Source organism: Streptomyces sp. NPDC093801 (assembly GCF_040701585.1).
Taxonomy (GTDB): Bacteria; Actinomycetota; Actinomycetes; order Streptomycetales; family Streptomycetaceae; genus Streptomyces.
In genome coordinates this window covers 1-82,628 of record NZ_JBFBDP010000005.1, presented here as the reverse complement: position 1 = coordinate 82,628, position 82,628 = coordinate 1, and the positions used below count along the sequence as shown (strand labels likewise).

77 protein-coding genes and 1 pseudogene are annotated in these 82,628 nt (G+C 72.7%); 41 read left to right on the top strand and 37 right to left on the bottom strand.

The window, feature by feature from the left end; all coding sequences use genetic code 11:
• The 3 genes from AB0469_RS07030 to AB0469_RS07020 all read right to left on the bottom strand — a co-directional run.
• Positions 1-958, bottom strand: a 958-nt coding sequence (locus AB0469_RS07030) for a helix-turn-helix domain-containing protein (protein ID WP_366450316.1), incomplete at its 3' end; no start/stop codon positions are given.
• A 228-nt stretch (positions 959-1,186) separates the two neighbouring features.
• The gene (locus AB0469_RS07025; RefSeq protein WP_366450315.1) at positions 1,187-1,552 is read right to left on the bottom strand and encodes a cupin domain-containing protein; all 366 of its coding nucleotides are present in this window, start codon (positions 1,550-1,552) and stop codon (positions 1,187-1,189) included.
• An 89-nt stretch (positions 1,553-1,641) separates the two neighbouring features.
• Positions 1,642-2,361, bottom strand: a complete 720-nt coding sequence (locus tag AB0469_RS07020; RefSeq protein ID WP_366450314.1) for an alpha/beta hydrolase — start codon at positions 2,359-2,361, stop codon at positions 1,642-1,644.
• Between the two features lie 113 nt (positions 2,362-2,474).
• On the opposite strand from AB0469_RS07020, the gene AB0469_RS07015 reads away from it, so the two are divergent.
• The 3 genes from AB0469_RS07015 to AB0469_RS07005 all read left to right on the top strand — a co-directional run bounded on the left by AB0469_RS07015 (position 2,475) and on the right by AB0469_RS07005 (position 4,912).
• Positions 2,475-3,623, top strand: a complete 1,149-nt coding sequence (locus AB0469_RS07015; protein ID WP_366450313.1) for an adenosine deaminase — start codon at positions 2,475-2,477, stop codon at positions 3,621-3,623.
• A 139-nt stretch (positions 3,624-3,762) separates the two neighbouring features.
• Positions 3,763-4,017 carry a hypothetical protein gene (locus tag AB0469_RS07010; protein WP_366450312.1) on the top strand — a complete coding sequence of 85 codons (255 nt, stop codon included), beginning with the start codon at positions 3,763-3,765 and terminating at the stop codon, positions 4,015-4,017.
• A gap of 127 nt (positions 4,018-4,144) precedes the next feature.
• The gene (locus AB0469_RS07005; protein WP_366450311.1) at positions 4,145-4,912 is read left to right on the top strand and encodes a hypothetical protein; all 768 of its coding nucleotides are present in this window, start codon (positions 4,145-4,147) and stop codon (positions 4,910-4,912) included.
• A 67-nt stretch (positions 4,913-4,979) separates the two neighbouring features.
• Here AB0469_RS07005 and AB0469_RS07000 read toward each other — a convergent pair whose 3' ends face one another.
• From AB0469_RS07000 to AB0469_RS06990, 3 genes are all read right to left on the bottom strand, one after another.
• Positions 4,980-5,192, bottom strand: a complete 213-nt coding sequence (locus tag AB0469_RS07000) for a PspC domain-containing protein (protein WP_042812285.1) — start codon at positions 5,190-5,192, stop codon at positions 4,980-4,982.
• 56 nt (positions 5,193-5,248) lie between these two features.
• Positions 5,249-5,773, bottom strand: coding sequence for a VanZ family protein (locus AB0469_RS06995; RefSeq protein ID WP_366450486.1), 525 nt, complete (start codon positions 5,771-5,773; stop codon positions 5,249-5,251).
• Between the two features lie 204 nt (positions 5,774-5,977).
• Complete coding sequence (locus AB0469_RS06990) at positions 5,978-6,595, bottom strand: PH domain-containing protein (RefSeq protein WP_366450310.1); 618 nt, start codon at positions 6,593-6,595, stop codon at positions 5,978-5,980.
• Between the two features lie 138 nt (positions 6,596-6,733).
• Between AB0469_RS06990 and deoC the strand changes: the two genes are divergently transcribed.
• From deoC to AB0469_RS06975, 3 genes are read left to right on the top strand one after another with little or no spacing between them, the layout of a single operon-like run.
• The gene (gene deoC, locus AB0469_RS06985) at positions 6,734-7,696 is read left to right on the top strand and encodes a deoxyribose-phosphate aldolase (protein WP_366450485.1); all 963 of its coding nucleotides are present in this window, start codon (positions 6,734-6,736) and stop codon (positions 7,694-7,696) included.
• A 5-nt stretch (positions 7,697-7,701) separates the two neighbouring features.
• Complete coding sequence (locus AB0469_RS06980; RefSeq protein WP_366450309.1) at positions 7,702-9,138, top strand: aldehyde dehydrogenase family protein; 1,437 nt, start codon at positions 7,702-7,704, stop codon at positions 9,136-9,138.
• Positions 9,131-10,030: an aldehyde dehydrogenase family protein gene (locus AB0469_RS06975; protein ID WP_366450308.1), complete on the top strand. Its 900-nt coding sequence runs from the start codon at positions 9,131-9,133 to the stop codon at positions 10,028-10,030. Before AB0469_RS06980 ends, AB0469_RS06975 begins: the two co-directional genes overlap by 8 nt.
• 98 nt (positions 10,031-10,128) lie before the next feature.
• Here the strand turns inward: AB0469_RS06975 and AB0469_RS06970 are convergent, their stop codons facing one another.
• Complete coding sequence (locus AB0469_RS06970; RefSeq protein ID WP_042811824.1) at positions 10,129-10,482, bottom strand: hypothetical protein; 354 nt, start codon at positions 10,480-10,482, stop codon at positions 10,129-10,131.
• A gap of 143 nt (positions 10,483-10,625) precedes the next feature.
• Here AB0469_RS06970 and AB0469_RS06965 point away from each other — a divergent pair, with 143 nt between their 5' ends.
• On the top strand, positions 10,626-11,264 hold the full coding sequence (locus tag AB0469_RS06965; protein WP_366450307.1) for an ATP-binding protein: 639 nt from the start codon (positions 10,626-10,628) through the stop codon (positions 11,262-11,264).
• A 216-nt stretch (positions 11,265-11,480) separates the two neighbouring features.
• Here the strand turns inward: AB0469_RS06965 and AB0469_RS06960 are convergent, their stop codons facing one another.
• The gene (locus tag AB0469_RS06960; RefSeq protein WP_366450306.1) at positions 11,481-12,182 is read right to left on the bottom strand and encodes a SigE family RNA polymerase sigma factor; all 702 of its coding nucleotides are present in this window, start codon (positions 12,180-12,182) and stop codon (positions 11,481-11,483) included.
• A 198-nt stretch (positions 12,183-12,380) separates the two neighbouring features.
• On the opposite strand from AB0469_RS06960, the gene afsQ1 reads away from it, so the two are divergent.
• The 3 genes from afsQ1 (at position 12,381) to AB0469_RS06945 (ending at position 15,236) form a co-directional block, all read left to right on the top strand.
• The gene (gene afsQ1, locus AB0469_RS06955; RefSeq protein ID WP_185117195.1) at positions 12,381-13,058 is read left to right on the top strand and encodes a two-component system response regulator AfsQ1; all 678 of its coding nucleotides are present in this window, start codon (positions 12,381-12,383) and stop codon (positions 13,056-13,058) included.
• On the top strand, positions 13,055-14,545 hold the full coding sequence (locus AB0469_RS06950; RefSeq protein WP_366450305.1) for a HAMP domain-containing sensor histidine kinase: 1,491 nt from the start codon (positions 13,055-13,057) through the stop codon (positions 14,543-14,545). The genes afsQ1 and AB0469_RS06950 overlap by 4 nt, the downstream gene beginning before the upstream one ends.
• A 76-nt stretch (positions 14,546-14,621) precedes the next feature.
• Positions 14,622-15,236 (top strand): hypothetical protein, encoded by a 615-nt coding sequence (locus AB0469_RS06945; RefSeq protein WP_366450304.1) that lies wholly within the window; start codon positions 14,622-14,624, stop codon positions 15,234-15,236.
• A 1,272-nt stretch (positions 15,237-16,508) separates the two neighbouring features.
• Here the strand turns inward: AB0469_RS06945 and AB0469_RS06940 are convergent.
• The 3 genes from AB0469_RS06940 to AB0469_RS06930 all read right to left on the bottom strand — a co-directional run bounded on the left by AB0469_RS06940 (position 16,509) and on the right by AB0469_RS06930 (position 19,678).
• The gene (locus tag AB0469_RS06940) at positions 16,509-18,158 is read right to left on the bottom strand and encodes a phospho-sugar mutase (RefSeq protein WP_366450303.1); all 1,650 of its coding nucleotides are present in this window, start codon (positions 18,156-18,158) and stop codon (positions 16,509-16,511) included.
• Positions 18,159-18,196: 38 nt separating this feature from the next.
• On the bottom strand, positions 18,197-19,003 hold the full coding sequence (locus tag AB0469_RS06935; RefSeq protein ID WP_366450302.1) for a purine-nucleoside phosphorylase: 807 nt from the start codon (positions 19,001-19,003) through the stop codon (positions 18,197-18,199).
• A gap of 237 nt (positions 19,004-19,240) precedes the next feature.
• Entirely contained in the window at positions 19,241-19,678 is a 438-nt protein-coding gene (locus tag AB0469_RS06930; protein WP_007266087.1) for a gamma-glutamylcyclotransferase, read from the bottom strand.
• Positions 19,679-19,861: 183 nt separating this feature from the next.
• Here AB0469_RS06930 and AB0469_RS06925 point away from each other — a divergent pair, with 183 nt between their 5' ends.
• Positions 19,862-21,301 (top strand): NAD(P)H-quinone dehydrogenase, encoded by a 1,440-nt coding sequence (locus tag AB0469_RS06925; protein WP_366450301.1) that lies wholly within the window; start codon positions 19,862-19,864, stop codon positions 21,299-21,301.
• Positions 21,302-21,500: 199 nt separating this feature from the next.
• Positions 21,501-22,466 (top strand): DeoR/GlpR family DNA-binding transcription regulator, encoded by a 966-nt coding sequence (locus AB0469_RS06920; RefSeq protein ID WP_366450300.1) that lies wholly within the window; start codon positions 21,501-21,503, stop codon positions 22,464-22,466.
• Positions 22,467-22,746: 280 nt separating this feature from the next.
• On the opposite strand, the gene AB0469_RS06915 is transcribed toward AB0469_RS06920, so the two are convergent.
• Positions 22,747-24,510, bottom strand: coding sequence for a biotin carboxylase N-terminal domain-containing protein (locus tag AB0469_RS06915; RefSeq protein WP_366450299.1), 1,764 nt, complete (start codon positions 24,508-24,510; stop codon positions 22,747-22,749).
• Between the two features lie 378 nt (positions 24,511-24,888).
• On the opposite strand from AB0469_RS06915, the gene AB0469_RS06910 reads away from it, so the two are divergent.
• On the top strand, positions 24,889-25,326 hold the full coding sequence (locus AB0469_RS06910; protein ID WP_366450298.1) for a hypothetical protein: 438 nt from the start codon (positions 24,889-24,891) through the stop codon (positions 25,324-25,326).
• Here AB0469_RS06910 and AB0469_RS06905 read toward each other — a convergent pair.
• From AB0469_RS06905 to AB0469_RS06890, 4 genes are all read right to left on the bottom strand, one after another.
• Positions 25,307-25,915 carry a nucleoside triphosphate pyrophosphatase gene (locus AB0469_RS06905; RefSeq protein WP_366450297.1) on the bottom strand — a complete coding sequence of 203 codons (609 nt, stop codon included), beginning with the start codon at positions 25,913-25,915 and terminating at the stop codon, positions 25,307-25,309. The genes AB0469_RS06910 and AB0469_RS06905 overlap by 20 nt on opposite strands.
• 36 nt (positions 25,916-25,951) lie before the next feature.
• The gene (locus AB0469_RS06900; RefSeq protein WP_344163986.1) at positions 25,952-26,086 is read right to left on the bottom strand and encodes a hypothetical protein; all 135 of its coding nucleotides are present in this window, start codon (positions 26,084-26,086) and stop codon (positions 25,952-25,954) included.
• Positions 26,087-26,184: 98 nt separating this feature from the next.
• A complete protein-coding gene (locus tag AB0469_RS06895; protein WP_366450484.1) occupies positions 26,185-26,397 on the bottom strand; it encodes an acyl-CoA carboxylase subunit epsilon in 213 nt (70 codons plus the stop codon).
• Positions 26,398-26,418: 21 nt separating this feature from the next.
• Complete coding sequence (locus tag AB0469_RS06890) at positions 26,419-28,011, bottom strand: acyl-CoA carboxylase subunit beta (RefSeq protein WP_366450296.1); 1,593 nt, start codon at positions 28,009-28,011, stop codon at positions 26,419-26,421.
• 131 nt (positions 28,012-28,142) lie between these two features.
• Here AB0469_RS06890 and AB0469_RS06885 point away from each other — a divergent pair, with 131 nt between their 5' ends.
• The 5 genes from AB0469_RS06885 (at position 28,143) to hutH (ending at position 34,256) form a co-directional block, all read left to right on the top strand.
• Positions 28,143-29,009: a biotin--[acetyl-CoA-carboxylase] ligase gene (locus AB0469_RS06885; protein ID WP_366450295.1), complete on the top strand. Its 867-nt coding sequence runs from the start codon at positions 28,143-28,145 to the stop codon at positions 29,007-29,009.
• A 317-nt stretch (positions 29,010-29,326) separates the two neighbouring features.
• Positions 29,327-30,484 (top strand): adenylate/guanylate cyclase domain-containing protein, encoded by a 1,158-nt coding sequence (locus AB0469_RS06880; protein WP_366450294.1) that lies wholly within the window; start codon positions 29,327-29,329, stop codon positions 30,482-30,484.
• A 31-nt stretch (positions 30,485-30,515) separates the two neighbouring features.
• On the top strand, positions 30,516-31,325 hold the full coding sequence (locus tag AB0469_RS06875) for an enoyl-CoA hydratase-related protein (protein WP_366450293.1): 810 nt from the start codon (positions 30,516-30,518) through the stop codon (positions 31,323-31,325).
• A gap of 143 nt (positions 31,326-31,468) precedes the next feature.
• The gene (locus AB0469_RS06870) at positions 31,469-32,593 is read left to right on the top strand and encodes a GGDEF domain-containing protein (RefSeq protein WP_366450292.1); all 1,125 of its coding nucleotides are present in this window, start codon (positions 31,469-31,471) and stop codon (positions 32,591-32,593) included.
• 121 nt (positions 32,594-32,714) lie between these two features.
• Positions 32,715-34,256: a histidine ammonia-lyase gene (gene hutH / locus AB0469_RS06865; protein ID WP_366450483.1), complete on the top strand. Its 1,542-nt coding sequence runs from the start codon at positions 32,715-32,717 to the stop codon at positions 34,254-34,256.
• A gap of 136 nt (positions 34,257-34,392) precedes the next feature.
• On the opposite strand, the gene AB0469_RS06860 is transcribed toward hutH, so the two are convergent.
• The gene (locus AB0469_RS06860; protein ID WP_366450291.1) at positions 34,393-34,719 is read right to left on the bottom strand and encodes a hypothetical protein; all 327 of its coding nucleotides are present in this window, start codon (positions 34,717-34,719) and stop codon (positions 34,393-34,395) included.
• Positions 34,720-34,883: 164 nt separating this feature from the next.
• Here AB0469_RS06860 and AB0469_RS06855 point away from each other — a divergent pair, with 164 nt between their 5' ends.
• The 4 genes from AB0469_RS06855 (at position 34,884) to AB0469_RS06840 (ending at position 39,003) form a co-directional block, all read left to right on the top strand.
• Positions 34,884-35,168, top strand: coding sequence for a hypothetical protein (locus tag AB0469_RS06855; RefSeq protein WP_366450290.1), 285 nt, complete (start codon positions 34,884-34,886; stop codon positions 35,166-35,168).
• A gap of 144 nt (positions 35,169-35,312) precedes the next feature.
• Positions 35,313-36,569 (top strand): Ig-like domain-containing protein, encoded by a 1,257-nt coding sequence (locus AB0469_RS06850; RefSeq protein WP_366450289.1) that lies wholly within the window; start codon positions 35,313-35,315, stop codon positions 36,567-36,569.
• Positions 36,570-36,783: 214 nt separating this feature from the next.
• On the top strand, positions 36,784-38,265 hold the full coding sequence (locus tag AB0469_RS06845; protein ID WP_366450288.1) for an ABC transporter permease: 1,482 nt from the start codon (positions 36,784-36,786) through the stop codon (positions 38,263-38,265).
• A gap of 48 nt (positions 38,266-38,313) precedes the next feature.
• Positions 38,314-39,003: an ABC transporter ATP-binding protein gene (locus AB0469_RS06840; protein ID WP_366450287.1), complete on the top strand. Its 690-nt coding sequence runs from the start codon at positions 38,314-38,316 to the stop codon at positions 39,001-39,003.
• Between the two features lie 27 nt (positions 39,004-39,030).
• Here the strand turns inward: AB0469_RS06840 and AB0469_RS06835 are convergent, their stop codons facing one another.
• Positions 39,031-39,942 carry a helix-turn-helix transcriptional regulator gene (locus AB0469_RS06835; RefSeq protein ID WP_366450286.1) on the bottom strand — a complete coding sequence of 304 codons (912 nt, stop codon included), beginning with the start codon at positions 39,940-39,942 and terminating at the stop codon, positions 39,031-39,033.
• Between the two features lie 196 nt (positions 39,943-40,138).
• Here AB0469_RS06835 and AB0469_RS06830 point away from each other — a divergent pair, with 196 nt between their 5' ends.
• Positions 40,139-41,185 carry an NAD(P)-dependent alcohol dehydrogenase gene (locus AB0469_RS06830; protein WP_366450285.1) on the top strand — a complete coding sequence of 349 codons (1,047 nt, stop codon included), beginning with the start codon at positions 40,139-40,141 and terminating at the stop codon, positions 41,183-41,185.
• An 81-nt stretch (positions 41,186-41,266) separates the two neighbouring features.
• Here the strand turns inward: AB0469_RS06830 and msrA are convergent, their stop codons facing one another.
• From msrA to AB0469_RS06810, 4 genes are all read right to left on the bottom strand, one after another.
• Positions 41,267-41,935 (bottom strand): peptide-methionine (S)-S-oxide reductase MsrA, encoded by a 669-nt coding sequence (gene msrA, locus AB0469_RS06825; RefSeq protein ID WP_366450284.1) that lies wholly within the window; start codon positions 41,933-41,935, stop codon positions 41,267-41,269.
• A 70-nt stretch (positions 41,936-42,005) separates the two neighbouring features.
• Complete coding sequence (locus AB0469_RS06820) at positions 42,006-43,148, bottom strand: hypothetical protein (protein WP_366450283.1); 1,143 nt, start codon at positions 43,146-43,148, stop codon at positions 42,006-42,008.
• Positions 43,145-44,743: a M48 family metallopeptidase gene (locus AB0469_RS06815; protein WP_366450282.1), complete on the bottom strand. Its 1,599-nt coding sequence runs from the start codon at positions 44,741-44,743 to the stop codon at positions 43,145-43,147. Before AB0469_RS06815 ends, AB0469_RS06820 begins: the two co-directional genes overlap by 4 nt.
• 134 nt (positions 44,744-44,877) lie before the next feature.
• Positions 44,878-45,987: a hypothetical protein gene (locus AB0469_RS06810; protein ID WP_366450281.1), complete on the bottom strand. Its 1,110-nt coding sequence runs from the start codon at positions 45,985-45,987 to the stop codon at positions 44,878-44,880.
• A 141-nt stretch (positions 45,988-46,128) separates the two neighbouring features.
• On the opposite strand from AB0469_RS06810, the gene AB0469_RS06805 reads away from it, so the two are divergent.
• Positions 46,129-47,286, top strand: coding sequence for a cystathionine gamma-synthase (locus AB0469_RS06805; protein ID WP_366450280.1), 1,158 nt, complete (start codon positions 46,129-46,131; stop codon positions 47,284-47,286).
• Positions 47,287-47,311: 25 nt separating this feature from the next.
• On the opposite strand, the gene AB0469_RS06800 is transcribed toward AB0469_RS06805, so the two are convergent.
• The 3 genes from AB0469_RS06800 to AB0469_RS06790 form a co-directional block, all read right to left on the bottom strand.
• The gene (locus AB0469_RS06800; RefSeq protein WP_366450279.1) at positions 47,312-47,563 is read right to left on the bottom strand and encodes a hypothetical protein; all 252 of its coding nucleotides are present in this window, start codon (positions 47,561-47,563) and stop codon (positions 47,312-47,314) included.
• Positions 47,560-48,015 (bottom strand): sigma factor-like helix-turn-helix DNA-binding protein, encoded by a 456-nt coding sequence (locus AB0469_RS06795; protein ID WP_366450278.1) that lies wholly within the window; start codon positions 48,013-48,015, stop codon positions 47,560-47,562. Before AB0469_RS06795 ends, AB0469_RS06800 begins: the two co-directional genes overlap by 4 nt.
• Positions 48,016-48,087: 72 nt before the next feature.
• The gene (locus AB0469_RS06790; protein ID WP_366450277.1) at positions 48,088-48,609 is read right to left on the bottom strand and encodes a MarR family transcriptional regulator; all 522 of its coding nucleotides are present in this window, start codon (positions 48,607-48,609) and stop codon (positions 48,088-48,090) included.
• 238 nt (positions 48,610-48,847) lie between these two features.
• On the opposite strand from AB0469_RS06790, the gene ilvA reads away from it, so the two are divergent.
• Positions 48,848-50,077, top strand: a complete 1,230-nt coding sequence (ilvA, locus tag AB0469_RS06785; RefSeq protein WP_366450276.1) for a threonine ammonia-lyase — start codon at positions 48,848-48,850, stop codon at positions 50,075-50,077.
• Positions 50,078-50,142: 65 nt separating this feature from the next.
• Here ilvA and greA read toward each other — a convergent pair whose 3' ends face one another.
• Positions 50,143-50,643, bottom strand: a complete 501-nt coding sequence (gene greA / locus AB0469_RS06780) for a transcription elongation factor GreA (protein WP_042818091.1) — start codon at positions 50,641-50,643, stop codon at positions 50,143-50,145.
• A gap of 252 nt (positions 50,644-50,895) precedes the next feature.
• Positions 50,896-51,309: a DUF4307 domain-containing protein gene (locus tag AB0469_RS06775; protein ID WP_366450275.1), complete on the bottom strand. Its 414-nt coding sequence runs from the start codon at positions 51,307-51,309 to the stop codon at positions 50,896-50,898.
• Between the two features lie 106 nt (positions 51,310-51,415).
• On the opposite strand from AB0469_RS06775, the gene mca reads away from it, so the two are divergent.
• Both mca and AB0469_RS06765 read left to right on the top strand, forming a co-directional pair.
• On the top strand, positions 51,416-52,297 hold the full coding sequence (mca, locus tag AB0469_RS06770; RefSeq protein ID WP_366450274.1) for a mycothiol conjugate amidase Mca: 882 nt from the start codon (positions 51,416-51,418) through the stop codon (positions 52,295-52,297).
• A gap of 2 nt (positions 52,298-52,299) precedes the next feature.
• Entirely contained in the window at positions 52,300-52,533 is a 234-nt protein-coding gene (locus tag AB0469_RS06765; protein ID WP_366450273.1) for a hypothetical protein, read from the top strand.
• Between the two features lie 231 nt (positions 52,534-52,764).
• Here the strand turns inward: AB0469_RS06765 and AB0469_RS06760 are convergent, their stop codons facing one another.
• Positions 52,765-55,983: a tetratricopeptide repeat protein gene (locus AB0469_RS06760; protein WP_366450272.1), complete on the bottom strand. Its 3,219-nt coding sequence runs from the start codon at positions 55,981-55,983 to the stop codon at positions 52,765-52,767.
• A 384-nt stretch (positions 55,984-56,367) separates the two neighbouring features.
• Here AB0469_RS06760 and AB0469_RS06755 point away from each other — a divergent pair, with 384 nt between their 5' ends.
• The 7 genes from AB0469_RS06755 to AB0469_RS06725 all read left to right on the top strand — a co-directional run bounded on the left by AB0469_RS06755 (position 56,368) and on the right by AB0469_RS06725 (position 67,989).
• A complete protein-coding gene (locus tag AB0469_RS06755) occupies positions 56,368-58,020 on the top strand; it encodes a recombinase family protein (protein WP_366450271.1) in 1,653 nt (550 codons plus the stop codon).
• Positions 58,021-58,108: 88 nt separating this feature from the next.
• A complete protein-coding gene (locus AB0469_RS06750; protein WP_366450270.1) occupies positions 58,109-60,172 on the top strand; it encodes a thioredoxin domain-containing protein in 2,064 nt (687 codons plus the stop codon).
• A 243-nt stretch (positions 60,173-60,415) separates the two neighbouring features.
• Positions 60,416-61,714, top strand: coding sequence for a glycosyltransferase (locus tag AB0469_RS06745; RefSeq protein ID WP_366450269.1), 1,299 nt, complete (start codon positions 60,416-60,418; stop codon positions 61,712-61,714).
• Positions 61,715-61,929: 215 nt separating this feature from the next.
• Positions 61,930-63,450: a phospholipid carrier-dependent glycosyltransferase gene (locus tag AB0469_RS06740; RefSeq protein ID WP_366450482.1), complete on the top strand. Its 1,521-nt coding sequence runs from the start codon at positions 61,930-61,932 to the stop codon at positions 63,448-63,450.
• Between the two features lie 6 nt (positions 63,451-63,456).
• The gene (locus AB0469_RS06735) at positions 63,457-64,656 is read left to right on the top strand and encodes a glycosyltransferase family 2 protein (protein ID WP_366450268.1); all 1,200 of its coding nucleotides are present in this window, start codon (positions 63,457-63,459) and stop codon (positions 64,654-64,656) included.
• A gap of 22 nt (positions 64,657-64,678) precedes the next feature.
• Positions 64,679-67,096: a galactose oxidase-like domain-containing protein gene (locus AB0469_RS06730; protein ID WP_366450267.1), complete on the top strand. Its 2,418-nt coding sequence runs from the start codon at positions 64,679-64,681 to the stop codon at positions 67,094-67,096.
• A 125-nt stretch (positions 67,097-67,221) separates the two neighbouring features.
• A complete protein-coding gene (locus tag AB0469_RS06725) occupies positions 67,222-67,989 on the top strand; it encodes a hypothetical protein (RefSeq protein ID WP_366450266.1) in 768 nt (255 codons plus the stop codon).
• A 167-nt stretch (positions 67,990-68,156) separates the two neighbouring features.
• Here AB0469_RS06725 and AB0469_RS06720 read toward each other — a convergent pair whose 3' ends face one another.
• The gene (locus AB0469_RS06720) at positions 68,157-68,861 is read right to left on the bottom strand and encodes a hemolysin III family protein (protein ID WP_366450265.1); all 705 of its coding nucleotides are present in this window, start codon (positions 68,859-68,861) and stop codon (positions 68,157-68,159) included.
• Positions 68,862-69,072: 211 nt separating this feature from the next.
• On the opposite strand from AB0469_RS06720, the gene AB0469_RS06715 reads away from it, so the two are divergent.
• Positions 69,073-70,908: a phosphoenolpyruvate carboxykinase (GTP) gene (locus AB0469_RS06715; protein ID WP_366450264.1), complete on the top strand. Its 1,836-nt coding sequence runs from the start codon at positions 69,073-69,075 to the stop codon at positions 70,906-70,908.
• A 162-nt stretch (positions 70,909-71,070) separates the two neighbouring features.
• On the opposite strand, the gene AB0469_RS06710 is transcribed toward AB0469_RS06715, so the two are convergent.
• From AB0469_RS06710 to AB0469_RS06695, 4 genes are read right to left on the bottom strand one after another with little or no spacing between them, the layout of a single operon-like run.
• Positions 71,071-71,700: a hypothetical protein gene (locus tag AB0469_RS06710; RefSeq protein WP_366450263.1), complete on the bottom strand. Its 630-nt coding sequence runs from the start codon at positions 71,698-71,700 to the stop codon at positions 71,071-71,073.
• On the bottom strand, positions 71,687-73,327 hold the full coding sequence (locus AB0469_RS06705; RefSeq protein WP_366450262.1) for a VWA domain-containing protein: 1,641 nt from the start codon (positions 73,325-73,327) through the stop codon (positions 71,687-71,689). The genes AB0469_RS06710 and AB0469_RS06705 overlap by 14 nt, the downstream gene beginning before the upstream one ends.
• Positions 73,324-74,580 (bottom strand): toxic anion resistance protein, encoded by a 1,257-nt coding sequence (locus AB0469_RS06700; protein ID WP_366450261.1) that lies wholly within the window; start codon positions 74,578-74,580, stop codon positions 73,324-73,326. Before AB0469_RS06700 ends, AB0469_RS06705 begins: the two co-directional genes overlap by 4 nt.
• Positions 74,580-75,677 carry a substrate-binding domain-containing protein gene (locus AB0469_RS06695; RefSeq protein ID WP_366450260.1) on the bottom strand — a complete coding sequence of 366 codons (1,098 nt, stop codon included), beginning with the start codon at positions 75,675-75,677 and terminating at the stop codon, positions 74,580-74,582. The genes AB0469_RS06700 and AB0469_RS06695 overlap by 1 nt, the downstream gene beginning before the upstream one ends.
• A gap of 138 nt (positions 75,678-75,815) precedes the next feature.
• Here AB0469_RS06695 and AB0469_RS06690 point away from each other — a divergent pair, with 138 nt between their 5' ends.
• Entirely contained in the window at positions 75,816-76,229 is a 414-nt protein-coding gene (locus AB0469_RS06690; protein ID WP_366450259.1) for a hypothetical protein, read from the top strand.
• Positions 76,230-76,287: 58 nt separating this feature from the next.
• Here the strand turns inward: AB0469_RS06690 and AB0469_RS06685 are convergent, their stop codons facing one another.
• Positions 76,288-76,536 carry a hypothetical protein gene (locus tag AB0469_RS06685; RefSeq protein WP_366450258.1) on the bottom strand — a complete coding sequence of 83 codons (249 nt, stop codon included), beginning with the start codon at positions 76,534-76,536 and terminating at the stop codon, positions 76,288-76,290.
• A 310-nt stretch (positions 76,537-76,846) separates the two neighbouring features.
• Here AB0469_RS06685 and AB0469_RS06680 point away from each other — a divergent pair, with 310 nt between their 5' ends.
• From AB0469_RS06680 to AB0469_RS06670, 3 genes are read left to right on the top strand one after another with little or no spacing between them, the layout of a single operon-like run.
• Complete coding sequence (locus AB0469_RS06680) at positions 76,847-78,103, top strand: helix-turn-helix domain-containing protein (RefSeq protein WP_366450257.1); 1,257 nt, start codon at positions 76,847-76,849, stop codon at positions 78,101-78,103.
• Between the two features lie 14 nt (positions 78,104-78,117).
• The gene (locus AB0469_RS06675; protein WP_366450256.1) at positions 78,118-78,501 is read left to right on the top strand and encodes a hypothetical protein; all 384 of its coding nucleotides are present in this window, start codon (positions 78,118-78,120) and stop codon (positions 78,499-78,501) included.
• The gene (locus AB0469_RS06670; protein WP_366450255.1) at positions 78,483-78,851 is read left to right on the top strand and encodes an MTH938/NDUFAF3 family protein; all 369 of its coding nucleotides are present in this window, start codon (positions 78,483-78,485) and stop codon (positions 78,849-78,851) included. Before AB0469_RS06675 ends, AB0469_RS06670 begins: the two co-directional genes overlap by 19 nt.
• Positions 78,852-79,108: 257 nt before the next feature.
• Here AB0469_RS06670 and AB0469_RS06665 read toward each other — a convergent pair whose 3' ends face one another.
• Together AB0469_RS06665 and AB0469_RS06660 are read right to left on the bottom strand one after the other, a co-directional pair.
• Complete coding sequence (locus AB0469_RS06665; RefSeq protein ID WP_366450254.1) at positions 79,109-79,510, bottom strand: hypothetical protein; 402 nt, start codon at positions 79,508-79,510, stop codon at positions 79,109-79,111.
• A 100-nt stretch (positions 79,511-79,610) separates the two neighbouring features.
• Positions 79,611-80,822: a pyridoxal phosphate-dependent aminotransferase gene (locus AB0469_RS06660; RefSeq protein ID WP_366450253.1), complete on the bottom strand. Its 1,212-nt coding sequence runs from the start codon at positions 80,820-80,822 to the stop codon at positions 79,611-79,613.
• Positions 80,823-81,241: 419 nt separating this feature from the next.
• Here AB0469_RS06660 and AB0469_RS06655 point away from each other — a divergent pair, with 419 nt between their 5' ends.
• Complete coding sequence (locus AB0469_RS06655; protein ID WP_366450252.1) at positions 81,242-81,799, top strand: hypothetical protein; 558 nt, start codon at positions 81,242-81,244, stop codon at positions 81,797-81,799.
• Between the two features lie 84 nt (positions 81,800-81,883).
• Positions 81,884-82,441 carry a GNAT family N-acetyltransferase gene (locus tag AB0469_RS06650; RefSeq protein WP_366450251.1) on the top strand — a complete coding sequence of 186 codons (558 nt, stop codon included), beginning with the start codon at positions 81,884-81,886 and terminating at the stop codon, positions 82,439-82,441.
• A 76-nt stretch (positions 82,442-82,517) separates the two neighbouring features.
• On the opposite strand, the pseudogene AB0469_RS06645 reads toward AB0469_RS06650, so the two are convergent.
• A pseudogene (locus AB0469_RS06645) lies at positions 82,518-82,628 on the bottom strand (IS481 family transposase); the annotation flags it as partial.

Here is an 82,628-nt window from a genome sequence, read left to right as displayed (position 1 = left end):
ACTTGGCGCCGACCGCTCGCATGATCTCCGCGATGTGCCGCTGGCAGGTGCGTTCCGACATGCCCAGGCGGCGGGCGATCACCTTGTCCTCCAGGCCCTCCGACAGCAGGCGGACGATGGTCTGGCGGAGCTCGTCCGAGAGGGACCTGGCGGCGTCCGGGCTCACCGTCGTCGGGAACGGGCGGGCGCCCAGCCAGGAGCGTTCGAAGGCCGCCGTCATGAAGTGGACGACGCTCGGCTCCCGGACCACCAGCGCCGCGCCCTGGCGGTCGGGGACCGACATCAGGCCGGTGCGCGCGTCGAAGATCAGCATCCGCATCAGGCCGTCGCCCAGGGTCCGCACCTGCGCCCCGAGCGCCGTCACCCGCTCCACGTACGCCGCCGTCGGGCGCGAGTAGCGCGCCGTGTGCTGGTAGATGGTCCGCATCCGGACCCCGCGCGCCAGCAGCGACTCGTCCCGGCCGACCGCCTCCTCCAGGGCCTCCAGCGGCCGCCCGCCGCCCGGCTGGGAGGTCAGCAGCTCGCGCTCGCACCCCGCCACCAGCTCGGCGATCAGCCCCCGCACCGCCCCGAGGTCGGTCACCAGCTCCAGCCGGCCCGCCCCGACCCCCTCCCGGTGCGCGGCCCCCGCCTCGTACGCGGGTACCAGCGCCTCCAGCCGCCCGCGCAGCCGGTCCATCTCGTCGTGGGTCTCCCTGACGAGCAGCGCGAGCGGGGCCAGCGCCCGGGCCGCCGCCGCGCGGGGCGCGACCGCGCTCCAGCGCTCCGGCCCGTCGCCGGGGGCCCGCTGGAGCAGGTGGGCGGCGGACAGCTCCGTGACCGCGGCGCCCGCGCGGGCGCCCAGGGCGGCGGTGGCCTCGGCGGGGGTGAAGGCGTACCGCTCCACGGCGAAGGCGTACAGGCGCCGCGCCGCAGGGCTCAGATCGGACCCATCGGCTCCGTCGACTTCGACTGGCATATGCCTATTCGTCCCTGACTGTGACCGTTTATAAACCCCTCGGGTTCCCGCAAGGCGGCAAGCCGACGCCTGGATCCGGGCATCCGGCATATGACGAACCGGCACAGTGGGGATCACGGCGTGCCGGGGGCGGTCGCGCCGCATCCGTCGGTGCCGTCCGACCGTGAGGGGGCGGAGCGGCAGGCACGGACGGACGCCGCGCGCCGCCCCCGTCCCGCGGGGCCCGCGCTACTGCGGCTTCGCGTAGGTGCCGTACCCCGTCCAGTCCAGCGCCACGGCCGGCTCGTCGCCGACCACCCACGCGTCGTGCCCGGGCGCGATCTGCATGAAGTCCCCCGGGCCGTACTCCTCCTCCTGCCCGTCGTCCATGACGACGCGGATCCGGCCGCTCAGCATGTACCCCGTGTGCGCGGACTGGCAGCTGTCGGTGCCGGCCAGCGGCTTGATGTGCTCCGACCAGCGCCACCCCGGCTCGAAGACGGCCCGTCCGACGGCCCCGTTCTCGGTCTCGATCACGTCCAGCCGGCCCTTGCCGTCCTCGAACGGCCGGGTCTCGTCGGCGCTGTCGAAGTTCCTGCGCACCATTCCGGCCATGGCCCATCGCCTCCCGGAGAGAAACGCCCCGAGTCCACTCCTCACCATACGCTCGGGCACACCGCCGCACCGCTCGCGGCGCCCGCCCCTCACCCCCGCAGCGACCGCCCGAACCCCGAGGCCAGCGGCATCCGCAGGCCCAGCGGCGGGGGCGCCGCCAGGGCGTCCGTCACCGGCCGCGAGTACCGCCCCGAGAACATCGCTCCGAGGACGAAGTCCACCGCGAGCGCCACCACTTCCGCCCGGTGGTCGCGCAGCCCGTGCCCGTCGGAGTGCACCTCGAACCGGCAAGTAGAACGATTCGCCTTCTTCGCCCGGGCCGCCAGGCGGAACGAGCACTCCGGGTCGCTGCGCGCGTCGTTCGTCCCGTGCACGATCAGCACCTGCCGCCCGGCGAGCTGTTTCACCGGTTCAGGGGAGCCGCCGCGGAGCTCGTCCGGTAAACAAGGGGCCAGTGCCACCACCGAGTTGACGGCCCCGTGCCCCGCCGCCCGCAGTGCCGCCCGGCCCCCCGCCCCGTAGCCGGCCAGGCAGACCGGTACGTCCCCGTACCTGCGCACCACCTCGTCCGCCGCCCACCGCGCGGCCGCCTCCCGGTCCTGCGGGCCGTGCAGCACCGCGTGCGCCACCAGCCCCTCCGCCCCGCCCGCCCGGGCCAGCGCCCGCGCGAGCGGGCGCACCGGACCGGGGGCGATCCTGGACGCCCCGGGGAGCAGGAGGACCACACCACTGACCATCGACTCCGAGCCGTTCGCGCCGGCCGCCCGCCCCAGGCGGGCCCCGCGCGCCGGCGGCGCATGCTGTGCCATGGCGGAACAGTCTCAGACCGGAGGGTGTACGCCACCCGTCCGTACGGTCTCTGTTACATATCGACGCCCGCCGCCAACCGGTTGCTCTACGCGCGTAGGAGTAGAGTGCCGGAATGACGAGCGAGACCCCGAACACGCCCACCCCGGAACAGATCCGCCGCGCCCCGAAGGTGCTCCTGCACGACCACCTCGACGGTGGCCTGCGTCCCGGCACCATCATCGAACTGGCGGCCGCGGTCGGCTACGACAAGCTGCCCGAGAACGACGCCGACAAGCTGGGCGTCTGGTTCCGCGACGCCGCCGACTCCGGCTCCCTCCCGCGCTACCTGGAGACGTTCGCGCACACCTGCGCCGTCATGCAGACGAAGGAGGCCCTCTTCCGGGTCGCCGCCGAGTGCGCCGAGGACCTGGCCGAGGACGGCGTCGTGTACGCCGAGATCCGCTACGCCCCCGAGCAGCACCTCGAAGCCGGCCTGACCCTCGAAGAGGTCGTCGAGGCCGTCAACGACGGCTTCCGCGAGGGCGAGCGCCGCGCCAAGGCCAACGGCCACCGCATCCGCATCGGCGCCCTGCTGACCGCCATGCGCCACGCCGCCCGCGCCCTGGAGATCGCCGAGCTGGCCAACCGCTACCGGGACAACGGCGTGGTCGGCTTCGACATCGCCGGCGCCGAGGCCGGGTTCCCCCCCACCCGCCACCTCGACGCCTTCGAGTACCTCAAGCGCGAGAACAACCACTTCACCATCCACGCCGGCGAGGCCTTCGGCCTGCCGTCGATCTGGCAGGCCCTCCAGTGGTGCGGCGCCGACCGCCTGGGCCACGGCGTGAAGATCATCGACGACATCGAGGTCGCCGCCGACGGCTCCGTGAAGCTGGGCCGCCTGGCCTCGTACGTCCGGGACAAGCGCATCCCCCTGGAGATGTGCCCGACCTCGAACCTGCAGACCGCCGCGGCCGCCTCGTACGCCGAGCACCCGATCGGCCTGCTGCGCAAGCTGCACTTCCGGCTGACGGTCAACACCGACAACCGGCTGATGAGCGGCACCAGCATGAGCCGCGAGTTCGAGCACCTGGTCGACACCTTCGGCTACTCGCTCGACGACATGCAGTGGTTCACCGTCAATGCGATGAAGTCCGCGTTCATTCCTTTCGATGAACGACTGGCGATGATCAACGACGTGATCAAGCCCGGTTATGCCGAGCTGAAGTCCGAGTGGCTGTTCCGTCAGACCGCTTCCACCAGCGGATCCGTATCGGCCTAGGCCACGGAATGACACAGGGGGAGCACTCGGGGCCATTCCGCCCCGGGTGCTTTCTCGTATTTGAGGATGTTTGCGGGAGCGGGTTTCAAGTGACTAGTTTGCGGAGCCGCTCGATTCCCCGTAGCAAGGACGATTTTTCATGAAGCAGTCTGCTGCCAAGTCCCTCGGTGTCGCTGTCATTGGTGCCGCCCTCGCCGCGGGTGCCGCGGGTACCGCCTCCGCCTCGGTGCTCCCGACCCCGAACCTGACGGACGCCCTCGGCACCGTCACCAGCGCCGCCAGCGCCGTCACCAACCAGACGGACCAGGCCCAGCAGGGCGGTCAGAGCGACCCCGCGGCCCCGGTCAGCCAGCTGCTCGGCGGCCTGCCCCCGCTGCCCGGCCTCGGCGGCTGATCCGGACCCCGGATTCGCACGCCCGCGCGCGTGGCGCACGCCCTTTCGAGGTGGTGTGCGCCGCGTCGCGCGGTGTGCCACGATCACCACCAACTGCCCGCCGACGCACGGGGTATGAGGTCCGGTCATGCGCATCACGGCACGATTCAAGGCGCCCGCGACGACGTTCGCGCTGCTCCCCGCCCTGCTCCTCGGAGCCGCCGGCTGCAGCAGCGGCACCGACGCCCCCGCCGCCGGCAAGAGCCCGGACCCCAAGGGCTCCGCGGCCACCGCGCCCTCCGGCGCGCCCGGCGCCGCGGCCGCCTCCCCGGCGCCCGTGGCCAAGGACGCCCGCCTGGAGCGCTCCGCCCTCGCACAGGGCGACCTCCCCGGCTACCAGGTCTCCGCGCAGGGCAAGAACCCCAACGCCCCCGTGGGACAGCCGCAGGCCGACAAGAAGGCCTGCCAGCCGCTCGCCGACATCATGGGCGACAAGCCCGACCCGGCCGCGCACGAGACCGTCAACCGGGGCGTCGGCTCCCAGAAGCAGGTCGGCCTCGCCGTCTCCGCCTCCGTCAGCTCCTACGACGAGAGCGACGCCAAGAAGGTCGTCTCCCGGATCCGCGAGGCCCTCGCGGCCTGCGGCTCCGGATTCACCGCCACCGTGCAGAAGCAGACCGGCACCTACCGGGACGTGAAGACGGTCCCGTTCAAGGCCGCCGGCGACGAGAGCGTCAGCTGGACCACGACCGCCGCCGCCGAGGGCGTCTCGGCGCAGGTCCACCTGGTCGTCGTCCGCGAGGGCTCCTCCGTCGTGCGGCTGATGGCGCTCAACGTCGCGGCCGCCGGGCAGAAGGCCCAGGTCCCGCAGGAAGTCGCCGACAAGCAGCTGGAAAAGGTCCGGAAGGCCGGTTGATTCCCGCCGGGGCGCCGCTCGCGTTCCCGGACGGGATCCAGGGGGCCCGGCACGGCCGGGCCCGCCTTCACCAGGCGGTGCTCGCCGAGCCGACGCCGGACTTCTCGTTCGGGATCAGCAGCCACAGTGCCAGGTAGATCAGGAACTGCGGACCCGGCAGCAGGCAGGACAGGACGAAGATGATCCGCATCGTGCGGGCCTTCATGCCGAACCGCTTGGCCAGTCCGGCGCAGACGCCGCCGATCAGACGTCCGTCACGGGGGCGGGTCAGCGCGCTCATGGTGTTCTCCTTCGTATCGGGATTCGCGCGCTTTCTTCCTTGTCCGGCGCGATGAATCAATATTCGCGCGGTACCGCCGACAGGACGTCGGTCCACGGGCCGAGCCCGACCCTGGGAATTCTCGGGGTGCTCCCCTGAGGAACGGCGTCGGGGGAGGTCAGGGGCCTGCGGAGCCTGGCCCGCAGCACCGGTACGACCGCCGCGTGCACGATCACCACCCCGGCGGTGTTCAGCAGCAGGGCGTCCACGTCCAGCACCCGCCCCGGGACCGCCGTCTGGAGCATCTCGATGCTCAGCGAGATCAGCACGGCCGCGGCCGCCGTCCGCACCAGCGAGACCCACGCCGCCAGCGGCCCGGCCGCCAGCCGGCCCCCGGCCAGCGGCAGCAGCACCCCCAGCGGGGCCAGCAGCGCCAGCCCCTCGCCGATCCGCCGCGCGGCCTCCAGCGGCCCCATCGCCAGGTCCGCCCGGATCCCCTCCAGCGGGGTCAGGTTCGCCGCCGCGGCCCAGGGCACGTCCAGCGGACTGAGGGTGAGCCATCCGACGATCAGCAGATGCGCGGCCAGCAGGGCCCCGCTCAGGAGCCGGGGACGGACCGGGAGCTGTGTGGCGGTGGCGGCGCTGCCGCTGCCCTCATGACGGTGCACACCACCGAGGACGCCCGCCCCGGCGGCAGCGGTTCCGGTCACCCCGTCCCGTCTCGTCCCCCACGACGCCCGCACCCGGCCCGCTCCGGAGGACCCGCCCCGGACGACGCCCCGAGTCCGCCGTGCTCCGGAGGGGTTCTAGACGACGATCAGCAGCACGGCCAGCAGGACCGCGCCCGCCGCCGCCGGGGCGATGATCTCCCAGGCCCAGCGCACCGTGACCGGCCCCTGCGCGCCCGGCCGGGAGGCCCCGCGCTCCGCGAGCTCGGTCAGCTCGTCGACGGCCTTGTCGGCCGAGGCCCGCGCGGCCGCACCGCCCCCCTGGCCGCCCGCGCCCCCGCCGGCCGCCGCCTCGCGCCGGCCGGCGGTGCGGTTCGCCTTCTTGCGCTCGCGCAGCGACACCGGCACCGACCAGAGCTGGTACTTCGCCCCGTCCGCCAGCACCTCCGCCGAATACCCGGCGCGCACCGCGTCCACGACGCCCCAGGGCAGCGTGATGACCCGGAACGGGTTGCGGACGCGCATCCGGTCCTCGTTGGCGAAGACGGCCGGCCGGATGGTGAACGCCACCGTCAGCGGCACGGCGCACAGCGCGGCGGCGAGCCCGATCCACCGGCCGCTGCCCACGCCCCGCAGCACGGCGTCCCCGCACAGCCACACGATCATCGCCAGGATCAGCACCCCGGTCACGACGGCCATGGGGGAGCGGTAGACGCGGTCGGCGTAGGCCGGCTCATGGGGGGAGGGAGTGGTCATGCCGCCGATTGTGCCGCATGCCCGTGCGGCGGCCACCAGTGCACGGGGGCCGGGTGCACCGATGGCGGACGTCACGCGCAGATGTGCACGAGGGGGGTGACAGGTCGCTACGCGCGTAGATATGCTCATCTGGTGACCATGCCCACCACCCTCACCGCATTCGCTGACGTGACGACGTCCGACAGCGCGCTGCGCCGCTTCCTGCACGGGCTGCCCGGCGTCGACGCAGTCGGACTGGAGGCCCGCGCGGCCGCCCTCGGCACCCGCTCGATCAAGACCACGTCCAAGGCGTACGCCATCGACCTGGCCATCTCGATGATCGACCTGACGACGCTCGAGGGTGCGGACACCCCGGGCAAGGTCCGGTCCCTCGCCGCGAAGGCCGTCAACCCCGACCCCCTCGACCGGACGACGCCCATGACCGCCGCGGTCTGCGTCTACCCCGACATGGTGGCCACCGCCAAGGCGGCCCTGAACGGCGCCGACGTCAAGGTCGCCTCCGTCGCCACCGCCTTCCCGGCCGGCCGCGCCGCCCTGCCGGTCAAGCTGGCCGACACCCGCGACGCCGTCGCCGCCGGCGCCGACGAGATCGACATGGTCATCGACCGTGGCGCCTTCCTCGCCGGCCGCTACCTGGAGACCTACGAGCTGATCAAGGCCGTCAAGGAGGCGTGCGTCCGCGAGGACGGCACCGCCGCCCGGCTGAAGGTCATCTTCGAGACCGGCGAGCTGTCGACGTACGACAACATCCGCCGCGCCTCCTGGATCGGCATGCTCGCGGGCGCCGACTTCATCAAGACGTCCACCGGCAAGGTCGGCGTCAACGCCACCCCCGCCAACACCCTGCTGATGCTCGAAGCCGTCCGCGACTTCAAGGCGCAGACTGGAATCCAGATCGGCGTGAAGCCGGCCGGCGGCATCCGGACCACCAAGGACGCCATCAAGTTCCTGGTCCTGGTCAACGAGACCGCGGGCGAGGACTGGCTGACCAACGAGTGGTTCCGCTTCGGCGCCTCCAGCCTGCTGAACGACCTGCTCATGCAGCGCCAGAAGCTGAGCACCGGGCGTTACTCCGGACCCGACTACGTGACGGTGGACTGATCACCATGGCATCCCTCTTCGAGTACGCACCGGCCCCCGAGTCCCGCTCGGTCGTCGACATCGCCCCCTCGTACGGCCTCTTCATCGACGGTGAGTTCACCGACGCCGCCGACGGCAAGGTCTTCAAGACCGTCAGCCCCTCCAGCGAGGAGGTGCTGTCGGAGGTCGCCCAGGCCGGCGCCGCCGACGTCGACCGCGCCGTCAAGGCCGCCCGCCGCGCCTTCGAGAAGTGGTCCGCGCTGCCCGGCTCCGAGCGCGCCAAGTACCTCTTCCGCATCGCCCGCATCATCCAGGAGCGCAGCCGCGAGCTGGCCGTCCTGGAGACCCTGGACAACGGCAAGCCGATCAAGGAGACCCGCGACGCGGACCTCCCGCTGGTCGCCGCGCACTTCTTCTACTACGCGGGCTGGGCCGACAAGCTCGACCACGCCGGCTACGGCGCCAACCCGCGCCCGCTCGGCGTGGCCGGCCAGGTCATCCCCTGGAACTTCCCGCTGCTGATGCTCGCGTGGAAGATCGCCCCGGCGCTCGCCACCGGCAACACCGTCGTCCTCAAGCCGGCGGAGACCACCCCCCTCTCGGCGCTGTTCTTCGCGGACATCTGCCGCCAGGCCGGCCTCCCCAAGGGCGTCGTCAACATCATCCCCGGCTACGGGGACGCGGGCGCCGAACTCGTCGCCCACCCCGACGTCAACAAGGTCGCCTTCACCGGCTCGACCGCGGTCGGCAAGGCCATCGCCCGCCAGATCGCCGGCACCGACAAGAAGGTCACCCTGGAGCTGGGCGGCAAGGGCGCCAACATCGTCTTCGACGACGCCCCCATCGACCAGGCCGTCGAGGGCATCGTCAACGGCATCTTCTTCAACCAGGGCCAGGTCTGCTGCGCGGGCTCCCGCCTCCTGGTCCAGGAGTCGATCCACGACGAGCTGCTGGACTCCCTCAAGCGCCGCCTCTCCACGCTGCGCCTGGGCGACCCGCTCGACAAGAACACCGACATCGGCGCGATCAACTCCGCCGAGCAGCTCGCCCGGATCACGGCCCTGGCCGACACGGGCGAGGCCGAGGGCGCCGAGCGCTGGTCCCCGGCCTGCGAGCTGCCGTCCTCCGGCTACTGGTTCGCCCCGACGCTCTTCACGAACGTCAGCCAGGCGCACACCGTCGCCCGTGACGAGATCTTCGGCCCGGTCCTGTCCGTGCTGACCTTCCGCACCCCGGACGAGGCCGTCGCCAAGGCCAACAACAGCCAGTACGGCCTGTCCGCCGGCATCTGGACGGAGAAGGGCTCCCGCATCCTCGCGGTCGCGGGCAAGCTCCGCGCCGGTGTGGTGTGGGCCAACACCTTCAACAAGTTCGACCCGACCTCGCCCTTCGGCGGCTACAAGGAGTCGGGCTTCGGCCGCGAGGGCGGCCGCCACGGCCTGGAGGGCTACCTCGATGTCTGAGTCTTCTGCGACCCGTCTGGGCGTCTTCAAGACCTACAAGCTGTACGTCGGGGGCAAGTTCCCCCGCTCCGAGAGCGGCCGGGTGTACGAGGTGAGCGACTCGAAGGGGAAGTGGCTGGCCAACGCCCCGCTGTCCTCCCGCAAGGACGCGCGTGACGCGGTCGTCGCGGCCCGCAAGGCCTTCGGCGGCTGGGCGGGCGCGACCGCGTACAACCGCGGTCAGATCCTCTACCGCATCGCCGAGATGCTGGAGGGCCGCCGCGACCAGTTCGTCCGCGAGGTCGCCGAGGCCGAGGGGCTGTCCAAGTCCAAGGCGGCGGCGGTCGTGGACGCGGCCGTCGACCGCTGGGTCTGGTACGCGGGCTGGACCGACAAGATCGGCCAGGTCGTCGGCGGGGCCAACCCGGTGGCGGGCCCGTTCTTCAACCTCTCCACCCCGGAGCCGACCGGCGTCGTCACGGTCGTCGCCCCGCAGGACTCCTCCTTCCTGGGCCTGGTCTCGGTGATCGCCCCGGTGATCGCGACGGGCAACACCGCCGTCGTCATCGCCAGCGAGAAGTCCCCGCTGCCGGCCCTGTCCCTGGGCGAGGTGCTGGCCACCTCCGACCTGCCGGGCGGCGTCGTCAACATCCTCTCCGGCAAGGCCGCCGAGATGGGCCCGCACCTGGCGGCCCACCAGGACGTCAACGCGATCGACCTGGCCGGCGCCGACGCGGCGCTGGCCAAGGAGCTGGAGATCGCGGCGGCGGACAACCTCAAGCGCGTCCTGCGTCCACAGCCTGTGGACGACTGGGCCGCCGACCCGGGCACCTCGCGCATGACCGCGTTCCTGGAGACCAAGACGGTCTGGCACCCGACCGGGTCGCTGGGCTCGGGCGGCTCCTCCTACTAGGACGCCCACGGCCCCGCCTCCGGGGCACCCCGTGGAACGGCCCCCGACGGCGATCGCCGTCGGGGGCCGTTCCACGTCCCAGGGCCCGCCCTACCGCTTCACTGCTTCGGCAGGACCGGGCCCAGCAGCGAGGAGACCGCGGCCTGCGGGATCTCCTTGACCGACGGTCCCTGCGTCAGGACCCCCGTCACCATCGTGGTGCCCACGGCCGGGAAGTCGGCGACCTTCGTGCCCACCCCGTTGTCGAGGGGATCCACGCCGGTGTGGGCGAGGGGGTTCACCTTCAGGTTCGCGATCGGGTCGACGACCCCGGAGACGGCCGCCGCCGGGTCCAGCTCGCCGGCCTGCGCCCCGCCGGCCGCCATGGCCAGGGCGGCCCCGGCCAGGGAGAGGGTCAGTCCGGCGGAGCGGAGCCGCTGCGGAGAGGGGTCGGAGGCTGCGTGACGTGCCATTGGTTCCCGCCTGTGGTCGTAGTCGCCTGCGCACACAGCGTAGTCGAGCGGGTGTCCCGGATTCCAACGCGCCATGTGAGACCGGTCGCAGGGGCTGTCGGCAGTGTGTCGATACCCCCGGTCATGCCTCACACTGGTCTCCCGTGAGCTGTTCATCTCCCCTTCCGACGCGCGTCGTGCTCCTGACCGGTCCCTCGGGTTCCGGCAAGTCCTCGCTGGCGGCCCGCTCGGGCCTGCCCGTACTGCGCCTGGACGACTTCTACAAGGAGGCGACGGACCCGTCCCTCCCCCTGGTCGAGGGCAGCTCGGACATCGACTGGGACTCCCCGCAGTCCTGGGACGCCGACGTCGCCGTGGCCGCCGTCGCAGAACTCTGCCGGACCGGCCGCACCGAGGTCCCGGTCTACGACATCGCGACCAGCTCCCGCACCGGTACGGAGACCCTGGACATCTCCCGCACCCCGCTGTTCATCGCGGAGGGCATCTTCGCCGCCGACATAGCCGCCCGCTGCCAGGAGCTCGGCCTCCTCGCCGACGCGATCTGCCTGCGCGGCCGGCCCTCCACCACCTTCCGCCGCAGGCTCGCCCGAGACCTGCGCGAGGGCCGCAAGTCCCTGCCGTTCCTGCTCCGCAGGGGCCTGCGCCTGATGCGGGCCGAACGCGGCATCGTGGCCCGGCACGTCGCCCTCGGCGCCCACGCCTGCGCCCGCGACGAGGCCCTGGGCCGCCTCGCGGCCGCCGCGGCCGGCCGCCACCGCTCGGCGAGCGCCGCGGCTGCGTAGTCGGGCGGGGCCGGCGTCCGGCCGGGCCGGCGTCGGGCGGGGCCGGCGTCCGGCGGGGCCGCGGACAAGAGAAGGCGGGACCAAGCGGACCCCCGTCCGCCTGATCCCGCCTCCATCCCCCCCCATGGCCTCCGTCCCACCCCCGTAGGACGGACCCCCCGGCCGGTGGTCTGTGGTGTTGAGTCGTACGCGCTGCGTGCTGCGGCGCGCGCGTCGTTACGCGACGAGCTCCCCGAAGGACTCCGCCTCGTCACGCCCGAAGCTCAGCGCCTCGTCCTCGCGCAGCCGGCGCAGCGAGCGCCAGATGCTCGACTTCACGGTGCCCACGCTGATGCCCAGGATCTCCGCGATCTCCGGGTCCGTGCGGCCCTCGTAGTAGCGCAGCACCAGCATCGTGCGCTGCGGCTCCGGGATCCGGGCCAGCGCCTGCCAGAGCACCGCGCGCAGCTCCGTCCCGCGCATCGCGTCCGTGTCGGAGGCCGTCTCCGGCAGCTCCTCCGTCGGGTACTCGTTCAGCTTGCGCCGCCGCCACGCGCTGATGTGCAGGTTCGTCATCGTCCGGCGCAGGTAGCCGCCCACCGCCGCCTTGTCGCTGATCCGGTCCCACGCGCGGTACGTGGAGAACAGCGCGCTCTGCAGCAGGTCCTCGGCCTCGTGGCGGTCGCCGGTGAGGTGGAAGGCCGTCGCGTACAGCGCCGCGCGCCGCTCCTGCACGTACGCCGTGAACTCCGCCTCCGAGGAGGAGGCCGGAGAAGACGGGGTCCGCTGGGCGGGAACCGCCTGGTACTGCTTCGCGTCAATGGCTACGACATGAGCCTGCCGCCGGGAGCCCGGCACCGTACGGACACCCGCCCGGCGGTTCGCGTCGTGCAGCCGCGTGACAACCGCGCTGGTGGTGGTGCTGTGCAGCGTGTTCATCTCGCGCCCCCCGTCGTGGAGTCTGCTTCGGTCCGTGTTTCGATGACAAAAGACTGCCCGGCCGACTTAACCGGCGTGTCCGTCGACTGTCACAGCACTGTCACAGCCGCCTGCGGCCGCACCCGCCGCCGGACCCGCCGCCGGATCCGTCGCGCGCGACGGTCGAAGTCCCGACGGCCGATGGGACAGAATGAGCCCGTGCCTTTCCTGTTGCTGATCGAGGACGACGACGCCATCCGCACGGCCCTCGAACTCTCCCTGACACGCCAGGGCCACCGAGTGGCCACCGCGGCGACGGGTGAGGACGGCCTGAAACTGCTGCGCGAGCAGCGGCCGGACCTGATCGTTCTCGACGTCATGCTGCCCGGGATCGACGGCTTCGAGGTGTGCCGGAGGATCCGCCGCACCGACCAGCTGCCGATCATCCTGCTCACCGCTCGCAGCGACGACATCGATGTCGTCGTCGGCCTGGAGTCCGGAGCCGACGACTACGTCGTCAAGCCCGTCCAGGGGCGGGTGCTCGACGCCCGCATCCGGGCCGTGCTGCGCCGCGGCGAGCGCGAGGCCAGCGACTCCGCCGTCTTCGGGTCGCTCGTCATCGACCGGGCCGCCATGACCGTCACCAAGAACGGCGAGGACCTCCAGCTGACGCCCACCGAGCTGCGGCTGCTGCTGGAACTCAGCCGCCGGCCCGGCCAGGCGCTCTCCCGCCAGCAGCTGCTGCGCCTGGTGTGGGAGCACGACTACCTGGGCGACTCGCGGCTCGTCGACGCGTGCGTGCAGCGGTTGCGCGCCAAGGTCGAGGAAGTCCCCTCGTCACCCACGCTGATCCGTACCGTCCGGGGTGTCGGCTACAGGTTGGACTCCCCGCAGTGATCAAGGCCCTGTTCGCGGGCCGGCGCTGGACCAGCCTGCGGTTGCGGCTGCTCGTGGTGTTCGCCCTGGTCGCCCTGGTGGCCGCCGTCTCCGCCTCCGGAATCGCCTACTGGCTCAACCGCGAGGCGGTGCTCACCCGTACCCAGGACGCGGCCCTGGGCGACTTCCGCCAGGAGATGCAGAACCGCGCCGCGGCCCTGCCCGCCGAGCCCACCCCCGAGGAACTGCAGCGCACCGCCGAGCTGATGGCGGGCAGCAGCCCCGGGTACAGCGTGCTGCTCGTGCACGAACGCAAGGACAAGCGGCTGGTGTTCGGCGCGGCCGGAGCGGCCTCGTTCGGGCTGGACGACGTACCGAAGTCCCTCCAGAACGCGGTGAACGACCGCCAGAAGACCACGACCGCCAACGACGCCGAGTACCACATGTACTGGCAGCGCACGAAGCCCGGCGGCAACCCGTACCTGGTCGGCGGCACGCGGATCGTGGGCGGCGGACCCACCGGCTACATGTACAAGTCCCTCGCCACGGAGCGGGACGACCTCAACGCGCTGGGCTGGTCGCTGACCATCGCGACGGGCCTGGCGCTGCTCGTGTCGGCGCTGCTCGCCCAGGCGGCGGCACGGACCGTCCTCAAGCCCGTCCAGCGGCTCGGCGAGGCCGCGCGGCGGCTGGGCGAGGGGGAGTTCGACCACCGGCTCGACGTGTCGGGGACCGACGAACTCGCCGACCTCTCGCGCACGTTCAACCGGACGGCGGAGGCGCTGGAGAAGAAGGTCGCCGACATGAGCGCCCGCGAGGAGGCGAGCCGGCGGTTCGTGGCCGACATGAGCCACGAACTGCGCACCCCGCTCACGGCGTTGACGGCCGTGGCCGAGGTGCTGGAGGAGGAGGTCGACGACCTCGATCCGATGATCGCGCCGGCGGTGGGCCTGGTGGTCAGCGAGACCCGGCGGCTGAACGACCTGGTGGAGAACCTGATGGAGGTCACCCGCTTCGACGCGGGGACGGCACGCCTGGTGCTCGACGACGTGAACGTCGCCGACCAGGTCACGGCGTGCATCGACGCGCGGGCCTGGCTGGACGCCGTCGAGGTCGACGCCGGACGCGGGATCGTGGCGCGGCTCGACCCGCGCCGGCTGGACGTGATCCTGGCCAACCTGATCGGCAACGCGCTCAAGCACGGCGGCTCGCCGGTGCGGGTGTCGGTGCGGGTCGAGGGGGAGTGGCTGGTCGTCGCGGTCAAGGACAACGGGCCCGGCATCCCGGAGGAAGTGCTGCCGCACGTCTTCGACCGCTTCTACAAGGCGAGCGCGTCCCGGCCGAAGTCGGACGGCAGCGGCCTGGGCCTGTCGATCGCCATGGAGAACGCGCACATCCACGGAGGCGACATCACGGCCGCGAACGGCCCGGAGGGCGGGGCCGTCTTCACGCTGCGGCTTCCGGTGGACGTGGGGAAGGTGATCGCCGGTGGCGGCACGGACGCGTAGGGCACGCAGGACGGGTACGGCGTGCGGGGCTCGTGGGACCAGTGGGACCCGCAGGGCCCGTAGGACGCTGTGGGTCGTGGGGGCCGCTGGAGCCCTGGCGGCGGTGCTGTCCGGGTGCGGGATCCGGGCCACGACCGTTCCGGTCGACGTGGGCCCCGCCCCGTCGCGGGTGTCCTGCGACACCCCCGACCTGCCGTCGGGGCAGAGCGGGGTGCAGGGGTTCCGTGCCAGGATCGAGCTGGTCTGCGGATCGCAGCTGGTGGCGGTGGAACGGGTCGTCCCGGTCCCCGAGAAGCGGACCGGGCGCGAACCCGTGACGCTGGTTGCGCAGGCCCTGCTGGAGGAGCTGGAACGGACCCCGTCCGAGCAGGAGCGGGAGGGCGGCTTCACCACCGGGGTACCGGACGGGCTGACGGCCGCCCCGGCGCGGCCCGGGGACCCGGCGGGCACGGTACGGCTCAGCCGCAAGCCCGAGGACCTGCCGCCGGTGGCCCTGGCGCAGATCGTGTGCACCCTGTCCGCGAGCGACGCCGTCTCGGCCGGCCCGGGCCCCGTGGTCCTGGGCGGCCCGGACGCGGACCCGCCCCGCGCCTGGGAGTGCACGGACGCGGTCCGCTCCCGGCCGGAATCGGCCCCGACCCTGGGAGAACTGGTCCGCCCGACGGCATCACCGTCGCCGTCGCCGTCCTGAGACGGAGGGCCGCGGTGCGGGCCCGCTTCACCCCCCGCGAGGGGTCGGGGACCGGTCGGCGACTGCCCACCCGCCTCCCCGGTGCGGGTGGGTGGGCCGGGGGCGGGGTCCCGCGCAGCGGGACCTGAACGCCGGACCGGTACCGGGGTGGGCGGAGCCTCGGCGGCGCGGCATGGGGAGGGCTTGGGGGTTTCCCGTCAGTCTCATCGTCCTTCCGCGTCGGGACGGCCCGTCAAGGGCGCTCCCTCCGGTCGCGTCGCTGCGCGATGGCCTTCGGCCACCCTTGACGGACCGCCCCGCCACGAAAAGCCGAAGACTGCCGGGAAACCCCCGAAGGAACGGGACGGATGTTCCTGGGACATGCGGCCGTATCAGGGATCAGACGAGGTCGTCGGGGGCCGGCAGACCGCCCATCCGGGCCCGCCACCCATGCGATCGGGGCCGCCCTCACGCGCCGGATCGCTACGCGCTCCTCATTCCCCAGCATCCGCAGTCCGTCCGGGGCCGTTCCCCGCGCCAAAGGGCGACGGGATGGGCTTTCGGCGCCGTCGGGCGCATCAGATCGCTACGCGCTCCTCATTCCCCAGCGTCCGCAGTCCGTCCGGGGCCGTTCCCCGCACCAAAAGGCGACCAGAGGAGCACGTGGCGACAGTGTGCGCGTCAGATCGCTGCGCGCTTCTCATCTCTCAGCGTCCGGCGACCGTCCGGGGCTGATCCCCGCACCAGAGGACGACGAGACGGGCATCCGGGGCCGGTAGGCGCACCACAGGACGACCGGCAGGGCATCCCAGCCCAAGACGGCCGCAAGACGCCGAGAAATGAGGAGCGCGTAGCGATCTGACGCGTGGGGAGGCTCCGACCGCATGGGTGGCGGGCCCCGATGGGCGGTCTGCCGGCCCCCGACGACCTCGCCTGGTCTCCGGTCCCGCCGGTTGTCCGACTCTGGACCGTGCCGTTCCTTTGGGGGTTTCCCGGCAGTCTTCGGCTTTTCGTGGCGGGACGGCCTGTCAAGGGTGGCCGAAGGCCATCGCGCAGCGACGCGACCGGAGGGAGCGCCCTTGACAGGGCGGCCCGACGCGGAAGGACGATGAGACTGACGGGAAACCCCCAAGCCCTCCCGATACCGCCCCGCCGAGGTCCCGGCCCCCCGCTCCCGTCCGGCAGTTCAGCCCCGCCCTGCCGGGATGGCGCTCACCCGCCCCCGCCCCCGGCCCGGGAATGCCGACGGCCCCCTCGGGGGGAGCCGAGGGGGCCGTCGGGGCGGGGGAGGGGTCAGAGGCCCATCGCTGCTGCGAGGTCCTTCTTCACCGTGTCCAGGATCTCCTGGCCGCGGACGCGGGCCGAGGCGAGGTCCGAGGCTTCCGCCACCGGGACGACCACCTCCAGGTAGCACTTCAGCTTGGGCTCCGTGCCGGACGGGCGGCAGATCACCCGGGCCTTGTAGTCGCCCTCCAGGTAGTAGCGCAGGCCGTCCGTCGGGGGGAGCTTCTCCGTGCCCCGGGACAGGTCCTCCGCCGAGACCACCCGCAGGCCCGCCAGGGCCGCCGGGGGTTCCGCGCGCAGCTGCGCCATCGCGTTCGCGATGACCGACAGGTCCTCGACGCGGACCGAGAGCTGGTCGGTGTGGTGCAGGCCGTGGGCCATCGCCAGGTCGTCCAGCAGGTCGGTCAGGGTGCGGCCCTGCTCCTTGAGCACCGAGGCCAGTTCGGCGACGAGGAGGGCGGCGGTGATGCCGTCCTTGTCGCGGACGCCCTCGGGGTCCACGCAGTAGCCGAGGGCTTCCTCGTAGCCGTAGCGCAGGCCCTCCACGCGGGAGATCCACTTGAAGCCCGTGAGGGTCTCCTCGTAGCCGAGGTTCGCCGCCTCGGCGATGCGGCCGAGGAGGGACGAGGAGACGATCGACTCCGCGAAGACGCCCCGGGCGCCCTTGTGGACCAGGTGGGCCGCCAGGAGGGCGCCGACCTCGTCGCCGCGCAGCATGCGCCAGCCGCCGTTGTCGGGGACCGCCACCGCGCAGCGGTCGGCGTCCGGGTCGTTCGCGATCACGATGTCCGGCTGGACCTCGGCGGCCTTCGCGAAGGCCAGGTCCATCGCGCCCGGCTCCTCCGGGTTGGGGAAGGCGACCGTCGGGAAGGCCGGGTCCGGCTCCGCCTGCTCGGCGACGAGCACCGGGGTGGGGAAGCCGTGCCGGGCGAAGGCGGCCATGACGACGTCCTTGCCGACGCCGTGCATGGCCGTGTAGACGGTCCGCACGCCCCGGGGGGACCCGGGGGTCAGGACGGAGTCCGTGCGCGCCAGGTAGGCCTCCAGGACCTCCTCGTCGAGCTGCAGCCAGCCGTCCGAGGGGCGGGGGACGGACGCGAGGGTGGTGATCGCGTCGATCTCCGCCGCGATCCGCGCGTCCGCCGGGGAGACGATCTGCGAGCCGTCGCCGAGGTAGACCTTGTAGCCGTTGTCCCGGGGCGGGTTGTGGCTCGCGGTCACCTCGACGCCGGCGACGGCTCCCAGGTGCCTTATCGCGTACGCGAGGACGGGCGTGGGGAGGGGGCGGGGCAGTACGGCCGCGCGCAGGCCGGCGCCCGTCATGACGGCCGCCGTGTCGCGGGCGAAGTCCGCGGACTTGTAGCGGGCGTCGTAGCCGACGACCACCAGGCCGCCCTCGTGGCCCTCCGCCTTCAGGTAGGCCGCCAGGCCCGCCGCGGCGCGGATGACCACGGAGCGGTTCATCCGCATCGGGCCCGCGCCGATCTCGCCGCGCAGTCCGGCGGTGCCGAACTGGAGCGTGCCGGAGAAGCGGTCCGCGAGCTCGGCGGTGTCGCCCGCGTCGACGAGCGCGCGCAGCTCGGCCGCCGTCTCCTCGTCGGGGTCCTCCGCCAGCCAGGTCCGGGCCCGGGTGAGCAGGTCGTCCTGTGCCTGTTCCACTAGTTCCGCCTTACCTCTCGTACGTCGTCGGTCGTCGATCAGATGCGGGCGAGGACCTGCGTCAGCAGCGTGCCCATGCGGGCGGCGGAGTCGCGGCCGGCCTGGAGGACCTCTTCGTGGTTGAGCGGCTCGCCGGACAGGCCCGCGGCCAGGTTGGTGACCAGGGAGATGCCCAGCACCTCGGCGCCGGCCTCACGGGCGGCGATGGCCTCCAGCACGGTGGACATGCCGACCAGGTCGGCGCCCATGACGCGGATCATGTTGATCTCGGCCGGGGTCTCGTAGTGCGGGCCGGGGAACTGGACGTAGACGCCCTCTTCGAGGGTCTCGTCGATCTCCTTGCACATCGCGCGCAGGCGCGGGGAGTACAGGTCGGTGAGGTCCACGAAGTTCGCGCCGACGATCGGCGAGGTCGCGGTGAGGTTGAGGTGGTCGCTGATCAGGACGGGCTGGCCGGGCTTCATGCCCTCGCGCAGGCCGCCGCAGCCGTTGGTGAGGACGACGGTCTTGCAGCCGGCGGCGACGGCGGTGCGGACGCCGTGCGCGACGGCGGCGACGCCGCGGCCCTCGTAGAAGTGGGTCCGGCCGAGGAAGACCAGGGCGCGCTTGTCGCCGATCTTGTACGAGCGGATCTTGCCGCCGTGGCCCTCGACTGCGGCGGGCGGGAAGCCGGGCAGCTCGGTGACCGGGAACTCGGCCTCGGGCGCCCCGAGCGCCTCTGCGGCGGGGGCCCAGCCGGAGCCCATGACGAGGGCGACATCGTGGGATTCGACGCCGGTGAGCTCGCGGAGGCGGGCGGCGGCGGCGTCGGCGGCGGCGAAGGGGTCGGTAACAGATGCGTTCACGCAGACGAGCGTAGCCGCTGTTGGCCTACGCGCGTAGATGGCACAGCTCACGGTGTTCGGATCGTTGCCTTGTCGTTTCCGCCGAATCGTCCCGGAGGGCCTCCGGGACGGGCCGCGGAGGACGTCCGGAGGGGTGGGACGGGCCCGGTGCGGGCCCGGACGCCGCGGGCGGGGCCGGACCGTCCGTCCGGCGGGGCTGGACGGAAGCCGGGGCTCCGCTTCAGGCCCCGCCCGGGCTCAGCACGGTCGCTTGCGGAGTTCCATCACGTAGTCGTGGGGGGCGCCCGCCGATTCCGCGGCGTCGGCGATCTCGCCGAGGTAGCGCGCCGACGGCAGGCCGCCCTCGTAGCCGTTGAGGACGTAGCACCAGGCGGCCTCCTCGCCGTCCAGCGTGTGGACCCGGATCCGCATGCGGCGGTAGATGTCCAGGCCGACGCCCTCCCAGCGGTCCATGGAGTCCTCGTCCAGCGGCGCGATGTCGTAGAGGGCGACGAAGACCTGCTGGCGGGGGGCTTCCACGATGGTGGCGAGGGCGCCCTCCCAGCCCATCTGCTCGCCGCCGAAGGTCAGCCGCCAGTCGTTGATCCAGCCCGTGCCGCGCAGCGGCGAATGCGGAGCGCGGCGCGTCATCAGCCGCGGGTCGAGGTTGCCGGCGTACGCGGCGTAGAGCGACATGAGGTCGAGGGTACGGGAGGGGCGCCCCGGCACGCGTGCCCGGATGGCGCACGGATGACAGGACCGGGAGTGGAGCACCTTGAAGCGTGCGGGACAATGGGCGTGGAATGCATCCCCCGGGGAGACCCCCCGGATCGCCGGCCGGGGCGGCAGCCGGCCGGGCAGACGTGAGGCGGAGTTTTCGTGACCCGGATCGTGATCATCGGCGGCGGACCCGGCGGGTATGAGGCGGCCCTGGTGGGGGCCCAGCTCGGCGCGGAGGTGACCGTCGTCGACTGCGACGGCCTGGGCGGGGCGTCGGTGCTGACCGACTGCGTGCCCTCGAAGACCCTCATCGCGACCGCCGAGGTCATGACCACCTTCGACTCCTCGTACGAGGAGCTCGGCATCGTCGTCGCCGACGACACCCCGCCCATCGAGCAGGCCGCGCGCGTCGTCGGCGTCGACCTCGGCAAGGTGAACCGGCGCGTGAAGCGCCTCGCGCTCGCCCAGTCGCACGACATCACCGCGTCCGTGACCCGCGCCGGCGCCCGCGTCCTGCGCGGCCGCGGCAAGCTCGGCGGGCCGCAGGGCATCGACGGCACCCGTGACGTCATCGTCACCGCGGCCGACGGCACGGAGACGATCCTCACCGCCGACGCCGTGCTGATCGCCACCGGCGGCACCCCCCGCGAGATCCCCGACGCGATGCCCGACGGGGAGCGGATCCTGAACTGGACCCAGGTCTACGACCTGGAGGAGCTCCCCGAGGAGCTCATCGTGGTCGGCTCCGGTGTGACCGGTGCCGAGTTCGCCGGCGCGTACCAGGCGCTGGGCTCGCGGGTGACGCTGGTCTCCTCGCGCGACCGCGTGCTGCCGGGCGAGGACCCGGACGCGGCCGCCGTCCTGGAGGACGTCTTCCGCCGCCGCGGCATGAACGTCATCGGCCGCTCGCGCGCCGAGTCCGCCAAGCGGGTCGGCGACCGGGTCGAGGTCACCCTCTCCGACGGCCGGGTCATCAGCGGCACCCACTGCCTGATGGCGGTCGGCGCGATCCCGAACACCAGGGACATGAACCTGGAGGAGTCCGGGGTCCGCCTCAAGGAGTCCGGGCACATCTGGACCGACAAGGTGTCGCGGACCTCGTCGCCGGGCGTCTACGCGGCCGGTGACGTGACGGGCGTCTTCGCGCTGGCGTCCGTCGCCGCCATGCAGGGGCGCATCGCGATGTACCACTTCCTCGGTGACGCGGTGGCCCCGCTGAACCTGAAGACGGTCTCCTCGAACGTCTTCACCGACCCCGAGATCGCCACTGTCGGTTACACCCAGGCCGACGTGGACGCCGGGAAGATCGACGCCCGTGTCGTGAAGCTGCCCCTGCTGCGCAACCCGCGCGCCAAGATGCAGGGCATCCGGGACGGCTTCGTGAAGCTGTTCTGCCGTCCGGGCACCGGGATCGTCGTCGGCGGCGTGGTCGTCTCGCCGCGCGCGAGCGAGCTGATCCACCCCATCTCGATCGCCGTCGACAACAACCTGACGGTCGAGCAGATCGCAAACGCGTTCACCGTGTACCCCTCGCTGTCGGGTTCGATCGCCGAGGTCGCCCGCCAGCTGCACACGCGCAAGGCGGCCGGAGAGGCCTAGGCGCCCGCGCCGCCCGGATCCAACCGCCCCTCCCCGCACAGGGGTTGGGGCGGTTTTCGGATACGGGCGGCGGCGCCCGGGTGGACGCGGGGTGTCGGTTCGGACGCGTATACCACTTGTCCCCCCGCCGTATGGACAACTTCGGTATTCCGGCGCAAGGAGCTGAAACCAGACGGTCGTTGGGGTTACTGTCAGTTTCGTGTTCGCTGCTGAACGTCGCCAATTGATCCTCGAAATGGTGCGGGCCAACGGGGCGGTATCCCTCCGTGAGCTCGCCCGCGTCGTCCAGACCTCCGAAGTGACCGTACGGCGGGACGTGCGGGCACTGGAGGCAGAAGGACTCCTCGACCGCCGACACGGCGGTGCGGTCTTGCCGGGTGGTTTCACGCGGGAGTCCGGCTTTCCGCAAAAGTCCCATCTCGCGACGGCGGAGAAGACCGCCATCGCCGACGTGGCGGCCGGCCTCGTCGAAGAAGGCGAGGCCGTCGTCGTCGGCGCGGGCACCACGACCCAGGAGCTGGCCCGCCGGCTCGCCCGGGTGCCCGGCCTCACCGTCGTCACCAACTCGCTGCTCGTCGCCCAGGCACTGGCGCACGCCAACCGGGTGGAGGTGGTGATGACCGGCGGCACGCTGCGCGGGTCGAACTACGCCCTCGTCGGCAGCGGCGCCGAGCAGTCCCTCCAGGGGCTGAGGGTCTCGCGGGCCTTCCTGTCGGGCAGCGGCCTGACCGCCGAGCGCGGGCTGTCCACGTCCAACATGCTCTCCGCGAGCGTGGACCGGGCGCTGGTGCAGGCGGCGGCGGAGGTCGTGGTCCTCGCGGACCACACGAAGCTGGGCACCGACACGATGTTCCAGACGGTGCCGACGGACGTGATGACCCGGCTCGTGACGGACGAGCCCCCGCCGCACGACGACCGGGCCGCCACCGAGCTCCAGGCGCTGGCCGACCAGGGCGTGCAGATCACCGTGGCCGGCTCCGCCCCGGCCTCCGGCGGGCACGGCGGCGCCGGGGACGGCATGGCGGGCCGCAGGCAGCGCCGGGAGTCGCCGCTGCCGGTCCAGCGGCGCGGCGGGCCCACCGCCCAGCTGCGCAGCGCTCCCGCGTCGCTGCTGGAGCAGCAGGCGGGGGAGCGGGCGAGGGTCGCCGACATGCGGCGCCGCTAGCCGCGCGTCCCCCCGGAGCCCCCGGCCGGTGTCCACCGGGCCGTCCCCGCCAGGGCGGCCCGTCGGACACCGGCCGGCGGCGCGCTGGGGGACCCTGCGGGGGCTGGTCCCCTGCCCGCCCCTCGCCCGCTCACCGGGGCTCCGCCCCGGACCCCGTGCCGTGCGCTGCGCGCCCGGCGCTCAACGCCGCGCGGGCTGCATCCCGCCCCGCAGGGACGCGCGAAGGCCCCCGCCCCGGGGGACCAACCCGGGGCGGGGGCCTTCGTGACGTGCGGGGGCGTCAGTCCTTGATCTCGCAGATCGTCGCGCCGGAGGTGAGGCTGGCGCCGACCTCGGCCGTGAGGCCGACCACCGTGCCGGAGCGGTGCGCGTTCAGCGGCTGCTCCATCTTCATCGCCTCCAGGACGACGATCAGGTCGCCCTCGTTGACCTGCTGGCCCTCCTCCACGGCGACCTTGACGATCGTGCCCTGCATCGGGGACGCGAGGGTGTCGCCGGAGGCGGCCGGGCCGGACTTCTTGGCGGCGCGGCGCTTCGGCTTGGCACCGCCCGCGGCGGCCGTACGGGCCAGGGTCATGCCCAGCGAGGACGGGAGGGAGACCTCCAGGCGCTTGCCGCCGACCTCGACGACGACCGTCTCGCGGCCGGGCTCGTCCTCGGTGTCCTCGGCGGCCGGGGCCGCGAAGGGCTTGATCTCGTTGACGAACTCGGTCTCGATCCAGCGGGTGTGGACCGTGAACGGGTTGCCGCCGGCCGGGGCGAACGCCGGGTCGGTGACGACCGCGCGGTGGAACGGGATGGCGGTGGCCATGCCCTCCACGTTGAACTCCGCCAGGGCGCGCGCGGCGCGCTGGAGGGCCTGCTCGCGGGTGGCGCCGGTGACGACCAGCTTGGCGAGCAGCGAGTCCCAGGCGGGGCCGATGACCGAGCCGGACTCCACGCCGGCGTCCAGGCGGACGCCCGGGCCGGTCGGGGCCTCGAACTTGGTGACGGTGCCGGGGGCGGGCAGGAAGTTGCGGCCCGGGTCCTCGCCGTTGATGCGGAACTCGAAGGAGTGGCCGCGCAGGACCGGGTCCCCGTAGCCGAGCTCCTCGCCGTCGGCGATGCGGAACATCTCGCGGACCAGGTCGATGCCGGCGACCTCCTCGGTCACCGGGTGCTCGACCTGGAGGCGCGTGTTGACCTCCAGGAAGGAGATGGTGCCGTCGGTGCCGACCAGGAACTCGACGGTGCCCGCGCCGACGTAGCCGGCCTCCTTGAGGATGGCCTTGGACGCGGCGTAGAGCTCGGCGTTCTGGGCCTCGGAAAGGAAGGGCGCCGGGGCCTCCTCCACGAGCTTCTGGTGGCGGCGCTGGAGCGAGCAGTCGCGGGTGGAGACGACGACCACGTTGCCGTGGGAGTCGGCCAGGCACTGCGTCTCGACGTGGCGCGGCTTGTCGAGGTAGCGCTCGACGAAGCACTCGCCGCGGCCGAAGGCGGCCACGGCCTCGCGCACGGCGGACTCGTACAGCTCGGGGACCTCTTCGAGCGTGCGGGCGACCTTCAGGCCGCGGCCGCCGCCGCCGAAGGCGGCCTTGATGGCGATGGGCAGCCCGTGCTGCTCGGCGAAGGCGACGACCTCGTCGGCCCCGGAGACGGGGTCGGGGGTGCCGGCGACGAGCGGGGCTCCGGCGCGCTGGGCGATGTGGCGGGCGGCCACCTTGTCGCCGAGGTCGCGGATGGCGTGCGGCGGCGGGCCGATCCAGGTCAGGCCCGCGTCGATGACGGCCTGGGCGAACTCGGCGTTCTCGGACAGGAAGCCGTATCCGGGGTGGATGGCGTCCGCACCCGAGTCGGCGGCGGCCTGCAGGACCTTGCCGATGTCGAGGTAGCTGGTCGCCGGGGTGTCACCGCCCAACGCGAAAGCTTCGTCTGCCGCGCGGACGTGCAGAGCGTCCCGGTCCGGATCGGCGTAGACGGCTACGCTCGCGATCCCGGCGTCCCGGCAGGCCCGAGCAACGCGGACAGCGATTTCGCCACGGTTGGCGATGAGCACCTTGCGCACGATGGCTCCCTCCTTGAAACAAGCTGAGTTTAGGGACTGCCGACACGGCCTTTCGACCCTTCCCCGGTGGTGAGCTTGCCCACACAGAGCGTGATGCGAGTGCCCCTTGAGTGTGAAAACCCTTGTGTCGCCCCAGGTCAGGGAGATCCCCGACTGCACAGTAACCCCGTGGCGCGTCGGAGGTCTCTGTTCGGCGGGTCAGCGGCCCCTGCTGATTCTTTGTGGAGTCCCTACGAACGGCCTATGCATTCTTTGCGTGAGAGCCGTCACGGCACCCCTCCTGTAACGAAGCCGCCGCGACCCCTTGTCCGCAGGTTTACTCGTTAGTAGCCTCCGTGGCGTCGAACACGCTTGTGGCGTGGGAGGGATGGGGGCGTCGTGCTGCGCAGACTCGTGGCGGGGCTGGGCGCGCTCGCGCTCGTCGCCGAGGCGGCGGTGCTCGTGCTCGTCCATCTGGTGCTCGGCCGGACGACCGCCAACCAGTCGATGTCGGTCGCGGGCAGCGACCCGGACGTCATGTCCAAGGCGACCTACGGCCTGGGCGCGGCCATCGGCGCGTTCCTGCTGCTGACCGCCGCACTCCTCGCCACGGCCGCCCTGCGCGACCACCCGCCCGGCCGTATCGCCCGTCCCGTCCTGGTCGCCGCCGCCGTCACCCACGGGGTGCTCGGCGCCCTCGCCGTCGGACTCGTCGGCTGGGGCGCCTTCGCGGCGACGATGGCGGTCTTCTGCCTGATCGTGCTGACCCTGACCCTCTACGCCGACCGGGCGGCGCCGGCGGCACCCGGGAAGGGGCTCAGACCCACAATTCCGTGATGGAGACGTCCAGTTCCCCCAGCAGGGAGCGCAGCAGCGGCATCGACAGGCCGATGACGTTGCCGGGGTCGCCGTCGATGCCGTCGATGAACGCCGACGACAGCCCGTCCAGGGTGAACGCACCGGCCACGTGCAGCGGCTCGCCGCTCTCCACGTACGCCGCCACCTCCGCGTCCGTCGGCTCGCCGAAGCGGACCGTCGTCGAGGCCGTCGCCGAGACCTGGCGTCCGGTCGCCGTGTCGATCACGCAGTGCCCCGTGCGCAGCACCCCGGCCCGCCCGCGCATCGACTTCCAGCGGGCCGTGGCCTCCGCCGCGTCCGCCGGCTTGCCCAGCGCCTCGCCGTCCAGCTCCAGCACCGAGTCGCAGCCGATCACCAGCGCGCCGGCGGCCTCGGGGAGCTCCGCCACCACGCCCGCCTTGGCCTCGGCCAGGGCCAGCGCCAGGTCGGCCGGGTTGTCGTGGTTCAGCGTGTCCTCGTCGAAACCGCTGACGATCACGTGCGGGGCCAGACCGGCCTGCCGCAGCAGGTTCAGCCGGGCGGGGGAGGCGGAGGCGAGGACGAGCGTGCGTACGGTCATGGGGGCCATCGTAGGGCGGCCCGGGGGCCGGATCCCGGGGCGGACCTAGAACGGGGCCACGCCGAGCACGTACACGCCGACCAGCGTCGCCAGCAGCAGCACCACCAGCATCCGCCGCAGCATCGCCTGGGCGTCGCGCATGTCCTTGGGCGGCTCGTCCTTCGGGTCTGACCAGAGCATGCTCCGATCCTTGCCCCGGCACGCCGGCGGCGCCTGAGTACGGGTACTCAGGCGCCACCGTCCGTTCGCGCCATCTTCCCCCCGGCGGGGGGGACGGCTCAGCCCTGGCTGGGCCAGTACGTACGGCCCCACGCCCGCGGCCCCGGCCGCAGCGCGTGCCGGCGGGCCACCCGGCCCGGCGCGGCCCACTCGTCCGGGACCCGGGGCGCGCCCGACGGGGCCGAGGCCAGCGCCGCCGCGCGCAGTCGGACCACCGCCAGTGCGGCGGCCAGCTCCTCGGGGGTCGGGTTGCCCTTGACGACCTTGATCATCACTGTGAGCTCCTCGGGAACCTAGAGGGGGATGTTGCCGTGCTTCTTCGGGGGCAGCGACTCCCGCTTGGTGCGCAGCTGCCGCAGGCCCTTCACCACGTGGGCGCGGGTCTCGGACGGCATGGTCACCGCGTCGATGTAACCGCGCTCGGCGGCCGTGTACGGGTTGAGCAGGGTGTCCTCGTACTCGGTGATGAGCCGGGCCCGGGTCTCCTCCACCTCCTCCGGTGCGGCTTCCGCGATCGTGCGCCGGTGCAGGATGTTCACCGCGCCCTGCGCGCCCATGACGGCGATCTGGGCCGTCGGCCAGGCCAGGTTCAGGTCCGCGCCGAGGTGCTTGGAGCCCATGACGTCGTAGGCGCCGCCGAAGGCCTTGCGGGTGATGACGGTGATGAGGGGGACGGTGGCCTCGGCGTAGGCGTAGATGAGCTTCGCCCCGCGCCGGATGATTCCGTTGTACTCCTGGTCGGTGCCCGGGAGGAAGCCCGGCACGTCGACGAAGGTCAGCACCGGGATGTTGAAGGCGTCGCAGGTCCGCACGAAGCGCGCGGCCTTCTCCGAGGCGTTGATGTCCAGGCAGCCGGCGAACTGCATCGGCTGGTTGGCGACCACGCCCACCGGGTGTCCCTCGACCCGGCCGAAACCGGTGAGGATGTTCGGGGCGAACAGGGACTGGGTCTCCAGGAACTCACCGTCGTCGAGCACGTGCTCGATCACGGTGTGCATGTCGTACGGCTGGTTCGCGCTGTCGGGGATCAGCACGTCGAGTTCGAGGTCGGCGTCGGACACCTCGGTGTCCGCCTCCTCGGGGAACGACGGGGGCTCCGACAGGTTGTTCGACGGAAGGTACGCGAGCAGCGACTTCACGTACTCGATGGCGTCCTTCTCGTCGCCCGCCATGTGGTGCGCCACGCCCGAGGTGGAGTTGTGGGTGCGCGCACCGCCCAGCTCCTCGAACCCGACGTCCTCGCCGGTGACCGTCTTGATGACGTCCGGGCCGGTGATGAACATGTGCGAGGTCTGGTCCACCATGACCGTGAAGTCGGTGATGGCCGGGGAGTACACCGCGCCGCCCGCGCAGGGGCCGACGACCAGGCTGATCTGCGGGATCACGCCCGAGGCGTGGACGTTGCGGCGGAAGATCTCGCCGTACATGCCCAGCGCGCTGACGCCCTCCTGGATGCGGGCGCCGCCGGAGTCGTTGATGCCGATGACCGGGCAGCCGGTCTTCAGGGCGAAGTCCATCACCTTGATGATCTTCTGGCCGTAGACCTCGCCGAGGGCCCCGCCGAAGACGGTGAAGTCCTGCGAGAACACGGCCACCGGACGGCCGTCCACCGTGCCGTAGCCGGTGACGACGCCGTCGCCGTAGGGGCGGGTCTTCTCCAGCCCGAAGTTGGTCGACCGGTGCCGGGCGAACTCGTCCAGCTCGACGAACGACCCCTCGTCCAGCAGCAACGCGACCCGCTCACGCGCCGTCAGCTTGCCCTTGGCGTGCTGCTTCTCGACGGCACGCCCGGAACCGGCGTGCGTGGCTTCCTCGACTCGGCGCCGCAGGTCCGCGAGCTTGCCCGCGGTCGTGTGCATGTCGATCGGCTCTGAGGGTTGGGACATCGGGGTCGCGGCTCCCTGTGTGGTGTCAACTGCCTGGTCAATTGATTGACTGCTGCTGGCTACTGGTGCGTAGCGTATCGGCGGGCATGGCGCTCGGCAGTGCGGCGTTTGACACACCTACATTGGGTTGCATGACTCCACAAGATGCTTCAGCCGGAGCGACGTCGGGCCGCTGGTCGAGCCTGGACCGCCCGCCCCTGAACGCCTCCGCCCTCTCGCGGGCCCTCGTCGCCGAGGGCGGGCTGTGGACCTCGTTGGAGGTCGTCGCCTCCACCGGGTCCACCAACACCGATCTCGCGGCCCGGGCCGCCGAGCTGCCCGAGGGGGCCGTGCTGGTCGCCGAGGAGCAGACCGCCGGTCGTGGACGGCTCGACCGCAGCTGGGTCGCACCGGCCCGGTCCGGGCTGTTCTTCTCCGTCCTGCTCAAGCCGGGCCCGGGCGTGCCGGAGGAGCGGTGGGCGTGGCTGACCCTGCTCGCCGGGGTGGCCGCGGCGACCGGGCTCTCGCGCGCGGCGGGCGTGGACACCCTGCTCAAGTGGCCCAACGACCTGCTGGTGACCGTGGACGGCGAGGAGCGCAAGGCCGCCGGGATCCTCGCCGAGCGGGTGGGCGACGGGGTGGTCATCGGGATCGGCCTGAACGTGACCCTCACCGAGGACGAGCTCCCCGTGCCCGGGGCGGGCTCCCTGGCCCTGGCGAAGGCGACGGTCACGGACCGGGAGCCGCTGCTGAAGGCCGTGCTGCGGTCGCTGGAGGAGTGGTACGGGCGCTGGCGCGACGCCGCCGGGGACCCGGGGGACAGCGGGCTGCAGGAGACGTACGCCGCCGGCTGCGCGACGCTCGGCCGGCACGTCCGGGCCGACCTGCCCGGGGGCAGGACGCTCACCGGTACGGCCGAGGCGCTGGACACCGACGGCCACCTGGTCATCCGGACGGCCGAGGACGAGCGGGTGGCGGTGGGGGCGGGCGACGTGGTCCACCTCAGGGCGGTGCGGTAGCAGGGAGCCCGGGTGAGGCGCCGTAGGCCGGGTCCCGGCCCGGTGGATCCCCTGTCCGGCCGAAGCCCGCACGAGGCGCCTGAGCCGGAGGGGCGCGCCCGGCCCACGGGTCCGAGCGCGCGGAGGAAACCCGAGGTACGAGGGTTTTCGAGCACGCACGGACCCGTGGGCCGGGCTCCGGCGCCCCGGAGGCGAAGGAGCCTCCCGAAAGAGGGGGGAGTGAGCTACGGCACACCTGCCGTATGGTTTAGGCGATCCCGGTCCTCGCGGTGATCAACCGGTTCGGCTGTGCGCACGGAATGGACAGGAGGCGGCCCTTGACCGTCGACGACTCTACGTCCAGCGCGTCCTCGTCCGGCTCCGCGGGCGGCCCCGGAACCCCGATCGGGCGGGACCGGCACACCCCCTTCCACGAGGTGGACCACGCGGCCCAGCCCACGGCCGATCCGCTCGCCATCCGGCTGGAGCAGCTCATCCTGGGCGCCGAGCGCCGCTACACGCCCTTCCAGGCGGCCCGCAGCGCCGGCGTCTCGATGGAGCTGGCCTCCCGTTTCTGGCGGGCCATGGGCTTCGCGGACATCGGGCAGGCCAAGGCGCTGACGGAGGCCGACGTGCTGGCGCTGCGGCGCCTCGCCGGCCTGGTGGAGGCGGGGCTGCTGAGCGAGCCGATGGCGGTGCAGGTGGCGCGTTCCACCGGGCAGACCACCGCCCGCCTGGCGGAATGGCAGATCGACTCCTTCCTGGAGGGGCTCACGGAGCCGCCGGAGCCCGGGATGACCCGTACCGAGGTCACGTACCCGCTGGTCGAGCTGCTGCTGCCGGAGCTGGAGGAGTTCCTCGTCTACGTGTGGCGGCGCCAGCTGGCGGCGGCCACGGGCCGGGTGGTGCAGGTCGCGGACGACGAGGAGATGGTCGACCGGCGGCTCGCGGTGGGCTTCGCCGACCTGGTGGGCTTCACCCGGCTGACCCGGCGGCTGGAGGAGGAGGAGCTCGGCGAGCTGGTCGAGTCCTTCGAGACGACGGCGGCGGACCTGGTCGCGGCGCACGGCGGCCGGCTGATCAAGACGCTCGGCGACGAGGTGCTGTACGCCGCCGACGACGCGGCGACGGCGGCGGAGATCGCGCTGCGGCTGATCGAGACGATGGAGGCGGACGCGCAGATGCCGGAGCTGCGCGTGGGCATCGCGTTCGGGACGGTGACGACCCGGATGGGCGACGTCTTCGGGACGACGGTGAACCTGGCCAGCCGGCTGACGTCGATAGCGCCGAAGGACGCGGTGCTGGTGGACGGTGCGATGGCCGAGGAACTGGGCCGGGTGGGCGCGGCGCCGGTGTCGGAGAAGTCGGCGGAGAAGGAGGAGGGCGGCGGCTCGTACCGTTTCGCGCTCCAGCCGATGTGGCAGCGGCCGGTGCGCGGACTGGGTGTCGTGGAGCCCTGGTCGTTGACGCGGCGTACGCCTAAGATCCCCGGGTAACGTTCGTTAACTTTTCCGGGGAGAGTGTGCCGTGGGCAGGAGCGAGAGCCGTTACGGGGAGTTCGTGGCGGTGCGGCGGCACGGTGACGGCGACGTGGTCGCCGAGCTGGTGCTGGACCGGCCCAAGGCGATGAACGCCGTCTCGACGGAGATGGCGCGCTCCGTCTCCGCCGCCTGTGACGCGCTCGCGGCCGATGCCGGCGTGCGGGTCGTCGTGCTGACCTCGACCCACGAGCGGGCCTTCTGCGTGGGTGCGGACCTCAAGGAGCGCAACTCGATGTCGGACGCCGAGCTGGTGCGCCAGCGGCCGACCACCCGGGGTGCGTACGGGGGCGTGCTGGAGCTGCCCGTGCCGACGATCGCGGCGGTGCACGGTTTCGCGCTGGGCGGCGGCTTCGAGCTGGCGCTGGCCTGTGACGTGATCGTGGCCGACGCGACGGCGGTCGTGGGGCTGCCGGAGGTGTCGGTGGGCGTGATCCCGGGCGGCGGCGGTACGCAGCTGCTGCCGCGCCGGGTCGGGGCGGCGCGGGCCGCCGAGCTGATCTTCACGGCCCGCCGGGTGGAGGCGGCCGAGGCGCTGTCCCTGGGGCTGGTCGACGAGGTGGCCCCGGCCGGAGAGGACCGTGCGCGGGCCCTGGAGCTGGCCGCGGCGATGGCGGCGAACTCCCCGGTCGGGCTGCGGGCGGCCAAGCGGGCGCTGCGGCTGGGGCACGGCATGGACCTGGCGGCGGGGCTGGAGATCGAGGACGCGGCCTGGCGGACGGTGGCCTTCTCGGGCGACCGGGCGGAGGGCGTGGCGGCGTTCAACGAGAAGCGCAAGCCGGAGTGGCCCGGGCAGTAGGGCCGGTTGCGCGGCAGGGCCGGCCGTGCGGCGGTGCCCGTGCGGTGCCGGTCGTGCGGCGGCAGCCGCGGGGCGCGGTTTCGAGATCACCCAAAGTCGCGGTTTTCATCACTAAATCGGATAAAGCTCCCTAGTCTGGGGTGATGGGAGTTGACGGGCGGCTTCGGGCCGTCGTGGGCCTCGCGCAGGCCATGGCGGCGGCCTGCGCGCCGCGGGACAGTGTCCGGGCCGCCGCCCGGGGGGCCCGGCTGGCGATGGACGGCTCCTTCGCCGCCATCTCGGCCTGGGAGCGGGAGCGGGGCCGGCTGCGGGTCCTGGTGAACGAGGGGGAGCTGCGGGCCGGGGAGGAGGAGTTCCCCGAGGACGAGTCCTACCCGGTGCACGACTTCCCGGAGATCACCGAGTTCCTGCACGAGCGCTGGGTCGGCGGCGGCGGGCCGCACGCCTGGGTCGACAGCGCCGACGGCGGCCGGCCGGGACGCCGGAGCGCGGCCCTGAGGGCGCGGGGTCGCGGAACGTGCGTGGTGGCGCCGATCGTGCTCAGCGGGCGCGCCTGGGGGGAGCTGTACGTCGCCCGGAACGACGGGCTGCCCGGCTTCGACGACACCGATGCGGAGTTCGCGACGGTCCTGGCGGCCGTCGTGGCGGCCGGGCTCGCCCAGAACGAGCGCCTGGAGGAGGCCCGGCGGCTGGCCTTCACCGACCCGCTGACCGGCCTGGCCAACCGGCGGGCCGTGGACATGCGGCTCGACGGGGCCCTGGAGGAGCACCGGCGCACGGGTGCGGTGGTGAGCCTGGTCGTCTGTGATCTGAACGGCCTGAAGAAGGTCAACGACACCCTCGGGCACGCGACGGGCGACCGGCTGCTGGAACGTTTCGGCTCGGTGCTCAGCCTGTGCGGGGCCATGCTCGCGGGCGCACTGGTCGCGCGGCTGGGCGGGGACGAGTTCTGCCTGGTCAGCGTGGGCCCGTCGGCGGACGAGGTGGTGCGGGTCACCGAGGAGGTGTGCGCGCGGGCCGCCTCGCTGGAGCTGGGGGAGGGCGTGGCCTGCGGGGTCGCCTCCACCGGGGACCCGATCGGGCCGGTGAAGTCCTCCCGGCGGCTGTTCCGGCTGGCGGACGCCGCCCAGTACAAGGCGAAGGCCGCCCGGTCGGTGGGCCCGGTGGTCGCGGGGCGGGACACCGCGGTGGTCCGGCTGGCCGACGCCGCGGCGCGGGAGGCTCCGGGCGAGCGGCGGCGGTTCCGGGGGCGGCAGCAGGACCTGTAGGTGCAGGTGGGGCGGGCGCTGTCGGCGGGGTTGATCCGTAAGGGGTAACCAGCGGACCCGATCGTGACATTTTTGGCTAGTGACATGAAGGGATTCAGTCCGTAGGGTGCTGAATATGGATATGCACACTGTCGTGGTGGGGACCTCCGGGACCACCGCCGAGGACGTCATCGCCGTCGCCCGAGGCAACGCGCGGGTCGAGCTGTCCGGCGAGGCGCTCGAAGCCCTCGGCCGCGCCCGCGAGATCGTCGACGCGCTCGCCGCCAAGCCCGAGCCCGTCTACGGCGTCTCGACCGGCTTCGGCGCCCTCGCCTCCCGGCACATCAGCCCCGAGCTGCGCGCGCAGCTCCAGCGCAACATCGTCCGCTCGCACGCCGCCGGCATGGGCCCGCGCGTCGAGCGCGAGGTCGTCCGCGCCCTGATGTTCCTGCGCCTGAAGACGGTGGCCTCCGGGCACACCGGCGTACGGCCCTCCGTCGCCCAGACCATGGCCGACCTGCTCAACGCCGGCATCACCCCGGTCGTCCACGAGTACGGCTCCCTCGGCTGCTCCGGCGACCTCGCGCCGCTCTCCCACTGCGCCCTCGCCCTCATGGGCGAAGGCGACGCCGAGGGCCCCGAGGGCGTCGTCCGCCCGGCCGGCGAACTCCTCGCCGAGCACGGCATCGAGCCCGTGGAGCTCCGTGAGAAGGAGGGCCTCGCCCTCCTCAACGGCACCGACGGCATGCTCGGCATGCTCGTCATGGCCCTCGCCGACCTCCACACCCTCTACAAGTCCGCCGACATCACCGCAGCCCTCACCCTCGAGGCGCTGCTCGGCAGCGAGAAGGTCCTCGCGCCCGAACTGCACGCCATCCGCCCCCACCCCGGCCAGGGCGCCGCCGCCGCCAACATGGCCGCCGTCCTCAAGGGCTCCGGGCTCACCGGCCACTTCCAGGAGGAGTCCGCACCGCGCGTGCAGGACGCCTACTCCGTGCGCTGCGCCCCCCAGGTCGCCGGCGCCGGCCGCGACACCATGGCGCACGCCGCCCTGGTCGCCTCCCGCGAGCTGGCCTCCGCCGTCGACAACCCGGTCGTCCTGCCCGACGGCCGCGTGGAGTCCAACGGCAACTTCCACGGCGCGCCCGTCGCCTACGTCCTGGACTTCCTGGCCATCGCCGCCGCGGACCTGGGATCCATCGCCGAACGGCGCACCGACCGGCTCCTCGACAAGAACCGCTCGCACGGCCTGCCGCCGTTCCTCGCGGACGACGCCGGCGTCGACTCCGGCCTGATGATCGCCCAGTACACGCAGGCCGCCCTGGTCAGCGAGATGAAGCGGCTCGCCGTTCCGGCCTCGGCCGACTCCATCCCCTCCTCCGCCATGCAGGAGGACCACGTCTCCATGGGCTGGTCGGCGGCGCGCAAGCTGCGCACCGCGGTCGACAACCTGACCCGCGTCATCGCCATCGAGCTGTACGCGGCCACCCGCGCGCTGGAGCTGCGCCACGGCCTCACCCCGGCCCCGGCCAGCCAGGCCGCCCTCGCGGCGGTCCGCGCGGCGGGCGTCCAGGGCCCCGGCCCGGACCGCTTCCTGGCCCCGGACCTCGCGGCGGCCGACGCCTTCGTCCGCGCGGGCGGCCTGGTGGCGGCGGTGGAACCGGTGACGGGCCCGCTGGCGTAACCCACCCCGGCCAAGGAGGCCGCGCCCCCGGAACCCCGGGGGCGCGGCCTCCGGCGTTCGCGGGGTGCGGGGGCCGGCTTCCGCCCCGGCGAGGGGCCGGTGGCGGGCCGGCGCCCGCCCGAATGGCGACGCCCGGCTACCCCGCCCGGGAGCGGCGGATCGAGAAGGTGACGAAGCCGGCTCCCAGGCCCAGGCAGAGGGTGCCGCCCATGACGTACGGGGCGGTGTCGACGCTGCCCGTGTCGGCCAGGGAGAGGACCGTGACCGTCGCGGGGCGCGCCTCCGGGGCGATGGTGCCGTCGCCCGTGCCGTCGCCCGTGACGGTGCCCGTGTTGGCGGCGGCGGGGGCCCCGGAGGAGGTCTCGGGCTCCGGAGCGGTGGCGTTCGCCGACGGGACGAACCAGAGGGCGGCGAGGAGGGTGGTCGCTCCGAGAGCGGTGAGCAGCGGTCGACGTGCGGACACGGTGCGATCCCCCTTGCGGAAGCAGCGAATTGGCCGTGTGCGCAGATGCTAGTGAAAGGGGCGGGTCGCGGGAAAGTCGAGGCTGTCAGGGGCTTACTCTCCGTCGTATGAACCCTTCTGAGACATCACGATACGTACGGCTTCGGGTTGATTTGGTGCTGGAGGTGACGGATTCCGATGCCCTCATCGGTGCCGCCCTCGACCACATCAAGGCCGACGAGTTCATGCCGGACGAGGAACGCGGCCACGCCGAGTCCGCCGTGAGGGAAGATGAGTCCGAGGCCCTGGCCTACCTCGTCGACCCGACCGACCTTGTCGTCGAGCTCGCCGGCGTGGAGCTGGCACAGGCCTCCTGGAGCAGTGAACCCGTCGAATACGACCCCGAGTCCCTGGAGTGGGACCTGGGCGAGGAAGATGGGGTCTTCGAAGAAGAGGCCGACAACGCCTGACCGTGGGGTTGCACACATTCGAACGGAGTGTGGAACCGAACCGCGTCGTTAACGCGTTGTCAGGACGTGCAGGGGGTGATCCCCCCTGCCCGGCCCGATCCCGGGAATGCAGCCTCGGGGTTTCCGGCAACGATGGAGTGACGTGTGAGGACGTACAGCAAGCGGCGGCGAAGGTCCCTGGTGGCCGTGTCCGCCGTGCTCGGTGGCGTACTGATGCTTTCGGCCTGCAATGACGGGGGTTCCGACAAGTCTCAGGGCGGGGACGCGGCCAAGTCGCAGGCCGATGTCGACGCGGCGGCGGCGAAGGACGCCTCCAAGGCGAAGATAGCGATCACGCCCAAGGACGGCGCCACCAACATAGCCACGACCGACGGGGCGAGCGTCGCGGTCAGTGACGGAACGCTCACCAAGGTCGAGCTGAAGAGCTCGGACGGCGCGGCCGTCGCGGGCAAGATCTCCGCCGACGGCAAGAGCTGGAAGCCGGACGCCGCGCTGAAGCGCTCCACGAAGTACGCCCTGGCGGCGACGGCGAAGGACGAGGCCGGGCGCGAGGCGCACGAGAACGCGTCCTTCACGACGCTCTCGCCGGAGAACAGCTTCATCGGCGACTACACGCCGGAAGAGGGTCAGACGGTCGGCGTGGGCATGCCGGTCTCGATCAACTTCAACAAGCCGATCAAGGACATGAAGGCCGTCCAGGCGGCCATCACGGTCACCTCCAGCAGCGGCCAGGAGGTCGTCGGCCACTGGTTCGGCAACCAGCGCCTGGACTTCCGTCCGGAGCAGTACTGGCAGGCGAACTCCACCGTCACCCTGAAGCTGGCGCTCCAGGGCGTTCAGGGCGCGCCCGGCATCCAGGGCGTGCAGAACAAGACCGTCACCTTCAAGATCGGCCGGAGCCAGGTCTCCACGGTCGACACGAAGACCAAGAAGATGACGGTCACCCGGGACGGGCAGGTCCTCAAGACCATCCCGATCTCGGCGGGCTCCCCGGAGAACCCGACCTACAACGGTCAGATGGTGATCTCCGAGAAGTTCAAGGAGACCCGGATGGACGGCTCCACGGTCGGCTTCAAGAACAGCGAGGGCAAGGGCGAGTACGACATCAAGGACGTCCCGCACGCGATGCGGCTGTCCACGTCGGGCACGTTCATCCACGGCAACTACTGGGGCGCCGACTCCATCTTCGGCAGCGTGAACACCAGCCACGGCTGTGTCGGTCTGAACGACACCAAGGGTGCCAACGACCCGGACACGGCCGGCTCCTGGTTCTTCGAGAACTCGCTCATCGGCGACGTGGTCACCGTGGTGAACTCCCCGGACAAGACCATCAAGCCGGACAACGGCCTCAACGGCTGGAACATGAGCTGGGCGGAGTGGAAGGCCGGTCCGTCCGCGTGACGCCGGCTTGACGTGAAGCGGCTGTGAGCCGATCGACGGCGGGGAGTCCCCAGGGACTCCCCGCCGTTCCGCTTTTCCACCGCCGGGCACCTTCGGCCGCCGCCGGGCATGGAAGCTGTGAGCGAGCTGTGGATTCCGGTTCTCCGGCCCGTTCTTATCCTTCTCTCATCCGGGGCTTATCCGTCCATCACGGGTGCTCCCTAGCTTCGCCCGCATGTTCTTCACCTACCTCCGGCGCGAGCTGCGCCGACGCCGGAAGGCCGCGCTCGTCGTCGCCTCGGGGCTCGCCCTCGGCATCGCCCTCGTCATCGTCGTCACCTCCGTCTCCGCGGGCATGGCCGCGGCACAGGAAAAGGTCCTCCAGTCGCTGTACGGGCTCGGCACGGACATGACCGTCACCAAGGCGCAGAAGCCCCCGCAGGAGGGCTCCGAAGGCAGCCGTCCCAGGTTCCGCTTCGACGCCAGGGACGAGGGCGCGGGCGCCGACGGCCAGCAGAGCAGCGACATGGTGATCCCCCAGGGCTTCGAGACCCTCGACGCCGCCACGGTCGCCAAGGTCGACGCGCAGGACGGGGTGGCCGAGGCCGTCGGCGGGCTCAGCCTCCAGGTCGTCAAGGTCAACGGCCAGTTCAAGCGCGGTGAGATCCGTCGAGGCCAGGGCGGCCAGGGCGGCCAGGGCGGCCGGGGTCCCGGCGGCGCGGGCGGCGGCGCGGGTGACACCGTGCAGGGCGGCGGAGCCGACTTCGACGTCAACTCCTTCTCCGTGTACGGGACGGACGTCGCCCAGCCCGCCATGGGCCCGCTGACCACCTCGAAGATCACCTCGGGCCGCGGCTTCCAGACGGGCGAGGCCGACGCCGCCGTCGCCGTCCTCGACAGCGCCTACGCGCAGAAGAACAAGCTCGACGTGGGCGTCGAAGTCACCGTCAAGAACACCAAGTTCAAGGTCGTCGGCATCGCCACCGCCGACAGCGGCGACGCCGCCGCCAACCTCTACGTCCCCCTCAAGCAGGCCCAGGCCCTCGCCGGCACCCCCGACAAGATCACCACGGTCTACGTCCGGGCGAAGGACTCCCAGGCGATCGGCTCCGTCAAGCAGGCCATCCAGAAGAACGTCCCCGACACCACCGTCACCACCTCCGCCGACCTCGCCGACACCGTCTCCGGATCGCTGTCCACGGCCTCCTCCCTCGCCTCCACCGTCGGCACCTGGCTCTCCTACACCGTCCTCGCCGCCGCCTTCCTCGTCGCCGGCCTCCTCACCTCCTCCGCCGTCTCCCGCCGCGTCCGCGAGTTCGGCACCCTCAAGGCCCTCGGCTGGAAGAGCAGCCGCGTGACCCGCCAGGTCGCCGGAGAAGCCCTGGTCAACGGCCTGATCGGCGGTGTCCTCGGGATCGGTCTCGGACTCGCCGCCGCGTACGCCATCACCGCCGCCGGCCCCAGCCTCACCGCGCACCTCGGCGGCGGCGGGGGCGCGGGCCGGGGCGCGGGCGGCGGCGGGGGCCGGATGTTCGGGCAGGGCGCCCGCCACGCCGCCGCCAAGGCCGTGGACGTGGCCCTCACCGCGCCCGTCTCCCTCTCCACCATCGGCCTCGCCGTGGCCCTGGCCGTCGCGGGCGGCCTCGTCGCGGGCGGCTTCGGCGGCTGGCGCGCCTCCCGGCTGCGGCCGGCGGACGCCCTGCGCCGCGTCGAGTAGCCCGCGCACGTCCGCCCGTACGCACACACCACCACCCGAGGGAAGAAGATGTACCAGCTCACCGGAGTCACCAAGCGCTACCAGCGCGGCAAGCAGACCGTCGACGCGCTCGCCGGCGTCGACCTGACCATCGAGGACGGCGGCCGGCTCGTCATCCAGGGACCCACCGGCGGCGGCAAGTCCACCCTGCTCCAGATGCTGGGCGGACTCGACCGGCCGACCGCCGGCCAGGTCGTCCTTGACGGGGTCGACCTGGCCGCGATCTCCGAGGCCCGGCTCACCAAGGTCCGCGCCGAGAGCATCGGCTTCGTCTTCCAGTCCTTCAACCTGATCCCGACGCTCACCGCCCAGGAGAACGTCGAGACGGCCCTCGTCCCGCTCGGCCTCAAGGCCGCCGAGCGGCGCACCCGGGCCGCCGAGGCGCTGGAGTCGGTCGGACTCGGCGAGCGCACGGGCCACCTGCCCGCCGAGATGTCCGGCGGCCAGCAGCAGCGCGTCGCGATCGCCCGCGCCCTGGTGAAGAAGCCGAAGGTGCTCCTCGCCGACGAACCGACCGGCAACCTCGACGAGTCCACCCGCGACGAGGTCATGGACCTGCTGGAAGGCCTCTGGAAGGACCACGGGCTGACCTTCGTGATGGTCACCCACGACAGCGCCCTCGCCAAGCGGGCCCCGCGCGTGGCGACGATCAAGCGGGGGCGGGTGACGGTCACCGAGAACCTGCTGAACCGCCACTGAGGCCGGCCCGCCGGCCGTCGTCGTCGCTCAGGCCCGCTCCTCCGCGGTCGACGGCGTCGGCCCGGCAGCCGGTCCGGACGCCGGCGGCGGCATGGGGGCGGTCCACGACGACAGCAGCCGCAGGGCGTCCGCCGACGGCGAGCCCGGCTCGGCGTGGTAGGTGACCAGGAACTGCGCCGGGTCGTCCGGCAGGGTCAGCGTCTCGAAGGTCAGGTCCAGCTCACCCACCAGCGGGTGCCGCAGCCGCTTCACCCCGTGCGTCTTGTCGGCCACCGTGTGCGCCGCCCACAGCCGGCGGAACTCCTCGTTCTTCACCGACAGCTCCCCGACCAGCGCCGTCAGCTGCTCGTCGTCCGGATGCTGGCCGGCGTACAGCCGCAGGTTGCTGACCACCTCGCAGGCCCGGCACTCCCAGTCCGCGTACAGGTCTGCCGTGGCCGGGTCCAGGAACACCAGCCGCACCAGGTTCCGCTCCGCCGCCGGGTGCGCCCCGAAGTCCCCGAACACCGCCGCCGCCAGCCGGTTCCAGCCGATCACGTCCTGGCGCCGCCCCACCAGGTACGCCGGTACGCCCTCCATCGCGTCCAGCAGCGTGCGCAGCTCCGGGCGGACCTGCTGCGGGCGCCGGGTGCGGCCGCGCCGGCGGGTGCGCGGGCTCGCCAGGTGGTTCAGGTGCGCCGCCTCGGTGTCGCTCAGGCGCAGGGCCCGGGCGACGGCGTCGAGCACCTCCGCCGAGACGTTCTGCCCGTGGCCCTGTTCGAGCCGCGTGTAGTACGCCACCGACACCCCGGCCAGCTGCGCCAGCTCCTCCCGGCGCAGTCCCGGCACCCGGCGGCGCCGCCCGTGGTCGGGCAGGCCCACGTCCTCGGGGCGCAGCCGGGCGCGGCAGGTGCGGAGGAAGTCCCCCAGTTCGGCTCGTTGGTCCAGGTGGTGGTCCATGGCGCAAGTATCCGTGGTGACGCGGCCCGGCGCGGGGCCCAGCCTGACCCCGCCAGGGGTAGGTCCGTCAGTCCTAGGCTCCGCAGGGGGCTGGGTGCGCGGACCGGGCCGGGGCAGGGTGGGGTCATCGCATCACGGACGCCCCGGCCGGCAGAAGACCGGCGGGCCGGCGTCCTCGTCCGAGGAGAACACCCCCATGCCCGTCACCCAGGTAGCCGCCTACGCCGCCCCCGCCCCCAAGGCCCCGCTGGAGCGCACCACCGTTCCGCGCCGCCCGGTCGGCGAGCACGACGTCCTCATAGAGATCAAGTACGCCGGCATCTGCCACTCCGACATCCACCAGGCCCGCGACGGCTGGGGCGAGGGCATCTTCCCCATGGTCCCGGGCCACGAGATCGCCGGTGTCGTCACCGAAGTCGGCGCCGGTGTCACGAAGTTCGCGGTCGGCGACCAGGTGGGCGTCGGCTGCATGGTCGACTCCTGCCGGGAGTGCGAGTACTGCCTCGCCGGGCAGGAGCAGCACTGCGTCAAGGGGATGACCGGCACGTACAACGCCCTCGACAGGAACGGCGAGCCCACGTACGGCGGCTACTCCACGCACCTGGTCGTCGACGAGAACTACGCCGTCCGCATCCCCGACGGCCTCGCCCTCGACGTCGCCGCGCCGCTGCTGTGCGCCGGGATCACCCTGTACTCGCCGCTGAAGCACTGGGGGGCGGGCCCGGGCAAGAAGGTCGCGGTCATCGGGCTGGGCGGCCTCGGCCACATGGGCGTGAAGATCGCGCACGCGCTGGGCGCGGAGGTGACCGTCCTGTCGCAGACCCTGCGCAAGCGGGAGGACGGCCTGCGGCTGGGCGCCGACCACTACTACGCGACCGGCGACGAGGCCACCTTCACGGAGCTGAGGGGCCGCTTCGACCTGATCCTGTCCACCGTCTCGGCCCCGCTCGGCCTCGACCGCTACCTGGCCCTCCTGCGGGTCGGCGGCGCGCTGGTGAACGTCGGCGCCCCGGAGGAGCCGGTGGAGCTCAACCTGTTCTCGGTGATCGGCGGCAACAAGACCCTGGCCGGCTCCATGATCGGCGGCATCGCCGAGACCCAGGAGATGCTCGACTTCTGCGCGGAGCACGGGCTGGGCTCGGAGGTCGAGGTGATCAGCGGCGACCGCATCAACGAGGCGTACGAGCGCGTCCTGGCCAGCGACGTCCGCTACCGCTTCGTGATCGACGCCTCGACCATCTGACCGGCCCGGCCGGCCTCCGGCCCGCGGCGCGGGCCTGAGGCCGGCCGGGGACGGCCGTTCGCGCGCGGGGCCGGCGGGGTCCTACGCCTCCGGTGCCGGGGCCACGCCGACGGGGCAGCTCACGCCCGTGCCGCCGATGCCGCAGTAGCCGCCGGGGTTCTTGTCCAGGTACTGCTGGTGGTACGGCTCCGCAGGCCAGAAGGGGCGGGAGTCCGCCGGGAGGACGGCCGTGGTGATCGTGCCGTAGCCCGAGGAGGTCAGCACCTGCTGGTAGGCGTCGCGGGAGGCCTCGGCGGTCTTCTGGTGGGCGGGGGAGTGGGTGTAGACCGCCGAGCGGTACTGGGTGCCGACGTCGTTGCCCTGGCGGAAGCCCTGGGTGGGGTCGTGGGACTCCCAGAAGAGCTTCAGGAGGGTCTCGTAGGAGACCAGGGCGGGGTCGAACACCACGCGGACGACCTCCGTGTGGCCCGTGAGGCCCGAGCAGACCTCCTCGTACGACGGGTTCTCCGTGTATCCGCCCTGGTAGCCGGCCAGGGTGGTCCAGACGCCGGGGGTCTGCCAGAACTTGCGCTCCGCGCCCCAGAAGCAGCCCAGGCCGAAGTCGGCGACCTCCAGGTGGGCGGGGTAGGGGCCGGCCAGGGGGTTGCCGAGGACGGTGTGGTGCGCGGGCAGCGAGAACTGCGCTTCGGCGCGGCCCTTGAGGGCCTCCTCGCGGGTGGGCAGTTCGGGCGTGCGGCGGTACGAGAACATGGGATTCCCTCCTTGTGGGAGGGTCAACGGACGGGGGCGGGCGGGGATTCCCTCCCCGCCCGCCCGGCGGTCACGCGTCGGGCGCCGTCACGTCCACCGCCCAGTCACGGGCGTACAGGTAGCGCCGCTTCGGCTCCCCGGCGTACGTCCACGGCACGGCGCCGATGTGCCCGTCGACGTGCCGGAACTGCTCCAGCGCCTCCGCGTCCCGGTCCTGCCAGAACAGCAGGTAGGCCAGCATGTGCCGCATCCGGGGGGTGCCGGGGTGCGCGTTGCCGGCGGCGGCCAGGTCCGCGAGCGCCGCGTCCACCGCGGCGACGATCTCCGGCTCCTTGTAGTACGTCTCCGGCAGGAGGTCGTCCTCCCACTCCTCCTGCTCGAAGTACGCCATGAGCGGGAGCAGGGTCAGCAGGTCGCCCGGCTTCCCGGCGGCCGCCGACGCGCGGGCGTACTCCAGGGCCAGCTCGTGCGAGCCCCGCCACTTCGCGCACCAGTACTGCAGGCCCGCGACGTGCGACCACAGCAGGCGCGGGGCACGTTCGGTGATCTTCCCCCACAGCTGCCGGTAGTCCTCGTGCGAGTAGCCCAGGCCCATGGCGACGGCCTGCTCGACGACGTACGGGCAGGGGTCCGCGGGGCCGGCCAGCTCCTGCGCCGCGTGCGCGTCGGCCCGCGCCGTGGTGAGCAGCTGGTGGAAGAGGCGGAACTGCTCCTGCGTGGTGCGGCTGCCGGACTGGCTGCCGCGCACGTTCCAGGCCACCATGACGCTGGTGTCGGCGTTGACCAGCGCCGCGGTGGGGTCCGCGGGCCGGGCCGCGCGCCAGGCCAGCAGCCAGGCGTCGTCCTCCGCGGCGGCCTCGGCCAGCGGGCGCACCCGCTCCAGCCGCTCCTGCCAGTCCTCGCCGGCGGCCGCGACGTAGGCGGCGGCGGCCTCCCAGTCGCCCGAGCGGACGGCTTCGAGGACGGTGAGGCGCTCGGCCGGGACCGGCGCCGGGTGGTCGGTGTCGAGGCCGTCCTCCGCGACGAAGCCCAGGGCGACGGCCGCGGCCGCCTTGCGGGCCCGCTCGTCGTCGCGGGCGGCGTCGGCCTCGGCGTCCAGGGCGCCGATCTCGGCTTCGAGGCGCTTGGCCTTGCGGATGAGGAACACTCCGCGCAGCACCCAGCAGACGACGGCCAGCAGCAGGACGCCGAGGACGGCGAGTACGACGGTCACGGGGCGAGCACCAGCTTCCGCAGGAGTCCGGTGTCGGGCAGGTCGGCGACGGCCGCGTCCAGGGCGGGGCCGAGCTCGTCCTCGAAACCGGGAACGGGGTAGGACAGGGCGGCCGGGTCCGACCAGGACAGCTCCCAGCGGGCGGCGCCGCGGGCGAGGAGTTCGACGGTGACCAGCCGGTCGAGGGCGCGCCGGACGACCGGGCGGGCGAACTCGCGGGCAGTGCGGCCGGTCGCGGCCCGCGCCTCGTCGGACTTCGGGAAGCGGTCGGCGATCCGCCAGCGCACCGCCGGGTCGGCGTCGATGGCGTCCAGCAGGGCGTCGAGGCCGGGGCCGGCGCCCTCGGCGGTGAGGGCCTCGCGGACCTCCTCGGCGCCCCGGCCGACGTAGGTGGTCATCGACCGGTGGACGAGCTCGTCCCAGTCCACGCGGGTGAGAGCCAGCGCCTCCGGGGTGAGGACGACCTGCTCCAGGGCGGCCAGCGCCTCCTGCGGGGAGGAGAGCAGCTCCAGGGCCGGCCGGGCCGCCTGGCCGGCGCGGCCGTCGTCGGGCAGGGCCTCGATGCGGGCCACGCGCTCGGCGAGCGCGGGGTGGGAGTCGTACGGGGAGGCGGGCTCGGTGGACAGGTCGTGGCGCATCTCCTCCAGCTCGCCGGGGCGGGCGTCGAGCAGCTTCCGCAGTCCGCCGAAGACCTGGCCGGGGCGCGGCAGCAGGCCGGCGCCGACGCCGAGGGTGGCGTACGAGCTCATGTAGAAGCCGTGCGCCGAGTCGAGGGCGTTCAGCTCGCGCAGCGCGGAGGCGGCGGAGTCGCGGCCGGCGACGCGGACCGAGGCGAGGTCGGCGGCGAGCTCCTGGCGGCGCGAGGAGGAGAGGGTGGCGCGCATGTAGAAGTGGGCGTACCCGGTGTAGATCTTCGCCATGGCGCGGTACGAGACGCCCGCGCCGTCGGTGTCGACCGCCTTGGCCTTCTTGCCCTTGGCGATCCGCTTCTCGGCGCGCTTCTCCTGCCGGGCGCGCTCCTTGGCCTCGGTGGTGTCGGCGCGCTCGTGGAAGTGGCCGATGGTGCGCACCAGCTGTGCGCGGCCGCGGGCGATGAGCGGGGTGAGGCGGGTGTCGAGGTTGGCGTAGTGGCCCATCTCGTGGGCGAGGACGGCGCGCAGCTGCATCTCGTCCAGGCCGGTCATCAGGGGCAGACCGAGGTAGAGGCGGCGGGTGCCGGACCGCAGGCCGAGGAACGCGGCGTCCTCGGAGACGGCGGCGTTGACCTCGTCGATGAGCAGGATCTCGTCGGGGGCGCGGGTGCCGACCTGGTCGGCGATCTCGCGGACGGCCTGCCACAGGGCGGGCTCCTGCGCCTCGGTGACGCGGACGCCGGGCAGCGGCTCGGCCTTGGGGGTGCGGAGCATGAACATGCCGCGCACGATCGGGACGGCGAGGACGGCGGTGCCGATGAGGACCTTGCCGGCGGCCGCGCCGTGCAGCCAGGAGAAGGCCGCCCAGTCGGCGAGTCCGAGGACGGCGAGCAGGACGACGCTCAGCAGGTAGAAGCCTGCGAGCAGGACGAGGGCGCGCAGAGCGCGCAGCGAAGCGCCCATATGGACGGGGTCCCCCCACGGGATGGCGCGGCTTTTGACACGCGCTTGGTGCGATGTTTACGCGCACCTTACGTCCCGGGCCGGGCAGCGGGAAGCGGGGGGTACGCGTCGGTACCCCCCGCTTCCTCCGCAGGTCAGTGCGGCAGCGTCGCCGGGGAGCCGCCGTTCGCCTCGTACCCCGCCACCGCCAGCGCCCGGACCACCGCGTACGCGTGCGCCGGGTCCTCGCAGGCCGACCACGGCAGCGCGCCCACGTAGCCGTCCACGTGCCGCACCTGCTCCATCGCCTCCGCCCAGCGCTCCATCCGCACCAGGAACCACAGCAGCAGGTGCCGTACGTGCACCAGCATCGGGTCGTCCGCCCGCGCCTGGTGCACCGCGTACAGGGCGCCCTCCACCGCCCGCGAGACGACCGCGGTCCGACCGAAGTCGTTCACCAGGAGCTGGTCGGGCAGGTTCTCGTACACCGAGAACAGCGGCAGCGCCGCCAGCAGCGAGCCCCGCGGGGCTCGGGCCGCGGCCGCCTCCGCGAAGGCGGCGGCCTTCTCCCGCGAGCCGTGCCACTTCTCGCACCAGTAGTGCAGGGCCGCCAGGTGCGCCCCCATGTGCGCGGGCGCCACGTCGATCACCTTCGCCCACAGGGCGTCGAACTCCGCCTCCGCGTAGCCGAGCCCCCGCGCGACGGCCAGTTCCGTGATGAACGGCACCGGGTCGCCCGGCGCCAGCAGCGCCGCCTTGCGGCAGGCCTCCCGGGCCTCCTCCAGCATGATCCGGTGGTCCTGCGAGCCCACGCCGCCCGAGGACCGCCACGCCTGCTGCACCAGCAGCTCCGCGTGCACCTGGGCGCCGCCCGCGTCCTTCTCCGCCTCCAGCCGCCACGCCTTCAGCCACGGCGCACCGGCCCCCGGCCGCTCCACGAGCTCCAGCGCCGCCGCCCCGCCGAAGGCCTGCACCCGCTGCCAGCGCTGCTCTCCGTCCTTCGGGGTCCCGGCGAGGAGGGCGGAGGCCGCCTGCCACCCGCCGCCGCGCTGGACGTTCCCCAGAGCGTCCATCAGGTCCTGGTCGGGCCCGGGCACCCGGACGTCCAGCTCCTCCTGGCGGACGAACCCGTAGTCCGCGGGGTCGGCGGCGTCGGGGCTGCCCGGCGCGACCAGGCGGACACCGCCCCCGCGCCTGGCCCGGACGAACGAGAAGACCATGACGCCGGCCAGGGCCAGCCCCATCAGGACCCAGATAATCTGCATGCCGCCAAGCGAACCAGACTCGGCCGGGCAAACGCGAATGCCCCCGGCCCCCCGCCGCCTCCCCGGCCAGGTCAGCGGCGTGTCACGGCGGGGTCAGGCCAGGAGAGGAACGATGCGCGCGCGGGGCATAGCATCTGCCCCATGAGCGACGACAGCCACGAGCACCAGAGCTTCGAGACCCGCGCGATCCACGCGGGCAACACGGCGGACCCGCAGACCGGTGCGGTCGTCCCCCCGATCTACCAGGTGTCCACCTACAAGCAGGACGGCGTGGGCGGTCTGCGCGGCGGCTACGAGTACAGCCGCAGCGGCAACCCCACCCGCACCGCGCTGGAGGAGAACCTCGCCGCGCTCGAGGGCGGCCGGCGCGGCCTCGCCTTCGCGTCCGGGCTCGCCGCCGAGGACTGCCTGCTGCGCACGCTGCTCTCCCCGGGCGACCACGTGGTCATCCCCAACGACGCCTACGGCGGCACCTTCCGCCTCTTCGCCAAGGTCGTCTCCCGCTGGGGCGTGGAGTGGTCGGTCGCCGACACCTCCGACGCCGAGTCCGTGCGCGCGGCCATCACCCCGAAGACGAAGGTCATTTGGGTCGAGACCCCCTCGAACCCGCTGCTGGGCATCACCGACATCGCCGTGGTCGCGGACATCGCCCGCACGGCCGGCGCCCGGCTCGTGGTCGACAACACCTTCGCCTCCCCCTACCTCCAGCAGCCCCTCGCGCTCGGCGCCGACGTCGTCGTGCACTCGCTGACCAAGTACATGGGGGGCCACTCCGACGTCGTCGGCGGCGCCCTGGTCACCGCGGACGAGGCGCTCGGCGAGGAGCTCGCCTACCACCAGAACGCCATGGGCGCCGTCGCCGGCCCGTTCGACTCCTGGGTGGTGCTGCGCGGCATCAAGACCCTGGCCGTGCGCATGGACCGGCACGCCGAGAACGCCGCGAAGATCGTGGAGGTGCTCCAGCGCCACCCGAAGGTCACCAAGGTCCTCTACCCGGGCCTGCCCGAGCACCCGGGCCACGAGGTCGCCGCCAAGCAGATGCGCAACTTCGGCGGCATGGTCTCCTTCCAGGTCGCCGGCGGCGAGGAGGAGGCCGTCGCGATCTGCGGCCGCACCCGGATCTTCACCCTGGCCGAGTCCCTCGGCGGCGTCGAGTCCCTCATCGAGCACCCGGGCCGCATGACCCACGCCTCGGTGGCCGGCTCGGCCCTGGAGGTCCCCGCGGACCTGATCCGCCTGTCCGTCGGCATCGAGAACGCCGACGACCTCATCGCGGACCTCACCCAGGCCCTGGGCTAGGCCGCACCCGCCGCCCCCGGAAGGGCTACCAGCCCTCCAGGGGCGGCGAGACGTGGCTGGGCGGCGTCACCCACGGGTGCGTCAGCGCCGCCCACACCGCGAAGGCGACCGCCGCCGCCCACAGGACCGCCCAGCCGAACCGGCGCAGGGCGCGGCGCCGCCGCAGCAGCCGCCTTCCGCGTGCGGCGGCGGCCGCCGCCAGACCGGCCGGCACCACCGGGTGCGGCCCCTCCAGCAGCTGCCTGACCTGTGCTTCCTTACGGTCGAAGGCGCTCATGCCGCCCCCGGCTCCGCCGCGGGCCGCACCGCCTCGCGCAGGACCGCCACCGCCCGGTTGCGCAGGGCCTCGACCCGCTCCGGCGCCAGCCCCAGCTGCGCGGCCGTGACCTCCTCGGCGACGCCCTCGTAGACCCGCATCACCAGCACCAGCCGCTGCGGCGGACTCAGCGGCGCGAGGACCCCGCTCCCGGCCGGCAGCCGCCGCGCGGTGCGCGCGTACGCCGCGCAGACCTCCTGGCGGGTGTGGTCGTACGGGTCGTCCCCGCGCAGCCGCTCCCAGTGCGCGTACGTACGGGCCAGCGCGCCGGCGAGGATGCGGTGCGCGGCGAACGCCCGGGCCGGGGGCTCGGCCGTCAGCAGCACCGCCACGTGCAGCAGCCGCCCCGCCGCGCCCGCGACGAAGGCCTCGAATTCCGGGTCGCGCCCCGAACGCCGGTCCACAGCACACATGGTGGGGCCTGCGGCACCACCCCGGTCAAGGGGTGGGACACGGCCGGATCCCGGCGTGCGGTGCGCGCCGCGTCAGGAGGCGGGGCCGCCCTCGGAGGCGGCGGACATCAGCTCCGACAGCGAGCCGTTGAAGCGGGTCAGCAGCGTCGTGAACACCTCGCGCTCCTCCTCCGCCCAGCCCTCGGTCACCCGGGCCATCAGCTCGCGCCGCGAGGAGCGGACCTCCTCCAGCCGCGCCAGCCCGCGCGGGGACAGTGCGAGGACCACCGCCCGGCCGTCCTCGGGGTGTGAGGTGCGCTTGACCAGCCCGCCGTCGACCAGCGGCGCCACCTGCCGGGTGACGGTCGAGGAGTCGATCCCCATGCCGCCCGCGAGCGCCTTGACGCCCATCGGGCCTTCGAGGTCGAGCCGGTTCAGCAGCAGGTACGCGGCGCGGTCCATGGAATTGCGGGCCTGGCCGACCCCGCCGAGGCGGGTCTGCTCGGCCCTGCGCGCGAAGACGGCCACCTGGTGCTGGAGCGCGTCCAGGAGTCCGGATCCGGCGGGCGCTTCGGCCGCCGTGGGCAGGTCGGAACTGGCCGGGATGGAGGGCATGGCCGTGGCTCTCTTCGCGTGGGGCCGACAAGGATGGGGGACAGAGTACGCGGCCCTGCGGCGGCTCGTACGCCGCGTTTGACAACTGATACGCCCCATCCGCGCGACCGCCTCCCGCCCCTTCCGCATGGCGGGATTTCGCCCCCCGCCCCGGGCCCGCCCGGCGGCCCCCTCGAGACGCCCCGGACGCCCCGTCCATCCCTGAGCCGGAGCCCCCGCAGGCTGCGAGACTGGCCGCATGAACTACCGCGTGCAGCCCGTCCCCCAGGTCATCCTCGACGACGTCCGGGGGGCACAGAAGATGCTGTCCGGGGTGTCCCGGGTGACCCCGATGGAGGGCAGCCGGCACCTCTCGGCCCTCGTGGGCGCCCCCGTCCACCTCAAGTGCGAGAACCTCCAGCGCACCGGCTCCTTCAAGCTGCGCGGCGCGTACGTGCGCATCGCGGGCCTGCGCCCCGAACAGCGCGCCGCCGGGGTCGTCGCCGCCAGCGCCGGAAACCACGCCCAGGGCGTGGCCCTGGCCTCCTCGCTGCTCGGCGTCCGTTCCACCGTGTTCATGCCGGTCGGCGCCCCGCTGCCCAAGGTGGCCGCCACCCAGGAGTACGGGGCCGAGGTCCGGCTGGAGGGGCAGGTCGTCGACGAGACCCTGGCCGCCGCCCAGGAGTACGCGGACCGCACCGGAGCGGTGTTCATCCACCCCTTCGACCACCGCGACATCATCGCCGGCCAGGGCACCGTCGGCCTGGAGATCCTGGAGCAGTGCCCCGAGGTGCGCACGATCCTCGTCGGGGTCGGCGGCGGCGGGCTCGCCGCGGGCATCGCGGTGGCGATCAAGGCGCTGCGCCCGGACGTGCAGGTGATCGGCGTGCAGGCGGCGGGCGCGGCCGCCTACCCGCCCTCCCTGAAGGTCGGCCACCCGGTGTCCGTCGACCGCCCGGCCACCATGGCCGACGGCATCAAGGTCGGCCGCCCCGGCGACGTCCCCTTCGCGATCATCGGGGAACTGCTGGACGACGTGCGGACGGTGTCCGAGGACGCCCTGTCCAGCGCCCTGCTGCTGTGCCTGGAGCGGGCCAAGCTCGTCGTCGAGCCGGCCGGCTGCGCCCCGGTGGCCGCGCTGCTGAGCGAGCCCGGGCTGTACGGGGGCGGGCCGGTGGTGGCCGTGCTGTCCGGCGGCAACGTCGACCCGCTGCTGCTCCAGCGGATCCTGCGGCACGGCATGGCGGCGGCGGGCCGCTACCTGTCGCTGCGGCTGCGGGTGGCGGACGCCCCGGGGGCCCTGGCGGGGCTGCTGGGGGTGCTGTCGACGGTGGACGCCAACGTGCTGGACGTCAGCCACGTACGGACCGACCCGCGCCTGGGGCTCACCGAGGTGGAGGTGGAGCTGCACCTGGAGACGAAGGGGCCCGAGCACTGCAAGGAGGTCGCCCGCACCCTGCACGCCGCCGGCTACCGGGTGATGGGCTGAACGCGCGGGGCCCCGCCGGACCTGGTCCGGCGGGGCCCCGCGGTACGTTCCGGTGAAGGGGACGGTCAGCCGTTGAAGGGCTTGACCGCCATGACCTTGACCGTGGCCTTCTTGCCGTTCGGCAGCTCGTACTGGGCGTCCTCGCCGACCTGCTTGCCCAGCACGCCCGCGCCCAGCGGGGACTGGGGGGAGTAGGTCTCGAAGTCGTCGGAGGCGTACTCGCGGGAGGCCAGCAGGAACTCCAGCGTGTCGTCCTCGTCTCCGTCGAACGCGATGGTCACGAGCATGCCCGGGGCCACCTCGCCCTCGGCGGAGGTGGGGGCGGTGCCGACCTTCGCGTTCTCCAGGAGCTGGGTGAGCTGGCGGACGCGGAGCTCCTGCTTGCCCTGCTCCTCCTTGGCCGCGTGGTAGCCGCCGTTCTCACGCAGGTCGCCCTCCTCGCGGGCAGCCGCGATCTTCATGGCGATCTCCGTGCGTGCGGGACCAGAGAGGTAGTCCAGCTCGGCCTTCAGCTGGTCGTACGCCGCCTGGGTCAGCCAGGTGACGCTCTCGCTCGTCTGGGTCACGGGTGCTCCTCGTCGGTACAGGGGACTACATAGCCGCCAGCGGCGGGCGAAACCACGAGCCTAACAATTCGGGAAGAAAAGGGGGAGGACACGATGTGTATGAAGTGTGTCATCGCACCCCCGGACGGTCGCGTTGCGTGTCCGGACGGTCGCGCGGTGTCGGAAACGGCTGCGGCGTGTCGGCCCCCCGGGCGGCGCACCGGGCCGGCGGGCGGCGCACCGGCACCCGGCCGGCGGGCGCCGCGGCGGGCCTCAGCGGGCGGTGCCCGAGGCCTGGCAGCCGACCAGCTCGACCATGGTGGCGCGGGCCGTGGTCTTCAGGGTGACCACCTCGTCGATGCGCTTCTCCTTCTGCGGGAAGGTGAAGTCCGCCCGGCCGACCTCGCTGTGGTCCGCGTCCTGGGAGTCGAGGGTGCAGACGCCGGTGACGGAGGCGTCCTTGCGGACCTCCAGGTGCACCTTCACCTCGGTGTCGGAGACGATCTGGAACTTGATGACCTCGGCGCTGACGCTCTGCCCGCCGACGTAGTCCCAGCCGATCCATCCGACGAGGGCCAGCAGGCCGACCCCGAGCACCGACCCGACGATCTTGAGCTTCCGGTCCGCACGCTCGTCCGCAGACCGGCCGTAACGGCCTTCCGGGAGCCCTTCGCGCACCGCGCTCATGATCGATTCCTCTCGCTGGGGAGGGTGAGGCACCCAGGAATTTTCCGTCCCCCGATTCGGTCAATATAGAGGTTGACCGTCGCGCCGAATCACAGAGGATCCTGTCTTGACCGAGCAGCTTCGACTGATGGCCGTGCACGCCCACCCCGACGACGAGTCGAGCAAGGGCGCGGCCACGATGGCCAAGTACGTGTCCGAAGGCGTGCCCGTACTGGTGGTGACCTGCACCGGCGGTGAGCGCGGCTCCGTACTGAACCCCAAGCTCCAGGGGGACAAGTACATCGAGGAGAACATCCACGAGGTCCGCGCCAAGGAGATGGACGAGGCGCGCGAGATCCTCGGCGTCGAGCAGGAATGGCTCGGCTACGTCGACTCCGGCCTGCCCGAGGGCGACCCGCTGCCGCCGCTGCCCGAGGGCTGCTTCGCCCTCGCGGACGTCGAGGAGGCCGCCGGCGAGCTGGTGAAGAAGATCCGCGCCTTCAAGCCGCAGGTCATCACCACGTACGACGAGAACGGCGGCTACCCGCACCCCGACCACATCATGACGCACAAGATCACGATGGTGGCCTTCGACGGCGCGGCCGACACCGACAAGTTCCCCGAGGCCGAGTACGGCGCCGCCCACCAGCCGCAGAAGCTCTACTACAACCAGGGCTTCAACAAGCCGCGCACCATCGCCCTGCACGAGGCGCTCCTCGCGCGCGGCCTGGAGTCCCCGTACGGCGAGTGGCTGGAGCGGTGGAAGGAGTTCGAGCGCAAGGAGCGGACCCTGACCACGCACGTCCCCTGCTCGGACTTCTTCGAGATCCGCGACAAGGCCCTCATCGCGCACGCCACGCAGATCGACCCGGACGGCGGCTGGTTCCGCGTCCCGATGGAGATCCAGAAGGAGGTCTGGCCCACGGAGGAGTACGAGCTGGCGAAGTCGCTCGTCGACACTTCCCTCCCCGAGTCCGACCTCTTCGCGGGCATCCGGGAGAATGCGTAGCCATGAGCGCTATGCAGGCAGCAGTCACCCAGCTCGTTCCACTGGCCGCCGACACCTTCGACAAGAACAAGGTGACCCCGGGCCTCCTCGGGTTCATCGTGTTCGCCGCCCTCGCCCTCGGCGTGTGGGGCCTGATGAAGTCGATGAGCAAGCACATGAACCGGGTGGACTTCGAGGAGGCCCCGGAGCCCGCCGCCGCGACCCCGGCCGCGACCGCCGAGGGCTCCAAGGCCTGACCCCGCCCGACGGGCGGACACCCCGCCCCGCCGGCCCCCGGCGGGCCGGGGCGCTCCCGCGTCCCGGGGCGCGGGAGCGCCGACAGAGCGGCGCTCACACCGGTGAGCGCTGCCCGTGTCGGTGGGCGGTGCCCGCGTCGGACGGCAGCGTCCGTGTCCGCGGGTGGTGCCCGCCGTGAGGCCGGCTCGCCACCCGGGGGCCCGGGGGCGGACCGCCCGCCGGGCCGGGGTTCAGGCCGACGGCGCCGGCAGCGCCACCCCCATGACCTCCCGTGTGCGCAGGTCCGGTACCAGGCCCAGGCGCCAGGCCTGCCAGCCCTCCGCCGGATCCACGCCCCGCGCCAGGACCGCCCCGTACGCCTCCACGCACTCCTCCAGCCGCTCCCCCCGCAGCTCCGCCCCGCCCCGCGCCAGCCGGGCGAGCTCCGCCCGGGCCCCCTCCGCCCCCGGCGCCGCGTACGGCAACAGCGTGCAGCGCAGGAAGCGCGCCCAGTCCTCCCCGCGCCGGTCCCCGTACGAGCCGAACAGCCCCGCCGCCTCCTCGCACAGCGCCAGGGCCTGCGGCACCCGCCCGTTCCCCGCGTCCACCACCGCCAGCTCCAGGCAGGTCCAGCCCTCCCCGTGGGCCAGCCCGATCCGCCGGAAGTCGGCCCGCGCGTCCACCAGCAGCTGCCGCGCGAACCCGGAGTTGCGCAGGTTGCCCGTCTGCGCCGCCCGCAGGTCGCGCGTCACCCGCCCCGAGTGGTAGCGGGCGTGCGCCAGCCCGTACACGTCCCGCATCCGCGAGAACATCGTCCGGGCCCGCTCCAGCTCCCGCACCGCCCGGTCCAGCCCGCCGTCCTCCTCCAGCGCCTGCCCCAGGTAGTACAGCGTCCACGCCTCGCCCCGCGCGTCCTCCGCCAGCCGGTGCCGGGCCAGCGCGTCCCGCAGCCGCTCCAGCGCCGTCCCCGGGTCCCCGGCGATCACCCGGGCCCGGCCCAGCTGGGTCAGCGCCCACGCCTCACCCCGGTCGTCGCGCGTCCGCCCGTACAGGCCGAGCGCCAGCAGCAGCTCCTCCTCCGCCCGCGCCACGTCGCCCACCCGCAGGTGCACCTGCCCCAGCTGGAAGTGCGCCCAGGCCTCCCCGTGCATGCTCTCGCTCTCCCGGTGCAGCGCCAGCGACCGCTCCAGCAGCGCCGCCGCCTCCGCCAGGCGCCCCCGGTCCCGCTCGACCGCCCCCAGCGCGTGCAGCGACCACGCCCGGTCGCCCGCCAGCTCCTCCGGCTCCTGGAGCACCAGCGCCTCCCGGATCCGCGCCGCCGCCTCCGGCAGATTGCCCTGGTGGTGCAGGGTGATGCCCAGCGACAGCAGCGCCATCGCCGCACCCGCCTCCTGCCGGGCCTCCTTGTACTGGTCCACCAGCGAGGTCAGCGTCGTCCGCGACTTGTCCAGCTCGCCCAGCTGGCGCGCCGCGATACCCGTACGCCACTGCACCGAACGGTTCAGCCGCCCCTGGTCCACCGCCCGCGTCAGCTCGTTGATCTCACCCAGCCGGTACAGGTCCCCGCGCAGCAGGCAGAAGTCGCACAGCGCCCCCAGCAGGTCCAGCACCGCCTGCTGGTCCACCCCCTCCGACTGCCGCAGCGCCGCCGTGATGAAGCTCGACTCCTCGTCCAGCCAGCGCAGCGCCGCGTCCAGCGAGGCGAACCCGTGCCCCCCGAACCGGTTCGCCCGGGTCGACATCTTCCCGTCGACCATCCGGATCACCGAGTCCGCCAGCCGCGCGTAGTCCCGGATCAGCCGCTCGTGCGCGGCCGCCGCCTCCACCCGGTCCTCGTCCGCCGCCAGCCGCGCCGCCGCGTACGCGCGCACCGCGTCGTGCATCCGGTACCGCTCCCCCCGGACGAGGTCCAGCAGACCCGCCCGCGCCAGCTCGCCCAGCAGCCGCCCGGCCTCCACCCGCTCCGCGTCCGCCAGCGCCGCCGCCGCGGCCGCGCCCAGCGAGGCCCACCCGGCCAGCGTCAGCCGGCGCAGCAGCCGCCGCCGCTCCTCGGGCAGACGTACGTAGGCCAGCTCCAGCGCCTGCTCCAGCGCACCGCCGCCGCCCCCGTCCGAGGCCCGCGCCGACCCCAGCGGGGCCAGCACCCGCAGCGCCAGCGGCAGCCCCGCCGCCAGCTCCAGCAGCCCCGCCTCCGCCGCCGGCCCCGGCGCCGCCTCGCCCGCCGCCCGCGCCCCGGCCCGCAGCACCTCGGCCGCCTCCGGCTCCGCCAGACGCACCACCGGCAGCTGGTGCACCCACGCCCCCAGGTCCGCGGGCAGCTCCAGCGGCTCCCGCGCCGTGACGAGCACCAGGCTCTCGGAGCGCTCCGGCACCAGTGCCCGCACCTGCTCCGGATCCACCGCGTCGTCCAGCACCACCGTCACCGGCAGCCCCTGGAGGTGCTGGTGGTACAGCTCCCCGAGCCGGCGCACCTGCTGCTCGGCCGAAGCCCCCTCCCGGAACAGCAGCTGCTCGCGCGGGGCCCCGAGCCGGTTCAGCAGGTGCAGCAGCGCCTCCCGCGTCGACAGCGGGGCCTCGCCCGCGGCCGGGGCCCCGCCGCGCAGGTCCACCACGCAGGCCCCCCGGAACTGGTCCCGCAGACCGTGCGCCGCCCGCAGCGCCAGCGCCGTGCGCCCCACCCCCGGCTCGCCGTGCAGCACGACCACCACCGGCCGGGTCTCGGTACTGGCCCTCGCCGTCCGCACCCACTGCGCGATCCGCTCCAGCTCCGCCCGCCGCCCGGTGAACAGGGCGTCGGTGTCCGGCAGCTGCCCGAACGACTGCTCCAGCATGCGCCGCCGCCGCGCCTGCGCACTCCGGTCCGTACCGCGCAGCTGCGGCGGCACGGCCGGCTGGACCTCGCCGCGCACGGGACCCCGCACCACGGTGGCGGCGGCCGCAGTGGTCGCCGCCGCCACGGCCCGCTCCTGCTCCAGGAAGGGCCGGATCCCGCGCACCTCCAGCGCCGTCAGCCACTTCAGCCTCAACTGCTCCGGTCCGCCCGGGCGCCCCGCGGCCCCGGCCCGCCGGTTCGCCGCCGGCACGTGCACCGCCGCCGCCCGGGCCACCGCGGTCGCGGCCCCCGCCGCGCCCACGACGATGCCCGCGCTGAGCGCCGTACCGGCGTCCACCCCGAAGGCCATGTCCGCCCCGGCGGCGGCCGCCGCGGCGACGGCCGTCACCAGCAGGGCGGTCCCGCTGCCGGTCCGCCGGAAGGCCTCGCCGAGCGACTGCTCCCCGGCGGCGGCCTCGTCCAGGGCGGCCACGTACGCGGCGTACTCCTCCTCCGCCACCCCGGCCAGCCCGTCGAGCGCCTCCCGCCCCCGCGCGAGCAGCACCTGCGCATCCACCCCGCCCCCCGCCCGCCGGACCTCCTCCCCGACGGCCCGGCCCAGCACGCGCTCGGCCTCGACACGATGGCTGTCCCGCATCGGCATCCTCCTCGCAGAGCTCCGCAAACGTGCGCCAAGTGTCCTGCGGTACGCCCCGCAGCGCGAGGCAATCTGAGCTAGATCAGAGGGAGTTGAGCCCAGAACGACCAACACCGCGCATATATGCATGCCCTGCCCGGGGTGCGGGCCCGTCGCCGCCCGCAGGCCGCTGCCCGCGCGTCACCGTACGCCGCCGGTGCGGACGGCGGGCCGTGGGGCGGGATGGGCCGTGTGTCCTCCTCGTGCAGGTGCTCGAAGGCGTACGGGATGTGAGGACCGCGCGGTACTTCGTGGAACGGCGTTGGACCGTGCTGCATTTCGGGAAAGCGGCGGTACACGGTCCATTGCCTCCCTACCCTTTCCTCTAGAACAGGGGAGGGTGTCATGCGCGAGGACCACGCCACGCTCGTCGGGTTGGGGCTCGGCCTTGAGGAACTGGAAACCCTGGGATTGGACAAGCCCGCGACTGCGGACCCGTCCGGCCTCATGGATGCCTACCTGCGGCGTAGCAACAAGACGGAAGACCTGGCCACGCTGCGGGGCCATCTGCGAGACGTGGTGCGCTGGGCGCAGGCGAACAGGCTCCAGATCCGGCATGTCTGGTTCGAACAGCTTTCGGCTTCCAAGGCCTACGTGCGGCGCAGGGAGTTCGAGAAGGCCACGCAAGCGGTCATGGACGGCAAGGCCAAGACGCTCGGCGTGTGGAAGACGGACCGCTTCGACCGGCGCGGCATGGGGGCGGTGGGCCGGATGCTCGACGAGTTCGAACGCAGGCAATCGCGGCTCGTCTCCGTATCCGAAGGGCTGGACTCGTCAAAGGGGGGCCGCATGGTCTTCGCGATCCTGAGCGAACGCGCCAGGGAGGAAGCGAAGGACGTGGCGAAGCGCGTGAAGATCGGCCACGACTCGCACAAGGCGGAAGGCCGGAGGGGAACGGGCAGGCCGCCGTTCGGTCTCTACAGCGCCCCCGGAAGCGGCAAGGTCGAACCCCATCCCGATGAATACGGCACGGCTCGCAGGCTGGCGGATCTCTTGCTGGACAAGAAGACGACGAAGGACACGGCCCACCGACTCAACGAGGAGGGTCACCGGACCCGGAGCGGTGCCACGTGGTCGCCCACGACGGTGAGCAAGCTGGCTCAGTCCCCGCTCTTCGCGGGCATGGTCCCGGTCCGGCGGCGCAAGACGGACGAGCACGGCAACCCCTTGGACCGTTGGGAGGGGTACGGCGAGCCGCTGCGCGACGAGAGGGGCGAAGCCATCATGTGCGGCACAGGAGTGGTGACGCCGGGCGAGTGGTTCATGATCAAGGCGCTCATTGCCGGGCGGACCGATGAACGGTGGGCGAAGGGGAAGCCGGAGGCGAAGTACCTGGGTACCGGGAGCTACCGGTGCGGACGGCTACGGGACAAGAAGGGCACGGGGGAGCTCGAATCGTGTGGCGGCCCGATGAGTCACCGTGGCGGACGCTACCGGTGTGAGGTCCGGCAGACACGGGGCAGGTCCATCTGCGAAGGAGTCGTGACCCTCGCCGGCCGTATCGACCATGCGGTTGGACAGGCTTGGATCCACCACATCACCGCCCTTGAGCCCGGTGACCCGGTGATCACCGAGATAGCCCGCCGGTGGATCGCCTTCGCGGACCCCGAAACGCAGGTGAAGAAGGTCGAGGCCCAGAAGGCCCTCGAGGCGGCTCAGCGGCGTGTGAAGAAGCTCGAAGACGACTTCTACGTGTACGGGAAGATGGACGAAGAGCGCTTCGAGGAGCTGAGCGAAGGGCAGCGCGCCGTGATCGAGGGCAGTGCCGCGATCCTTGAGGCTCTGGATGCGGAGGCGGACCTATCGCCCCTCACTCGGTTCGACACCCTGCGTGAGGCGTGGGAAGCGGCGGACATGGTGGACAAGCGGATGCTCCTGAAGTGCGCCCTGGGGAAGAAGGGCATCACGGTCAAGGCCGCAGCGCGGCAGGGCGACCACACCCCGATCTTGGAACGGCTGGAGTTCGACTGGCTGTCGAAGAAGGACACAACCGCCTGACCTCCAGTCCCGTTCCACGCGAACCACAAACACTGTCTGACCCTGTGGCGTATGGGCGGGGCGAAGGCCGGTGCGCAAGGATGGGGGCATGCCCAACCGACTTGCCCAGGCCACGTCCCCGTACCTCCTCCAGCACGCGGACAACCCCGTCGACTGGTGGCCATGGGAGGCCGGCGCGTTCGAAGAAGCCCGGCGGCGCGATGTTCCCGTGCTGTTGAGCGTCGGCTACAGCGCCTGTCACTGGTGTCACGTCATGGCGCACGAGTCCTTCGAGGACGACGACACCGCTGCGTACATGAACGAGCACTTCGTGTCTGTCAAGGTGGACCGTGAGGAGCGGCCCGACGTGGACGCCGTCTACATGGAGGCGGTGCAGGCGGCCACCGGACAGGGCGGCTGGCCCATGTCCGTGTTCATGACCCCGGACGGGAAACCCTTCTACTTCGGCACCTACTTCCCGCCCGAGGCACGCCACGGCATGCCGTCCTTCCGTCAGGTCCTCGAAGGCGTGCACAACGCCTGGACGAGCCGACGGGATGAGGTGGGAGAAGTCGCGGGGAGGATCGCTCGGGACCTTGCCGAGCGGGAGCTGAGCACCGGGGACGCCGGGGCCCCCACTGAGGAGACTCAGGCCGTGGCGCTCCTCCAGCTGACCCGGGACGTCGATCCCGCGAGCGGCTGGTTCAAGGGAGACACCAAGTTTCCGCCGTCGATGGTGATCGAGTTTCTGTTGCGCCACCACGCGCGGGCCGGTTCCGTGGCGGCGTTGGAGATGGCGGAAGGTCTGTGCGGCGCGATGGCCCGTTCGAGCTTGTACGACCAGGTGGGGGGCGGATTCCACCGGTACGTGCTCACGCCGCGACCAGGTGGGTCTTTGGTACCCCACTTCGAGAAGATGCTCTACGACAACGCGCTGCTCTGCCGGGTGTACGCGCACCTGTGGCGGGCCACCGGGTCGGACCTCGCGCGGCGGGTCGCGCTGGAGACCGCCGACTTCATGGTGCGCGAACTGCGGACGCGGGAGGGCGGGTTCGCCTCCGCGCTCGACGCCGACAGCGAGGAGGCGGGGAGCGGGCGCCACGTCGAGGGGGCGTACTACGCGTGGACTCCGGGGGAGTTGGCGGAGGTGCTCGGGGAGGCGGACGGGGAGCTGGCCGCCGCGTACTTCGGGGTCACCGAGGAGGGGACCTTCGAGCACGGGAAGTCGGTGCTGCAACTCCCGCAGGACGGGCCCGTGGTGGAGGCCGGCCGGCTGGCGTCGATCAGGGAGCGGCTGCTCGCGGCGCGCGGGCTGCGGCCCGCGCCCGGGCGGGACGACAAGGTCGTCGCCGCCTGGAACGGGCTGGCCATCGCGGCCCTCGCCGAGTGCGGGGCCTTCTTCGGGCGGCCGGACCTGGTCGAGCGGGCCGTGGAGGCCGCCGACCTGCTGGTGCGGGTGCACATGGACGGTACGGCCCGGCTGGCACGGACCAGCAGGGACGGGCGGGTCGGGGCGAACGCGGGGGTGCTGGAGGACTACGGGGACGTCGCCGAGGGGTTCCTGACCCTGGCCGCCGTCACGGGGGAGGGGGTCTGGCTGGAGTTCGCCGGGTTCCTGGTCGATCTCGTGCTGGCCGGCTTCACCGCCGAGGACGGCTCCCTGTACGACACCGCGCACGACGCCGAGCGGCTGATCCGCCGCCCCCAGGACCCCACCGACACCGCCGCCCCGTCCGGCTGGACGGCCGCCGCCGGCGCGCTGCTCTCGTACGCCGCGCACACCGGTTCGCGGCCGCACCGTGAGGCGGCCGAGCGGGCGCTCGCCGTGGTGCAGGCCCTCGGGCCGCGGGCCCCGCGGTTCATCGGGCACGGGCTGGCCGTGGCGGAGGCGCTCGTCGACGGGCCCCGCGAGGTTGCGGTGGTCGGGCACCCGGAGGACCCGGCGACGGCGGCCCTGCACCGCACCGCGCTGCTGGGGACTGCTCCCGGGGCGGTCGTGGCGGTCGGGCTGCCGCGCGCGGCGGACGGGAGCGGAGGGGAGTTCCCCCTCCTGGCCGAGCGCACACTCGTGCGCGACCTCCCGACGGCGTACGTGTGCCGGCACTTCGTCTGCGCGCGGCCTACGACCGAACTGGTCGAGCTGGCGGATCAGTTGGGTGTGGTTCATCACTGAAACGGGTGGAGTAGCGTCAATTCCGGTTGCAGTGGGTCAACTCGGAAATGTGGTTTTTAACCAGTCGGTGCCTGAGCTTCACATGTGCTGCCTAGTCTCGTGTCTCCGGGAGTCACCGAGACGCGCACCGGGGGGGTGCGCACGAGGGGGTACGCGGAGACGGCGGGCCGGGGGGCCCGCGCAGGGTCTCCGGGGGGTTTGCCGGTCGCCGCCTGGGGTTGCGGCATGTCTGTGGGGGACGGTTTGTTCACCTCTGTTGTCATCTGCTCCATTTCCTTTGCGCTCTTCTGGATGGCCGCCTTCACCTTGTGGTGGCAGATGCACGCCTGGCGCACACCGGAGACGCTGGCCTCGACGCGCTTCGACCGCCCCGACGGCGGGGACCGGCTGGCCTTCTCGCTCCTGTTGCCGGCCCGCCACGAGCAGGCCGTGCTGGAGCACACCGTCGACCGGCTCCTGGAGTCGAGCCACACCGCCTACGAGATCCTCGTGGTCGTCGGCCACGACGACCCGGAGACCGCCGCCGTCGCCGACCGGGCGGCTATCCGCGCGCCCGAGCGGGTGCGGGTCGTGGTCGACCACAACGAGACCAAGAACAAGCCGAAGGCCCTCAACACCGCCCTCCCGCACTGCCGGGGCGACATCGTCGGGGTCTTCGACGCCGAGGACCAGGTCCACCCCGAGCTGCTCTCCCACGTCGACCACGCCTTCCGCGCCACCGGCGCCGACGTGGTCCAGGGCGGCGTCCAGCTCATCAACTTCCACTCCAGTTGGTACAGCCTGCGCAACTGCCTGGAGTACTTCTTCTGGTTCCGCTCACGGCTCCACCTGCACGCCGAGAAGGGCTTCATCCCGCTCGGCGGGAACACCGTCTTCGTCCGGACCGCGGTGCTGCGCGAGGCCGGCGGCTGGGACCAGAACTGCCTGGCCGAGGACTGCGACCTGGGCGTACGGCTCTCCTCGGTCGGCAAGAAGGTGGTCGTCGCGTACGACTCCGACATGGTCACCCGCGAGGAGACCCCGGGCTCGCTGATGGGCCTGCTCAAGCAGCGCACCCGCTGGAACCAGGGCTTCCTGCAGGTCTACCGGAAGAAGGACTGGCAGCAGCTGCCCGGCCGGGGCCAGCGCTGGCTCGCGCGCTACACGCTGATGACCCCGTTCCTGCAGGCGGCCTCCGGGGTGATCATCCCGGTCAACTTCGCCGTGGCGGTCTTCCTCGACGTGCCCGTCGGGGTCGCGATCATCACCTTCCTGCCCCTGATCACGGCGATGGTGACCTTCGTCTTCGAGATCGTCGGCCTGCACGACTTCGGCCGCCAGTACGGGCTGCGCGTGCGCTTCGTGCACTACCTCAAGCTGATCGTCGGCGGGCCCTTCTACCAGGTGATGCTGGCGGGCGCCGCGATCCGGGCGGTCTGGCGCGAGCAGCGCGGCCGCAACGAGTGGGAGCTGACCAGCCACACGGGCGCCCACCTGGAGAACGCCGCCTCCGCCGGCGCCCCGCACTCCTGCGCCCCGATCCGAGAGGACGCCCACCGGTGACCGCCACCGTGCCCACGGCCACTGATCCCCAGCCCGCGGACCCGGCCGCCGCGAACGCCACCGCGCAGCTCCTGCCCGTACGCGACCTCCCCGGCTCCCGCCGCCCCGCAGGACCGGACGGGTCCGAGGGCGGCGGCGGTACCGGCGACCGCCCCGGCGTCCGGCCGGCCGTCCCCGCCCGCCCGCCGGTCCGCTTCCACTCCTCGCGCCCCGACCTGGTCCTCTGCGGGGCCCTGCTGCTCGTGATCGTCCTCGTCCAGGGCTGGAACATCACCCACTTCCCGACCCTGAGCGACGACGAGGGCACCTACCTCGCCCAGGCGTGGGCGGTCCAGCAGGGCGAGGGCCTGGCGCACTACACGTACTGGTACGACCATCCGCCGCTCGGCTGGATACAGGTCGCCGGTCTGACCTGGCTGCCGTCCCTCCTCGTGCCCGACGGGATGACGGTCGCGCCGATGCGGTTCTCGATGCTCGCCGTCTCCGCGGCCGGCTCCGTACTGATCTACGTGCTGGCGCGCCGGCTGTGGCTGCCGCGCTGGGCGGCCGGGCTCGCGATGGGGCTGTTCGGGCTGTCCCCGCTCTCCGTGGTGCTCCAGCGGGAGATCTTCCTCGACAACCTCGCCGTCGTGTGGATGCTGCTGGCCTTCTGCCTCGCCGCGTCCCCCAGCCGGCACCTGTGGCACCACTTCGGCTCGGGGCTGGCGGCCGCCACCGCAGTCCTGACCAAGGAGACGATGCTGGTGGTGCTCCCGGCGCTGCTGGTGACGATGTGGCGCCACAGCCATCGCGACACCCGCAAGTTCGCCGTCACCGGGGCCATCACCGCCTGTGCGCTGATCGGCCTCTCGTACCCGCTGTACGCCCTGCTCAACAACGAGCTGCTCCCGGGCGCCGGGCACGTCTCGCTCATCGACGGCATCACCTACCAGATGAGCCGACCCGGCTCCGGCTTCATCCTCGACCCCGGCTCCGGGTCCCACGGCGTCCTGCGGTCCTGGCTGTACTACGACACCGTGCTGCCGCTCGGCGGCCTGGCCGGCGCCGTCCTGCTGCTGGCCACGCACCGGTGGTCGGTCACCGCCCGGGCGCTCGCGGGCCCGGCGCTGGCCGCCGTGATCCTGGCCGCGGTCGCGATGCGGCCCTCCGGCTACCTCCCCGCGATGTACGTGATCCAGGCCCTGCCCTTCCTCGCCCTGGTCCTGGCCGCCGCCGCGGCCAGCGTCACCCACGCCGTCCTGCGCCGGCGCCGCGGCCCCGGAGAGCGGCGGCCGCTGGTGTACGCGCGCCGGGCGCTGGTCGGCGTACTCGCCCTCGCGGCGGCCGCGTACGTGCTGCCGCGCTGGTACGCGGGCGACCGCACCGCCCTGACCGCCGACGCCAACGCCCCCTACCGGCAGGCCGCCGCCTGGCTGGGCCGCGAGGTGCCCGACCCGGCGAACACCCGGGTCCTCGTCGACGACGCGCTCTGGCTCGATGCCGTTCACCACGGATTTGCACCCGGACCGGGCGCCATCTGGTTCTACAAGGCGGACCTCGACCCGGCCGTCACCAAGACCCTGCCGCGCGGCTGGCGGGACATCGACTACGTAGTCTCCTCGCCCACCGTGCGTCGCGACGCGGTGGACCTGCCCACCGTGAAGGCTGCTCTGGAGCATTCGACCGCGGTCGCCGTCTTCGGTACGGGCGAGGACCGTATCGAGATCCGCCGCACCGACCGCGAGAGTGGGAGCTGAACCAGCATGAGCGAGGACCTGTGGCCCCCGCATGCCCTGGATGATCCGGAAGTCGACACTCCGCCGACGTCCTCCAGGTCCGGCAGCGTCACCCTGATCATCCCGACCTTCAACGAGTCCGCCAACGTCGCCGAGCTGCTCCGGCAGCTGCGCTCCGCCCTGCCCGCCGGCCCGCCCTGCGAGGTCCTCTTCGTCGACGACTCCACCGACGACACCCCGGCCGTCATCGAGAAGGCCGCGTCCGACTGCCCGTTCCCGGTGGCCGTCCTGCACCGCGACAGCCCCTCGGGCGGCCTGGGCGGAGCCGTGGCCGAGGGCATCGCGCGGGCCTGCTCCGACTGGATCGTCGTCATGGACGCCGACCTCCAGCACCCGCCGCACCTGGTCCCCGAGCTGGTCGGCGCGGGCGACCGCACCGGGGCCGACCTCGTCGTCGCCTCCCGCTACCTGCCCGGCGGCAGCCGCGCCGGACTCGCCGGCGGCTACCGCGTCGCCGTCTCGCGCGGCGCTACCTGGCTGGCCAAGGGGCTCTTCCCGCGCGCCCTGCGCGGCATCAGCGACCCCATGAGCGGCTTCTTCGCCGTGCGCCGCCGGGCCGTCACCGCCGAGGCGCTGAAACCCCTCGGCTACAAGATCCTGCTGGAGCTGGCCGTCCGCTGCCGGCCGAAGAAGACCGCCGAGGTCCCCTTCGTCTTCCAGGACCGGTTCGCGGGCGAGTCCAAGTCCACCGCCCGCGAAGGGCTGCGCTTCCTGACCCACCTGGCCGCCCTCCGCTCGGCGAGCCCGCTCGCCCGGATGATCGGCTTCGGCCTGATCGGGCTCTCCGGCTTCGTCCCCAACCTCCTCGCGCTGTGGCTGCTCACCCACGCCGGGATGCAGTACCTGGCCGCCGAGGTGCTGGCCAACCAGGCCGGCGTGCTGTGGAACTTCCTCCTCATCGAGACCCTCCTCTTCCGCGACCGCCGCCGCCACCGCCACTGGGCGGACCGCGTCGGGCGCTTCGCCCTCCTCGCCAACGCCGACCTGCTGCTGCGCATCCCGCTGATCGCGCTGTTCGTCGCCCGGCTCGGCCTCGACGTCCTGCCCGCGACGGCCCTGGCGCTGGTCACCACCTTCGTCCTGCGCTTCGCCGCCACCGAAGCCCTCGTCTACCTGCCGCGCGGGCCGCGCGCGGCGGCCCGCACCCGTCCCACGACCAGGAGTTGAGCCGCACCGAAAGGACCACCGCATGCGAAGGACGATCCGACGGAGGGCGGGCCGCAGGGCCGCGCTGGCCGCCGTCGGGGCGATGACCGCAGGCCTGCTGCTCACCGCCCCGCAGCAGGCCACGGCCGGAGCACCCAACCTGCTCACCAATCCCGGCTTCGAGACCGCCGGCGCGCCCGGCTCCGACATGCCGTCGTGCTGGTCCAAGTCGGGCTGGGGCGACAACGACTTCACCTTCGCCACCGTCCCCGACGCCCACAGCGGCACCCGGGCCGTGAAGGTCTCGCTCACCCGCCGGGTCAGCGGCGACCGCAAGGCCCTGGTCACCGAGAACACCACCTGCGCCCCCACCGTCGTCCCGGGCCGGCAGTACGACCTGTCCGCCTGGTACAAGTCGAACACCCCGGACGTGGCGGTCACCGTCTTCCGCCACGACACCGCCGCCGGCTGGCAGTACTGGACCGACCTGCAGAACCCGCCGGTCAGCGCCGCCTGGTCGCGGACCCAGGTCCGTACGCCGGCCGTTCCCCCGAACACCGACAAGATCGCCTGGGGGCTGTCCGTGTACGGCGTGGGCACCCTCACCACCGACGACTACGCGCTGGAGGAAGTGGGCGCCGTCCCGCCCCGGCCCGGCTGCACGGGCACCGCCGAGGAGTGCACGAAGGGCAAGTGGGAGGTGATGGCGACGCAGAACCCGGTGCGCTCGATGCACGCCGTGGTCCTGAAGAACGGCAAGGTGCTGCTGATCGCCGGATCCGGCAACGACATCTCCCAGTTCAACGCCGGGACCTTCACCTCCGCCGTCTACGATCCCGTCGCCGGCACCGTCAGGACCGTCCCGACCCCGGTGGACATGTTCTGCTCCGGGCACGTGCAGCTGGCCGACGGCCGGGTGCTGGTGATGAGCGGCAACAAGGGCTACCCGTCCGCCGACGGCAGGATCGGCTACCAGGGGCTGAAGGACTCGTACGTCTTCGACCCGGCCACCGAGACGTACACGAGGACGAACGACATGAACGGCGGGCACTGGTACCCGTCCGCGACCCTCCTCGGCAACGGCGACGTGATCTCCTTCGGCGGGCTGAAGGAGGACTCCACCGGCAACGTCACCGCGGAGCGGTTCTCCGCGGCGCAGAACAGGTGGCTGCCGATGAACCAGGTCAACCAGACCTGGTCGTACTGGGGCCTGTACCCCTCGATGATCCTCATGCAGGACGGCCGGCTCTTCTACTCCGGCAGCCACACCTTCGGCAACGGCACCGCCGGATCCGGCTCCTCCGTCTACGACTACGACGCCAACACGGTCACCGACGTGCCCGGGCTGCGCAGGAAGGACGAGCGCGACGAGTCCGCGAGCGTCCTGCTGCCCCCGGCCCAGGACCAGCGGGTCCTGACCATCGGCGGCGGCAACAACGAGACCAATCCGGCCGCCAACCGGATCACCGACATCATCGACCTGAAGAAGCCCGCTCCCGCCTACACCGCGGGCCCCGACCTTCCCCAGGGACTCGTCGACACCGGGGCGGGCAAGCGCCCGCAGACCGGGGCCGAGGGCAAGATGTACGTCTCCGCCGTACTGCTGCCCGACGGCAAGGTGCTGGAGACGGGCGGCGGCCTGCACGACCGGGCCGACCCGGTCTTCGAGGCCTCCTTCTTCGACCCCGGGACCAACACCTACCAGGCGGGCCTGGCCACCGACCCGATCCCGCGGACCTACCACTCGGGCGCGTTCCTGCTGCCCGACGGCCGGGTCATGTCCGTCGGCGACAACCCGGGCAACGGCACCTACAACCACGCGGTGTCGATCTACACGCCGCCCTACCTGTTCAAGGGGCCGCGCCCGCAGCTCACTTCGGTGATCGACACCGAGTGGGTGTACGGGGACACCCAGCGGATCACCGTCGACCGGCCCATCGCCAAGGCGGAACTGATCCGCCCGGCGGCGGTCACCCACTCCTCCGATCCCAACCAGCGGTTCGTCGACCTGCCGATGACCGTGGTCAACAACACCACCATCGACCTCAACGTCACCAGCAACCCCAACCTGGCGCCACCGGGCTGGTACATGCTCTTCGGCGTCGACGCGGCCGGCATCCCCTCGGTCGCGACCTGGGTCCACCTGGGCGGGGCGCCCTCCACGAACGCCGCCCGGCAGGGGCCCGCCCCGCACGAGCACACCTTCGCGGACGGCCTGGCCGCACCGAAGGAGAACCCGCGGCAGCGGGCCTCCGTCCCGGTCGCGCCCACCGTGGCCGGCTGCGACCGGCACTACGGGACGGTCAACGTGTGCGTCCCGACGGCCTTCCCGGCGGAGGTCGCGCAGACCACCGCGGGCCGCTGCGACTGGCTGGCCGCACACCGGTTCCCGCAGCGGATGAAGGTCAACGGCAGCGACCCGCAGCGCCTGGACGCCGACGGGGACGGCTACACCTGCTGACTGCGCCGCCCGGCCGCCCGGCCGCCCGCGCACGGACCGGGGCCCCGCCGCACACCCGCGGCGGGGCCCCACGCGCAGGACGCGCCCGGAATGCGGGGCCCGGCCCGCCGTGCGATAACGGCAGCATGAAGCAGACCCCCGCGGCAGCGGCCGCGGAACTCAAGATCAGCTTCGCCGGGGCGGAGGCCGGGGCCGCGTCCGACGCCCTGGGACTGCGCCGGGAGGAGGGGCGGCCCCGGGTCATCCACTTCTGGGACCGGCCGGTCCGCGCGGCCGGCGCAGAGGTCTCCCTGCCCCTGCTGGACCGGGGGCTGATCCTGCGCCTGCGCCGGGACGCGGACGAGGGTCCGGACTCCAAGCGCAAGGCGGACCTGACCGTGAAGCTGCGCCCCTGCCCGCCGCTGCCCGGGGACTGGCAGGAGGACCGGGAGGAGGAGCACTGGGAGTTCAGGGTCGAGGAGGACCGGGCCGGCCCCGCGTTCACCCCGGTCCTGTCCGCCTCGCTGGAGGCCGCGCGGAAGTTCGGGGACGCCCTCGACGCCGAGGGCGGCGACCTGGAGGACCTGCTGGTCGAAGCGCAGCGCGAGCTCCTGGAGGCGGCCGGCGCCGAGGGGGAGGACCTCGGGGCGCTGACGGTGCTGGGGCCGGTGCACGCCGTCAAGTGGAAGCAGGACTGGGACGGGCTGCCCGGGTCCGTCGCGATCGAGGAGTGGACCACCCGCGGCGGGCTGCGGTTCCTGGAGGTGTCGGTCCGCACCGACCTCGGTGATGCGGCCGCGGCCCAGGACCTGCTCGCGGCCGGGCTCAAGGAGCGGGGCCTGGTCCCGCCGGCGACGGGCGAGACCAAGACCCGGGCCGTGCTGGCCGCCCTCGCCCGGAGCCTGCCGGTCTGACGGACCGGTCCGCCCGGCGTCCTCCGGTTGCTCGACGTCCCCCGGCTGCTCGACGTCCACCCGCCGCCCGGCGGGCCCGGGCGGCCCGGCGTCCCGCGGCCGCCCGGCGCGCCCCGCCCGCCCCGCACGGGACCGGCGGAGGGCCGGGCCCGTGCGGGGCGGTGTGCTCAGTGCGAGTAGGCGGCCAGCGAGATGCCGACGTAGTGCGCGACGAAGGCCGCCAGCGTCAGCGAGTGGAAGACCTCGTGGAAGCCGAAGACGCGGGGCGAGGGGTTGGGACGCTTGATCCCGTAGATGACCCCGCCCGCGCTGTAGAGGAGGCCGCCGACGATCACCAGCACCAGGACCGCGATGCCGCCGGTGCGCAGGAAGTCCGGCAGGAAGAAGACGGCGGCCCAGCCCATCGCTATGTAGCAGGGGGTGTAGAGCCAGCGCGGGGCGCCGACCCAGAAGACGCGGAAGGCGATGCCGGCCGCCGCGGCGAGCCACACCGCCCACAGCAGGGTCCGGCCGGTGGAGTCCGGCAGCAGCAGGACGGTGAGCGGGGTGTAGGTGCCCGCGATGATCAGGAAGATGTTGGCGTGGTCGAGCCGGCGCAGGACGGCCTCGCCGCGCGGGCCCCAGGTCCCGCGGTGGTAGACGGCGCTGACCCCGAAGAGCAGGCAGGCGGTGAGGATGTACACCCCGCACGCGACCCGCGCCCGCGTCGAGTCGGTGAAGGCCATCAGCACCAGGCCGGCGACCACCACGGCCGGGAACATTCCGGTGTGCAGCCAGCCGCGCATCAGCGGCTTGGCCGGTTCGGCCTCCGGAACTGCGCGTTCGGCCGGTGCGGCCGCTACGGCAGCGGCGTCAGAAGTCATGGTCGCCATGCTACCTACGGGTCCGTAGGTTTCCGTTATTCCTCTTTACGGAAGATTGACTGACGTGGCGATGCTCACGTGAGAGGCCCCCTGGACATATGCGCACATCCACCGGATGATCAGATGAGTGCGGTCGACACCGGATGAGCGGAGCGCGAAGCGTCCGGGTCGCGGCCCCCACGGGGCATACACCAAACAAACCCCTCAACAAGGAGCAATCGTGGCGCGCGACAACGCGGCTCCCACCCCTTCCCTCCCGACGACGCACCAGGAGCTGATCTCCTGGGTCGACGAGATCGCGGCCCTCACGCAGCCGGACCGCGTCGTCTGGTGCGACGGCTCCGAAGCCGAGTACGAGCGCCTGTGCGAGGAGCTCGTCGCCAAGGGCACGTTCAAGAAGCTCGACGAGACCAAGCGCCCGAACTCGTACTACGCCGCCTCCGACCCCTCCGACGTCGCGCGCGTCGAGGACCGGACCTTCATCTGCTCCGAGAAGGAGGAGGACGCGGGCCCGACCAACCACTGGAAGGCCCCTTCCGAGATGAAGGAGCTCTTCGCGGGCCGGGAGGGCATCTTCCGCGGCTCCATGAAGGGCCGCACGATGTACGTCGTGCCCTTCTGCATGGGCCCCCTCGGATCCGAGCTCTCCGCGATCGGCGTCGAGATCACCGACTCCGCCTACGTCGCGGTCGCCATGCGCACCATGACCCGCATGGGCAAGGCCGTCCTCGACGAGCTCGGCACCGACGGCTTCTTCGTCAAGGCCGTCCACACCCTCGGCGCCCCGCTCGCCGAGGGCGAGGCCGACGTCGCGTGGCCGTGCAACACCACCAAGTACATCTCGCACTTCCCCGAGACCCGCGAGATCTGGTCCTTCGGCTCCGGCTACGGCGGCAACGCCCTGCTCGGCAAGAAGTGCTACGCGCTGCGCATCGCCTCCGTCATGGCGCGCGACGAGGGCTGGCTCGCCGAGCACATGCTGATCCTCAAGCTCACCCCGCCGGCCGGCGAGGGCGAGACCAAGTACGTGGCGGCCGCGTTCCCGTCCGCCTGCGGCAAGACCAACCTCGCCATGCTCGAGCCGACCATCCCCGGCTGGACGGTCGAGACCATCGGCGACGACATCGCCTGGATGCGCTTCGGCGAGGACGGCCGCCTCTACGCGATCAACCCCGAGGCCGGCTTCTTCGGCGTCGCCCCGGGCACCGGCGAGCACACCAACGCCAACGCCATGAAGACGATGTACGCCAACACCGTCTTCACCAACGTCGCGCTCACCCCCGACGGCGGCGACGTCTGGTGGGAGGGCATGACCGAGGAGCCCCCGGCCGAGCTGATCGACTGGCGCGGCAACCCGTGGACCCCGGAGTCCGAGACCCCGGCCGCCCACCCCAACGCCCGCTTCGCCGTTCCGGCGTCGCAGTGCCCGACGATCGCCCCCGAGTGGGAGGACCCCAAGGGCGTCCCGATCTCCGCGATCCTCTTCGGCGGCCGCCGCGCCTCCGCCGTCCCCCTGGTCACCGAGTCCTTCGACTGGAACCACGGCGTCTTCATCGGATCGAACATCGCCTCCGAGAAGACCGCCGCCGCCGAGGGCAAGGTCGGCGAGCTGCGCCGCGACCCGTTCGCCATGCTGCCGTTCTGCGGCTACAACATGGGCGACTACATGGCCCACTGGGTCAAGGTCGCGGCCGACAAGGACCAGAGCAAGCTCCCGAAGATCTACTACGTGAACTGGTTCCGCAAGAACGACGCGGGCAAGTTCGTGTGGCCCGGATTCGGCGAGAACAGCCGCGTCCTGAAGTGGATCGTCGGCCGCCTCGACGGCAACGCCGAGGGCGTCGAGACCGCGATCGGCGTCCTGCCGACCAAGGCCGCCCTGGACCTCGACGGCCTCGACATCTCCGACGAGGACCTCGACTTCCTCCTCACCGTCGACAAGGACGTGTGGCGCGAGGAGGCCGCCCTGGTCCCCGAGCACCTCAACACCTACGGCGACCACACGCCGAAGGAGCTGTGGGAGCAGTACCACGCCCTGGTCGAGCGCCTGGGCTGAGCCCGACACGCCTGCCCCGATGCCGCAGGCCACATGAACGTGGGAGTCCCCGACCAAGGTTCTCCCACCGCTGTGGGAATCCCCGACCAAGGCTTTCCCATCGCAGCACACGCCTGACCGGCCGACGGAAGCCACTGTCCCGGCCGCCGTCGGTCCCGCCCCTCAGGAGCGCCCGCGCTCCTCGAGGTAGGCCGTGTGCGTCTGCTGACGGCGGGCCTCCCTGTCCTGGAGGCCCGCCGTCAGGCGTTCCGCCTCGTCGAACAGCACCGACAGCTGCCGCTCCAGGTGCCGCTCCGGCGACTCCCCGCCCGGCGTCAGCCGGGTCCACCAGCGGGTCCGGTTGTACGTGTCCACGCATTCCGGCACGTCCAGCCGGACCGCCCGCGACAGCGCGTGCACCGCGTCCGGGTCGGCCGCGAGGGCGTCCGTGACCCAGCCCGGCTCCAGCAGCGCCGCGTACACGTCCAGGACCTCGCCCAGCTTCCCCCCGGCGGCCGGCGGGAGCTCGACCTCCGCCACGTAGTCCCGCAGCCGGCCCAGGTCCTCCCGTACGGCCCCCAACTGCTCCGCGGTGCCCGGGAACAGCGGCACGGCCGCCCGCTCGGGCGGGGCGATCAGCGCCCCCGCCCCGTACAGGCCCGCGATCACCACCGGCCAGTACGCGCCCGCCGCCCCGGCCAGGGTCAGGGCCAGGCCGGCGAGGCCGCAGGCACTGCCGGCCAGGTTCTTCCTCGACTCCAGATATCCCAGTGCCCGCGCCGGCAGCCGGCCCGCAGGCCTACTGGTAGCCACGGATCTCCTCGAAGGCCCCGTCCAGCGAGCCGTTCCCGTTGGTGGCGTCGAAGAGCCGGCCACCCGTCAGCTCGGTGATGTGGCTCAGCTCCTTGCGGTCAGAGTCCCCGAACAGGACCGCAAAGACCGGAGTGTGCTTCTGCCCCTCGGGCAGTCCGGCGTAGAAGGAGTCGAAGTCCTGCACCCTGTCCCCGCTCTCCCCGTCCGTCATCAGGACGATCGACGTGAACGCGTCGGCGTTCCCCTGCCCCAGGTGCTGGTAGGCGGCCTTCAGGCTGCCGTACACCGCCGTGCCCCCCTCGGGGCGCAGGGACTTCACGTCCCCGCGGATCGCGTCCAGGGCCGGCCCCGGGTTCCCGGGCTCCACCACGTGCGTCAGCACCTCCTTCACCCCGTCGCCGAACGGCAGGAGGGTGACCTCCTCGCGGTCCCGGAACCGCTGCCCGGGACCCGAACTCCCCGTCCCGGTCAGATCCGTGAGCGCGTCGCGCAGCCGGCCGATGCGGTTGTCGCCGGCCATCGAACCGGAGGTGTCGAGCACGTACACCGTGCGGGAGGGCCGGCGCAGCTCGTTCTCGTACGAGGCCAGCAGCCCGTCGGCGACGGAGCGCGAGCCGGGGAAAGGCAGTTCGCGCCGCTTCTCGGCGTCCAGCCCGGCGGCCGGCGCCACCCCGGCCGCCACGGGACGGCGGAAGGTCCTCTCGGTGATGGCCTTCTGCGCCGCGTCGCCCCGCAGGTACTCCGTCAGCCGCCGGCCCGACTCGCGGGCCCCGGCGGGCGAGGAGGTCAGCAGGGCCAGCGGGTAGTGGGCCGTGACCACCCCGTCCTTGGGGCGGATGACCGTCAGGGGCGCCTTGGCGTCCTTGTTCATCGAGAGCAGCACCGACTCGTAGTTCACGAGGGCGTCGACGTCACCGCGCTGGGCGTAGGCCGTCGCGAGCCAGCCGGAGGAGCCGGAGGTCAGCTTCTGCCCGTTGAAGAAGCCCTTCAGACGGGGCCGTGCCTTCTGCACGTCCTCGTCGGTGAGGGCCGCCTGCGCCCCCGACAGCCCCGACGCCACCGAGACCAGCGCCGAGAAACCGGAGTTTGAGCGCACCGGGTCCGTCATCCCGTACGTCAGCTTCCCGGCCGCCACGGCCTCCTCGACCGCCGCCCAGGTCACCTCCTGCGGCTTCCAGCCGAGCCGGGCCAGCACCTCCGGCCGGACGCCGAGGGCGACCGGCGAGGACATCACCGGGGTCTCGTTCGCGAGCCGGGCGGCGGCCTCGGGGCGCAGGCGGAGGTAGTCGTCGGAGGAGAGCCAGATCGCGTCGTACTTCCCGTCCGCCTTGCCCGAGGACACCTGCTCGGCCGCGTCGAGCGTCCCCGACCAGGTGAAGTCGACGGAGACGCCGGTGGCGGCCTTCGCGTCCTTGAGGATCGGCTCCATATCGGCGAGCTCGCTGGAGGCCAGGACGCGCAGCCTGCCCTCCTTGTACTCCGCCGCCGGCTTCCCCGAGCCGGCGGAGTTCCCGCCGTCCGGCTTCCCGTCCGTGCAGGCCGAGGCCCCGAGCAGGGTCGCCGTCAGGGCCACGGCCGCCGCGAGACGTCTGCGCAGGCGCACGCCCACCGGTCCGTACCGCTTCATCGGTCACCGCCTTCCAGGGCGTTCGGCGTGCGGGTGCGGGCCAGGTACGCCGAGGCCGCCCGGAGCTCGCCCGTCAGGGACTCGACCGTCGCCGCCATGTTCTCGGCGGCCTGGGCCTTGAAGCCGTCGATCGCGTCGAGGGTCTGGTAGATCCGGCCGAAGGCCTCGCGCAGGGTCTCCGCCCCGACCGCGGGGTCGGCGGCGATCCGCTGGATCTCCCCGCTCTGGCCGGCCAGCATCTCGGCGTTCCCCCGGATCAGCTCCTCGGTGGTCCCGCGCAGGGCGTTGACCTGCTCGACCACCTTGCGCTGGCTGTCGAGCGCCGAGGCCAGCATCACGGCGATGCGCAGCGCCGAGACCGTGGTGGTCGCGGCCCGGTCGACGCCCTTGATCAGCTCGTCGTTGTTGCGCCGGACCACGTCCATCGCCAGGTAGCCCTGGGCGCAGACGGCCAGCTGGGTCAGCAGGTCCTGGTGCTTCTGGCGGACCGGGAACAGCACGTCGGAACGGAGCGCGTCCGCCCGGGCCGGGTCGGTGCGCCCGGCCTCGGCGATCCGCTCCCCGACGGCCGCGTCCAGGGCCTCGGTGAGGACCGCGTACTCCTGGAGCCTGCCCATGGTCTCCCACAGACGGGCCCGCTCGGTGTGCAGGGCCGCGTTGTCGCGGCGCAGCTCGTCCTGGCCGCCGCGCAGCGCCTGGACGATCCGGTTCAGGGTCTCCTGGGAGGAGGCGTACCGGGCGACGTGGTCGCGCAGCCGGTTGCCGCCGGGCAGCTTCGCCAGCAGCCTGCGGGCCCCCTTCGCGGGGGCCGCGGCCTGCGGGTCGAGGTCCTCGACGGTCCGGCGCAGCTCGACGAGCGACGCCTGCGGGTCGAGGTCCTCGACGGTCCGGCGCAGCTCGACGAGCGACCCGGCGACCCGGGCCTGGGCGTCACCGCCGCCGTCCGCGCCGATCGCGCGCACGGCCCGCTCCAGCATCCGGTTGGACTGGTCGGCGGCCGTGCGCATGTCGGAGGAGCCGAGCGCCGCGATGTCGTGGATACGGGCGGCGAACTCGGGGGAGCGCGTGTCGATCCCGGCGAGCTGCCCCACGTACTCGCCGGCCCGGCGGGACATCTCGTCGTGCACGCCCTCGTCCAGCGGGACGAGGCCGGAGGCCTGCTCCCGCTGCACGGCGGCCACGGGCTCGGGCGCCGTGAGGACGAGCGGGCTCCCGGCCCCGTCCCCGGGCGGCGTCAGCGGATACGTGGTCATCAGTTGTCCCCCTGGCCCTTGGCGCGGGCGGCCAGCGCCATCAGCACCTTGACGGTCGGAGCGCCCACCTGCCGGATCCCGGTCAGGCCCGGGTTGAGGTACCCGGCGTGGGGCGCGGTGGCGGCGGTGAACTCGGCGACGCCCTCCTGCGGGCGGAACCCGTGGCGCAGGGCGAGCCGGCGGAGCTCCGGGTCGGTGGCGAGGAGCGTGCCGAGCTCCTTCGTCTTCTCGTTGAGGGGGACGAAGGTGTGCGGGGAGTTGACGGTGGTGTCCGGGTAGAGCACGACCATGCTGCCCACCTCGGCGTTCGTCTGCTTCTGCATGAGGAGGGAGGCCACCTGGGACTCGTAGGCCAGGATCAGGGGCTCGCCGCTGCCGCTGATGAAGGCGCGGAACGGGTCGTCGGTGGAGGGTTCCAGGGCGCCCTGGACCTGGATCAGCTTGCGCAGGAGCGGCGCGGTGCGGGCGATCCCGGCGTCGTCGGAGACGACCGCGCCGCCGTTGGCCACGTTGGAGGCGGCGGCGATGAACAGGGCGCCGGAGTTGGAGGTGGCGGGGTCGGTGGTCTTGACGAAGACCCGCCCGGCCAGCTCCGGGTAGCCTGCGGAGCCCGTGAGCTGCTGCCAGTTCCGGTCCTCGGAGGCCGCCTTGAGGTACGGCTCCATCAGGAGGGTGCCCGAGTTCTTGCCGGTCATCCGGACCAGGCCGTTGTCCGCGAGGACCTTGGCCGCGTTGGCCCGGGCGATGACGACGAGGGGGGAGAAGAACGGCTTGGCGGTCTGCGCCCCCTTCACCCCGGCCGCGGCCTCGATCTCCTGCGCGGGCTCACTGCTGCTGGGGAAGGCGAAGTCGAACTCCTTGAGGGCCAGCTGGTCCATGGCCCAGGAGCCCGAGGTCTCCGTCTTCACGGTGTAGCCCTTGGCTGCAAGGGCCTTGACGACGTCGGGATCACGGAAGAACTCGGACTTCTCCGATCCGATGACGCCGCGCACGGTCTTCGTTGCCGTGCCCTCTGTTGCGTTCCCCCCGAGAACGACGACGGCGATCACGCCGCCTATCAGGAGGACCGCCAGAGCGATTCCTAGGATGCGTCTCACGGGTGCAGCCTGCTCACGGAAACCCACATTCCGCGAGGCGTTGGGTGAACGGCCGGTGTCCAGGCGGTCCCGCTTCGAAATGCTGTGTGAGCGGGTGGTTGCTGGCGGCGTGCCCGCCGTACCGGGAGGATCGGGGGCATGGCACTGAAATGGCAGGGCTGGGCGGTCGGCCTCGTCGCCCTGGCCGGTCTCCTGGTGTTCGCCCCGCTGGGCCTGTACGTGTGGGCCAGCAGCCCGGCCCGCCCGCCGGCCGCGTCCGCCCCGCCCCCGGAGGTCCGGGTCACCGACTGCCGCATCGACCCGGCGAGCCGGCGCGTCCTGGCGGTGGTGGAGGCCCGGGGCGGACAGGGCTCGTACGTGGTCACGGTCGAGTTCCGCGACCGCCGCCCGTCCCTCCCGGACGCCCGCACGTCCCGCTCCCTGGCCCGCCTCCCGGGCCTCACCCCGGACACCCCGCCGGCCCGCACGGAGGCCATCGGCCCGGTCTGGCCCCCGTCGACCCCGCCGTGGTGCGGCGTGGCGGCGGTGGCACCGGAGCCCACGCACGACTGAGAAGCCCGCCGCCTCCCCGGATGCAGGCCGGAACCGGGGCCCCGGCGGGGTCCGGCCCTCACCCCCGCGAGGGACTCGTGTCGCGGGTGTGCGGTGGGTCGTAGGCGGGCACGACGTTGGCGACGGCCGTGGTGAACTCCCGGTTTGACCTGTCCCGGATATAGGCCAGTTCCATCCAGCGCTCGGTTCCGGTGTCCGAGACGTTCTCGTTGACCACGGCCATCAGCACGCCCTCCACGCCAGAAGCGATGTCGCGAACGCGGCGGCGGAGAAGGCGGTGCGGGACGTACTCGTACTGCTCACTCATCCGGTGCCGCCTCGAAGGTGTGGAGGAAGCGCTCCCAACCGGCGAGCGCGCGATCCAGGAGCTCGGCACTGGGGGAGCACGCGGCTCTCGCCCCGGCAATACCCGATGCGTCGCATGGCGCATCGGGGCAGTGACTCCGATCGGTGTGGGACGTTGCCATGCCTGAACCTCCGCATTCCGCAAGCCATGGCGCTTGCAACAACCTCAGGAAAGCGGAGTGAATCGGGTACCTCCACGGCAGTCATGCGGCAGGCTTGATGCAAATCCGTGCAGGGGTCCCAAACGGACCAGAGGCACAAGAAGAGGTCGCATGGGACTGCCGGAACGGCGCAAGACCTTGGGTTACAGTCAGGAGAAATTGGCCGAGTTGCTTGGCGTGGACCGTACAACGGTCGGGCGCTGGGAAGGCGGCAAGATCACACCGCAGCCGTGTCAGCGGCCCGGCTTGGCACGCGCCTTGGACATCAGCCTCCAAGAGCTGGAAGCTCTCCTGTCGCCGCCACAGGCCGTAGAGCGGGGGACCGCGGAGCAGAAATCCACTGACCGCCCGAGCGTGGGAGACCCCGACGAGATGATCCGCCGTGAATTCCTCCGCATACTCACCGTCAGCGGTGCGCTGAGCGTCCTTCCGCTCGACGAGGCAGAGGCCCTTGCCGACGGTGTGCACCGGGGCAACCCGGACGACTTCGCCCGCATGAACGGTCACCTCTGGCAGGTCTACCAACTCGCCCGGACCAAAGGGACGGTCCACCCTGTCGTCCGCGATCAATTGACCACGCTGAAGGAGGCCCTCTCCGGGGAACGGCGCGGCAATTCGCTCCTGCTCCTCAACGCGGCGGCCGACCTCTTCCAACTGGCCGGCGAGGTTGCCTTCGACGCCAACCGATACGCAGACGCAGCCGCTTCCTATGCCCTTGCGGCATCCGTCGGCAAGGAAGCCGACGCCTACGACCTGTGGGCGTGTGCTCTCGTCCGTCACGCGTACGTGGATCTGTCCGAGCGCAAGTACCGCGAAGCAGCAGACATCCTGCATGCGGCGGAGCGCGTGGCTGCCCGCGGCGACAGCACCCTGTCCACCCGGCACTGGGTCGCTTCGGTACAGGCGGAGGTACTGGCCGGCTCGGGCGATCTGGCCGGGTGCGAGCGGGCCCTTGCGCGCGCCGAAGAGGTGCAGCACCTCGCCGGCGACAGCGCGAACGGCGGGTGGCTCCGCTTCGACGGCACCCGGCTGGCCGAGGAACGCGGTGCGCGGTACGTGCAGCTCGGCCGTTTCGATCTCGCAGAAGAGGTACTCACCAAGGCTTTGGACCACAGCGCTCTGGCTTTCGGGCACTCCTACCGTCGAAGAGGTGCGGTACTGGCGGACCTCGCTGTGATCGGCGTCAAGCGCAGGGATTCCGATCAGGTGGTGGCGTTCACCCGCGAGGCACTGGACCTTGCCCACGCCTCATCATCGGGATACATCGCCCGTAGACTCCGAAGCCTGTGCGACGAGTTCGGCCCCCTGAGCCGTGACCACCGTGTTGCGGGGCTGAGGGCGGAGATCGCCTCGCTGAGCACACCGTGACGAAAGGGGTTGGCATGGCGCAGGCCGAAGGCGCGCGACTGTTCCGGGAGGCCTGGATCGCGGGGGTGCGTCGGCACTTTCCCGGAGAGCCGAAGGCCGGTTACGTGACCCCGTGGGACGACACCCCGCAGTGGGAGCGCGAGGCCGCAGGGGCGGTTTACGCCCAGGTGCGTCAGTTCATCGAGCTCAGCGATGCCAGGACGGACCGGCTGACCCGGGAGCAGAAGGGCCGCTTCGTCGCCCTCTGCTGGACTGCCCAGATGTTCAAGCACTTCGACGTTCCGAAGTCGGGCTACGTCGCCGACTGGTCTGACCTTCCGGCCTGGCAGCGGGAGACCGATGCGGACATCTTCGAGGCGATCGAGAAGGCGACTGCCCGATGGGAAGATCGCCGCTGATCACGCATCTCGCCTGGGGGGAGATGGAGATCGAAGGGCTCGCGGCAGGAAAGGACTTCGTGCTGTATCCAGGCGGCGGGCAGCCGTGGGACTGGAACGAGCACGGGACTCGCCACGAGCCGGGGATCCAGCCGGGCGACGCGCGGGAACTCCTTGAGCGCGGGTGCACGGTCGTCGTGCTGAGCCAGGGCATGGACCGGCAGCTGAAGACGATGCCGGAGACGCTGCTCCTGCTTCGGGGAGCGGGCGTCGCCGTGCACGTCGAGGAGACGCGTGAGGCCGTAGGCCTCTACAACCGGCTGGCGGAGGAGGACGAAGCCGTCGGCGGGCTGTTCCACTCGACTTGCTGACGGTTCATGCTCGGATGAGGCCGCACGAGCCCCGGACGGGCCGCAGACGCTGAGAAGCGGGAAGCGCGTAGCGATCTGATACGTGCGGGAGGCTCCGATCGCATGGGTGGCGGGCCCGGATGGCCGGCGAGGTGCCCCCCCGACGACCTCGCCTGATCGCTGGTCCCGCCGCATGCCCCCGGGCCCGCGCCGCGGGGGTGGCCGGGGGAGGTGCGTGGCGCCCGGTCCGGAGCCTCCGCGGCCCCGGACCGGGGCCGTCAGTGGGCGCCGGCCAGGTGGGCGGCGGCGGCGTGGGCGTCCATGCGCTGGGCGGCGAGGATGGCCACGGCGGTGTCGGCGCGGGAGGCGGCGACGAGGAGGGCGCGGGCGGCGAGGTCGTGGGCGCGGCGGTGCAGGGTGGCGGTGTCGGCGCCGTCGGCCAGGGCCGGGTAGGAGACCCGTACCGGCTGGGACCCGCGCAGGCGGGCCACCTGCTCCGCGATGCGGGCGGCGCCGCCGTCCTCCATGCCGAGTTCGTCGGTGACGGCCAGCAGGGCCGCGAGGTGCCCGGCGAGCTGGATGTCGAGGGCTTCGCCCCGGCTGCTGTGCGGGTACTGGGGTTCGCTGCGGTTGCCGTCCACGACGTGGACGGCCGACTTGGAACGGATCGGCTCGTACATGAGGAGGCCTCCTGCGGGGTCAGGAGACCATCCTACCTTGGATCCGTTCTAAAGTTGAGCTGTATCCGGAGTCTGGGACGGCGCCCCCGCGTCCCGTCCGTCAGTGCTGGCCGTAGCCGTCCAGGAAGCGGCCGATGCGGGTCACGGCGTCCGCGAGGTCCGTGGCGTTGGGCAGCGTCACGATGCGGAAGTGGTCCGGTTCGGGCCAGTTGAAGCCCGTGCCGTGCACGACCATGATCTTCTCGGCCCGCAGCAGGTCCAGGACCATCTGCCGGTCGTCCTTGATCTTGTAGACCGCCGGGTCCAGCTTCGGGAACAGGTACAGCGCGCCCTTCGGCTTCACGCACGTCACGCCCGGGATCTGCGTGAGCAGGTCGTACGCCGTGTCGCGCTGCTCCAGCAGCCGCCCGCCGGGGAGCACCAGGTCGACGATCGACTGCCGCCCGCCGAGCGCGGTGGCCACCGCGTGCTGCGAGGGCATGTTCGCGCACAGGCGCATGTTCGCGAGGATCGTCAGGCCCTCGATGTACGAGGAGGCGTGCTTCTTGGGGCCGCAGACCGCCATCCAGCCGGCCCGGTAGCCGGCGACGCGGTAGTTCTTGGAGAGGCCGTTGAAGGTGAGGACCATCAGGTCCGGGGCGATGGCCGCGGTGTTCGTGTGCGTGGCGCCGTCGTAGAGGATCCGGTCGTAGATCTCGTCCGAGCAGACGATCAGGTTGTGGCGGCGCGCGATGTCCGTCAGGCCCCGCAGCATCTCGTCGTCGTAGACGGCGCCGGTCGGGTTGTTCGGGTTGATGATCACGAGCGCCTTGGTGCGGTCGGTGATCTTGCGCTCGATGTCCGCCAGGTCGGGCATCCAGTCGGACTGCTCGTCGCACCGGTAGTGCACGGCGGTGCCGCCCGCCAGGCTGACGGACGCCGTCCACAGCGGGTAGTCGGGGGCGGGGACCAGCACCTCGTCGCCGTCGTCGAGCAGCGCCTGCATCGACATCTGGATCAGCTCGGAGACGCCGTTGCCGAGGTAGATGTCCTCGACGTCCAGGTCGATGCCCTTGGTCTGGTAGTGCTGCATGACCGCGCGCCTGGCCGACAGCAGGCCCTTCGCGTCCCCGTAGCCGTGGGCGTTGCCCAGGTTGCGGAGCATGTCCTCGAGGATCTCCGGCGGGCACTCGAAACCGAAGGCCGCGGGGTTGCCGGTGTTGAGCTTGAGGATGCGATGACCTGCCGCTTCGAGCCGCATCGCCTCTTCGAGGACGGGTCCGCGGATCTCGTAGCAGACATTGGCGAGTTTCGTTGACTGGATCACCTGCATGACGGGAGCTTACGGGCCTCTCTGCTCGTCCGCTGGGGCATTCCGGCCGGACACGGGGGAGTGAAATGTCCCGTTTCAACTGATGGACGGGTGGCTTCCCCGTCCACCCTTTGAAACGGCGGCCTCCCGGCCGCTCCGGCCTGCGGATCGGATGGGCGGGTGGTGGCGGCATCCACTCCAGTGTTGCGCTCGTCACCCCCGCCGGGCCACCGCCGCGCCCCCGTGACCCGAACGGGTCCGGCCCAACTCCCGGGCCCCTGGCGCCTCGCCCTCCGCCGGTGCCCCCGGACGGGGGGCGGGCCTGCGGTTCCGCCCCCTGGACCGGGATTGACGGAGGGGATTCTTTAGGTGAGCCTTACCTTGCTTTGACGCGGCGGACGGTGCCGCGTACGCCCGTTCCCACCCCGGAGCCCACCGCCATGTCCTCCTCCGCAGCCAGACTCTCGCCCCGCCCCGTCCGCCTGTACGACTCCTGGTGGACCGTGGCGGCGGGCGCGCTGTGCGCGCTGGTCGTCCTGGCGGCGGGGCTGTGGTGCTCCCTCCATCTCCAGGCCGACGCGGCCATGCACTCCGCCGCGCTCTTCGCGCACCTGGCCTCGCTGGTCCTCGGCTTCGGCGCGGTGCTCTCCGCCGACTACTACGGCGTCCTGTGGGCCACCGGCCGCTGCACCCTGGACGAGGTGGTCGCCGCGACCGCCCGCCTGCACGTGCCGATCTGGGCCGGCCTCGGCGGGCTCGTGGTCAGCGGACTGATGCTGCACCCCGACATCCACTCCCCGCTGACCCTCACCAAGCTCGGCCTGGTCGCGGCCCTCACCGTGAACGGTCTCCAGGCGGGCCTGCTGGGCCGCCGCCTCGGATCCGTCGAGGGCGAGGCCGGGCGGGGGCTGCTGCTCTGGGGCGGCGTGACCGCCCTGGTCTCCCAGGCCTGCTGGTGGGGCGCGGTCGTCATCGGCTTCCTCAACACCAACGGCTGACCCGCCCCGCCCCCGCTCCGGCGAGGTGACATCCCGGGCCCCGGCGCGGGCCCCCGGCCGGCGGGCCGTGGCAGCATCGGCGCCATGCGCTACCGATACGCCACCGAGGCCGACGCGCCCGCCCTGGCCCGGCTGTTCGCCGCCAACCACCACGACGCCCTGACCGAGGAGCAGCGCGCCGCGCAGGGCTTCGTCCAGGGCTCCTTCGACGCCGCCACCCTGCGGGACATGGCTGCGGCCGGGGAGCTGCTGGTGGCCGACGACGGGCAGGGCCGGATCGCCGGGCTGCTCGCGCTGTCGGTCGCCGCGGACATGGCCGACCCGCCGGCGGCGGTGACCGGGCTGCTGCGGGCCCAGGCGGGCCTCGTCTGGCGCGGCCGCCCGCTGGGCGAGGTGCCGTGGCTGCTGTACGGGCCGGTGGTGGTGGACGCCGGCTTCCGGGGGCACGGCGTGGCCCGGGGCCTGTTCGCGCGGGCCGTCGAGGCCTCGGCGGGCCGCGCCGAGGCCCTGGTGGCCTTCATCGAGGCGGGCAACGCCCCCTCCTGGCGGGTGCACGTCGACGCCTTCGGCATGACCCCGCTCGGCGAGTACACCGTCTCCGGCCGCACCTACCACGCGGTGGCCACCCCCGCCGGGGCGTAGGCGGAACCCGGGCCGTGCCTTCCGGGCCGGGCTGGGCCGGGCCCGCGACGGCCCGATCCGAAAGGCGCGGCCCGGCCTAGCTGTATTGCCCGGTGAGGTTGGGGACGCGGCTGGCGGGTGGTTTGCCTGCGAGCGCGGTGTGTCCGCGGTGGTGATTGTAGGTGTGGAGCCACTGGGGGAAGGCGTC

Excerpts from the sequence above, each read along its gene's own strand:
- AB0469_RS07025 (WP_366450315.1), bottom strand. The coding sequence starts at position 1,552 with ATGGCCGGAATGGTGCGCAGGAACTTCGACAGCGCCGACGAGACCCGG.
- AB0469_RS07020 (WP_366450314.1), bottom strand. The coding sequence starts at position 2,361 with ATGGCACAGCATGCGCCGCCGGCGCGCGGGGCCCGCCTGGGGCGGGCG.
- AB0469_RS07015 (WP_366450313.1), top strand. The coding sequence starts at position 2,475 with ATGACGAGCGAGACCCCGAACACGCCCACCCCGGAACAGATCCGCCGC.
- AB0469_RS07010 (WP_366450312.1), top strand. The coding sequence starts at position 3,763 with ATGAAGCAGTCTGCTGCCAAGTCCCTCGGTGTCGCTGTCATTGGTGCC.
- AB0469_RS07005 (WP_366450311.1), top strand. The coding sequence starts at position 4,145 with ATGCGCATCACGGCACGATTCAAGGCGCCCGCGACGACGTTCGCGCTG.
- AB0469_RS07000 (WP_042812285.1), bottom strand. The coding sequence starts at position 5,192 with ATGAGCGCGCTGACCCGCCCCCGTGACGGACGTCTGATCGGCGGCGTC.
- AB0469_RS06990 (WP_366450310.1), bottom strand. The coding sequence starts at position 6,595 with ATGACCACTCCCTCCCCCCATGAGCCGGCCTACGCCGACCGCGTCTAC.
- deoC (WP_366450485.1), top strand. The coding sequence starts at position 6,734 with ATGCCCACCACCCTCACCGCATTCGCTGACGTGACGACGTCCGACAGC.
- AB0469_RS06980 (WP_366450309.1), top strand. The coding sequence starts at position 7,702 with ATGGCATCCCTCTTCGAGTACGCACCGGCCCCCGAGTCCCGCTCGGTC.
- AB0469_RS06975 (WP_366450308.1), top strand. The coding sequence starts at position 9,131 with ATGTCTGAGTCTTCTGCGACCCGTCTGGGCGTCTTCAAGACCTACAAG.
- AB0469_RS06970 (WP_042811824.1), bottom strand. The coding sequence starts at position 10,482 with ATGGCACGTCACGCAGCCTCCGACCCCTCTCCGCAGCGGCTCCGCTCC.
- AB0469_RS06960 (WP_366450306.1), bottom strand. The coding sequence starts at position 12,182 with ATGAACACGCTGCACAGCACCACCACCAGCGCGGTTGTCACGCGGCTG.
- AB0469_RS06930 (WP_007266087.1), bottom strand. The coding sequence starts at position 19,678 with ATGTCGCTCTACGCCGCGTACGCCGGCAACCTCGACCCGCGGCTGATG.
- AB0469_RS06905 (WP_366450297.1), bottom strand. The coding sequence starts at position 25,915 with ATGGCCCCCATGACCGTACGCACGCTCGTCCTCGCCTCCGCCTCCCCC.
- AB0469_RS06900 (WP_344163986.1), bottom strand. The coding sequence starts at position 26,086 with ATGCTCTGGTCAGACCCGAAGGACGAGCCGCCCAAGGACATGCGCGAC.
- AB0469_RS06895 (WP_366450484.1), bottom strand. The coding sequence starts at position 26,397 with ATGATCAAGGTCGTCAAGGGCAACCCGACCCCCGAGGAGCTGGCCGCC.
- AB0469_RS06890 (WP_366450296.1), bottom strand. The coding sequence starts at position 28,011 with ATGTCCCAACCCTCAGAGCCGATCGACATGCACACGACCGCGGGCAAG.
- AB0469_RS06885 (WP_366450295.1), top strand. The coding sequence starts at position 28,143 with ATGACTCCACAAGATGCTTCAGCCGGAGCGACGTCGGGCCGCTGGTCG.
- AB0469_RS06870 (WP_366450292.1), top strand. The coding sequence starts at position 31,469 with ATGGGAGTTGACGGGCGGCTTCGGGCCGTCGTGGGCCTCGCGCAGGCC.
- hutH (WP_366450483.1), top strand. The coding sequence starts at position 32,715 with ATGCACACTGTCGTGGTGGGGACCTCCGGGACCACCGCCGAGGACGTC.
- AB0469_RS06845 (WP_366450288.1), top strand. The coding sequence starts at position 36,784 with ATGTTCTTCACCTACCTCCGGCGCGAGCTGCGCCGACGCCGGAAGGCC.
- AB0469_RS06840 (WP_366450287.1), top strand. The coding sequence starts at position 38,314 with ATGTACCAGCTCACCGGAGTCACCAAGCGCTACCAGCGCGGCAAGCAG.
- AB0469_RS06835 (WP_366450286.1), bottom strand. The coding sequence starts at position 39,942 with ATGGACCACCACCTGGACCAACGAGCCGAACTGGGGGACTTCCTCCGC.
- AB0469_RS06830 (WP_366450285.1), top strand. The coding sequence starts at position 40,139 with ATGCCCGTCACCCAGGTAGCCGCCTACGCCGCCCCCGCCCCCAAGGCC.
- msrA (WP_366450284.1), bottom strand. The coding sequence starts at position 41,935 with ATGTTCTCGTACCGCCGCACGCCCGAACTGCCCACCCGCGAGGAGGCC.
- AB0469_RS06815 (WP_366450282.1), bottom strand. The coding sequence starts at position 44,743 with ATGGGCGCTTCGCTGCGCGCTCTGCGCGCCCTCGTCCTGCTCGCAGGC.
- AB0469_RS06810 (WP_366450281.1), bottom strand. The coding sequence starts at position 45,987 with ATGCAGATTATCTGGGTCCTGATGGGGCTGGCCCTGGCCGGCGTCATG.
- AB0469_RS06805 (WP_366450280.1), top strand. The coding sequence starts at position 46,129 with ATGAGCGACGACAGCCACGAGCACCAGAGCTTCGAGACCCGCGCGATC.
- AB0469_RS06800 (WP_366450279.1), bottom strand. The coding sequence starts at position 47,563 with ATGAGCGCCTTCGACCGTAAGGAAGCACAGGTCAGGCAGCTGCTGGAG.
- AB0469_RS06795 (WP_366450278.1), bottom strand. The coding sequence starts at position 48,015 with ATGTGTGCTGTGGACCGGCGTTCGGGGCGCGACCCGGAATTCGAGGCC.
- AB0469_RS06790 (WP_366450277.1), bottom strand. The coding sequence starts at position 48,609 with ATGCCCTCCATCCCGGCCAGTTCCGACCTGCCCACGGCGGCCGAAGCG.
- ilvA (WP_366450276.1), top strand. The coding sequence starts at position 48,848 with ATGAACTACCGCGTGCAGCCCGTCCCCCAGGTCATCCTCGACGACGTC.
- AB0469_RS06775 (WP_366450275.1), bottom strand. The coding sequence starts at position 51,309 with ATGAGCGCGGTGCGCGAAGGGCTCCCGGAAGGCCGTTACGGCCGGTCT.
- AB0469_RS06765 (WP_366450273.1), top strand. The coding sequence starts at position 52,300 with ATGAGCGCTATGCAGGCAGCAGTCACCCAGCTCGTTCCACTGGCCGCC.
- AB0469_RS06760 (WP_366450272.1), bottom strand. The coding sequence starts at position 55,983 with ATGCGGGACAGCCATCGTGTCGAGGCCGAGCGCGTGCTGGGCCGGGCC.
- AB0469_RS06755 (WP_366450271.1), top strand. The coding sequence starts at position 56,368 with ATGCGCGAGGACCACGCCACGCTCGTCGGGTTGGGGCTCGGCCTTGAG.
- AB0469_RS06750 (WP_366450270.1), top strand. The coding sequence starts at position 58,109 with ATGCCCAACCGACTTGCCCAGGCCACGTCCCCGTACCTCCTCCAGCAC.
- AB0469_RS06735 (WP_366450268.1), top strand. The coding sequence starts at position 63,457 with ATGAGCGAGGACCTGTGGCCCCCGCATGCCCTGGATGATCCGGAAGTC.
- AB0469_RS06730 (WP_366450267.1), top strand. The coding sequence starts at position 64,679 with ATGCGAAGGACGATCCGACGGAGGGCGGGCCGCAGGGCCGCGCTGGCC.
- AB0469_RS06725 (WP_366450266.1), top strand. The coding sequence starts at position 67,222 with ATGAAGCAGACCCCCGCGGCAGCGGCCGCGGAACTCAAGATCAGCTTC.
- AB0469_RS06720 (WP_366450265.1), bottom strand. The coding sequence starts at position 68,861 with ATGGCGACCATGACTTCTGACGCCGCTGCCGTAGCGGCCGCACCGGCC.
- AB0469_RS06705 (WP_366450262.1), bottom strand. The coding sequence starts at position 73,327 with ATGAAGCGGTACGGACCGGTGGGCGTGCGCCTGCGCAGACGTCTCGCG.
- AB0469_RS06700 (WP_366450261.1), bottom strand. The coding sequence starts at position 74,580 with ATGACCACGTATCCGCTGACGCCGCCCGGGGACGGGGCCGGGAGCCCG.
- AB0469_RS06690 (WP_366450259.1), top strand. The coding sequence starts at position 75,816 with ATGGCACTGAAATGGCAGGGCTGGGCGGTCGGCCTCGTCGCCCTGGCC.
- AB0469_RS06685 (WP_366450258.1), bottom strand. The coding sequence starts at position 76,536 with ATGAGTGAGCAGTACGAGTACGTCCCGCACCGCCTTCTCCGCCGCCGC.
- AB0469_RS06680 (WP_366450257.1), top strand. The coding sequence starts at position 76,847 with ATGGGACTGCCGGAACGGCGCAAGACCTTGGGTTACAGTCAGGAGAAA.
- AB0469_RS06675 (WP_366450256.1), top strand. The coding sequence starts at position 78,118 with ATGGCGCAGGCCGAAGGCGCGCGACTGTTCCGGGAGGCCTGGATCGCG.
- AB0469_RS06670 (WP_366450255.1), top strand. The coding sequence starts at position 78,483 with ATGGGAAGATCGCCGCTGATCACGCATCTCGCCTGGGGGGAGATGGAG.
- AB0469_RS06665 (WP_366450254.1), bottom strand. The coding sequence starts at position 79,510 with ATGTACGAGCCGATCCGTTCCAAGTCGGCCGTCCACGTCGTGGACGGC.
- AB0469_RS06660 (WP_366450253.1), bottom strand. The coding sequence starts at position 80,822 with ATGCAGGTGATCCAGTCAACGAAACTCGCCAATGTCTGCTACGAGATC.
- AB0469_RS06655 (WP_366450252.1), top strand. The coding sequence starts at position 81,242 with ATGTCCTCCTCCGCAGCCAGACTCTCGCCCCGCCCCGTCCGCCTGTAC.
- AB0469_RS06650 (WP_366450251.1), top strand. The coding sequence starts at position 81,884 with ATGCGCTACCGATACGCCACCGAGGCCGACGCGCCCGCCCTGGCCCGG.